The 114,981-nt window shown below is 70.5% G+C and carries 98 protein-coding genes and 1 pseudogene; 39 read left to right on the plus strand and 60 right to left on the minus strand.

Translation table 11 applies throughout. The features are described from left to right. From I8N67_RS44200 to I8N67_RS14130, 4 genes are all read right to left on the minus strand, one after another. Window positions 1-197: ferredoxin (locus I8N67_RS44200; protein ID WP_200303411.1), on the minus strand; the 197-nt coding region annotated here is incomplete at its 3' end. Window positions 198-201: 4 nt separating this feature from the next. Further along, on the minus strand, window positions 202-1,455 hold the full coding sequence (locus I8N67_RS14120; protein WP_200303412.1) for an NADH-ubiquinone oxidoreductase-F iron-sulfur binding region domain-containing protein: 1,254 nt from the start codon (window positions 1,453-1,455) through the stop codon (window positions 202-204). Then, the gene (locus I8N67_RS14125; protein ID WP_200303413.1) at window positions 1,452-2,033 is read right to left on the minus strand and encodes a ferric reductase-like transmembrane domain-containing protein; all 582 of its coding nucleotides are present in this window, start codon (window positions 2,031-2,033) and stop codon (window positions 1,452-1,454) included. The genes I8N67_RS14120 and I8N67_RS14125 overlap by 4 nt, the downstream gene beginning before the upstream one ends. Then, a complete protein-coding gene (locus I8N67_RS14130; RefSeq protein WP_200303414.1) occupies window positions 2,030-3,115 on the minus strand; it encodes an FAD:protein FMN transferase in 1,086 nt (361 codons plus the stop codon). The genes I8N67_RS14125 and I8N67_RS14130 overlap by 4 nt, the downstream gene beginning before the upstream one ends. Before the next feature lie 36 nt (window positions 3,116-3,151). Here I8N67_RS14130 and I8N67_RS42610 point away from each other — a divergent pair, with 36 nt between their 5' ends. Next, on the plus strand, window positions 3,152-3,568 hold the full coding sequence (locus I8N67_RS42610) for a hypothetical protein (protein ID WP_234045681.1): 417 nt from the start codon (window positions 3,152-3,154) through the stop codon (window positions 3,566-3,568). Window positions 3,569-3,680: 112 nt separating this feature from the next. Here I8N67_RS42610 and I8N67_RS14140 read toward each other — a convergent pair whose 3' ends face one another. The 6 genes from I8N67_RS14140 to dxr form a co-directional block, all read right to left on the minus strand. Next, window positions 3,681-5,384 (minus strand): proline--tRNA ligase, encoded by a 1,704-nt coding sequence (locus tag I8N67_RS14140; RefSeq protein WP_200303415.1) that lies wholly within the window; start codon window positions 5,382-5,384, stop codon window positions 3,681-3,683. A 100-nt stretch (window positions 5,385-5,484) separates the two neighbouring features. After that, entirely contained in the window at window positions 5,485-6,015 is a 531-nt protein-coding gene (locus I8N67_RS14145; protein WP_200303416.1) for a GNAT family N-acetyltransferase, read from the minus strand. A gap of 189 nt (window positions 6,016-6,204) precedes the next feature. Continuing rightward, window positions 6,205-7,059, minus strand: a complete 855-nt coding sequence (locus I8N67_RS14150; protein ID WP_200303417.1) for a GNAT family N-acetyltransferase — start codon at window positions 7,057-7,059, stop codon at window positions 6,205-6,207. Window positions 7,060-7,417: 358 nt separating this feature from the next. Next, window positions 7,418-8,575: a flavodoxin-dependent (E)-4-hydroxy-3-methylbut-2-enyl-diphosphate synthase gene (gene ispG / locus I8N67_RS14155; RefSeq protein WP_200303418.1), complete on the minus strand. Its 1,158-nt coding sequence runs from the start codon at window positions 8,573-8,575 to the stop codon at window positions 7,418-7,420. Window positions 8,576-8,932: 357 nt separating this feature from the next. Next, window positions 8,933-10,237 (minus strand): M50 family metallopeptidase, encoded by a 1,305-nt coding sequence (locus I8N67_RS14160; RefSeq protein WP_200303419.1) that lies wholly within the window; start codon window positions 10,235-10,237, stop codon window positions 8,933-8,935. Continuing rightward, window positions 10,234-11,520: a 1-deoxy-D-xylulose-5-phosphate reductoisomerase gene (gene dxr, locus I8N67_RS14165; protein WP_200303420.1), complete on the minus strand. Its 1,287-nt coding sequence runs from the start codon at window positions 11,518-11,520 to the stop codon at window positions 10,234-10,236. Before dxr ends, I8N67_RS14160 begins: the two co-directional genes overlap by 4 nt. 213 nt (window positions 11,521-11,733) lie before the next feature. On the opposite strand from dxr, the gene I8N67_RS14170 reads away from it, so the two are divergent. Beyond that, window positions 11,734-12,189, plus strand: a complete 456-nt coding sequence (locus I8N67_RS14170) for a lamin tail domain-containing protein (RefSeq protein ID WP_200303421.1) — start codon at window positions 11,734-11,736, stop codon at window positions 12,187-12,189. A 49-nt stretch (window positions 12,190-12,238) separates the two neighbouring features. Here I8N67_RS14170 and I8N67_RS14175 read toward each other — a convergent pair whose 3' ends face one another. Continuing rightward, window positions 12,239-14,179: an acyl-CoA dehydrogenase family protein gene (locus tag I8N67_RS14175; RefSeq protein WP_200303422.1), complete on the minus strand. Its 1,941-nt coding sequence runs from the start codon at window positions 14,177-14,179 to the stop codon at window positions 12,239-12,241. A 141-nt stretch (window positions 14,180-14,320) separates the two neighbouring features. Continuing rightward, entirely contained in the window at window positions 14,321-15,130 is an 810-nt protein-coding gene (locus I8N67_RS14180; RefSeq protein ID WP_200303423.1) for a GH12 family glycosyl hydrolase domain-containing protein, read from the minus strand. Window positions 15,131-15,493: 363 nt separating this feature from the next. Here I8N67_RS14180 and I8N67_RS14185 point away from each other — a divergent pair, with 363 nt between their 5' ends. Then, a complete protein-coding gene (locus I8N67_RS14185; protein WP_200303424.1) occupies window positions 15,494-16,507 on the plus strand; it encodes a LacI family DNA-binding transcriptional regulator in 1,014 nt (337 codons plus the stop codon). Between the two features lie 123 nt (window positions 16,508-16,630). Beyond that, entirely contained in the window at window positions 16,631-18,682 is a 2,052-nt protein-coding gene (locus I8N67_RS14190) for a glycoside hydrolase family 31 protein (RefSeq protein ID WP_200303425.1), read from the plus strand. Window positions 18,683-18,832: 150 nt separating this feature from the next. Here the strand turns inward: I8N67_RS14190 and I8N67_RS14195 are convergent, their stop codons facing one another. Together I8N67_RS14195 and I8N67_RS14200 are read right to left on the minus strand one after the other, a co-directional pair. After that, a complete protein-coding gene (locus I8N67_RS14195; protein WP_200303426.1) occupies window positions 18,833-19,762 on the minus strand; it encodes an LLM class F420-dependent oxidoreductase in 930 nt (309 codons plus the stop codon). A 55-nt stretch (window positions 19,763-19,817) separates the two neighbouring features. Then, window positions 19,818-20,588 (minus strand): ABC transporter ATP-binding protein, encoded by a 771-nt coding sequence (locus I8N67_RS14200; RefSeq protein WP_200303427.1) that lies wholly within the window; start codon window positions 20,586-20,588, stop codon window positions 19,818-19,820. A 211-nt stretch (window positions 20,589-20,799) separates the two neighbouring features. On the opposite strand from I8N67_RS14200, the gene I8N67_RS14205 reads away from it, so the two are divergent. From I8N67_RS14205 to I8N67_RS14220, 4 genes are all read left to right on the plus strand, one after another. Next, window positions 20,800-21,849, plus strand: a complete 1,050-nt coding sequence (locus tag I8N67_RS14205) for an ABC transporter substrate-binding protein (RefSeq protein WP_200303429.1) — start codon at window positions 20,800-20,802, stop codon at window positions 21,847-21,849. An 11-nt stretch (window positions 21,850-21,860) separates the two neighbouring features. Beyond that, on the plus strand, window positions 21,861-22,649 hold the full coding sequence (locus I8N67_RS14210) for an ABC transporter permease (RefSeq protein ID WP_307835238.1): 789 nt from the start codon (window positions 21,861-21,863) through the stop codon (window positions 22,647-22,649). 186 nt (window positions 22,650-22,835) lie between these two features. Beyond that, window positions 22,836-24,017, plus strand: coding sequence for an AI-2E family transporter (locus I8N67_RS14215; RefSeq protein WP_372443705.1), 1,182 nt, complete (start codon window positions 22,836-22,838; stop codon window positions 24,015-24,017). 178 nt (window positions 24,018-24,195) lie between these two features. Further along, window positions 24,196-25,383, plus strand: a complete 1,188-nt coding sequence (locus tag I8N67_RS14220) for a sulfotransferase family protein (RefSeq protein ID WP_200303431.1) — start codon at window positions 24,196-24,198, stop codon at window positions 25,381-25,383. Window positions 25,384-25,446: 63 nt separating this feature from the next. Here the strand turns inward: I8N67_RS14220 and I8N67_RS14225 are convergent, their stop codons facing one another. The 5 genes from I8N67_RS14225 to I8N67_RS14245 form a co-directional block, all read right to left on the minus strand. Beyond that, window positions 25,447-27,918: a carbohydrate-binding protein gene (locus tag I8N67_RS14225; protein ID WP_200303432.1), complete on the minus strand. Its 2,472-nt coding sequence runs from the start codon at window positions 27,916-27,918 to the stop codon at window positions 25,447-25,449. A gap of 88 nt (window positions 27,919-28,006) precedes the next feature. Beyond that, window positions 28,007-28,837 (minus strand): carbohydrate ABC transporter permease, encoded by an 831-nt coding sequence (locus I8N67_RS14230; RefSeq protein ID WP_200303433.1) that lies wholly within the window; start codon window positions 28,835-28,837, stop codon window positions 28,007-28,009. After that, a complete protein-coding gene (locus I8N67_RS14235) occupies window positions 28,834-29,760 on the minus strand; it encodes a carbohydrate ABC transporter permease (RefSeq protein ID WP_200303434.1) in 927 nt (308 codons plus the stop codon). The genes I8N67_RS14230 and I8N67_RS14235 overlap by 4 nt, the downstream gene beginning before the upstream one ends. A 2-nt stretch (window positions 29,761-29,762) precedes the next feature. Then, window positions 29,763-31,091, minus strand: a complete 1,329-nt coding sequence (locus tag I8N67_RS14240) for an ABC transporter substrate-binding protein (RefSeq protein ID WP_200303435.1) — start codon at window positions 31,089-31,091, stop codon at window positions 29,763-29,765. Between the two features lie 79 nt (window positions 31,092-31,170). Further along, window positions 31,171-32,208, minus strand: coding sequence for a LacI family DNA-binding transcriptional regulator (locus I8N67_RS14245; protein WP_200303436.1), 1,038 nt, complete (start codon window positions 32,206-32,208; stop codon window positions 31,171-31,173). A gap of 212 nt (window positions 32,209-32,420) precedes the next feature. Between I8N67_RS14245 and I8N67_RS14250 the strand changes: the two genes are divergently transcribed. Next, entirely contained in the window at window positions 32,421-34,670 is a 2,250-nt protein-coding gene (locus I8N67_RS14250) for a glycoside hydrolase family 36 protein (protein WP_443729043.1), read from the plus strand. 59 nt (window positions 34,671-34,729) lie between these two features. On the opposite strand, the gene I8N67_RS14255 is transcribed toward I8N67_RS14250, so the two are convergent. The 8 genes from I8N67_RS14255 to I8N67_RS14290 form a co-directional block, all read right to left on the minus strand. Further along, complete coding sequence (locus I8N67_RS14255; protein ID WP_200303437.1) at window positions 34,730-35,515, minus strand: DUF5995 family protein; 786 nt, start codon at window positions 35,513-35,515, stop codon at window positions 34,730-34,732. Between the two features lie 157 nt (window positions 35,516-35,672). Further along, window positions 35,673-36,416: a glycoside hydrolase family 12 protein gene (locus I8N67_RS14260; RefSeq protein WP_200303439.1), complete on the minus strand. Its 744-nt coding sequence runs from the start codon at window positions 36,414-36,416 to the stop codon at window positions 35,673-35,675. A gap of 48 nt (window positions 36,417-36,464) precedes the next feature. Then, complete coding sequence (locus I8N67_RS14265) at window positions 36,465-38,777, minus strand: glycosyl hydrolase family 95 catalytic domain-containing protein (RefSeq protein ID WP_200303441.1); 2,313 nt, start codon at window positions 38,775-38,777, stop codon at window positions 36,465-36,467. 2 nt (window positions 38,778-38,779) lie between these two features. Then, window positions 38,780-40,768 carry a beta-galactosidase gene (locus I8N67_RS14270; protein WP_200303443.1) on the minus strand — a complete coding sequence of 663 codons (1,989 nt, stop codon included), beginning with the start codon at window positions 40,766-40,768 and terminating at the stop codon, window positions 38,780-38,782. After that, the gene (locus tag I8N67_RS14275) at window positions 40,768-42,996 is read right to left on the minus strand and encodes a sialidase family protein (protein WP_200303444.1); all 2,229 of its coding nucleotides are present in this window, start codon (window positions 42,994-42,996) and stop codon (window positions 40,768-40,770) included. The genes I8N67_RS14270 and I8N67_RS14275 overlap by 1 nt, the downstream gene beginning before the upstream one ends. Before the next feature lie 231 nt (window positions 42,997-43,227). Beyond that, entirely contained in the window at window positions 43,228-44,181 is a 954-nt protein-coding gene (locus tag I8N67_RS14280; protein WP_200303445.1) for a carbohydrate ABC transporter permease, read from the minus strand. Beyond that, window positions 44,178-45,218 carry an ABC transporter permease gene (locus tag I8N67_RS14285; RefSeq protein WP_200303446.1) on the minus strand — a complete coding sequence of 347 codons (1,041 nt, stop codon included), beginning with the start codon at window positions 45,216-45,218 and terminating at the stop codon, window positions 44,178-44,180. The genes I8N67_RS14280 and I8N67_RS14285 overlap by 4 nt, the downstream gene beginning before the upstream one ends. Window positions 45,219-45,245: 27 nt before the next feature. Beyond that, complete coding sequence (locus tag I8N67_RS14290; protein WP_200303447.1) at window positions 45,246-46,931, minus strand: extracellular solute-binding protein; 1,686 nt, start codon at window positions 46,929-46,931, stop codon at window positions 45,246-45,248. 386 nt (window positions 46,932-47,317) lie between these two features. On the opposite strand from I8N67_RS14290, the gene I8N67_RS14295 reads away from it, so the two are divergent. Further along, complete coding sequence (locus I8N67_RS14295) at window positions 47,318-50,197, plus strand: beta-glucosidase family protein (protein ID WP_200303448.1); 2,880 nt, start codon at window positions 47,318-47,320, stop codon at window positions 50,195-50,197. A 143-nt stretch (window positions 50,198-50,340) separates the two neighbouring features. Here the strand turns inward: I8N67_RS14295 and I8N67_RS14300 are convergent, their stop codons facing one another. The 3 genes from I8N67_RS14300 to I8N67_RS14310 form a co-directional block, all read right to left on the minus strand. After that, window positions 50,341-51,801 (minus strand): aldehyde dehydrogenase family protein, encoded by a 1,461-nt coding sequence (locus tag I8N67_RS14300; RefSeq protein WP_200303449.1) that lies wholly within the window; start codon window positions 51,799-51,801, stop codon window positions 50,341-50,343. 267 nt (window positions 51,802-52,068) lie between these two features. Then, on the minus strand, window positions 52,069-53,802 hold the full coding sequence (locus I8N67_RS14305) for a PucR family transcriptional regulator (RefSeq protein ID WP_200303450.1): 1,734 nt from the start codon (window positions 53,800-53,802) through the stop codon (window positions 52,069-52,071). A 195-nt stretch (window positions 53,803-53,997) separates the two neighbouring features. After that, a complete protein-coding gene (locus tag I8N67_RS14310) occupies window positions 53,998-56,127 on the minus strand; it encodes an ATP-binding protein (protein WP_200303451.1) in 2,130 nt (709 codons plus the stop codon). Between the two features lie 300 nt (window positions 56,128-56,427). Here I8N67_RS14310 and gabT point away from each other — a divergent pair, with 300 nt between their 5' ends. Beyond that, a complete protein-coding gene (gene gabT / locus I8N67_RS14315; RefSeq protein ID WP_200303452.1) occupies window positions 56,428-57,762 on the plus strand; it encodes a 4-aminobutyrate--2-oxoglutarate transaminase in 1,335 nt (444 codons plus the stop codon). Between the two features lie 399 nt (window positions 57,763-58,161). Next, entirely contained in the window at window positions 58,162-58,848 is a 687-nt protein-coding gene (locus I8N67_RS14320) for a phosphatase PAP2 family protein (RefSeq protein WP_307835239.1), read from the plus strand. Window positions 58,849-58,961: 113 nt separating this feature from the next. Here I8N67_RS14320 and I8N67_RS14325 read toward each other — a convergent pair whose 3' ends face one another. The 7 genes from I8N67_RS14325 to I8N67_RS14355 all read right to left on the minus strand — a co-directional run bounded on the left by I8N67_RS14325 (window position 58,962) and on the right by I8N67_RS14355 (window position 66,893). Then, window positions 58,962-59,414, minus strand: coding sequence for a hypothetical protein (locus I8N67_RS14325; RefSeq protein WP_200303454.1), 453 nt, complete (start codon window positions 59,412-59,414; stop codon window positions 58,962-58,964). A gap of 210 nt (window positions 59,415-59,624) precedes the next feature. Beyond that, window positions 59,625-61,052, minus strand: coding sequence for an NAD(P)/FAD-dependent oxidoreductase (locus I8N67_RS14330; RefSeq protein ID WP_200303455.1), 1,428 nt, complete (start codon window positions 61,050-61,052; stop codon window positions 59,625-59,627). Window positions 61,053-61,082: 30 nt separating this feature from the next. Then, a complete protein-coding gene (locus tag I8N67_RS14335; protein WP_200303456.1) occupies window positions 61,083-61,883 on the minus strand; it encodes an ABC transporter permease in 801 nt (266 codons plus the stop codon). Next, entirely contained in the window at window positions 61,884-62,825 is a 942-nt protein-coding gene (locus tag I8N67_RS14340) for an ABC transporter permease (RefSeq protein ID WP_200303457.1), read from the minus strand. It abuts the gene before it with no gap. Next, complete coding sequence (locus tag I8N67_RS14345) at window positions 62,825-64,003, minus strand: ABC transporter ATP-binding protein (protein WP_200303512.1); 1,179 nt, start codon at window positions 64,001-64,003, stop codon at window positions 62,825-62,827. Before I8N67_RS14345 ends, I8N67_RS14340 begins: the two co-directional genes overlap by 1 nt. An 8-nt stretch (window positions 64,004-64,011) precedes the next feature. Beyond that, a complete protein-coding gene (locus tag I8N67_RS14350) occupies window positions 64,012-65,256 on the minus strand; it encodes a polyamine ABC transporter substrate-binding protein (RefSeq protein ID WP_200303458.1) in 1,245 nt (414 codons plus the stop codon). Between the two features lie 101 nt (window positions 65,257-65,357). Next, entirely contained in the window at window positions 65,358-66,893 is a 1,536-nt protein-coding gene (locus I8N67_RS14355) for a gamma-aminobutyraldehyde dehydrogenase (protein WP_200303513.1), read from the minus strand. Between the two features lie 213 nt (window positions 66,894-67,106). Here I8N67_RS14355 and ybiA point away from each other — a divergent pair, with 213 nt between their 5' ends. After that, a complete protein-coding gene (gene ybiA / locus I8N67_RS14360) occupies window positions 67,107-67,673 on the plus strand; it encodes a riboflavin biosynthesis intermediates N-glycosidase (RefSeq protein WP_200303459.1) in 567 nt (188 codons plus the stop codon). Here the strand turns inward: ybiA and I8N67_RS44205 are convergent. Next, window positions 67,670-68,665 carry a DUF4190 domain-containing protein gene (locus tag I8N67_RS44205; RefSeq protein WP_307835240.1) on the minus strand — a complete coding sequence of 332 codons (996 nt, stop codon included), beginning with the start codon at window positions 68,663-68,665 and terminating at the stop codon, window positions 67,670-67,672. The genes ybiA and I8N67_RS44205 overlap by 4 nt on opposite strands. Before the next feature lie 298 nt (window positions 68,666-68,963). On the opposite strand from I8N67_RS44205, the gene I8N67_RS14370 reads away from it, so the two are divergent. From I8N67_RS14370 to I8N67_RS42620, 3 genes and pseudogenes are all read left to right on the plus strand, one after another. Then, a complete protein-coding gene (locus tag I8N67_RS14370; RefSeq protein WP_200303460.1) occupies window positions 68,964-70,031 on the plus strand; it encodes an adenosine deaminase in 1,068 nt (355 codons plus the stop codon). Between the two features lie 38 nt (window positions 70,032-70,069). Then, window positions 70,070-70,753: a glycerophosphodiester phosphodiesterase gene (locus I8N67_RS14375; RefSeq protein ID WP_200303461.1), complete on the plus strand. Its 684-nt coding sequence runs from the start codon at window positions 70,070-70,072 to the stop codon at window positions 70,751-70,753. A 93-nt stretch (window positions 70,754-70,846) separates the two neighbouring features. After that, a pseudogene (locus I8N67_RS42620) lies at window positions 70,847-71,122 on the plus strand (winged helix-turn-helix transcriptional regulator); the annotation flags it as partial. Window positions 71,123-71,276: 154 nt separating this feature from the next. Here I8N67_RS42620 and I8N67_RS14385 read toward each other — a convergent pair. The 9 genes from I8N67_RS14385 to I8N67_RS14425 all read right to left on the minus strand — a co-directional run bounded on the left by I8N67_RS14385 (window position 71,277) and on the right by I8N67_RS14425 (window position 81,274). Further along, the gene (locus tag I8N67_RS14385; protein ID WP_200303463.1) at window positions 71,277-72,989 is read right to left on the minus strand and encodes a sigma-70 family RNA polymerase sigma factor; all 1,713 of its coding nucleotides are present in this window, start codon (window positions 72,987-72,989) and stop codon (window positions 71,277-71,279) included. A gap of 187 nt (window positions 72,990-73,176) precedes the next feature. Then, window positions 73,177-73,761: a hypothetical protein gene (locus tag I8N67_RS14390; RefSeq protein ID WP_234045684.1), complete on the minus strand. Its 585-nt coding sequence runs from the start codon at window positions 73,759-73,761 to the stop codon at window positions 73,177-73,179. Between the two features lie 75 nt (window positions 73,762-73,836). Then, on the minus strand, window positions 73,837-74,496 hold the full coding sequence (locus tag I8N67_RS14395) for a YceI family protein (protein ID WP_200303464.1): 660 nt from the start codon (window positions 74,494-74,496) through the stop codon (window positions 73,837-73,839). Window positions 74,497-74,681: 185 nt separating this feature from the next. Further along, on the minus strand, window positions 74,682-75,893 hold the full coding sequence (locus I8N67_RS14400; RefSeq protein ID WP_200303465.1) for a hypothetical protein: 1,212 nt from the start codon (window positions 75,891-75,893) through the stop codon (window positions 74,682-74,684). A gap of 70 nt (window positions 75,894-75,963) precedes the next feature. Next, a complete protein-coding gene (locus I8N67_RS14405; RefSeq protein WP_200303466.1) occupies window positions 75,964-76,866 on the minus strand; it encodes an IclR family transcriptional regulator in 903 nt (300 codons plus the stop codon). Continuing rightward, entirely contained in the window at window positions 76,863-77,600 is a 738-nt protein-coding gene (locus tag I8N67_RS14410) for an MBL fold metallo-hydrolase (RefSeq protein WP_200303467.1), read from the minus strand. The genes I8N67_RS14405 and I8N67_RS14410 overlap by 4 nt, the downstream gene beginning before the upstream one ends. Window positions 77,601-77,730: 130 nt before the next feature. Next, the gene (locus tag I8N67_RS14415) at window positions 77,731-78,663 is read right to left on the minus strand and encodes a M20/M25/M40 family metallo-hydrolase (RefSeq protein WP_200303468.1); all 933 of its coding nucleotides are present in this window, start codon (window positions 78,661-78,663) and stop codon (window positions 77,731-77,733) included. After that, entirely contained in the window at window positions 78,560-79,687 is a 1,128-nt protein-coding gene (locus I8N67_RS14420) for a polyamine ABC transporter substrate-binding protein (RefSeq protein ID WP_307835241.1), read from the minus strand. The genes I8N67_RS14415 and I8N67_RS14420 overlap by 104 nt, the downstream gene beginning before the upstream one ends. A 150-nt stretch (window positions 79,688-79,837) precedes the next feature. Next, window positions 79,838-81,274: a gamma-aminobutyraldehyde dehydrogenase gene (locus tag I8N67_RS14425; RefSeq protein ID WP_200303469.1), complete on the minus strand. Its 1,437-nt coding sequence runs from the start codon at window positions 81,272-81,274 to the stop codon at window positions 79,838-79,840. 177 nt (window positions 81,275-81,451) lie between these two features. Between I8N67_RS14425 and I8N67_RS14430 the strand changes: the two genes are divergently transcribed. The 7 genes from I8N67_RS14430 (at window position 81,452) to I8N67_RS14460 (ending at window position 88,293) form a co-directional block, all read left to right on the plus strand. After that, entirely contained in the window at window positions 81,452-81,988 is a 537-nt protein-coding gene (locus I8N67_RS14430) for an Lrp/AsnC family transcriptional regulator (RefSeq protein ID WP_200303515.1), read from the plus strand. Between the two features lie 13 nt (window positions 81,989-82,001). Further along, on the plus strand, window positions 82,002-83,372 hold the full coding sequence (locus I8N67_RS14435; protein ID WP_200303470.1) for an aspartate aminotransferase family protein: 1,371 nt from the start codon (window positions 82,002-82,004) through the stop codon (window positions 83,370-83,372). Between the two features lie 194 nt (window positions 83,373-83,566). Beyond that, window positions 83,567-84,304, plus strand: coding sequence for an ABC transporter ATP-binding protein (locus I8N67_RS14440; protein WP_200303471.1), 738 nt, complete (start codon window positions 83,567-83,569; stop codon window positions 84,302-84,304). Continuing rightward, the gene (locus I8N67_RS14445; RefSeq protein ID WP_200303472.1) at window positions 84,286-85,572 is read left to right on the plus strand and encodes a hypothetical protein; all 1,287 of its coding nucleotides are present in this window, start codon (window positions 84,286-84,288) and stop codon (window positions 85,570-85,572) included. The genes I8N67_RS14440 and I8N67_RS14445 overlap by 19 nt, the downstream gene beginning before the upstream one ends. 124 nt (window positions 85,573-85,696) lie before the next feature. Then, entirely contained in the window at window positions 85,697-86,113 is a 417-nt protein-coding gene (locus I8N67_RS14450; protein ID WP_200303473.1) for a VOC family protein, read from the plus strand. A gap of 152 nt (window positions 86,114-86,265) precedes the next feature. Further along, a complete protein-coding gene (locus tag I8N67_RS14455; RefSeq protein WP_200303474.1) occupies window positions 86,266-87,390 on the plus strand; it encodes an LOG family protein in 1,125 nt (374 codons plus the stop codon). Window positions 87,391-87,597: 207 nt separating this feature from the next. Beyond that, window positions 87,598-88,293: an LAETG motif-containing sortase-dependent surface protein gene (locus I8N67_RS14460; protein WP_200303475.1), complete on the plus strand. Its 696-nt coding sequence runs from the start codon at window positions 87,598-87,600 to the stop codon at window positions 88,291-88,293. Between the two features lie 74 nt (window positions 88,294-88,367). Here the strand turns inward: I8N67_RS14460 and I8N67_RS14465 are convergent, their stop codons facing one another. From I8N67_RS14465 to rlmN, 5 genes are all read right to left on the minus strand, one after another. Then, window positions 88,368-89,183, minus strand: a complete 816-nt coding sequence (locus I8N67_RS14465; RefSeq protein WP_234045686.1) for a maleylpyruvate isomerase family mycothiol-dependent enzyme — start codon at window positions 89,181-89,183, stop codon at window positions 88,368-88,370. An 11-nt stretch (window positions 89,184-89,194) separates the two neighbouring features. After that, window positions 89,195-90,229, minus strand: a complete 1,035-nt coding sequence (locus I8N67_RS14470) for an ABC transporter ATP-binding protein (RefSeq protein ID WP_200303476.1) — start codon at window positions 90,227-90,229, stop codon at window positions 89,195-89,197. Continuing rightward, window positions 90,229-91,827 (minus strand): ABC transporter permease, encoded by a 1,599-nt coding sequence (locus I8N67_RS14475; protein WP_200303477.1) that lies wholly within the window; start codon window positions 91,825-91,827, stop codon window positions 90,229-90,231. The genes I8N67_RS14470 and I8N67_RS14475 overlap by 1 nt, the downstream gene beginning before the upstream one ends. Window positions 91,828-91,910: 83 nt before the next feature. Beyond that, window positions 91,911-92,999 carry a thiamine ABC transporter substrate-binding protein gene (locus tag I8N67_RS14480; protein WP_200303478.1) on the minus strand — a complete coding sequence of 363 codons (1,089 nt, stop codon included), beginning with the start codon at window positions 92,997-92,999 and terminating at the stop codon, window positions 91,911-91,913. A 259-nt stretch (window positions 93,000-93,258) separates the two neighbouring features. After that, the gene (gene rlmN / locus I8N67_RS14485; protein ID WP_200303479.1) at window positions 93,259-94,365 is read right to left on the minus strand and encodes a dual-specificity RNA methyltransferase RlmN; all 1,107 of its coding nucleotides are present in this window, start codon (window positions 94,363-94,365) and stop codon (window positions 93,259-93,261) included. Between the two features lie 559 nt (window positions 94,366-94,924). Between rlmN and I8N67_RS14490 the strand changes: the two genes are divergently transcribed. The 3 genes from I8N67_RS14490 (at window position 94,925) to I8N67_RS14500 (ending at window position 96,736) form a co-directional block, all read left to right on the plus strand. Then, window positions 94,925-95,539, plus strand: a complete 615-nt coding sequence (locus I8N67_RS14490) for a hypothetical protein (RefSeq protein ID WP_200303480.1) — start codon at window positions 94,925-94,927, stop codon at window positions 95,537-95,539. Window positions 95,540-95,699: 160 nt separating this feature from the next. After that, window positions 95,700-96,167, plus strand: a complete 468-nt coding sequence (locus tag I8N67_RS14495; RefSeq protein WP_307835242.1) for a GntR family transcriptional regulator — start codon at window positions 95,700-95,702, stop codon at window positions 96,165-96,167. Next, entirely contained in the window at window positions 96,164-96,736 is a 573-nt protein-coding gene (locus I8N67_RS14500; protein WP_200303481.1) for an HD domain-containing protein, read from the plus strand. The genes I8N67_RS14495 and I8N67_RS14500 overlap by 4 nt, the downstream gene beginning before the upstream one ends. Here the strand turns inward: I8N67_RS14500 and I8N67_RS14505 are convergent. Beyond that, on the minus strand, window positions 96,724-97,197 hold the full coding sequence (locus tag I8N67_RS14505; protein WP_200303482.1) for an NUDIX domain-containing protein: 474 nt from the start codon (window positions 97,195-97,197) through the stop codon (window positions 96,724-96,726). The genes I8N67_RS14500 and I8N67_RS14505 overlap by 13 nt on opposite strands. 2 nt (window positions 97,198-97,199) lie before the next feature. Further along, window positions 97,200-97,973, minus strand: a complete 774-nt coding sequence (locus I8N67_RS14510) for a helix-turn-helix domain-containing protein (protein ID WP_200303483.1) — start codon at window positions 97,971-97,973, stop codon at window positions 97,200-97,202. A 662-nt stretch (window positions 97,974-98,635) separates the two neighbouring features. On the opposite strand from I8N67_RS14510, the gene I8N67_RS14515 reads away from it, so the two are divergent. From I8N67_RS14515 to I8N67_RS14570, 12 genes are all read left to right on the plus strand, one after another. Continuing rightward, entirely contained in the window at window positions 98,636-98,905 is a 270-nt protein-coding gene (locus tag I8N67_RS14515) for a DUF6284 family protein (protein ID WP_200303484.1), read from the plus strand. Beyond that, a complete protein-coding gene (locus I8N67_RS14520; protein WP_200303485.1) occupies window positions 98,902-99,354 on the plus strand; it encodes a Pycsar system effector family protein in 453 nt (150 codons plus the stop codon). Before I8N67_RS14515 ends, I8N67_RS14520 begins: the two co-directional genes overlap by 4 nt. Further along, window positions 99,351-100,211: a protein spdB gene (locus tag I8N67_RS14525; RefSeq protein WP_200303486.1), complete on the plus strand. Its 861-nt coding sequence runs from the start codon at window positions 99,351-99,353 to the stop codon at window positions 100,209-100,211. The genes I8N67_RS14520 and I8N67_RS14525 overlap by 4 nt, the downstream gene beginning before the upstream one ends. A 56-nt stretch (window positions 100,212-100,267) precedes the next feature. Next, entirely contained in the window at window positions 100,268-100,585 is a 318-nt protein-coding gene (locus I8N67_RS14530; RefSeq protein WP_200303487.1) for a hypothetical protein, read from the plus strand. After that, window positions 100,582-100,890, plus strand: coding sequence for a hypothetical protein (locus I8N67_RS14535; protein ID WP_200303488.1), 309 nt, complete (start codon window positions 100,582-100,584; stop codon window positions 100,888-100,890). Before I8N67_RS14530 ends, I8N67_RS14535 begins: the two co-directional genes overlap by 4 nt. Window positions 100,891-100,984: 94 nt before the next feature. Then, on the plus strand, window positions 100,985-103,102 hold the full coding sequence (locus I8N67_RS14540; protein ID WP_200303489.1) for an FtsK/SpoIIIE domain-containing protein: 2,118 nt from the start codon (window positions 100,985-100,987) through the stop codon (window positions 103,100-103,102). Between the two features lie 204 nt (window positions 103,103-103,306). Beyond that, window positions 103,307-103,759 carry a hypothetical protein gene (locus tag I8N67_RS14545; protein ID WP_200303490.1) on the plus strand — a complete coding sequence of 151 codons (453 nt, stop codon included), beginning with the start codon at window positions 103,307-103,309 and terminating at the stop codon, window positions 103,757-103,759. 13 nt (window positions 103,760-103,772) lie between these two features. Further along, complete coding sequence (locus I8N67_RS14550) at window positions 103,773-104,063, plus strand: hypothetical protein (RefSeq protein WP_200303491.1); 291 nt, start codon at window positions 103,773-103,775, stop codon at window positions 104,061-104,063. Window positions 104,064-104,151: 88 nt separating this feature from the next. Then, complete coding sequence (locus I8N67_RS14555) at window positions 104,152-104,997, plus strand: bifunctional DNA primase/polymerase (RefSeq protein WP_200303492.1); 846 nt, start codon at window positions 104,152-104,154, stop codon at window positions 104,995-104,997. 2 nt (window positions 104,998-104,999) lie between these two features. Then, window positions 105,000-106,475 (plus strand): AICE element replication initiation protein, encoded by a 1,476-nt coding sequence (locus I8N67_RS14560; protein WP_200303493.1) that lies wholly within the window; start codon window positions 105,000-105,002, stop codon window positions 106,473-106,475. 445 nt (window positions 106,476-106,920) lie between these two features. Then, entirely contained in the window at window positions 106,921-107,160 is a 240-nt protein-coding gene (locus I8N67_RS14565; RefSeq protein WP_200303494.1) for a helix-turn-helix transcriptional regulator, read from the plus strand. A gap of 84 nt (window positions 107,161-107,244) precedes the next feature. Continuing rightward, entirely contained in the window at window positions 107,245-108,507 is a 1,263-nt protein-coding gene (locus I8N67_RS14570) for a tyrosine-type recombinase/integrase (RefSeq protein WP_200303495.1), read from the plus strand. 183 nt (window positions 108,508-108,690) lie between these two features. On the opposite strand, the gene I8N67_RS14575 is transcribed toward I8N67_RS14570, so the two are convergent. The 6 genes from I8N67_RS14575 to rpsB form a co-directional block, all read right to left on the minus strand. Further along, window positions 108,691-109,140 (minus strand): SRPBCC family protein, encoded by a 450-nt coding sequence (locus I8N67_RS14575; RefSeq protein WP_200303496.1) that lies wholly within the window; start codon window positions 109,138-109,140, stop codon window positions 108,691-108,693. Window positions 109,141-109,290: 150 nt separating this feature from the next. Beyond that, complete coding sequence (locus I8N67_RS14580) at window positions 109,291-110,409, minus strand: phosphatidate cytidylyltransferase (RefSeq protein ID WP_200303497.1); 1,119 nt, start codon at window positions 110,407-110,409, stop codon at window positions 109,291-109,293. Beyond that, window positions 110,409-110,966, minus strand: a complete 558-nt coding sequence (gene frr, locus I8N67_RS14585; protein ID WP_200303498.1) for a ribosome recycling factor — start codon at window positions 110,964-110,966, stop codon at window positions 110,409-110,411. The genes I8N67_RS14580 and frr overlap by 1 nt, the downstream gene beginning before the upstream one ends. Window positions 110,967-111,120: 154 nt before the next feature. Next, the gene (pyrH, locus tag I8N67_RS14590) at window positions 111,121-111,879 is read right to left on the minus strand and encodes a UMP kinase (protein ID WP_200303499.1); all 759 of its coding nucleotides are present in this window, start codon (window positions 111,877-111,879) and stop codon (window positions 111,121-111,123) included. A 195-nt stretch (window positions 111,880-112,074) separates the two neighbouring features. Next, the gene (tsf, locus tag I8N67_RS14595; protein WP_200303500.1) at window positions 112,075-112,911 is read right to left on the minus strand and encodes a translation elongation factor Ts; all 837 of its coding nucleotides are present in this window, start codon (window positions 112,909-112,911) and stop codon (window positions 112,075-112,077) included. Between the two features lie 204 nt (window positions 112,912-113,115). Continuing rightward, window positions 113,116-114,078: a 30S ribosomal protein S2 gene (gene rpsB / locus I8N67_RS14600; protein WP_200303501.1), complete on the minus strand. Its 963-nt coding sequence runs from the start codon at window positions 114,076-114,078 to the stop codon at window positions 113,116-113,118. 273 nt (window positions 114,079-114,351) lie between these two features. Here rpsB and I8N67_RS14605 point away from each other — a divergent pair, with 273 nt between their 5' ends. Next, the gene (locus I8N67_RS14605; RefSeq protein ID WP_372443707.1) at window positions 114,352-114,936 is read left to right on the plus strand and encodes a M23 family metallopeptidase; all 585 of its coding nucleotides are present in this window, start codon (window positions 114,352-114,354) and stop codon (window positions 114,934-114,936) included. Window positions 114,937-114,981: the final 45 nt, after the last annotated feature.

Here is a 114,981-nt window from a genome sequence, read left to right on the forward strand (position 1 = left end):
TTCAGGGCCAGCACGGGGCAGTCGGCCGCTGCTCGCTTCGCTCGCTTCAGAGCTGCGCGTGGGACGGGGCCCTGTTCGAAGAGTGGGTAGCCCCATTCGTCCAGGGTGACGTGGTCGGGGAGGAGTTCGGCGCAGAGGCCGTGGCCTTGGCAGGCCGTCCAGTCGATGTCGAGGGTGGGGGCTGTGGTGGGCTCCACGGGGTCAGCTCCCGGGGGTGTTTGGGACGGGGAGTACGGGGGTCCGGTCGGTGGCTGTGCAGTAGCCGTGGGCGTGGGCGTCGAGTTCGGGGGCGAAGGTGGTCAGGGCGCTGCGGACCAGGCGGATCGTGCCGTCGGGGTGGTGGCAGACGCCTCGGCCCTCGACCAGGCTGGACCAGCGGGCGATGTCGTCGCGGGTGGTGCCCTGGGGGCCGGGGGCGGCCAGGGCCTGGAAGGCGGTGGCGATGCGGGGCAGGCCGTTGAGGCAGGGGCCGCACTGGCCGGCGGACTGGAGGGCGAGGTAGCGCAGGACCCGGGCGGTCTCGGCGAGGCCGCAGCGGTCGGCGGGGAGCGCGGCGAGGACTCCGGCCCCCAAGTTGGCTGTTTTCAGGGTTAGTTGGGCCGCGTCGGGGGTCGGGACCCAGGTGCCGTGGTAGCCGCCGATGAGGATCGCGCTGGTGCCGTGGAGGGGGAGCAGGCGGTGCAGGGGGAGGCCGTAGGGGGCCTCCACGACTCGGGGGGTGTGGCCCGGGACGTGGAGCGTGCACAGGACGCTGCCGGGTTCGGCGGGGGTGCCGGCCGTGCGGTACCAGTCGGCGCCGTGGCGGGCGATCAGGGCCAGGTGGGCGAGGGTCTCGACGTTCTGGACGAGCGTGGGGGCGCGGTGGGCGCCCTGTTCGCGGACCGGGGGGTTCTGGTACCGGGGCAGCGCGGGCCGGCCGTCGAGGTGCTGGACGAGCGCCGAGGACTCGCCGGACAGGAAGCTCCTGGGGACGCGCACGACTCGTACGGGGATCGGGTCGTGGCGCTCGGCGATCGCCGCTTCGAGGTGCGCCGTGCCTTCCTCGACCGCCAGGTACGCCTCGCTCGCGCCGGTCGCCTCGGCGGCCAGGCGGAGGCCGTCCAGTACGAGGTGGGGTGACAGGCGCAGCAGGGTCTTGTCCTTGGCGCTGGCCGGTTCGCCCTCGCAGCCGTTGGCCACGACCACCGGGGCGCGGCCCGTGCGGCGGCCCGCCTCGGCGACCGAGGTGAGTTTGCGGTACGTGGGGAAGGCGGCGCCGCCACGGCCGGTGAGGCCGGACTCGGCGGTCGCGCGGAGCAGGTCGGCGGGGGTGAGGGAGGTGAGGGGGCCGTAGCGCTGTTCGTGGGTGGGGTGGTCGGCCGGGGCGCCGCCGGGGGCGAGGAGCCGGGGCGGCATGTGGAGGGTGGTGAAGGCGGTCGGGGCCGTCTGTGCGGTGGGGGCGGTCGTGGTGGTCATGGGCGGGCTCCTTCGGACGTGCGGAGCAGGGTGGCGGGGGTGCGGCGGGTGTCGCGTACGGCGTGGGCGGCGCGCGGGGCGAGGGCGGCGATCACGGCGGCGACGCAGCCGGCCGTGAGCCAGAGCATCCAGGCGGTGCCGCTGTCCGTGCCGATGCCGATGCCGTGGACCAGGGCGAACGGCCAGGACGCGTACGCCAGCCAGTGCACGGCCCGCCAGGTGCGGTGGCCGAGGCGGGCGCGGAGGAGGCTGGTGATCAGGACGGCGAGCATCAGGTCCAGGGAGACCGTGCCCAGGCCGAGCCACAGGGGCTGGTAGTCGGAGGCGAAGGGGACGAGGACGTCCAGGGCGGTGATGCTGACGTAGTCGTCGATGACTGCGGTCGCGATGTGCAGGAGCAGGAACGCCGTCGCGGAGAGGGAGAGGGTGCGGTGGAGGGAGACCGTGCCGAAGCGGGGGAGGCCGGGGATGCGGGTGCGCAGTCGTACGGCGATGCCGAGGAGGACGACGAGGGTGAAGAGGAGGAGGCAGACCGCGCCGGTGGCTCTGTTGGCGTACCAGAGGATCTCGTCGCTCATGGGGTGGCCTCGGGCTTCTGGGTGGGTGCGGGCCGGGAGGTTTCGTCCCCGCCGCCCCTTCCCGTCCCGACCCTGGGGGCTGCGCCCCCAGACCCCCCTTCGGCCTGAACGGCCTCGTCCTCAAACGCCGGACGGGCTGAATTGGGCCAGCCCTGCGTCGCGACCACTGTGCCGTCGTGCGTGACCAGCCTTGCCGGCAGGCCCAGTCTCGACAGCCAGCGTGCCGCGCTCTCGCCCTTGACCAGGGCCGCCGTGCTGGCGGCGTTGGCGTCGGCGCAGGTGGCGGCGGCTACCGAGACGGTGCGCCAGGGGGTGGTGGCGGGGTGGCCCGTGCGGGGGTCGACGATGTGGTGGAGGTTCTGGTCGCCTCGGCGCCAGCGGCGGGCGGTGGTGCCGGAGGTGGCGAGGCCGCCGCTGCGGATGCCGACCGTGGCGTACGAGCCGTGCCGCGGGAGTTCGGCGACCGGGGCCGTCTCGTCCTGGACGCGGATGCGCCAGCCGCCGGCCGGGGGTTCGCCCGCGACGGCCGTGTCGCCGCCGAGGCTGACCAGGATGCCGCAGCCGGCGGCCCGGGCCAGCGTCCGCGCCGCCCGGTCGGCCGCCCACGCCTTGGCCGTGGCGCCCAGGTCCAGGCGGACGCCGGGCGGCAGGGTGACCGTGTTCGTGGCGCGGTCCAGTTCGACCAGGCTCCAGCCCGGCACCCGCTTCACCGCGAGCCGCATCGGGCGGTCGTCCTCCTGTACCAGGGTGAAGTCCCGGTCGTAGCCGAGGGCCTCCATCGCCGAGCCGACCGTGGGGTCCACCGCGCCGTCCGTGGCGCGGGCGGCGCGCAGGGCGACCGCCAGGGCCTCGGCCAGCAGCGGGCTGACCTTCACGGGCCGCCCTTCGGCCGTGTTCAGCGCCGACAGCTCCGAGTCCTCACGGAAGCGGCTGCACGCGGCGTCGACCTCGGCCAGGTGCCGGACCAGGAGCAGATTGCAGGAGTCCAGCAGGGCCGGGTCCGTGACGACCAGGCGGACGCTCGTGCCGAGGGCCCGCCAGTCCGTCGCGGCCGTCGGGCGGGGAGTCGTGGACACGGTCATCACGACGCCCCCGAGGTCGAGTCCGCGGAGTCGTCCGTGGACGAGGTCATGCCGTCGGAGGAGGACTGGAGGTCCGTGGAGTCCGTGGAGTCCGTGGAGTCCGAGGAGTCCGAGGAGTCCGAGGAGGAGTCGCTCGAACTGTCCGATGAGGAGTCGTCCGAGGACGAGCTGGTGTCGGTGGACGAGTCCGTGTCGGTCGAGGTGTTCGTGTCGGTCGAGGAGCTGTCCGACGAGGAGTCCGTGCCGCTGCTTGTGCTCGAACTGGTGCTCGTGCTCGTGCCGCTGCTGGCTGTCGTGTCCGCGTCCGCCTGCATCGTGCCGACCAGGGCGAAGACCCCGGCCGCCGCGGCGAGCGTGACGGCGGCGGCCACGGATGCCGTTCGCCGGGCGCCTCTGCGGACCGCGGCGGCGGCACCTCGTTCCCTGCTTGTCATGACCGTTCCCCTCCCGTAGTGACGTTCTGTCACGCACTACGGTCGGGGAGCGGCCTGAGAGAAGTCTGTGAGGCGGCCATACGCCTGCACAGAACTCCCTGAGAGGTTCCTTAAGGAGGTCGGCAAGGACCTCAGGCGGTCAGGCGGGCGATCGCCTCGTCGACCGTCAGCTCCTCGCGCTCGCCGGTACGGCGGTCCTTCAGCTCCAGGACGCCTTCGGCGCTGCGGCGGCCCGCGACCAGGATCTTCGGTACGCCGATCAGCTCGGAGTCGGTGAACTTCACGCCCGGAGAGACGCCGGCGCGGTCGTCGACGAGGACACGGAGGCCGGCCGCGCGCAGCTTCTCGGAGACGTCGAGGGCCAGTTCGGTCTGCAGGGCCTTGCCCGCGGCGACGACGTGGACGTCGGCCGGGGCTACCTCGGCGGGCCAGCAGAGGCCCTTGTCGTCGGCGGACTGCTCGGCGAGGGCCGCGACCGCGCGGGAGACACCGATGCCGTACGAGCCCATGGTGACGCGGACCGGCTTGCCCTGCGGGCCGAGGACGTCGAGCTTGAGGGCGTCGGCGTACTTGCGGCCGAGCTGGAAGATGTGGCCGATCTCGATGGCGCGGTCGAGCTTGAGGCCGGTGCCGCAGTTCGGGCAGGGGTCGCCCTCCTGGACGACCACGACGTCGACGTAGCCGCCGACCTCGAAGTCACGGCCCGCGACGACGTTCCTGGCGTGCGTGCCCGGCTTGTTGGCGCCCGTGATCCACGCGGTGCCCGGGGCCACGCGCGGGTCGGCGATGTACGTGACCTTCTCCCCCAGGCCCTGCGGGCCGACGTAGCCGCGGACCAGGTCGGGGCGGCCCGCGAAGTCCGCCTCGGTGACCATCTCGACGACCGCCGGGGCGAAGTGCGCCTCGACCTTGCCCAGGTCGACCTCGCGGTCGCCGGGGACGCCGACGGCGACGATCTCGCCGTCGACCTTGACGAGGAGGTTCTTGAGGGTGTCGGAGGCCTGGACGCCGAGGTGGGCGGCGAGGGTCTCGATGGTGGGGGTGTCGGGGGTCGGGATCTCTTCGAGGGCGGGCACGCCGTCGGCGTCCACCGGCTTCAGCTCGAACGTGATCGCCTCGGTGTTGGCGGCGAAGTCGCAGTTCGGGCAGTCCGCGAAGGTGTCCTCGCCGGCGGCGGCCGGGGCCAGGAACTCCTCCGACTTCGAGCCGCCCATCGCGCCCGCCGTGGCGGCGCAGATGCGGTAGTCGAGGCCCAGGCGCTCGAACACCTGCTGGTAGGCCTGGCGGTGCAGGGCGTACGACTGGTCCAGTCCCTCGTCCTCGGTGTCGAAGGAGTACGAGTCCTTCATCAGGAACTCGCGGCCGCGCAGGATGCCGGCGCGGGGGCGGGCCTCGTCACGGAACTTGGTCTGGATCTGGTAGAGGATCACCGGCAGGTCCTTGTAGGAGGACGCCTGGTCCTTCACGATCAGCGTGAAGATCTCCTCGTGGGTGGGGCCGAGGAGGTAGTCGCCGCCCCTGCGGTCCTTCAGGCGGAACAGCTCCGGGCCGTACTCGTCCCAGCGGCCGGTCGCCTCGTACGGCTCACGCGGCAGCAGGGCGGGGAGCAGTACCTCCTGGGCGCCGATCGCGTCCATCTCCTCGCGGACGATCCGCTCCACGTTGGCGAGGACCTTCTTGCCGAGCGGCAGCCAGGTCCACACGCCGGCGGCCGTGCGGCGGACGTAGCCGGCGCGGACGAGGAGCTTGTGGCTGAGCACCTCGGCGTCCGCCGGGTCGTCGCGCAGCGTCTTGGCCATCAACTGGGACATGCGCTGGACCGGTGGGTTCGCCATGGTTCTCGTACTCCTGCTGCGGTTGGGTGTTGGCAGGAGGTTAGCCGGGTGACACGGGCCCGTGGAAATCCGGCGGTGGCGGTCAGCGGCGGTACGGCGGCTACCTGCGGCGCAGGGGCAGGGGGGCGCCCATCACCGCGTACGGCTTGGGGGCGCTGGGGAAGACGACCTGGCGGGCGAGGTCCGTGTAGCCGAGGGAGTGGTAGAGGCCGCGGGCCGGGCTGTCGACGTCGATCGCGGAGAGGATCGAGCGGGGTTCGGCCGCGCTGTCGGTGATGGTGGTGATCAGGGCACGGCCGACGCCGCGGTTCTGGTAGCGGGGGTGGACGTGCAGTTCGGTGATCACGAAGGAGTCGTCCAGCCAGTGGTCGTGGCCGAGGGCGCGCAGGTAGGGCTCGACGACCGTGGACCACCAGTGGGCGCGGTCGTTGGGCATGCCGTAGACGAAGCCGACGAGCAGGCCGTCGGTCGTGGCGCCGAGTGCTCTCGCCCCCGGGTAGGTCATGTGGCGCAGGACGATCTGGCGGCGTACGGCCACCTCGTCGGGGCCCAGGCCGAAGGCGACGGCTTGGACGGCGAGGGCCTCGTCTACGTGGGCGGGGAGGTCCAAGGGGCCGATGACGAGGTCCATGGCCCGGAGCCTACCGGTGCGCTTGGCCGGGTTGGGCTGCGGAGTGCCGGTTGTTCTTCGGGTGCGGGTCGTCTGTCGCTGGTCGCTCCCCCACTCTCGACTTCGCTCGAGCGGGAGGGACCCCGTCGCGGCGGAGCCGCGTGTCGATACAGCGCCGTGCCCCCTTGGGGACGCCCCTCTGACCGGCGGTCAGAAAAGTACGCTCATGAAGGCGCCCACCTCTTGGAAGCCGACCCTCTTGTACGTGCGCCTCGCCGCGGTGTTGAAGTCGTTCACGTAGAGGCTGACCAGGGGGGCGAAGTCCGCGAGGGCGTAGCGGAGGACGGCTGCCATGCCGGGGGCGGCCATGCCCTTGCCTCGGTGCTCGGGGGCGACCCAGACGCCCTGGATCTGGCAGGCCCGGGGGGTGGCGGCGCCGATCTCGGCCTTGAAGACGACGCGGCCGTCGGCGTCGAGGCGGGCGAAGGAGCGGCCGGAGCCGACGAGTTCGGCGACGCGGGCCTGGTAGAGCAGGCCGCCGTCGCCGGCCAGGGGGGAGACGCCGACCTCCTCGGTGAACATCGCGATGCACGCCGGCATGATCGAGTCCATCTCGTCCTTGCGGATGCGGCGGACGTACGGGTCCTGGGTGACCTCGGCGGGGTAGGGGAGCCGGTCGGTGACCATGAGCGGCTGGTGGGTGCGGACCTCGCGGGCCGGGCCCCAGCTGCGTTCGAGGAGGCGCCAGAGCTCGGCGGTGGGTTCGGCGGGGCCGACGACCGAGGAGCAGCGGCGGCCGGCCCGGCGGGCGCGGTCGGCGAAGGCGCGGACGGCTCGGGGGGTGGCGCAGATGGGGACGAGGTTGGCGCCGGCGTAACAGAGGGAGGTCAGGGCGCCGTCCTCGTACCAGCCCCACATCTCGCCGCCGAGCCGCCAGGGGTCCAGGCCGGCGACCTGGACGCGGGACGTCACGAAGGCGTTCGCGACGGGGTCTCGGTCCAGGACGGCGAAGGCGGCGTCCAGGTCACTCGGTTCGAGGACCCTGGTGGTGGTCTGGGTCAACACGTGCGGGGGCCTCACCCTGGGGTCTGGCTGGTCTCCGCACGATACCCTGCCGGGCTGTGGCGGTCGCCCTGTGGCTGCGCCACGGGCGGGCGCCTGATGGCTCGGGGGGCTCCTGTGCCGTGGCGGGTGCGGGTGCGTCGTGACTGGTCCCGCCCACGCGGCGGAGCCGCATATCGATACGGCCCCGCGCTTGGGAGGGGGCCTGCGGCCTGCTTGGGAGGAGGCCTGCGGCCGCTCGGACCGGCGCCATCGAGCTCGAAAGGTGCTGTGCGTCGGCGGGTGCCGGCTCGTTGTGGCTGGTCGCGCAGTTCCCCGCGCCCCTGAAGATGGCCCTGCGGGCCGATCTTCAGGAGGCGCCTCAGCCCGCTACCGCCACCGTCGGCTCGCCCGAGGTGATGCCGTCCGCCTCCATCTGTTCGGCGATCTTCATCGCTTCCTCGATCAAAGTCTCGACGATCTTGGATTCGGGGACGGTCTTGATGATTTCGCCCTTGACGAAGATCTGGCCCTTGCCGTTGCCGGAGGCGACGCCGAGGTCGGCTTCGCGGGCTTCGCCGGGGCCGTTGACGACGCAGCCCATGACGGCGACGCGGAGGGGGACCTCCATGCCGGTGAGGCCGGCGGTGACTTCCTCGGCGAGCTTGTAGACGTCGACCTGGGCGCGGCCGCAGGAGGGACAGGAGACGATCTCCAGGCCACGCTGGCGGAGGTTGAGGGACTCCAGGATCTGGTTGCCGACCTTGATCTCCTCGACCGGCGGGGCCGAGAGGGAGACGCGGATGGTGTCGCCGATGCCCTCGGCGAGGAGCGCGCCGAAGGCGACGGCCGACTTGATCGTGCCCTGGAAGGCGGGGCCCGCCTCGGTGACGCCGAGGTGGAGGGGGTAGTCGCACTGGGCGGCCAGCTGGCGGTAGGCGTTGACCATGACGACCGGGTCGTTGTGCTTGACGGAGATCTTGATGTCCCGGAAGCCGTGCTCCTCGAAGAGGGAGGCCTCCCAGAGGGCGGACTCGACGAGGGCCTCGGGGGTGGCCTTGCCGTACTTCTGCAGGAGACGGCGGTCGAGGGAGCCGGCGTTGACACCGATGCGGATCGGGGTGCCGTGGTCGTTCGCCGCCTGGGCGATCTCCCTGACCTTGTCGTCGAACTGCTTGATGTTGCCGGGGTTGACGCGGACCGCCGCACAGCCGGCCTCGATGGCGGCGAAGACGTACTTCGGCTGGAAGTGGATGTCGGCGATGACCGGGATCTGCGACTTGCGGGCGATCACCGCGAGGGCGTCGGCGTCGTCCTGCGTGGGGCAGGCGACGCGGACGATCTGGCAGCCGGAGGCCGTCAGCTCGGCGATCTGCTGGAGCGTCGCGCCGATGTCCGAGGTACGGGTGGTGGTCATCGACTGGACCGAGACCGGAGCGTCTCCGCCCACCGCCACGGACCCGACCTGGATCTGCCGGCTCTTCCGGCGCTCGGCGAGCCTGGTCGGAACGGACGGCATGCCGAGAGAAATCGCAGTCATCTGCTGTGCAACCCCAAGTTGTGGATCAGGACCGGGTCCCGGAACAGGCGGGCTCCAGGCTTCGAGATTACGGCACGGGCATGGGCCCGAGCACATCCCTGTCCGTGGACCGACCCGACGAACCCCTCCGTACGACGGCGGCCGGGCCCTCGCCCCGCGCGAGTGTGCCCGGCCGCCGTGAACTCCGGATGGCTAGTGCCGCGACAGGCAACGTTCGCCCCGTCGCGACGCCCGGCACGCCCTCTCGCCGCACCGGCCGAAAGGCCAAGTACGTCCAGTACGAGGACTTCCGGCCGGCACACCGAGAGCACGCACCGGACGCCGCTCCTCAACGGGCAAACGTTGCCTGCCGCAGCACTAGGAGATGCGCACCGGGTTCACCAGGTCCGCGATCAGTACCAGGAGCGTGAAGCACACGAAGATCCCGGCCACCACGTACGCGACGGGCATCAGCTTCGCCACGTCGAACGGGCCGGGGTCGGGCCGGCGCAGCACCTTGGCCGCGTTGCGGCGGACCGACTCCCACAGGGCGCCCGCGATGTGCCCGCCGTCGAGCGGGAGGAGCGGGAGCATGTTGAACAGGAAGAGGGAGAGGTTGAAGCCGGCGAGCAGGATGAGGAAGCTGGCGAACTGCTGGCTGGCGGGGATGTCCATGGTGAAGATCTCGCCGCCGACGCGGGCCGCGCCGACCACACCCATGGGCGAGTCGGCCTCGCGCTCGCCGTCGCCGAAGGTGGCGTCCCACAGGGCGGGGACCTTGGACGGCAGGGAGAGCAGGGACTCGACGCCGTTCTGCATCATGTCGCCCATGCGGTCCACGGACTCGCCGAAGGAGAGCGGGAGGATGTCGGAGGCGGGTGTGAAGCCGAGCCAGCCGGCGTACACGTACTTGCCCTGGACGTAGCCGCCCTGGCCGTCGGTCTGGCTGACCTGGTTCTTGATGAGGGTGGGGGTCAGGTCGAGCCGCTCGCCCTTGCGCTCCACCGTGAGGGTGACCTGCTTGCCGGGGTTGTCACGGATGTCGACCTGCAGGGCGGACCAGTCCTCGACGGGGGTGCCGTCGAACGCGACGATCTTGTCGCCCGGCTTCAGGCCCGCCGCCTTGGCCGGGGCCTCCTTGTCGCTGTCCTTGCACTTGGAGCGGTTCTCGGTCGCGGAGATGACGCAGTCCGAGACCTTGCTGACCGTGGTCGTCTGGGTCTGGGCGCCGAAGGACATCATGACGGTGAGGAAGATCGCGACGGCGAGGATCAGGTTCATGAACGGGCCCGCGAACATGACGATGACGCGCTTCCACGGCTTGCGGGTGTAGAAGAGGCGGTCCTCGTCGCCGGGCTGGAGTTCCTCGAAGGAGGCCGCGCGGGCGTCCTCGATGATGCCGCGGAACGGGGACGTCGAGCGGGCCTCGATGCGGCCGTCCGGGCCGGGCGGGATCATGCCGATCATGCGGATGAAGCCGCCGAGCGGGATCGCCTTGACGCCGTACTCGGTCTCACCCTTCTTGCGCGACCAGATCGTCGGGCCGAAGCCCACCATGTACTGGGGCACGCGGACGCCGAAGAGCTTGGCGGTGGACAGGTGGCCCAGCTCGTGCCAGGCGATCGAGAACGCCAGGCCGATCACGAAGACGACTATGCCGAGGATGAACATCAGGGTCGTCATGCACGGGCCTCCGCGGTCGTCCGCTCGGTGGGTTTGGCTGTCGAGGTGGCTGTCGAAGTGGTCAGCTCACGGGCCCTGGCTCGCGCCCAGGTCTCCGCTTCGAGGACGTCCGCCACGGTCAGGGAAGTTCCCGCTGCGGGGGTGCCGTGCTCCTCCACGACCCGCGTGACGGTCTCCATGATCGCGTTGTAGCGGAGGCCGCCGTGCAGGAACGCGTCGACGCACTCCTCGTTCGCGGCATTGAACACCGCCGGGGCGGTGCCCGCGAGCTGTCCCACGTGCCGGGCGAGTGCGACCGACGGGAACGCCTCGTTGTCGAGGGGGAAGAACTCCCAGCTGGACGCCTTGGTCCAGTCAAAGGCGGGCGAGGCGTCCGGGACGCGCTGCGGCCAGCCGAGGCCGATGGCGATGGGCCCGCGCATGTCGGGGGGAGTCGCCTGGGCCATCGTCGATCCGTCCGTGAACTCAACCATCGAGTGGACATACGACTGGGGGTGCACGACGACCTCAATGCGATCGAAGGGAATGTCGTAGAGGAGGTGCGCCTCGATGACTTCCAGGCCCTTGTTGACGAGGGTCGCGGAGTTGACCGTGATGACCGGGCCCATGGCCCAGGTGGGGTGCGCGAGGGCGTCGGCGGGCGTGACGTCCGCCAGCTCCGCCTTCGTACGGCCGCGGAAGGGGCCGCCGGAGGCGGTCACGACGAGCTTGCGGACGTCGGCGCGGGTGCCGGAGGCGAGGGCCTGGAAGAGGGCGGCGTGCTCGGAGTCGACCGGGATGATCTGGCCCGGCTTCGCCACCGCCTTCACCAGCGGGCCGCCGACGATGAGCGACTCCTTGTTGGCGAGCGCGAGGGTGCGGCCCGCTTCCAGGGCGGCGAGGGTCGGGGCGAGGCCGATGGAGCCGGTGATGCCGTTGAGCACGGTGTGGCAGCCGGACGCGGCGAGTTCGGTGGCGGCGTGCGGACCGGCGAGGATCTCGGGCAGCGCCGCACCGGCCCCGTACGCGCCGGCCAGGGCCTCGCGCAGCGCCGGGACGACGTCCTCCCGGGCGACCGCGACGGTCCGCACGCGCAGGCGGTGCGCCTGCTCGGCCAGCAGTTCCACCCTCCCTCCGGCGGCGGAGAGCCCGGTGACCCGGAAGCGGTCCGGGTTGCGCAGGACGAGGTCGATGGCCTGGGTACCGATCGAGCCGGTCGATCCGAGGATCACTACGTCGCGTACGCCGTCGACCGGATCGAAGACGAGATGCGGGTCGGCGAGAGGGGCTGGACTGTCGCTCATCCCCCCATTGTGGCCGCATCAGCCCTTCGGCAGGACCGCGCGTCCCCCTGTTGACCCACTTCGTGCCGTGTGCGGTTGACGAGCGCATTTCTCCGTTTGTGAAGCGCGTGTGAAGACGGGAGTGATATGACTTCTCCTCAGCTGATCCGATTGTCGTATCAGCCGATCGTCGGTGGATGACGACGATCGTGAACGAGGACCCTGGGGGGATCCATGCACAACCGCATACGCTTCGCGCTGCCCGCGCTCGCCGGAGCCGTGGCCCTGACCGGCACCCTGCTCAGCAGCCCGGCGCAGGCCGCCGGCGGCGTGGTCATCTACCGCGTGTACTTCGACAGCCCCGGCAAGGACACCCGCTCCACCGCTAGCCTCAACGGCGAGTGGGTGCAGATCAGAAACACGAGCTCGAAGGCGATCTCGCTGAAGGGCTGGGTGCTCAAGGACCCCCAGAACCACAAGTACACGTTCCCGAACGTGAAGATCGGGGCGAAGAAGTACATCAAGGTCCGCACCGGTTCGGGCACGGACACCAGCGCGACCAAGTACCAGAACCGCAAGGCCTACGTCTGGAACAACACCAGCGACACGGCGACGCTGCTGAAGGCGAGCGGCGCCAAGGTGGACTCGTGCTCGTGGACGACTCGGGACCCCAGCGACAAGTACTGCTGACCCGGTAGTCCGGTACGGCCCCGCGCCCCTTGCGGGGCGCGGGTGGCTCTCAGAGGATCGGGCGGTGGACGTTCTCCTTCTCACTCGGGCCCGGGGTCGCGTCGGCGATCCAGGGGCCCTCGCCCGACGGGTCGACCACGCCCCGCTCCAGCCACTCGTAGGCGCCGCCGAGTACGCCCTTGACCACCTTGCGGTCGACGTCGTCGGTGTTGCTCCACAGGCGGTCGAAGAGTTCCTCGACGCGGAGGCGGGACTGGCGGCAGAAGACGTCGGCGAGCTGGTAGGCCTCGCGGCCGTGGCCCTCGGTGGTGCGCAGGAGTTCGGCGCGTACGACGGCCGCGCTCATCGCGAAGAGTTCGGCGCCGATGTCGACGATCCGGCCGAGGAAGGCCTGTTTGGTCTCCATCCGGCCCTGCCAGCGGGACATGGCGTAGAAGGTGGAGCGGGCCAGCTTGCGGGCGTTGCGCTCGACATAGCGCAGGTGCGTCGAGAGGTCGGGGTGGCCGGCGGGGTGGAAGTCGCCGTACGCGCGCGGGAGTTGGCCGGGGCCGGCGACCAGTTTCGGCAGCCACTTGGCGTAGAAGACGCCCGCGTTCGCGCCCGCCTTCGCCTTGTCGGAGAGGGTCTTCTCGGGGTCGATGAGGTCGCCGGCCACGGAGAGGTGGGCGTCGACGGCCTCACGGGCGATCAGCAGGTGCATGATCTCCGTGGAGCCCTCGAAGATGCGGTTGATGCGCAGGTCGCGCAGGATCTGCTCGGCGGGGACGGCCCGTTCGCCGCGCGCCCGCAGGGAGTCGGCCGTCTCGAAGCCGCGGCCGCCACGGATCTGGACCAGTTCGTCGGCGATGCGCCAGCCCATCTCGGAGGCGAAGAGCTTGGCGAGGGCGCCCTCGATACGGATGTCGTTGCGGTCCTCGTCGGCCATCTGCGAGGACAGGTCGAGGACCGCCTCCAGGGCGAAGGTGGTGGCGGCGATGAAGGAGATCTTCTGCCCGACCGCCTCGTGACGGGCGACCGGCTTGCCCCACTGCTCGCGGACCGCCGACCACTCGCGGGCGATCTTCAGACACCACTTGCCGGCGGCCACGCAGGAGGCGGGGAGGGAGAGCCGGCCCGTGTTGAGCGTGGTCAGAGCGATTTTCAGGCCCGCACCCTCGGGGCCGACGCGGTTCGCGGCGGGGACGCGGACCTGGTGGAAGCGGGTGACGCCGTTCTCGATGCCGCGCAGGCCCATGAAGGCGTTGCGGTTCTCGACGGTGACGCCGGGTGAGCCGGCCTCCACGACGAAGGCGGTGATGCCGCCCTTGTGGCCCTCGCTCTTCGGGACGCGCGCCATCACGACGAGGAGGTCGGCGACCACGCCGTTGGTGGTCCACAGCTTCACCCCGTCGAGGACGTAGTCGTCCCCGTCCGGCACCGCGCTCGTCGCCAGGCGGGCCGGGTCGGAGCCGACGTCCGGCTCGGTGAGGAGGAAGGCGCTGATGTCGGTGCGGGCGCAGCGCGGCAGGAACTTCTCCTTCTGTTCGGGGGTGCCGAACAGCTTCAGCGGCTGGGGTACGCCGATCGACTGATGCGCGGAGAGCAGTACGCCGATCGCCGGGCTGGCCGAGCCCACCAGGGCCAGCGCCTTGTTGTAGTACACCTGGGTGAGGCCGAGGCCGCCGTACTTGGGCTCGATCTTCATGCCGAGGGCGCCGAGTTCCTTGAGGCCGTTGATGACCTCGTCGGGGATGCGGGCCTCGCGCTCGATGAGGGCGCCGTCGACCTCGGTCTCGCAGAAGTCGCGGAGCTTGCCGAGGAACTGCTCGCCGCGCCGGACGGCCTCGTCGGTGGGGAGCGGGTGGGGGTGGATGAGGTCCAGGCGGAACCGGCCCAGGAACAGCTCCTTGGCGAAGCTGGGCTTGCGCCAGTCCTGGTCCCGGGCGGCCTCCGCCACCTGGCGGGCCTCACGTTCGGTGACAACGGGCTTCTTGAGGGGTGGTGCGGTCATGAGGCTCACCTCGCCGCGAATCGGGATCTCGGACCACATCGGTTACTGATGCCGATGTCGGTTACTGATGGGTGCTACCCGATCGTTGGTACCCGATCCGGGGTGACCCCGCCACCCCTCGCGTGCGAACGGCCGCGCCGCTCAGCCGATGTTCACCGAGTACGCCTTGGTGTCCAGCCGGCCGGTGCCCTTGAAGACCTCGGTGCCCGCCTCGATGCCGGAGACGTACTTGTCGTCGCTCAGCAGCTTGCGGCGGACCAGGGCCTGGGTGAAGGCGTCGAGGTCGAGGGTGGCCCTGGTGGTGTCGGTGCGGCGGACGAACGAGAACACCTTCCAGCCGATGTCACCGGTGTAGATGTCCCACATGGCGCCGCCGAGGCTGACGCTGCCGTACTTGGTGCCGAGCGGGCCCGCGCCGCCCTGGCGGTTGAGCCAGATCATGATCTCGTCGGTGGGCTGGTCCTGCCAGTCCGCGGTGTTCTCGCTGTGCAGCCACAGGTCGTAGGCGACGTTCATGGTGCCGGGGTCGGAGCTGACCGTGAACTCCCAGGTGGTCTTCACGGGCTTGCGGTCGCCCACCCGGATGGGGAGCTGGGTCGCCGCCTTGTCGGTCTTCCAGCCCCAGTGCCAGCCGAGGACACTGCTCGCGTACGACTTCACGTCCGCGTCGGTGCCCTTGGCGCTGTTGGCCCAGCTGTAGTCCGTACCCCAGGAGATGGTCGAGCCCGAGCGGGATTCGTCCCACACGCACTGGGTGCCGGTGCCCTTGTCCTGGCCCCACAGATTGTTGTTCACGTAGTACTTGCCGAGCGTGACGGTGTCGAAGGCCGCGCACTTCCTGGCCTCCTCCCCGGCCATCGCGACGGTCACGGAGGCGCCGACCGCGAGCGCGGTGACGGCGGCTGCGCCGATCTTCGCCTTGCGGGTCGGCCGGGGGCGGCGGTGCTGCATGGGGCGCTGGTCCTTCCGGGGGCGGATGTTCGCGTACGTGGTTCCAGTGGCCGCCGGGGGTGGGAAAGGTCGCCGTCGGATCGGCGGCCGCACCCCGTTCCCTGCCGTGGCCCGCGACGGCAGGTCGTGGTAGGCAGGAGGCCGTGACTCGGAGAGGGTGAACGGGGAGAACGGGGGAGGACGGGGAGAAAACGGCGCCGTCCGGAAGGGGTGGCGTCGGCCGTCTCCGGAAGTCGTTGTCGAAGCGCTTCGACAAAGTATGGACAGGTACTCAGGGCCGGGCTACTGTCGTGCCACCCTCACGCACTCGTTGTCCGCTCCATCGCGCTGTCGAAGCGCTTCACACAATGCTGGGAGAGCTGGATGGTCACCCTCGCCGAGGTCGCCCAGCACGCCGGAGTCTCGGCGAGCACGGTGAGCTATGTCCTCAGCGGCAAGCGGTCCATCTCCATGGGCACCCGGCAGCGGGTCGAGCAGAGCATCCAGGAGCTCGGCTACCACCCCAACGCGGGGGCCCGCGCACTGGCGAGCAACAAGTCGAACATCGTCGCGCTGATGGTCCCGCTGCGCACCGACATGTACGTCCCGGTGATGATGGAGATCGCGATAGCGGTGGCCACCACGGCCCGCGCGTACGGCTACGACGTGCTGCTGCTCACCGGTGAGGAGGGCCCCGACGCGGTGCGCCGGGTCACGGGCAGCGGGCTCGCCGACGCGATGATCCTGATGGATGTCGAGCTCGACGACGAGCGGCTGCCGCTGCTGCGCGGCACCGACCAGCCGTCGGTGCTCATCGGGCTGCCGGCCGACACCAGTGGTCTGACCTGCGTCGACCTCGACTTCGGGGCGACGGGCGCGCTGTGCGTGGAGCATCTGGCGATGCTCGGCCACCGCGACATCGCTGTCATCGGCGAGGCGCCCGCGGTGTACGAACGGCACACCGGGTTCGCCGAGCGCACCCTCGACGGGCTGCGGTCCCGGGCCCGCGAGCTGGGCCTGCGCGTGCTGCACCGCCCCTGCGAGGGCGGCTACGACGCGCTGGCCGCGACCCTCGCCCGGATCTTCGACGAACGGCCGGGCACCACGGGGTTCGTCGTGCAGAACGAGTCCGCGGTGGAGCCCCTGCTCGCGCTGCTGCGGCAGCAGGGGCGGGCGGTGCCCGAGGACGTCTCGGTGATCGGGATCTGCCCGGACCAGGTCGCCGTGCAGGCCTCGGTGCGGCTGACGTCCGTCGCCATCCCGGCCCAGGAGATGGGCCGGCGGGCCGTGGAGCAGCTGGTCGCCAAGCTGGACGGGCGGGACACCGACGAAGTGGCGCTGCTCGCCCCCGAGTTGACGGTCCGCGCGAGCACGGGCCCGCTGTCGGCCACCGGCTGAGCCCACCGCTGATGGTCAACACCCCGGCGTCGTAGGGACGTCGGGGACTTCTCTCCACCTACCGCCCGGCCCGCCGGAGCCGAGCCGGGCGGGCCGCCACTCCTCCCTTCCAGGAGCCGTCTCGTGAATCAGCCTGCCGAGAACCAGCACCCGTCGGGCGCGGTCAGCCTCGCCCAGTCCTCCCCCACCGTCGGCACGTTCCGTGAGCGGGACGGCGCCCTGGAATGGAGCGGACGCCAGGAGACCCTGCGGATCGAGCCCTGGGGCCCGGACGCCGTCCGGGTCCGCGCCCGCCTCGGCGGCCCGGTCCTCGACGGGCTGCCGGGCGCCCTGCTCGACGAGGCGGAGTCCACCGAGAGCAGCCTCAAGATCGAGGACGGGGTGGGCCGGCTGACCGTCGGCGCGCTCACCGTCGAGGTCGACGCCGAGGGCCTGATCCGGTACACCCGCACCGCCGACGGCACCGAGCTGCTGTCCGAGGCGCGCGCCCACTTCTGGTGGCCCGGCCCGCGTCTCTACACGGCGGTCGGCAACGGCTACCACCGCCTCGAGCAGCGCTTCGCCGCGTACGACGACGAGAAGCTGTACGGCCTCGGGCAGCACCAGCACGGGCGGCTCGACCAGAAGGGCCTGGTCCTCGACCTGGTCCAGCGCAACGCCGAGGTGGGCATCCCGGTGCTCACCTCCAGCCGCGGCTACACCCTGTTGTGGAACAACCCGGCGATCGGCCGCGTCGAGCTGGCCGGCAACGGCACCCGCTGGGTCGCGGACTCGGCCCGGCAGCTCGACTACTGGATCACCGCGGGCGACCCGGCCGACGCGCAGCGCCGCTACAGCGCGGCGACGGGCCGTACGCCGATGCTGCCCGAGTGGGCGGCCGGGTTCTGGCAGTGCAAGCTGCGCTACCGCACGCAGGACGAACTCCTCGCGGTGGCCCGGGAGTACAAGCGGCGGGGCCTGCCCATCGACGTCATCGTCTGCGACTTCTTCCACTGGACGCACCTGGGCGACTGGAAGTTCGACCCGAACGAGTGGCCCGACCCGGCGGCCATGGTCCGTGAGCTGGCGGAACTCGGCATCAAGCTGGTGGTGTCGGTGTGGCCGTCGGTCTCGCCGCTGAGCGAGAACCACCACCTCATGGAGCAGCGCGGTTACTTCATCGGCACCCAGTACGGCCCGATGGCGCACGCCGACTGGCCCGACAAGGAGGTCGCGTCGACGGTCCAGGTGGCCTTCTACGACGCGACGAACCCCGAGGCGCGCGAGTTCGTGTGGTCGCGGGTGAAGGAGAACTACCTGGAGCCGTACGGCATCAAGGCGTTCTGGCTGGACGCCTGCGAGCCGGAGATCAAGCCGGGCTTCCAGGAGAACCTGCGCTACTGGGCGGGCCCCGGTCTGGAGGTCGGCAACATGTACCCGGCCGAGATCGCCCGCACCTTCCACGAGGGGCTCAGGGCGGCCGGCGAGGAGGAGATCGTCTCCCTCAACCGGTCGGCGTGGGCGGGCAGTCAGCGTTGGGGCGCCGCCCTGTGGTCCGGTGACATCGGCACCGACTTCCCGACCCTGCGCCGCCAGATCGCGGCGGGCCTCAACACGGCTCTGTCCGGCATCCCCTGGTGGAACACCGACATCGGCGGCTTCCACGGCGGCGACCCGGACGACCCGGCGTACCGCGAGGTCATGGTCCGCTGGTTCCAGTTCGGCGCCTTCTCCCCGCTGATGCGCCTGCACGGCTTCCGCGATCCCGGCATGCCGCTGGGCCCGGCCATGACCGGCGGCCCCAACGAGGTCTGGTCGTACGGCGAGGAGGCCGGGGCGATCCTGGAGCGGTATCTGCGGCTGCGGGAGCGGCTGAAGCCGTATGTGCTGCGGGTCATGCGGGAGGCGCACGAGGAGGGGCTGCCCGTCATGCGGCCGCTGTTCCTGGAGTTCCCCGGGGACGAGCGGGCCTGGTCGGTCGACGACGCGTATCTGTTCGGGCGGGACGTGCTGGTCGCGCCGGTGCTGGAGGCGGGGGCGACGACCTGGACGACGTACCTTCCGGCGGGGGCGCGCTGGAGCGACGCCTGGACCTCGGAGACGTACGAGGGCGGGCAGTCGGTGACCGTCGACGCTCCGCTGGACCGGATTCCGCTGTTCCTGCGGGACGGGGCGTCTTTGCCGATCGCCGAGTAGGCGCCGGCCGGGGGCGGCGGGGACTCGGCGGCTCGGCGGTTACGTGCCGCTGTGCCCTGCCGTGCCACCCCAGTCGCCTGTGCCGCCGGTGCCGCCTGTGCCGCACCTGGCGGCACGACTGCCCGCCGCCGGGTACGGCTGTGGTGGCGGTCAGGGCAGTTGGGGCGCGACCTCGGCCATCAGCAGGTCCAGGTGGCCGAGGTCGGAGAGATCGCGGAGGCGGACGTACACGCGGGTGGCGCCCAACTCCGCGTAGGCGCAGAGCTGATCGACGATCCGGTCGGGGGTGCCGTGCAGCGGTTCCTCCGGTGGGAGGCGGGACTGTTCGTGCAGGACGGTGAGGCGGTCGGTGATCTCGGCGTCGGTGCGGCCGCAGGCGATGCCCAGCGCGATGGAGAGGGTCAGCGGCGGGCGGTCGGGGAAGCGGGCGCGGGCGGACTTCGCGCCGGCGTAGAGGCGGGCGCTCTGTTCCAGGCCGGTGAAGGGAAGGTTGAACTCGTCGGCGTGGCGGGCGGCGAGGGCCGGGGTGCGGCGAGGGCCCCGGCCGCCGACGATCAACGGGACCCTCGGGCGCTGGGCCGGTTTCGGCAGGGCGGGTGAGTCGGTCAGGCGGTAGTGGCGGCCCTCGTACGAGAAGTGCCCGCCCGCCTGGGTGGTCCACAGGCCGGTGAGAACGCTGAGCTGTTCCTCCATGCGCTCGAAGCGTTCGGCGGGCGGCGGGAACGGGATGCCGTACGCGCGGTGGTCGAGCCCGAACCAGCCGGCGCCGAAGCCGAGTTCGATCCGGCCGCCGCTCATCGAGTCGACCTGGGCGACGGTCACCGCGAGCGGGCCGGGGTGGCGGAAGGTGGCCGAGGTCATCAGGGTGCCGAGGCGGATGGCCGAGGTCTCGCGGGCCAGTCCGGCGAGGGTGGTCCAGGCGTCGGTGGGGCCGGGCAGGCCGTCGCCGAAGTGCATCGGGTGGTAGTGGTCGGCGACGAAGAAGCCCTCGAAGCCGCAGGCCTCGGCGTGCCGGGCGGCGCGCAGCAGGTCGGCGTAGGTCGCGCCGTGGTAGGGCTCGGTGAAGACGCGCAGGTCCATCGGGTCACTTCCGTGTTGGGCGGGGCGCGCCCAAGAGCCTGCGGGGCTCCATCGGTCACACCTCCGTCTTCTTGTCGGCCAGCAGCAGTTCATGGAGTTCGGCGCGGCTGCGGGCCAGTTCGGCGACGTGGGTGTCGAGGCCGAGGGAGCGGGGGCGGGGCACGGGGATGCCGAGGACGGTGCGGACGCGGCCCGGGCGGGAGCTGAGGACGGCGACGCGGTCGGCCAGGAGGACCGCCTCCTCGATGGAGTGGGTGACGAGGACGACCGTGGCGCCGTGCTCCATGTGGACGCGTTGCAGGACCTCGCAGAGTTCCTCCCGGGTCAGCGCGTCCAGGGCGGAGAAGGGTTCGTCCATCAGCATCACGCGCGGTCGCTGGATGAGGGACCGACAGAGCGCCACGCGTTGCTGCATACCGCCGGACAGCTCGTGCGGGAGGCAGGTGTGGAAGGGGGCGTCGAGGCCGACCTCTCGGAGCAACTCTCGGGCGGCCGCTCGGTGTTCGGGTCGGGGGCGGCCGTGGACGACGATCGGCAGCAGGACGTTGTCGAGGGCCGACCGCCAGGGCAGCAGGGCGGGGCGCTGGAAGAGGATGGCGACGTCCCGGCGGGGTTCGCGGACGGGTTCACCGGCGATGCGGACCTCGCCGGACGAGGGCGGGAGGAGTCCGGCGAGCACTCTCAGCAGGGTGGACTTGCCGCAGCCGGAGCGGCCCAGGACCGCCAGGAACTCACCGTCGCCGACGTCCAGTTCGATGCCGTGCAGGGCCTCCACACTGCCCCTGCGGCCGTCGAACCTCTTGGACACTCCGCGCACTCGGATCACGGGCGCCCTCCATCGAAGGGGTCGATCGACGGGATCAGTCGAAGGGATCAGTTCAAAGGGATCGACGGGTCGCCTGCGAACGCGGCCTGTCGCCTTACGACCGAGGATAGGGCGACACCTCCCGTGATCAACCGGCGTTTCGCTGTTTGTTACATGACAACACGGTCGGTGGTCTCGACAACTCCCGCCGGAGCGGCTGGACTTGATGCACATGAGACGGACCTCGCGGTTACCCGCAGCCCTCCTCGCCGTCGTCCTGACGGCGGCGCTCGCCTCGGCCTGCGGCGCCGACGACGCCGGGGGCGGCGGCAAGGACGGATCGGCCTCGGGCGGTTCCCCGGACAAGGTCACCTACCTCACCGGCTTCGGCACCTTCGGCCGTGAGGCCTACGCCTATGTGGCCCAGGAGAAGGGCTACTTCGAGGACGCGGGCATCAGCGTCGACATCCAGCCCGGCCAGGGCAGCGGCAACTCGCTGGCCGCCCTCGCCGGGGGCCGCGCCCAGTTCGCCCCGATCGACCTCAGCAGCACGATCATCCAGCTCGGCGGCGGCAAGGTCTCGGGGGTCACCGCGGTCGCCGCGATCCACCAGACCACGGACGCCGCGATCATGGCCCTGGCCGACAGCGGGATCGAGAAGCCCGCCGACCTGGAGGGCAGGACGGTCGGCGACCCGGCGGGCTCGGTCATCGGCGCCCTCTTCCCCGCGTACGCGAAACTCGCCGGCTTCGACGCCGACAAGGTCGACTGGGTCAGCCTGGAGCCCCAGCAGCTCGGCGCCAACCTCGCCTCCGGCTCGGTGGACGCGGTCGGGCAGTACCGGGTGGGCCGGCCCAACATCGAGAACGCCGTCAAGGGCGAGAAGGTCGGCGTCCTCCCGTTCGGCGAGTACCTCACCGAGTCCTACGGCGCCGCCGTCACCACCACCACCACCGAGATCGCGAAGGACGACCCCGAGCTGGTCGAGCGCTTCACCACCGCCCTGTTCAAGGGGATGACGTACGCGATCGGCCACCCGGACGAGGCCGCGGAGCTGATGCACGAGAAGTTCCCGACGGTGAGCGTGCGGACCGCGGCCGCCGAGATCGAGCTGGTCGGCGCCGCCGTACAGCCGAAGGACGGTGGTGCGCCCATCGGCACGATGGACCGCGAGCGGGTGGCCGGCGCGATCGAGGCGCTGGTCGACGCCGGGGCCGTCAAGGCGGGGCTGACGCCGGAGGAGCTCGTCTCGTTCGACCTGGTGCCGAAGCCGAAGCCCTGACGGTGGCCTGTGTGCGCAAGGGGGCCGGGGTTTCCCGGGAGCGGCTCGTCGTGGTCGGCTGGCCGCTGCTCGGGCTGGCGCTCGCCCTCGGCGGCTGGGCCCTGGCGGTGGCGGTCCTCGACCCGCCCGAGATCATCGCGCCCTCCCCCGCCGACGTACTGGACGCCTTCCTCTCCGTCCCCGGCTATCTGCTCCGCGAGGCGCTGACCACGCTGTACGTGATCGTCGCGGGCTTCGCGCTGGCCGTGGCCGCGGGGCTGGTGATCGGCGTGGCGATCGCCGCGTCCCGGACCGTGGAGCTGATGTCCGCCCCGCTGCTGGTCGCCTTCAACGCCGTACCGAAAGTGGCGCTGGCGCCGCTGCTGGTGGTGTGGATGGGGTTCGGCCCGCAGCCCAAGGTGGTCATGGCGCTGCTGGTCTGCTTCTTTCCGGTGGTCCTGTCCGTCGCCGAGGGACTGACCTCCACGCCGTCCGAACTCGCCGAACTCGCCCGGTCGTTGCGCACCTCACGGGCCCGGACCTTCCTGCGGTTCCGCTTCCCCGCCGCGCTGCCGCAGATCTTCGTCGGACTGAAGGTGGCGATGCCGCTGGCCGCCGTGGGCGCGGTGATCGGCGAGTTCAGCGCGGGCGACGAGGGCCTCGGTTTCGTCATCGTCCAGTCGGGCGCCAACTCGGACACGGCCCTGGCGTTCGCGGCGGTGGCGCTGCTCGGTGCGATGAGTGTGGCCTTGTTCTATGTGCTGGTGCTGGCCGAGCGGTTGGTGGTGCCCTGGGTGCGGGAGACCACGTCGCGGCGGTAGCGGTCCGTCGTGATCGCGGAAGGAGAGGCCGCCCCGATCGCCGTTCGCCCAAGAGGTCTACGCTGTGGCGCCACCGCGCGTCGGATCTTCGGGAGTGACATCAGGATGAGCAGCCGTACGGGAGACCCTCGCAGAGCCCTTCGCGAGGGGCGGCCGGGCCGTCGAAGCGGGCCCACGCGCCGGCCGGTGCATCGGACGCGCACGACGATACGTACCTCCGGCGGGTACGTCGTCGCGAGGGAGCCGGCGGCGGCGCGGCCGGAGGAGGGGGGCGTCCCCCGTGGTTTCCTTCCGGGGCCCGCGCGGCACATCGCCGTGTGGAGTGCGCTGACGCTGCTGGTCACCGGCGTGGTCTCGGTGGTCGTGTGGCTGTGCATCACCTTCCAGACCGCGGTCACGCCGGTGCTGATCGCGCTGCTGGGTACGGCGCTGCTCGGGCCGTTCTACCGGCGGCTGGTCGCGATGAGGTTCAACAAGTCCCTTGCCGCCGGGCTGACCTGTGCCGCGGTGATCCTGGTGATGGGCGGGGCCGCGTACATCGTGGTGTCCTCGCTGATCGAAACGGGCGACCAGATCATCTCCTCGCTGCGGGACGCCGCGAAGTCGCTCAGCAAGGAGTTCGGCCTGGCCGGGACCTCGCTGGACGACCTGGCGAACAACGCGAAGGAACTGCTGTCCAAGTTCGGCGGGACCGCGGCCTCCGGGGTGCTCAGCGGGGTCGGCGTCGTCAGCGAGTTCATCACCATGGCCATCCTGGCGCTGACGCTCATGTTCTTCTTCCTGCGCGACTCCGACCGGGCGGTCACCGCGCTGCACTCGCTCGCGCCGCGCGGCTCCGGTGACACGCTGGAGGTGATGGCCCGGCGCGCGTTCCTCGCGATCGAGGGCTATATGCGCGGGACCACGATCATCGCGTTCATCGACGCCGTCTGCATCGCGGTCGGCCTGCTCATCCTCCAGGTGCCGGGCGCCCTGGGGCTCGCGGCGCTGGTGTTCATCGGCGCGTACATCCCGTATCTGGGCGCCTTCCTCTCGGGCGCGGTCGCGATCCTCGTCGCGTTCGCGGACCGTGGCGCGGTGACGGCGCTGTGGGCGCTGGGCGTGGTCGCGGCGGTGCAGTTCCTCGAAGGGAACGTCTTCCAGCCGATGATCCACAGCCGGACGGTGCAGATGCACCCGGCGGGCATCCTGCTGGCGCTCACGGCGGGCGCCTCGATCGCCGGCCTCCTCGGCATGCTCCTCGCGGTGCCGCTCACCGCGGCGGCGTCCGGGGTGCTGTCGGAACTCCGGGGCCGGTACGGGGACGGGGCGGGCGCGGCGGTGCCGGCACCCGGCGGGACCGGGGAGGTGGCCAGGGCGGCAGGATGATCACCGGCGCCCCGCAGCACCGGCGGTTCCGGAGCATTGGCGGTCCCGCACCACCGGTGGGGACCGCACCACCGGTAAGGACCGCACCACCGGTAAGGACCGCACCACCGGTGGGGCCCCGCACCACCCGCGAGCGCGCCGACCGCAGCCGCCGCCGTACCCCGGAAGGAAGCCGCCCGTGTCCTCCACCCCCCTCTCCCTCACCCTGGCCAACCTCTTGCTCCGGCCGACGGCCGGCTCCCGCCTCGACCCGGACCGGGTCTTCGACCGGATCGTCGCCAAGGCCGGGCAGGCGGACGGGGACGAGGTGTTCGTCGAGGACTTCCAGTTCCTGCTGCGGGAGTGGGCGAAGGACGACGACCTCACTCCGGTCGGCTGGCAGGCCGCACAGGCCCATGTCCGCAGACACCTCACCAACCGGGCCCGGGTCCGCCGGCTGATCGCCGCGAACCCGGCCATCGAGCGGGAGCCCATCGAGAAGCCGGTGTTCGTGGTGGGGCTGCCGCGCACCGCCACCACGCTCACCCACGGTGTGCTGTCCCTCTCGGACGAGCACCGCTCTCCGCTGCTGTGGGAGTTGCTCGCTTCCGACCTCTACGCGTCGGCGCGGCAGCGGCGAAAGGCGATCACGTCGGCCCGCCGCTTCGTCGGCGGCGTCAACCTGTTCGCTCCCCGCTTCCGCGACATCCACCCGATGACGGCCGAGGGACCCGAGGAGTGCACCTTCGTCCTCCCGCACCTCCTGGTACCGCTGTCCCAGGCCCGCATACCCGCGTACCGGGCCTGGCACTACGAGCGGGACTTCGTCCCCGACTACCGCCACCTCAAGCAGGTCTACCAGGTCCTCCAGCACGGCCGTCCCCGCCGCCGCTGGGTGCTCAAGTCCCCCCTGCACACCGAGCACCTCGGCGCGCTGCGCACCGTCTTCCCCGACGCCACGATCGTGTGGACCCACCGGGACCCGGCGACCGTCGTGGCGTCCTTCTGCAGTCTGGTCGAGCAGGGCATGACCGGCACCCTCTCGCCGCTCGACCCGCACCGCCTCGGCGCCGACTGGCTGGAGTTGCTGAGCCGCTCCGTGCGGCTCGGCATGGCGGCGCGGGCCGCCATCCCCCGCGAGGCGCTCGTGGACGTCCCCTATGCGTGGCTCGGCTCCGACCCGGCCTCGGGCGCCCCGAAGCTCTACGACGCCGTCGGCGCCCGCTGGACCGACGCGGACGCCGCCCGGCTGCCGGAGATCACCGCCCGCCCCAAGGGCAGCCGCCCCCACCGCTACGACCTGTCCCGCTACGGTCTGACCCGCGCCGACGTCGATTCGGCGTTCGCCGACTACAACGCGCTGCGGGCCGAGGTGGACCGGGGCTGACGCGACAGACCTCGGCCACCGGTGCACAACCGGTGGCCGAGGTGCTGCGAGTGGACCGCGTGCCTAGCCGACGACCCGGCCCAGCTCGATCCGGTCGATGTTCGGCGCCCACGCCCCCGCGTTGCCGAACGTCACCTTGTTGCCGCCCTTCTTCAGCTCCACGGGGACGCCGACCGTCCAGTAGTCGTCCCAGCCCCAGGTGTTCTTGAAGGTGACCTTGCGCGGCTCGCCGTCCCCGACCGTGATGTCCGCGGTGCGGGACATGATGTCGGTGTTGTAGGAGTGGCCGTTGTCGCGGCGGTCGTTGTGCGCGTAGTGGACGACCAGTACGTAGCGGCCGGAGGCGGGCGCGTCCACCGTGAACTCGGCGATGCTGCCGGGTCCGTTGCCGAGCCACCCGATGTACGAGCCTGCGGAGGCGTACGGGGAGTCGACGAGCCTGGCTCCGCCCGCGAGACCGGCCGAGGCACCCTCGTAGGAGAGCGTGCCGGTCATCGAGCCGGCGCCCGTGACGTCGAGGGAGCGGACGGCGGTGTGCTTGGCGGTCGCGGTGACGCGGTTGTTGCCCGCCATGAGGTACAGCCGCAGCGGCCGGTCGGGCACCGCCGCCACCGACTGCCCGTGCAGGGCGAGCTTCACCGGCGCCGACGCCCTCGGCACCACCCGGTAGTAGCCGTCGCGCGGGGCGTACACGTCGAAGACCGCCTTGTCGCCGGAGCGCAGCACGAGCGCGCCGGTGCCGGTCCCGGTGGAGGAGGAGTAGTCGTACGAGGGCCTGCCGCTGATGTCCGCGAGCGTGGCCTCGTAGGAGGCGGCGGGCTCGCCGGTGCGGGCGGTGAGGTCGATCCGGTCGAGGGTGACCTCGGCGGCGCCCTTGGCGAGGCTCAACAGGTGGGTACCGGCCGGGAGTCGGACGGTGAGGTCCTTCTTGGCGCGGTAGGTCCAGTTCTCGGTGGAGGGATAGGTGACCGTGACCGGGTCGCCGCCGTCGACCGACAGTTCCTGGGTGGCGGGGGTCCCGGACTGGTTGCCGTAGAGGATCGCCAGGTCGTAGGTGCCCTCCTTCGGCACCGTGACCGTGAAGTCGACCTTGCTGGTGGCCTGGTTGAGGGAGCCGACGTCCTTCGTGCCGGAGGCCGCGTAGCCGTTGGCGTTGCCGACGGTGCCCTGGGTGTAGACCTTGCCGTCGGTGACGGCGGCGTCCTCGGCCTCGTAGGCGGCGGTCCAGGGGGTGGCGACGGGGGCCGGGGTGCCGGAGCCGCCGGGGGTGAGGACGATGCGGTAGGCGGACATCTTGTGCGTGCCGCGCAGCGGGACGGTGACCGTGCCGTCGTCCGCGACCTTCACCTTCGTACGGGTGAGGACACGCGGCGCCGCGTGCTGCCCCTCGTAACCGGACCAGGCGGCCTCGGCGACGGTCGCGGTGACCGTACGGCCGAAGAGTGAGCGGGGGACCTTCTGGACCACGACGTCGGTGTCACCGGCGGAGCCGCCCAGCAGGACCTGGGCCTGGCGGCGGGAGGTGTCGAGGGAGGCGAGGCCCTGGAGGGTGTCGATGGTGTTCGCCTGCGGCGGGGTGACCTTGACCGTGTCGCCGGTCAGGCCCGCGTACCAGCGGAAGAACCACCAGCCGCCGTTGGGGATGTTGGAGCGGACGACGTTGCCGTCCATGTTGCCGGCGGCGTCCCAGTATGCCTGGTTGGCGTACACCTTGTTCCTCTCGAACATCGAGACCCACTGGACGAGCTGTCCGGGGACGGAGAGGTCGCGGCGGTTGGCGTACTCGTCGATGTTGATCTTCAGTGGCGCAATGTCCAACTCCCGCTCGATCGAACGGTAGTTGTCGTAATGGCCCTGGAAGTCGCGGAGTGATCCGGAGCCCAGCTCGTGCCAGGTCATCACCTGGGGCAGGACGTTCTCGCGCTTGGCGAAGGTGAGGAAGTCGGTCAGCAGGCGGGTGTGGTAGGCGGCCTCGTTGGGGCCGGCGATCCGCGCGTCGGGGTCGATGGCACGGATGCGCTCGTACACCGTCTTCCAGTCCTTGAAGAACCGGTCGCGGTTGATCTCGTACTGCGCCTGGTCGGAGACGTCGAGCTTGTACCAGATCTGGTCGGGTTCGTTGAACGGGATGTAGACGAAGCGGTCGTTGTCCGGGTCGGCCGAGACCTCCTTGACGATCTTGTCGACCTTGGGGAGATAGTCGTCGATGCCGAGGTCCTCGTACGGCCACTTGGCGTAGATGTCCTGCATCATCACGTTGATCTCGCCGCCGCCGTTGCGGAAGAACGACTTGGAGACGGTCAGCGCGTCGCCGTTGGGATGCTGGGCGCCACCCTCCGGCTTCTGCGAGATGCTGGTGATCTTCAGGGGGGCGAGGGCCGCGTCGCTGGGCACCCCGTCGTCGCTGAGCCCGTACAGCGCGCCGTTGGCGCCGCGCATCACCGGCCCCTCGGAGGCGGAGAGGTCGACGGTGAGGCGTTGGGGGCCGGCGGAAGCTGCAGCGGACGCCCCGGTGGCGGGGAGGGTGCCTGCCATGGTGCTGACTCCAAGTAGTGCTGTGAACAGGGTGGTTCTCAGACGGGACCTCGTACCGGTGTGGGGGTTCACGCGGTTGGACCTCCAGTCATTTGACGGCTCCGCTGGTGATTCCGGACACGATCTTTCGCTGGCCGACGAGGAACACGGCGACCATCGGCAGGCTCATCACCACGACGTACGCGAAGACGAGATGCCAGTTGTTGAGGTAGAGCTGGGCGCTCGCGACCTTGTAGAGGCCCAGCGGGAGGGTGGCCCGGTCGCCGCCGCCGAGGACGAAGAAGGCGTAGAAGATGTCGCTCCAGGCGTAGAGCATCACCATGATCGTCGCGGTGGCGATGACCGGCCGGAGGAGGGGAAGGACGATCCGCGCGAAGATGCGGAACGGTCTCGCCCCGTCGATCCGGGCGGCTTCCTCCAGTTCCATGGGGATGGCGCGGATGAAGCCCGTCATGAAGAAGATCGACGTGGAGAGGTACATCCCGGTGTAGACGGCGATCATTCCGGGCCGGGTGCCCGCGAGACCGAGCTGACGAAGCTCCATCACGATGGTGATGACGGCCGGCGGCAGCAGCAGTCCGCTGATGCAGAGCGCGTACGCCGCCGAGACCAGCTTGGACTTGCGGCGCGCGAAGACCCAGGCGGCGCCCGCGCCGAGGATCAGCACGAGGAGCACCGAAGGGACCACGACGAGCAGGGAGTTGAGGAGGCCGCGCAGCATCTCGCCCTGGCCGACGGCGTCCTCGTAGTTGCTGCCGGGCTGCCAGTGCGCCGGCAGGTCCAGGTTGGGCTTGATGGCCTCCGCCTGCGGCTTGGCGGAGGTGACGAGGACCAGCCAGAGGGGGACGCCGACGGCGAGCCCGGCGATGAGGAGGACCAGGGCCGGGCGGCCGTATCTCCAGACCACGGACGGGTTCACAGCAGTTGCTCCCTTCGGCGCAGGCCGATGACCAGCGGAATCGCGACAGCGACCACCACCAGGAAGAGCACGAGACTCATCGCCGACGCCTGCGCGTACAGGCCCTGGCCGAAGATCCGGAACATGTAGATGTTGAAGACCTCGGTGGAGGCCGCGGGGCCGCCGCCCGTCGTGGCCTGCACGATGTCGAAGGTGTTCATCGAACCGATGAGCGCCGTGGTGACGTTGAAGGTGAGGGCCGGCGCGAGCATCGGCCAGCGCACCGACCAGAAGGTCCGCCAGGGTCCGGCCCCGTCCATCCGCGCCGCTTCCAGCATGTCGTCGGGGATGCCCTTCAGCCCCGCCAGATAGATCAGCATCGACAGGCCCATCCACTTCCAGCCGTGGATGAGGGTGACGACGACGAGCGTCCAGGTCGTCGAGCCCAGCCATGGAACGTCCGTGCCGAGCACGGAGTTGACCGCGCCGTCCTGGTCGAGGAGCGCCTGGAAGACGTAGCCCGTGGCGAGGGCCGAGATGAGCACCGGGAGGAAGAAGACGGCACGGAAGAACCGGTTGAAGCGGCTGTCGCCCTCCAGCAGCAGGGCCAGCCCCAGCCCGAAGCCGTTCTGGAAGACGGCCGCGAGCAGGGCGTAGAGGAGGGTGGTGCGGATCGCCCGGACAAGGGTGCCGTCGTCGGCGATGGTCTTGAAGTTGTCGAGGCCGGTGAAGGCGATGTCCGGGTGGTACGAGGACCAGTCGGTGAACGGGTAGTAGAAGTTGAGCAGGTTGGGCACCAGGAAGAAGCCCGCGAAGACGACGATCGCGGGGAGCGCGAACCACCAGGGGTGGTGCACGGCGGCGCGGGGCAGTCGGCCCACGCCCTTGGGTGCGCCCTGTGCGGACGCCTGCTTACGTGCGCTGCGCACGACCGTGTCCGCCATGGCTAGAAACCGGGCGCGCCCTGGGCCTTGGCCACCTGCGCGAACTGGTCCTGGATGGCCTGGGCGACCTGCTGCGGGCTCTTCTTGTCGTAGAGCATGTCGGCGAGGTAGAGGTGCGTGTCCGGGGCGACGATGGCCTTGGCCTGGAAGACGCCGATGGCGGTGGGCAGGGCCGCGACCTGGGCCTTCGAGGTCTCGGGGAGCCCGTCGGGGGTGGGCACGGACGGCTGTACGGACGGGATCTTCATCGCCTTGATGTAGTCGGCGTAGTCGGGGCCGAGCCAGAAGGCGAGGAACTGCCGGGCCGCGTTCTGCCGCTTCTCGTCACCCGTCTTGAAGGCGACGACGCCGTTGGTCTGGTCGGGCGAGTAGAGGCCGGTGGCGGCGGATTCGGCGACCGGGAACCAGCCGATCTTCTTGTCGATCTCCGCGGTGGAGTACTTGGCCTGCAACTGGCTCTGGAACGAGGTGACGTTGAGGGCCATGCCGGCCTCGCCCTGCCACAGCGCGTCGGCCTGCCCGGTGAAGGTGCCCGTGCGGTAGTTCTTCTGGGCGAGCCCGGCGTCGAGCAGCTTCTCCTTGTACTTCTTGATCGCGGCCACGACGACCGGGTCGGTCCACTTCTCCTTGTTCTCGTTCAGGTCCGCCCACCACTGCTCGTCGAGGTCGGTGAGCTGCACCTGCATCTGCCACTGCAAGGGCCACTTGTCGCCGCCGGCCTCGTAGAAGCCGGCCGCGTCGGTCTTGTCGGTGACCGTCTTCCCGAGGGCCAGCAGCTCGTCGTACGACTTCGGGAAGTCCTGCTCGCTCAGCCCGGCTTTCGCGAAGACATCCTTGTTGTAGTAGACGCCGAGCATGGCCGGGCTGGTGACGATCGCCGCGTACCGCTTGCCGTCGATGATCCCGAGCGTTTTCTCGGTGTCCCCGAGCTTCGACTCCCACTCCTCCCCGTCGAGAGTGAGGAGGTTCTGCTGCGGCTGGATGAAGGGGAGCGTGGAGATGGACGGCTGCCAGAACATCAGGTCGGGGCGGTCGCCGGAGGCCAGCTTGGTCGGCACGTTCGACTCGTAGAGGTCCGGGACCGCCTGGGCCTCCACCTCGGCGCCGGTGGCCTTCTCGAAGGCGTCGATGACCTGCTTGGGCGCGCTCACCGTGTTCTGCGCGGTCCACATGGTCAGTTTCACACCGTCCAGGCGGGCGGTGGGATCGACGACGGTGTTCTTCGTGTCCGAGTCCGCACCCAAGTCCCCGGCCGTCGGATCGCTGCACGCGGTGGCGGCGAGGCCGACGGCACATATGAGGGCCAGGGCGGGGAGAGCTCTTCTGTTCATCCAGGTGCCTTTCAGGAACGGGTGGTTCGGGGCAGAGCAAGATCAGCAAACGGAACAGTCGTGCGGCATCGGAGGACTGTCAGGGACGGACCGGTGGCGGCCCCGAGCTCTCCCGCACCACCAGCGCCGGTACGGACACCGGATGCGGGGCGATCTGCGCGGACTCCTCCACCACCCCGTGCAGCAGGGCGAACGCGGCCCGCCCGAGGCCGGTGAAGTCCAGGCGTACGGTCGTCAGGGACGGGGTCAGATAGGCGGAGTGCGGGGCGTCGTCGAACCCGGCGATGCTCACGTCGCCGGGTACGGACCGTCCGCACTCGTGCAGCGCGCGCAGCACACCGACCGCGAGGTCGTCGTTGCCGCAGAGGATCGCGGTCACGGCCGGGTCCGCCGCCAGCCCGAGCCCGGCCGCGTGACCGCCCGCCGGGCCCCACCTCCCCTGCACCGGACGGGGTTCGGGCGCCCCCGCCTCCCGCAGGGCCTGCTGCCAGCCGGCGGTACGGGCGCTGGTCCGCCGGGTGCTGGACGGGATCGCGACGTGGTGCACGGTCTCGTGGCCGAGCGAGAGCAGGTGCCGGGTCGCCTCGTAGCCGGCCTCGCGGTCGTCGGTCCACACCCACGGGCGGTCGCCGCCGGGCGGGCCGGCCGGGGTCTCGACGACGCCGACCACCGGCAGCTCGGCGGGCACGGCACCGAGGGCCCGGACACCGGCCGGATCGTAGGCGATCACGATGAGCCCGCCGCCCGCGTCCGCCGCCCGCTCCACCTCGGCGGCGACCGCGGCCTCGTCCGCCGATTCGAGTACGCCGATGCCTACCGCGTACGACGCCGCCCGTGCCGCCTCCTCGATGCCCTGGAGGATCGAGGCATAGCCGTAGTGCGTGGTGTTCGCGGTCAGCACGGTCACGGCCCGGCTGCGCCCGCTGGCCAGCGCGAGCGCGGAGGCGTTCCGCCGGAACCCCAGCTCGTCGATGGCCGCCAGCACCCGCTCCCGCGTCGACTGCTTGACACTGGGGTGGTCGTTGATCACCCGCGAAACCGTCTGGTACGAGACTCCGGCGGCGGTCGCGACGTCCCGGATGCTCGCCGGGCGCCTTGTGTGACCGGTCACATTCATGCCAGGATTGTGACCGGTCACACGGGGGACGTCAAGAGAACGTAACGAGGGATTCACGCGGGCGCCTTCGCCTCCGGCGAGTGGACGGCGTGCGGATGAGGCGACTCAGGAGGGACGACACCTTGACCGGTACGACTGAGGGGGCGGCGGAGGCTTCCGGTTCGGGCTCCGGCTCCGGCTCCGGCTCCGGCTCCGGCTCCGGCTCCGGGCAGGTGGTGTTCGATTGGGGGCACCCGGCGCTGGATGTCGGGTTCGCGACGGCGGCGGACGGGACGTTGCGGCTGGTGCGGCTGGGTTCGGCCGGTGACGTGGTGGACCAACCGTCACGTGGCCTGGTGAAGCCGGCCGGTGAGGTGGGGAACCCGGCCGGTGAGGTGGGGAACCCGGCCGGTGACGTCGTGGCCCCATTCGGTGACGCGGTGGGCGCGGCCGGTGACGGGGTGAATCCGGAGGTCGCCCTTCCCCTCGTCGAGTTGACCGCCCTCGGTCATGGCAGCGGCTGGTCCGGTCCTCGCTTCACCGGGACCGCCTTCGGGACGCGGCTCGCGTACCAGGGTCACCACAGCGACTCCGCCAACCACGTCGCCGGCGCCGGCGACGTCGGCTGGGAACGGCTGACCGTCGAACTCCACGACCCCGCCACCGGGCTGACGGCCTTCGTCGAGCTGTCCTCCCCCACCGGGGTGGCCGCTCTCCGCTCCCGTGTGCGGCTTCGCAACGACGGCAGGGATCCCCTCGTGGTCCAGTCCGTCAGCAGCCTGCTCCTCGGCGGACTCCCCTCCCCCGACGCCCTCGACGTACACCGGGCCCGCAACGACTGGCTGGCGGAGTGCCGTTGGTACAGCGAGCCGCTGCGCGACACGGTCGCCGACATCAGCGTGGACGCCCACCAGCACGACAGCCGGGCGGCGCTCGGGCTGACGGGGCGGGGCAGTTGGTCCAGTGACGGGCATCTGCCGATGGGGGCGCTGACGGAACGGGGTGGCGACGGGCGGGCCTGGGTGTGGCAGGTGGAGTCCCCGACCGGCTGGCGCTGGGACCTGGGCGAACGCGCGCACGGCACGTATCTCGCGCTGAACGGCCCGACGGACGCGGAGCATCAGTGGCGGGTGCGGCTGGCGCCCGGCGAGGAGTTCACGACCGTACCGACGGTCCTCGCGCTGGGGCGCGGGCTGGACGAGGCATTCGGCGCGCTCACCGCGTACCGCCGTGCCGCCCGGCGCCCCCATCCGGACCACGAGGGGCTGCCGGTCGTCTTCAACGACTACATGAACACCCTGATGGGCGACCCGACGACGGAGAAGCTGCTGCCGCTGATCGACGCGGCGGCGGACGCGGGCGCGGAGTACTTCTGCGTCGACTCCGGCTGGTACGACGACTCCGTGGACGGCGGCTGGTGGGACGGCGTCGGCGAATGGCTGCCGTCGCCGCGCCGCTTCCCGGGCGGCGGCATCCGGGCCGTCCTGGACCGGATCCGGGAGCGCGGCATGGTGCCCGGCCTGTGGCTGGAGCCGGAGGTCGTCGGCGTACGCAGTCCCGTAGCGGCGGAACTCCCGCCGGAGGCCTTCTTCCAGCGCGACGGCGTACGGCTGAGCGAACAGGGCCGCCACCATTTGGACCTGCGTCACCCGGCGGCCCGGGCGCACCTCGACAAGACGGTGGACCGGATCGTCGGCGACTGGGGCGTGGGCTACCTGAAGCTGGACTACAACATCGTCGTCGACCCGGGGACGTGTGCTCCCGGGGACCTCGCACCGGGGGCCGGTCTCCTCGGCCACGCCCACGCCTACCTGGACTGGCTCTCCGGTGTCCTGGACCGTTACCCCGGCCTGGTGATCGAGAACTGCGCCTCCGGCGGCATGCGCATGGACGGCGCCACCCTGGCCGTATCCCAGCTCCAGTCCACCAGCGACCAACAGGACCCTCTCCGCTACCCCCCGATCGCCGCTTCCGCCCCCACGGCGGTACCCCCCGAGCAGGGCGCCGTCTGGGCCTATCCCCAGCCGGACTTCGACGACGACCTCATCACCTTCACCCTCGGCGGAGCCCTCCTGGGCCGCATTCATCTCTCGGGTCATCTCGACCGGATGACGGAGCGTCAACTCGCTCTCGTACGGGAGGCGGTGGACACGTACAAGACGATCCGCGGCGATCTGGCTCACGCGCTGCCGTTCTGGCCGCTCGGCCTGCCGGGCTGGACGGACGAGTGGCTGGCCCTGGGGCTGCGGGTGCCGGGCGGGGCGTCGTACGTGTCGGTGTGGCGGAGGGGTGGAGCGGCCGAAGTGCGTTTTCCGATACAGCACTTGGCGGGCCGGGGTGGTCCCGTCCGCGCCGAGATCCTGCACCCGTCCGCCGCGCGGGCGGAGTCAGCGGCGGTGTGGGACCGGGCAGGCGGCGAACTGCGCGTGTCGCTGCCTCGCACGCCCGGCGTGCTGCTGATCCGCCTCACTCCGGGCGCGTAAGGCCACATGTAGTCGTCCCGAAGGGCACCAGGGGTAGGGCTCTGCCCCCGGTACCTCCGCTAGTCGAGCAGGGCGGAGGGCCGCTCCATGGCGTTGTCCAGATGGGTGATGACGGCCGGCACGTCGTCACTCTCGGTGCTCCGGATCAGCTGCAGGGCCGGGCGGGCGAGGCCGCCCGGTCGCGCTATCAGTCGTGCGAGCACGGCGGCCCGGACGTCGAGCCGCTCGATGGTGGCCTCGCGCTCGTCCTCGCTCTGGCCGGCCAGCAGGACGGCGTTGTACCACGCCTCCTCGCGGGACTGGCGGACACTGAAGTCGAGGATCCGCTCGTCGGTGCGGGCTCCGACCTGATCCAGCAGCGACATGAGTGGCGAGAGGGCGCCGATGGAGTCCTGCACCGCCAGCACGACCCGGCCGAGGATGTCGTTGATCAGCAGAAAGTCGCGCCGTGACGCGTGAATGGCCTCGCCCGGGCTGGTCCGCGCGGCGGCGACGGCCAGGTCGAGGTTGATGTGTGCGTTCACCCCGAGCAGCAGATGCTGGACGATGACGGTGTCGTTGTCGGTGTCGTCGAGCAGCCCGAACGTCTCGCGCCAACAACGCGGCCCGCTCCGGTCGCGACGCCAGGCGTCGTACGCGTCGAAGTAGCGGTTGCCGAAGAACGTGTCGAAACGGTCCATTCGGGCGCCGTCGTCGAACAGCCCGGCGTGAATGGCCGTGCGGACCTCGACGGTCACCTGTCGGTACAGCGCCGCGAAGTACCCGACCCGGTCACCGGCGCGTCCGGCCTCCCGCACGATCCCGGCAAGCCCGTCCACGACATCGTCGATGTTCTCTGCCGTCATGCCCAACTCCCCTTCATGGTCCCCTCGTTCGGCCCCCGCTGTCGCTGCTTCCCGCAGAACCGATACAGCCTCGTTCTACCACCGCACACCGGGGAACGGGACCGCTACCGGCCCGGGCCGGTGCCGCGTGGGGGTGCGGCACCGGCCGGGTGTGGGGTCAGCTGCTGCTGACCGTCAGGTTGTTGGTGGTGAAGTCCAGGCCGCCGGAGGAGGAGGTGACCTCGAAGCCGAACTGGACGTCGCCGATGGTCTCGTTGCCCATCCAGCCCTTGGTGTCCTTGATCCACTTGAGGATCGGCAGGATGTTCACGGAGCCGGAGTTCGAGTCCGAGGTGCGCAGGAACGAGAAGACCTCGTTGGCGCCGTTGCTGCCCTTGTAGACGGTCCAGGTGTGGCCGCCGAGGGTGACGTTGCCCTGCGAGGTGCCGAGCGGACCGACGGCCCCGTTGTAGTTGACCCAGAGCATGATCTCGTAGTCGTAGTCCGTGTCCCAGATGTCGTACGAGGAGTTGTACGCGCCCGAGGACGGGACCGTGACGTTGTAGTTGCTGCTGAGCGAACCGAGCGAGGTGATCGTCTTGTTGATCACCTTCTTGGAGTTGGGGTACGACTTGATGCCGCCGGTGTTGGGGTGGTTGGCCCAGACTCCCCAGTTGGTGCCGGAGTTGGCCCAGACACACTGGCTGCCGGCGCCGGAGCCCCAGATGTTGTTGTAGAGGGTGTAGCCGTTGAGGCTGGTGTTGCCCCACTGGTCGCAGGAGTTCCAGACGGCGGCCGAGGCGGGGGCGGCGGCGAGGCCGATGGTGGCACCGAGCGCGAGCGCGGGGGCGAGCAGGACCTTGCCGATCCTGCTCAGGGTGCGGGTACGGGTAGGGGTACCGGTGCGGGTGCGTGTTGCCATGGGTGTCGTGTTCCTTCCATGGGTGGGGGGAATTACGGGGTTGGGCAGCTACCGCGGCCCCAGAGTGAGGACGCGGTCTTCTCCGGCGACCAGGTCGAGCGGTTGAGCGCCGGAGGAAGTCCGTAGTTCCACGCGACGGGTCCGGGTGGGGCGGATCGTCGCGATTACTTCGTGCGCGCTCCAGGTCAGGTCGAGTTCGGCCCCGAACCTGGTACGGACGCCGCGCAGCCGGCCCGTCGGACAGGCCGCCGGAAGCGCGGGCAGCAGCACCAGGCGGTCCGGTGTCGACTGCACCAGCATCTCGATCAGCACGGCGGGCAGGGTGTGCGCGGCGTCCGCGTTGTAGACGTCGCGCTTCGGGTAGTGCGCGCTCATCAGGGAGGCGTGGAAGAAGTCCCCGGCGAGGACCTGACTCAGGGCGTGCGCGACCCGTTCGCCGTCGCGCAGGCGGGCCGCGACGAGGGCGTGGTGCAGATGGCCGTGGGCCGAGTCGTTCTCCGCGCCGCGCAGTTCCAGGGCGCGATGGGCGGCGGCCGCGAGGTCCGGGGTGTCGTACGGGTTGATCTCGTCCAGGGGCCAGACCCCGTAGAGGTGGCTGAGGTGACGGTGGTCGTAGGTGTCGTCGAGGCCGGGCCGGGCCCACTCGGCGAGGGCGCCGTCGGCGTTGACGCGATGGGGCGGAAGCCGGTCGGCGAGCGCGCGCCAGCGGTTCGCCCGCTCGGGCGGCTCGGGGTGGTGGTCGGCGGCGGTCAGCAGGGCGTGCCGGGCGGCGGACAGGTCCATGGCCGCGTTGATCGTGCCCCAGCTCGCGTTCGCGGGACGGTTCTCGGGCGAGTAGGAGGGGACGACGACGAGCTGACCGTCGGCGTCGGTGCGGGTGAGGAAGTCCTCGTAGAACTCGGCCACTTCGGCGAGGAGGGCGGCGGTACGCGGGTCGCGTTCGCCCCGCGTCTCGTCGTGGTCCACGAGCGGCTTCAGCAGCCAGTCCGCGCCCGCGGTCCACAGGTGCAGCGGGTATTCACGGCTGAAGTGGTAGGTCAGGCCGGTCTCACCGTCGGAGTGGGGCGGGGCGACGACACCCCGGGCGCCGAAGATCGCCCGGGCGTTGTCCCGCCAGTCGCCGAGTTGCCCCTGGATCAGCGAGGCGTGGGCCTCGGTGACTTCGGGCAGGGCGGCGGCCGCGGCGGAGGACGTCTGCAGATTGAGGTTGGCGTCGTTGGTGAACGCCCCCGCCCAGGCCGTGTTCCAGTCGCCGGTCCACAGTCCGACCAGGCGGGGCGGCAGCATGCCGCTGGAGGAGAGCAGGTGGTAGCGGCCGGCGGCGAAGAGACGTTCGAGGAGGGCGGGGCTCCGCGGGCGGCGGATCAGCTCCGAGCCGGGGAGGGCGCGTTCGATGTCGTCGGCGTCGAGGGTGAGGGAGGCCCTGGTGTAGGCGGCCCGGTGGAGGTCGAGGTGACGCGACAGGAGGTGGCCGTAGGGGTCGTGCTCCGGCAACAGCCCCCGGAGCGCACGCTGTTCGGCCGTCACGTCCAGCTCACCGGTGTGCCGCCGCACCCGGGTGAGCAGCAGTACCGCCTGCGCCCCCTCGACGCGGACGCCGGGCGGGGTGAGTGTTGTACGGCCGCCGGTGACGGTGATGAGGGTGGTGCCGGTGTACGCGCGGTCGCTGCCCGGATAGCGGGCGCGCAGGCTCAGGGTCGCGCCCTCGGGGGTGAGCACCGCGCCGTGCCCGACACCCAGGTCGGCGGGCGCGCCCGGCAGGCGGTGGTCCAGGTCGATGTCCAGGGTGAGCCGGGGACCCGTGACGTACTGGACGATCACGTCGTCGGCGCGCGAGACGAAGACGCGGCTGCGCCGGCCTTCGCGGGCCGCCTCGACGACGCCGGTGGTGAAGTCGACCGAGCGGCGGTAGCCGCGTCGGCCCCTGTTCGAGCCCCTGCCCGAGCCCAGGTCCGGGTCCGTCCGTCTCAGCCGGATCTGGAACGCCGGATGGAAGGGCTGCACCCACTGGAGCTCCCGTCCGTCCGTGAACTCTTCGGCCGCTGTCACCTCCCCCGCGAGCAACCGGTCCTGGAGCGAGGCGAGCCGGTCGGCGAGCTGCGGCGGCCGAGCGCTCTCGCCGCCGTTGGGCCGTACGAGGGTGTGGTGGGTGACGATGACGCGGTCGTCGTCCGGGTCGCCGAACACCATGGCGCCATGCCGGCCGTTGCCGCTGAGGAAGGCGTCCTCCCAGCGGGCGGCGGGGGCCGGCTCCCACGTGCCGTGCTGCGTGAGCGTGCTTGTACCCCTGGTATCGCCCGTACCTCTGGTATCCCTCGTACTCCTGGTATCCCTCGTGTCACTCGTGTCACTCGTGTTCATGGTCATGATTGGAGCACCGCCACGCCGTACCGGCCGAGGATCAGCGAATCGGTGACTTCGGCGCCCGTCAGCAGGTCGCGGTGGGTGCCCGGTACGACGACGGTGACCTCGTCCCGGCCATGGTTGAGCACGAAGAGCAGCTCGCCCCGCCGTACCGCCTCGACCCCGTCGGGCAGTCCTTCGAGCACCGGCCGCACCCCCGCGTCGGCCGCCGCCCGTGTCAACAGCCCGCGCAGCTCCGCGGGTTCGGGGAGCGTGGAGACGTACCAGGCACGTCCCTTGCGCAACACCGCCGGGAGACCGTCGAGTTCACCGCCCTTGTACGGGACGATCTCGTCCGCGTCGGCCGCCGCCTCGATCTCCTCGGACCACAACGTCCCCCGGAAGCCGTCGCACTCGACGTCCTCCCCCGCGTCCAGCGGCCACCACTCGTGCAGGGTGCGGATGCCGAAGAGTTCGCGGAGCCTGGCGTCCATGCCGCCGGGGCGTACGCGGTCGTCCTCGTCGGCGATGCCGGTCAGGAAGCCGCTGACGAGGGTGCCGCCTCCCCGTACGTACGCGAGGAGGTTCTCGATCGCCGCGTCCGTCAGCAGGTATAGCTGCGGTACGACGACGAGCCTGTACGGGGACAGGTCGTGCTCGGGGTGGGCGAAGGCGGTGGTGAGGTGCGCCTCCCAGAGGGCGCGGTGCCAGGACCGTACGACCTGCGGGTGGTCGACCTCGGACGAGAGCCGGCCGTCCTGGGCACCGGCCCACCAGGAGTGCCAGTCGAACAGCACCGCGACATCGGCGCCGATGCGATGGCCCGCCACCTGACCGCCGATGGCGGCGAGTTCGGCGCCCAGCCGCTTGACCTCCTGATACGTGCGCCCCTGCTCGCCCGCGTGGCCGATCATGCCGGAGTGGAACTTCTCCGCGCCCTGCCGGGACTGCCGCCACTGGAAGTAGCAGACGGCGTCCGCGCCTCGGGCGACGGCCTGGAGGGACCACAGGCGGTTGAGGCCGCGGGGTTTGGGGTGGTTGACGCCGCGCCAGTTGACGGGTCCGGCGGCCTGCTCCATGAGCATCCAGGGGCCGCCGCCCGCCTGGGAGCGGGTCATGTCCTGCACCAGCGCGCCGCTCTGGGCGCCGAGCGGGTCGCGCGGGTCCGGGTAGAGGTCGACCGAGACGACGTCCTCCTCCTCGGCCCACCGCCAGGCGTCCTGGCCCACCCACATCGGCATGAAGTTGGTGGTGACCGGGATGTGCGGGGTGTGCCGGCGGACGATGTCGCGCTCGATGACGTAGCACTCCAGGAGCATGTCGCTGGTGAAGCGTCTGAAGTCCAGCACGTGCGTGGGGTTCTTCATGTAATGCGCGCGGCGCGGCGGCAGGACCTCGTCCCAGTCGCCGTGTCCCTGGCCCCAGAAAGCGGTGCCCCAGGCCTCGTTGAGGGCGTCGAGCGTGCCGTACTTCCGCCGGAGCCAGTCGCGGAAGGTGGTGGCCGCCTCGTCGCCCCAGTCGAACGTGCAGTACTCGTTGTTGATGTGCCACATCGTGAGGGCCGGATGGCCGCCGTAGCGGGCGGCGAGGTCCTCGGTGATGGCGGCGGCGTAGCGGCGGTAGGTGTCGCTGGAGTGCGAGAAGTGCTGGCGGGAGCCCCACCACTCGATCTGCCCGTTCTCGTCGCGCGGCAGGGTCTCGGGGTGCAGTCGGCCCATCCACGGCGGCGGGGAGGAGGTGGGGGTGGCCAGGACCACGCCGATGCCGTGGTCGTGCATCAGGTCCATCAGCCGGTCCAGCCAGCCGAACTCCCTTGCTCCCGGGCTGGGTTCGAGCTTCGCCCAGGAGAAGACGCCGAGAGTGACGGAGTTGACGCCGGCCGCCTGCATGAGGCGGACGTCCTCGTGCCACACCTCCTCGGGCCACTGCTCGGGGTTGTAGTCGCCGCCGAAGAGGACCCGGCCGCGCGTGGCGTCGGCGAGGGTGGGTCCCGTGCGTTCCCGTGTCATCAGGCGGGCTCCCCGTACTGGATGCCGCGCCCGTTCGTCGCCAGGTACACCCGGCCGTACACGCGCGGGTCGCCGATGACGACCTCGCCGGTCCAGCCCCACTGGTGGGCGTCGTCGTTGATGCGGGTCCAGGTCTTCGCGCCGTCGTCGGAGCGGTAGACGGCGGTGATCGCCTCGGTCGAGCCGACCTGGTAGATCGCCGGGTAGTCGGCGCCGGCGGCGGCCTTGCCGAAGCCGAGGGTGTGCGAGGCCCAGCAGCTGTCGATCTTCGAGAAGGTGGCCCCGCCGTCGGTGGAGCGGTACAGCCCGTTCCCCTTCGTGCTCAACCACAGGTCGCCGGTACGTCCCGGGGCCGCGACCAGTTTGAACTGACTGTCACCGGAGGGCAGCCCGGCCGCACGCACCGTGAACGAACGGCCACTGTCAGTGCTGGCGTACAGCGTTCCTGTGTCGGTGTCGTACGCGTAGAAGAGCGTCGGGTCGGCCGGGTCGGCGACCGGCGTGGCGCCCTTCGGGAAGGAGGAGATCTCGGACCAGGTCGCGCCGTTGTCGGCGGAGCGGTGGGCCGCGTACTTCGTGCCGTCCCAGTGCACGAAGGACCACAGCAGCGCGCTGCCGTCGGCGTTGGCGGCGATCGGCCCCGGTGCGTTCTTGGCGATGTCGGGCTGGGCCTCGAAGGGCGCCCAGGTCCGTCCGCCGTCGTTCGAGTAGGCGCCGTTGCCGTTGTCGCCCCAGCCGGTGCGAACCACGTACGACGGCTTCGCCGAGGCCTGCGCGAGTCCCGTCGCCGACCCGAACACGGGGTTCGACGCCATGCCGCGCGACGGAGACGCCGTGAGCCGCTCGTGGTACATCGTGCCGATGTCCCGCGAGCCGCTGAGCAGGTGCGCCTCCCCGACCGGGGGCGACACCAGCTGCACCACGGACGCCTCCTCCAGGCCCCGGACCCGCGGCGCCCAGTGCTTCAGGTCCCGGGTGCCGTAGAGGGTCGCGCCGGTGCCGTACACGAGGTGCTTCGAGTCGTACGGGTCGAGCGCCAGTGCCTGGATCCACCAGCCGAACTTCGGCTTGTCGGCACCCCACTTGAGGTAAGGAGTCTCGGATACGTCGAACACGGCGGAGTCCTTGAGGGACGTCCAGGTACGGCCGCCGTCGGTGGAGCGGTACACGGTGTCGATGTCGGCCCAGCGGTTGTTGGTGGAGACGACGAGGGTGCCCGGGCGGCAGGCGTCGACGGCGACCCCGCCGTAGCCGAAGGCGTCGGCGGAGCCGTCGGTGGTCGTGCCGCCCGGCTTCACGGGGGTCACGTCGGTCCACTTGCCGCCGGTGGTACGGAGCTTGTGCACGCTGCCGTCGGACTGGCCGTTGGGACCGACCGCGTTGGCGTACGTCACGTACAGCTCGCGGGTGTGCTTGTCGTACGCGGCGCGGATCGGGACCTTGGCGGAGGTGCCGGTGGGCTGTCCGGGGACGGCCTCCCAGGTGGTGCCGTCGGTGGTCCGGCAGAGGTTCGGGGACGCGGCGGTGCCGTCGCCGTCGCCCCAGCCGGCGTAGAGGGTGCGGCCGGCGGCCACGAGCAGGGTGACGCCCTGGCCGGACGCGGTGGCCTTGCCCGGGAAGCCGGTCGCCGACGCCCAGGTGGCGCCCCGGTCCGTCGACTTCAGCAGGCCGTCGTGTCTCGTGCCCAGCCACAGGGTGTCGCTGTCGCGCGGGTCGACGAGGAGTCGCTCGCCCGCGCCCCGGCCGTCCTCGTTGGCGCCGAGCTTCACGCTGAGGTCGCTGCGGGTCCAGGTGTCGCCGCGGTCGTCCGAGCGGAGGATCGCGCCGTCGCCGGCCCAGGACTGGGCATAGGTGCCGAGGGCGAGATAGAGGCGGTTCGGGTGGGCGGGGTCGACGGCGATGGCCTCCGCGCCGAGGAGGTTCCAGTCGTCCCAGCCGAGGTGGTCGGTCAGGGGGGTCCAGCGGGCCTCGCGGTCGTCCCAGCGGTAGGCGCCGCCGATGTCGGTGCGGGCGTAGGCGAGGCCGCGTACGGCTGGGTGGAAGAGGACGCCGGTGATGAAGCCGGTGCCGCCGATCACCGCGTTGCGCCAGCGGTAGCCTGCGGCGGCCTTGGCGGCCTGGGGTTCTGCCGCGTGGGCCGGGGTTCCCAGCGAGGGCACTGCCGTGAAGGTGGCGGCGGCTGCGGTTCCGGCGAGTATGGAGCGGCGGCTCGGCTGGGGCGTGAGCATGACATACCTCGTTTGTGCGTGCGGGAGGGGTGTGTTCGGGCGCCTGGGGGCTCGGTCGGCTCGGGTGCGTCGGCGGCTGCGGGTGGTTCGTGGCTGGTCGCGCAGTTCCCCGCGCCCCTTGAGGGCACGGGGCGCGCTCGGGGCTTTCAAGGGGCGCGGGGAACTGCGCGAGCAACCACACACGACCCGCACCCGCCGACCAACGCGAGCCCCCGAGCTCAGGCGCCCCGGTCAGCCCTTGACCGCGCCCGTGAGCATCCCCTTCTTGAAGTGCTTCTGGACGAAGGGGGAGAGGACGGCGACCGGGAGGAGGGCCATCACCATGACGGCCATCTGGATGGCGATCGGGGAGAGCTGACCGGTGTTGATCTGGGCGGAGAGGCCGACCGGGCGTTCCTGTTTCTGCACGAGCTGGATCATGACGTTCTGCAACGGCATCATGTCCTGGTCGGTGAGATAGATGGACGCGTTGAACCAGGCGCTCCAGTAGCCGACCGCGTAGAAGAGGGCGATGACGGCGAGGACCGCGCGGGAGAGCGGCATCACGATCTTCCACAGGATGCGCCAGTCGCCGGCGCCGTCGATGCGGGCGCTGTCGATGAGTTCCGGCGAGATGCCCATGAAGAACGAGCGCAGGACCAGGATGTTGAAGACGCTCACGGCGCTGGGGAGGATCAGCGCCAGGTAGGTGTCCATCAGGCCGAGGGACTGCACCAGCAGATAGGTCGGGATGAGACCGGCGCCGAAGAACATCGTGGCGAGCAGCGTCATCAGGATCCAGCGGTGGGCGAGCGAGCCCACGCGGGAGAGGCCGTAGGCGCACAGGACCGAGACGGTCATGCTGAACAGCGTGCCGACGAGTGTGACGCCGACACTGACGAGCGCGGCCCGCTGGACCTGGCCGCCGCTGAGGAGTTCCTGGTAGGCGATGAAGGTGATGCCCTTGGGGATCATCACCAGGCCGCCGGCCTCGTCGATGGTCTGCTTCGACTGGAGGCTGGTGACGATGATGATCCACAGCGGGAAGAGGATCGCGAAGCACGCGATGCCCAGGACGAGGCCCTTGCCCGCCACTGAGACCTTGGAGGGTTCCTCCTCCCAGGCCTGGCGGGGTGGCGCCGCCCAGCGGCTCGGCTGCTTCGCGGCCGGCTTCTCGTCGGCCGGTGTGTCGAGGACGGCGGTCATTTCTTGTACACCCCCTGCTCACCCATGAGATGGGCGACCTTGTTGGCGGTCAGCACCAGTGCCAGGCCGACGACCCCCTTGATGAGGCCCGCGGCGGCGGCGTAACCGAAGTCCTGGTTGCGGATGCCGTTCCACCACACATAGGTGTCCAGGACGTCGGAGGCGTCGACGCCCACCGCCTGCCGTTGCAGCAGCAGTTGTTCGAAGCCCACGGTGAGGGCGTCGCCGACGCGCAGGACCAGGAGGAGGGCGATCACCGGACGCAGGGCGGGCAGGGTGATGTGCCACATACGCCGCCAGCGGCCCGCGCCGTCCATGGCGGCGGCCTCGTACAGGTCGCCCGAGACGGAGGAGAGCGCGGCGAGGAAGACGATGATGCCCCAGCCCGCGTCCTTCCAGATCATCTCGGCGGTGACCAGGTACTTGAACGTCTCCGGGTTCGTCATCAGGTCGAAGCCCTCGACGCCGTGCTGGCGGAGGGTCTGCGCGATGACACCCGCGCCGCCGAAGATCTGCATGAAGACGGTGACGACGAGGACCCAGGAGAAGAAGTGCGGCAGATACATGACCGCCTGGGCGATCGCCCGGACCCGGGGCCTGACCACGCTGTTGATGAGGAGCGCGAGCAGGATCGGGATCGGGAAGAACAGGATCAGCTGCAGGAAGAACAGCACGAACGTGTTCTGCACCGCGTGCCAGAAGGCCGAGTCCGCGAAGATCCGCTCGAACTGCTCGAAGCCGACCCAGGGGCTCTGGAAGATGGCGACGACGCCGTTCTCACTGAGGTACGGGTCGTAGTCCTGGAAGGCGACCACATTGCCGAGGATCGGTATGTAGTTGAAGACCAGGATCAGCAGCACCGCCGGCAGCACCATCAGCAGCAGGGTGCGGTCGCGCCGCAATCTGAGGCGGAGGCTCAGCTTCCCCGAGCGCCTGCCGCCCGGAGCCCTGTCCCCGGGGGCGCCCTCGGACGCCTCCGGAGCACTCGCGGGGGTCTTCGCCTCGGCCCTTGGCCGAGGCACCGTGCTGTGGGACACGGCAGTCTCCTTGCCTCAGGTCCCGGGTCAGTTCGCCGAGCCGTTGTCGTCGAGCAGCTTCTTGTACCAGTCGCGCAGGCCGTCGCCGCCCTTGCTCTTCCAGTCGGACACCGCCTGCTGGACGTCACTGACCTTCTTGCGCCCGCGCACGACGTCGTCCTCCAGCTGCTCGAAGTTGTCGGCGAGGTTGGACCAGCGGTTGGGCTCGGTGATGGTCAGCCCGAAGAAGGAGGTCTTCTTGGTGAAGGCGCCCATCCGCTGCATCCACTCGACCATGCCCTTGGTGACGTCGGGCAGGTCGGGGTAGGCGGTGTACGGGGCGGGGTTGCCGGTGTAGTCGTAGGCGCCGTTGACCTCGTTGACGCCCTGGGTCGTCTTGACCGGCAGGCCCTTCTTCACGTCGTAGTCCGTGCCCTCGACGCCGTACGCGGTGAGCATGAACTCCTTGGTGCCGTACGGGGCGGCGCAGTAGTTGCAGAGCGCGAGGAAGTCCTTGATCTGCTGCGCGGTCGCCTTCTTGCTGATGAAGGTGAAGATGTTGGCGGGCTGGACCGCCCACAGGCTCGGGTCGCCGCCGTCGGGGCCGAAGATGTCGAACGCGGCCATGTCGAAGTCCGGCTTCTGGGCGCGCTGTTCGGTGACCGAGCCCCACCAGGCGGAGATGTTCCCGTTGAAGACGAGGGACTGACCCGCCGTGAACCGGTTCCTGGAGTCGCCGCCCGCCTTGCCGGAGACCGCGTCCGGGTGGACCACGTCGGCCGCGTAGAGCTTGCGCACCCACTCCAGCGCTTCGAGGTACTCCTCGGTCTCGATGCGGTTGACCAGCTTGCCGTCGACCAGGTTCCACCACAGCGCCTTGTCGCTGCCGGGGAAGACACTGAAGATGTTGAAGGCCGTCCACTTCATGTCGTCGCAGGCCCAGACCTTCGACTTGGCGTCGGTGGCCTCCTTCGCCCAGGACAGGAACTCGTCGGGGCTGGTCGGAACGCTGTAGCCCTTCTTCTCGAAGAGGTCCTTGCGGTACATGGGCGCGATGTCCGTGACGTACGAGCCGGGCATCGGTACCGCGCGCAGCTGGCCGCCGAAGATGCCGCGCTGCCAGGCCTCGGTGGGGACGGCGGCCAGGTTCGGGTAGTCCTTGACCTTGTCGCCGGAGAGATACGGGCCGAGGTCCGCGAACTTGGCGTTGATGGCGCTGGGTATCTTGCCCATCAGGTTCCAGCCGGGCACGACCACGACGTCGGGGATGTCGCTGGAGGCGAGGACCGCGCCGAGCTTCTGGTCGTAGGTGACACCGTCCTGGTTCTGCCAGGTGACCTCGACGCCGACGGCCTCGTTCATGGCCGTGTAGTACGGGTTGTCGCCCTTCGGCGGGGTGCCCCAGAACGGGGACATGACCTTCAGCTTGCCGCCGCTGCCGAGCTTCTTCGGCACCGAGGTCTTCAGGTCTGCCGTGGCGATCGCCTTGGTGAAACCGGCCGGCGCGCCGTTCTTCGCCGGCAGGTCGGGTGCGACGACGTTCGACGCGACAAACGTCGGAAGCAGCTTCTGCGCGTCCTTCCCCGAAGTCGTGCCCTCCTTGCGGCCCTCCTGTGAGCCGCCGCAGGCGGACAGCAGCGGCACACCCCCCGCCACTACGGCGGCGGCGACCGCCGTGGAGGCGAGGAAGCTTCTCCGGCTGGGCGCGGCGGAGGTGGCGGAGTTCGGCGTCATTGCGTCAACCCTTCATGGCGCACACCAGGACACCCGGCGGTGGCCGTCGGCTGCGGTGTCTTGAGTGGAACTGGCTGTGCTTGAAGCGATGGAACTGATGAACATCGGAGGGATGTGAGCACGCGAAGCGTTCCCTCCGCAGTCGAAGCGCTTCGATGTTGCTGCGAGGTTAAGTGAACGACCCGGGGTGCACAAGGGTCGATTCCCAGATTCCTCGGAGGTATGAAGGACTGGAACGACCACTTCCGACCCCTGTCATGGCGGCCGATATGACGGTGCGGAAACGGATCTGTTGCACCTTGGTCTCTTGACACCCACCCCAGGGTCGAATCAGCATCGAAGCGCTTCGAAAGCGCCTCGCCGCTCCACCGCAAAGGGAACCCCACGTGACCGCACAGACGCCGCCCACGCCGCCTTTCCGCGATCCGCAGCTGCCGCTCGCGAAGCGCATCGACGATCTGCTCCAGCGGCTCACCCTGGACGAGAGGATCGCGTTCCTGCACCAGTTCGCGCCCGCCGTCGAGCGCCTCGGGGTGGCCGCCTTCCGTACCGGCCAGGAGGCCCTGCACGGAGTGGCCTGGATGGGCCCCGCGACGGTGTTCCCGCAGGCCGTCGGCCTCGGCGCGACCTGGAACGAGGATCTCGTACGCCGCGTCGGCGAGGCCGTCTCCGCCGAGACCCGCGTGATGCGCGCCCGCGACGACCGTGTCGGCCTCAACGTCTGGGCCCCCACGGTGAACCTGCTGCGCCACCCCCTGTGGGGCCGCAACGAGGAGGGCTACTCCGAGGACCCGAAACTGACCTCGGCGATCGCGACCGCGTACACCCGTGGCCTGCGCGGCGACCACCCCACGTACTGGCGCACCGCCCCCGTGCTCAAGCACTGGCTGTCCCACAACAACGAGACGGGCCGCGACATCACGTCCTCGTCCGTCCGCCCCCGCGTCCTGCACGAGTACGACCTGCGCGCCTTCCGCGAGACGGTCGAGGCGGGCGCGGTGGCCGGGGTGATGCCCGCGTACAACCTGGTCAACGGCCGCCCCAACCATGTCTCGCCCTATCTGGCCGAGCACCTGCGCACCTGGACCGACGAGCATCTGCTGGTCTGCTCCGACGCGGGCGCGCCGTCGAACCTGGTCGACTCCGAGCACTACTTCGACACCCACGAGGAGGCGACCGCCGCCTCGCTGCGGGCCGGCGTCGACAGCTTCACCGACCACGGCACGGAGAGTTCGACGATGATCGGACGAATCCAGGGCGCCTTGGTCCAGGGTCTGCTGACCGCGGACGACATCGACGAGGCGGTCCGTCGCCAGCTCTCGGTCCGTTTCCGCCTCGGCGAGTTCGACCCGGAGTCCGACCCGTACGCGGACACCAAGGAGTTCGACACCCCGGCGCACCGCGCCCTCGCCCAGGAGGCCGCCGAACAGGCGGTCGTCCTGCTGAAGAACGAGGGCGGCCTGCTGCCGCTCGCCGGGGACGCCCGCATCGCCGTCGTCGGCCTTCTCGCCGACGAGTGCAAGCTCGACTGGTACAGCGGCACCCTCATCCACCGCTCGACCCCGCTCGAAGGCCTGTACGACCGCTGCGGCGCCGAGCACGTGACGTTCGCGGAGGGGGTGGACCGCGTACGCCTGAGGGCGCTGTCCACCGGCGCGTACGTGTCCGTCCCCGAGGCGGCCGACGCCGCCGACGAGGTGCGCGGCGCCGAGGGCGCCCTCGACCCGGCGCTCCTGGCCGGCCGGACGGATCTGCCGCCGCTCACCACGGACACCGGCGGCACCGAGCTGGCCCTCATCGACTGGGGCGAGGGCGTGCTCACCTTCCGCTCGCCGGACGGCCGTTACGTCTCGGTCGCCGACGACGGGTATCTGCGCGCGTCGGCCGACCAGCCGGGCGGCTGGGTCGTCCAGGAGACCTTCCGCCTGGAGCCCTCCGAATCCCATGGGAACGGTCACCTCCTCAAACACACAGGGACAGGCCGGTACGTCACTGTCGGCGCCGACGGCGTAAAGGTTGCCGACGAGAACGACGCGAACCGGGAAGTCTTCGAACTCATCGTCACCCAGCCGGGCGAGGAGGCAGTGACCAGGGTGGCCGCCGAGGCCGACGTGGTCGTCGTGGTCGCGGGCAACGACCCGCACATCAACGGCCGCGAGACCGAGGACCGCGCGACCCTCGCCCTCCCCGCCCACCAGGAGCGCCTGCTGCGCGCGGCCCGCGCCGCCAACCCGAACACCGTCCTGGTCCTGGTCTCGGCCTATCCGTACGCGGTCGACCCCGCCGAACTGCCCGCCGCCCTGTGGACCGCGCACGGCGGCCAGGCCGCGGGCACCGCCCTGGCCCGCGTCCTCACCGGCGACGTCTCCCCCGCGGGCCGCCTCCCGCAGACCTGGTACGCCGCCGACGCGGACCTCCCAGGCCTCCTCGACTACGACGTGATCGGCGCCCGCCAGACGTATCTCTACTTCGAGGGCACCCCGCTGTTCCCCTTCGGCCACGGTCTGTCGTACGCGGAGTTCGCGTACGGAAACCTCGCCGTCCGGGTGGGCGAGAGCGAGGTGACGCTCTCCTGCACGGTCACCAACACGGGCGGGGTGACGGCGGACGAGGTGGCCCAGCTCTACGTCCGGGCCGAGGACCCGTCGGTGCCGCGCCCGCGCCGCGAGCTGGCCGGCCACCGCCGCGTCACCCTCGCCCCGGGCGCCTCGACGGAGCTGGCCTTCCGGCTCCCGCTGGCCGCCCTGGAGTTCTGGGACGTGGCGCACGGCACGTGGCATCTGGAGCCGGGCGCGTACGAGCTGCTGATCGGCGCGTCGAGCGAGGACATCCGCCTCCGGACGACCGTCGACATCGTGGGTGAGCCGATCGCCCCGCGCCCGGTCCTCACCCACGGTCTGAACGCGGCGGACTTCGACGAGCAGCGCGGCACGGAGATCGTCGACCGCACGAAGGTGGCGGGGGACGCGGTGACGCCGACGGGCGGCGAGTCCGGCGACTCGGCCGCCTCCGGCGAGCTCATCTTCCACGACTGCGACTTCGGCGCGGGTGTCACCGAGATGACGGTGGAGACGGCGGGCGAGGGAAGCGTCGAGTTCTCCCTCATCGGCGGCCCGGTCCTGGCGACCCTGACCCTCGCCACGCCCACAGCCGGCCCGTACGAGTACACGACCCTGCGCGCCGCCGTCTCGGCGGCCGACGTCCACGACGTCCACCTCAAGCTGCGCGGCCCGCTGCGGCTGGCGCACGTCGGCTTCTCCGGTTGAGGGGCCGGAAGCAGGCCGACACATAGAAGGGGCCCGGCACCGGAAGGCATCGGTGCCGGGCCTCTTCGTCCCGGGATCCGACCTCAGCCTACATGAAAATGATTATCACAAGCTAGAGGTCGCCGGGGATTGCTCAGAGGCACTCAGAGCTGGAGCCCCGTCAGCACCATCACCCGCTCGTACGTGTAGTCGTCCATGGCGAAGCGGACGCCCTCCCGTCCGACGCCGGACTGCTTCACACCGCCGTACGGCATCTGGTCGGCGCGGTAGGACGGCACGTCGCCGATGACCACGCCGCCGACCTCCAGCGCGCGATGGGCGCGGAAGGCGGTCTGCAGGTCGTGGGTGAAGACGCCCGCCTGGAGGCCGTACTTGGAGTCGTTGACGGCGGCGAAGGCCTCGGCCTCCCCCGTCACCCTCGTCACGGTGAGGACGGGCCCGAAGGCCTCCTCGCAGGAGAGGGTCACATCGGCGGGTACGTCGGTGAGGACGGTCGGCGCGTACGAGGCGCCGTCGCGCTTGCCGCCGGTGAGGAGCGCGGCCCCCGCCCCGACGGCCTCGTCGACCCACGCCTCGACCCGCTTGGCCGCGTCCTCGCTGACCAGCGGCCCGACATCGGTGGCACCGTCGGACGGGTCACCGGTGACCTGCGCCTCGACCGCGGCCACGATGCGCGGCAGCAGCCGCTCGTACACGGACGCGTCCGCGATCACCCGCTGCACGGAGATGCAGGACTGGCCGCCCTGGTAGTTGGAGAAGGTGGCGATACGGGTCGCGGCCCGGTCGAGGTCCTCGTCGGAGGCGTAGTCGGCGAGGACGACGGCCGCGCCGTTGCCGCCCAGCTCCAGCGTGCAGTGCTTGCGCGGCACCGAGTCCATGATCGCGTAGCCGACCTTCTCGGACCCGGTGAAGGAGATGACCGGCAGCCGCTCGTCCTGGACGAGGGCGGGCATGCGGTCGTTGGCGACGGGGAGGATGCTCCAGGAGCCGGCGGGCAGGGCGGCGCCGGCTCCGGTCTCCTCCGCGAGGAGTTCGCCGATGATCAGGCCGGAGAGCGGGGTGGCCGGGGCGGGCTTCAGAATGATCGGCACGCCCGCCGCGATCGCCGGGGCGATCTTGTGGGCACAGAGGTTGAGCGGGAAGTTGAACGGCGCGATACCGAGGACCACGCCCTTGGGGAAGCGGCGCGTGAACGCGAGCCGGCCCTGGCCGCCGAGGTCCGTGTCGAGCCGCTGCGCCTCCCCGCCGTTGAACCGGCGGGCCTCCTCGGCCGCGAACCGGAACACCGACACCGCCCGGCCGACCTCGCCGCGTGCCCACTTGACCGGCTTGCCGTTCTCGGCGGAGATGAGCCGCGCGATCTCCTCGGTCCGCTCGGCGAGGCGCCTGCTGACGTGGTCCAGGGCGGCGGCCCGCACATGCGCGGGCGTCGCCGCGAACTCGTCCCGTACGGCGTACGCGGCGGCCACGGCCTCTTCGACCTGGTCCTGCGTCGGCACGCTCACCCTGCCGACCGTGCGGCCGTCCCAGGGTGACGTCACATCGAACGTGGTCTCACCGGTGGCCTGGCGGCCGGCGAGCCAGAAGGCGTGGGTGGCGGTCATAGTCGATCCCGGCCCTTCGGTGGGTGACACTTCAGCTTCGGCTTTCAGCTTCCGGCACCACGGTAGGGCCGGGGCGGCGGGGGGTCGTTTGTCCGGGGCGTACGAGTGGGGGCGGGGGGTGTGCCGGATTGGTGGGGTGGGTGGCCGGCATCTTCAGCCCGTCCGGCATTTGAGGACGAGGCCGTTCAGGCCGAAAGCGGGGGTCGGGGGCGCGGCCCCCAGGAACGGGATGGGACGGGTAGGGGCGGCGGGGGCGAGGAAAACCCCCTACTCCCCTGCCGCAGCTGTCGTCTTCAGCGCCAGCCACAGCTCCATCCGCGCGTCCGCGTCGTCCAACGAGCGCCCCAGGATCTCCTCGACCCGCCGCATCCGATACCGCAACGTATGCCGGTGGACCCCCAGGTCCGCCGCAGCCGCGTCCCACTGCCCATGCCGCGACAGCCACGCCCGCAGGGAGTCGACAAGATCCCCCCGCCCGGTCGCGTCGTGCTCACGGAGCGGCCGGAGCAGGCTGTCGGCGAAGGCCCGCACCGCGTCGTCACCGAGAAGAGGCACGACGGACCCCGCCGCGAGCTCCTCGTGTTCGACGAGGCACCGCCCCCGCCGCCGAGCCACGGACAGCGCCTGCTCGGCCTGCTTGTACGCCGCACCGGCGGCGATCGGCCCGGCGGGCGCGGACAGCCCGGCGACAAGTTCCTCCTCCTCGACGGAGGCAGAGGCAGAGGAAGAGGCGGAAGCGGACACGGACACGGAGTCCCGCCCCGCCCCCGCCCGCGCCGTCTCCAACGCCACCGCGAACTCCCCGCACGCGGCCACCGCCGCACCCCCGTCCACGGCGAGCACGACAAGCCGCTCCCCGTCGGGAACGACGAGGACGGCCTCCCCGGCCCGCGCGGCCGCCGCCTCCAGGACCTCGGCGAGCTGCCCGAGCAGATCACCGGCCGGATCGACGGCGGCCAGCCCGGCAGCCGTCATCCGCTCACTCCCCGCAGCCCCGGCCTCAGCGCCGGGCTCAGCCCCAGCCGCACCCTCAGCCGCATCCACCCGTGCCCGAGCCGCCGAGGCCGACGCCGACTCCGCGAGGATCAGCCGGAAAGGCGCGTCCAGCAGCTCGCCGTACAGGGCACCGGCGACGGCCCGCGCATGGTCGGGCTCCCCCGCCAGCAGCATGCGCAGCACCGCCGCGCCGATCCGCTGCTCGGCGGCGTACAGCGACCGCGACCGTTGTGTCGTCAGCGTCAGCAGGGCGATCGCGGAGTGGACGGCGTACCGCTCGGCGGTGCCGAGGGCCGCGGCCGTGCCGACGGCGAGGGCGGCGCGGGCCCGGCGGCCGCTGCCGAGGGAGTGCAGTTCGACGCGGTCCTCACCGCCCACGACCGCGCTGGCCGGCGGGGGCCGGTCCCGCAGCCGTTCGACGTCGGCGGTGAGCCGCCCGGCCCGCCGCTCCGCCCAGTCGGGCGCCACCGCGACGACGGCGCCGGAGGCGTCGTACAGGGCGGCCCACCCGTCGAGCTGTGCGGCGAGCGCGGTGAGCAGCCCCGCGGGGCCGTCGGTCATCGCCTGCCTGGTGAGTTCCCGCTGTGCGGCGAACCCGGCGGTCACCGCCCGGTACTGATCGGCGGCGATGGCGGCCGACACCGCCTTGCTGATGGCGAGGAAGGGCGTGCGCCGGGGCACTTCCAGGAGGGGCAACCCCTCGCTCTCCGCCGCGTCGACGAGCGCCTTGGGGATGTCCTCGTAGTTCACGCCGACGGCGAAGCCGAGCCCGACGACCCCGGCCTCCGCGAGCCGCCGTACATAGCGCCGCATCGTCTCCGGATCCTCCGCGTCCAGTTTCAACGCGGTGATCAGCAGCAGCTCCCCGCCCTCCATGTACGGCACGGGATCGGCGAGTTCGCTGACGTGCGCCCAGCGCACCGGCACGTCCAGGCGGTCCTCGCCCGCCCGTACGGTCAGTTTGAGCGCGGAGTGGTGGACGAGCGAGGCGAGCGTGGGAGGCATGGGACCTTCAGATCGGCGTCGGAACAGTGTGATCTCCGTGATCCCTGTGATCACTGTGCACATTTGGCCGCGACGTATGAACGACCTGTGCCGATTCTGCCTCACCGTACGATCGCAAAACCCGCCCGCCGCACCCCGAATGGCTCAAACCGACCTGTTCGCCCGCCCCCGGCCGGGACCCCCCATCACATCCGCTTACCCCCGCAGATCCACCAGCAACGGCGGCGCGTGCTCGCCCCGCACGTTCGTCAGCGACAGCACCGCGTGGCCCGGCGGCACGCCGTGGGCCAGTTCGGACGCGGACCAGCGTTCCCGCTCGACCTGCCGCACGGTCACGGCGCGGGCGGTCGGCGCATGGCCGGTGATCACCCGGCGCAGGGCGTGCCAGGCCTTCCCGGCCGGGGAGTCGGCGATGATCTGCCGGTCGGTGACGTCCCGCGCCTCGATCCACTCCTTGCCCCACACCTCGGCGAAGTCCTGCCCGTCCCAGGGCGTGAGCCCGGAGAGCGCCATCCGGCAGCCGGTCGCGCCGAGCAGCGGCCCGCGCAGGGGCCGGGGCACGTCGTCGAGGGTTCTGAGCGTGAGGACCGTCCCGGCGTTGGCGGACCGCAGCCGCTGGATGCCGCGTACGGCTTCGGGGGTGACGATCCCGGTGGCGTCGTCCAGCACCAGGCAGGCGAAGAGCGACCGGTCCTCCCGTACCGCCACGCTCGCGGTGAACTGGGCGAGCACCAGCCGCGCCAGGATGCGCGAGGCGTCGGCGTGGCCGCGTTCGGGGAGGTCGATGCGGACGCGTACGGGGTGGTCGAGGGCGCGGAGGGAGAAGGGCCGGGACTGCCCGGAGGTGTCGAAGAACCCGGCGAAGGCGGGGCGGTCGAGGAGAGCGACCCGGTCGGCCAGCACGCTCCCGACGTCCCCGGGGTGCCCGAGCTGGCGCTCGCGCGCGTCCAGTTCCCGCAGCAGCGACTCCTGCCCGGCGTCCTGGAGGCCCTTGCGCAGCTCGCCCAGCGGGCCGGGCGCGCCGTCCAGCAGTCCACGCAGCTGCGGCACCGACGGGAAACGCCCGTGCACGGCCCGGAACGGCCCGAGCAGCTGGGCGAGCACGGTGGTGGAGCGCCGGCTGTCGCCGCCGGGATGCGGGTCGGCGAGGTCCCCGACGAGCGCCTCCGCCAGGACGGCCGCGGCCTCGTCGGGGTCGGTGGTGCCGCCGTAGAGGTCGAGGTCGTAGACGGACTCCGGGTTGCCGATGCGTACGACGACGTCGTAGGCGTCGGCCGGTCCGAGCCCGGCGCCCGCCGCGCCCACGACCACCACGGCGGCCCGCCCGGCCAGCGCGTGCAGGCACAGCGACTCGGCGATGGGCCACACGACGCCCCCGGTCTTCCCGGACCCGGCGGGCCCGACGGCCAGCAGGGAGGTGCCGAGCAGTTCTGGGCCCAGGCCGAGGCCGGTGCCCCGGTAGGCGTACGGGTTGCGCGGGTCGTCGACCGTGCCGCCGAGCCGGACCTGCCCGGTGACCATGTCGTGGCGGGCGAGCCGGGCCGGCAGGTCCCGGTCCCCGGAGGGGTGCAGACAGGCGGCCGAGCCGTCCTTCAGTACGGCCCCGGTGAATGTCGCCAGACTGTGGTGGCCACTGCGCACGCCCTGCCACGCCCGCAGGATGCGCGCGTGGTCGACGTCCCGCATCAGCCCGGCCCGTCCTTCGGCGACGAGCCGGTCGGCGGCTTCGGCGGCCCCGGCCTCCCGCAGCTCGGGCCATTCGGCGGGGTCCTCCTGGGGCGGCGGTACGACCTGCCGCTCCTCCGGCTGCCGGAAGCGCGGGGCGCCGTACCGGCGCCAGACCTCGCCCCAGCGGCCGAGCCGTCCCACACCGACCATGATGGCCACGGCGACGACCGTGTACCAGACATAGGTGAAGACCACGGCGCTGTACGAGTGGGCCGGCGCCCAGGAGTCGGGGATCATCGCGTAGAGCGGCACCAGCCACCAGCCACCGAGGTAGCCGTTCCAGAGCAGGGACCAGATCAGCCAGCCGACGAGGAAGGCGATCAGGGCGCCGCCGAGCAGCTGCCGGCCCGGAACGATCTCGGGCTCCTCCTCGGGCCGTGGCCGGTGCCCGAACCGCCACACGCCGGGCGCCGCGTCGGGTCGCGGCGCCCGCAGCCAGGCCAGGAAGGCGTTCCCGTCCGGCCTGGGAGGCACTCCCGGTGCCCCCGCGGGCATGGGAGGCATGGGAGGTGCCGCGGGTGTCTCCGGCGACCCCGCCGGACGCGGCACAGGATTCGCATGTGTGCCCCGCGCGTCCCGCGTTCCGTCGCTGTTCATCGCGCTTGCCCCCTGACCAGCCGTTCCGTCCACCATCAGCGAGCCAATCTAACGCCCCCGCAAGGGGAGTTCACCGCTTACACGGCCGGGTGGGCCGGGAAGCGGCCGGTCCGTGACCCACGCGCCCCCGATTCACCTCCGGCAACGTGCCATGTCCACCACGGACAAGCGGAGCCGCCGACAACGCCCACATGGAGCATGCCCACGGCTCCTCCCCGGTCCTAGCCTGCGAGAAAGATAGAGACGAGCGCCCGCAAAACCCATCGGCAATTCCCGTCCGTAAGACCCCAGGAGCCCCACATGAGCGCACTTCCTCAGGAGCGCCGCGTAGTCACCGCCATCCCCGGACCGAAGTCGCAGGAGTTGCAGGCCCGTCGTATCGCCGCGGTGGCGGCGGGGGTGGGGTCCGTGCTGCCGGTGTTCACCGCGCGCGCGGGCGGCGGCATCATCGAGGACGTCGACGGCAACCGGCTCATCGACTTCGGCTCGGGGATCGCCGTGACGAGCGTCGGCGCGAGCGCCGAGGCCGTCGTCCGCCGGGCCTCCGCCCAGCTCCAGGACTTCACGCACACCTGTTTCATGGTCACGCCGTACGAGGGCTATGTGGCGGTCGCCGAGGCCCTCGCCGAGCTGACCCCGGGTGACCACGCCAAGAAGTCCGCGCTGTTCAACAGCGGCGCCGAGGCCGTCGAGAACGCCGTGAAGATCGCCCGCTCGTACACCAGGCGGCAGGCCGTCGTCGTGTTCGACCACGGCTACCACGGCCGCACCAACCTCACGATGGCGCTGACCGCGAAGAACATGCCGTACAAGCACGGCTTCGGCCCGTTCGCGCCGGAGGTGTACCGCGTGCCGGTGGCGTACGGCTACCGCTGGCCGACCGGCCCTGAGAACGCGGGCCCGGAGGCCGCCGCGCAGGCGATCGACCAGATCACCAAGCAGGTCGGTCCGGAGAACGTGGCCGCGATCATCATCGAGCCGCTGCTCGGCGAGGGCGGCTTCATCGAGCCGGCCAAGGGCTTCCTGCCCGCGATCAGCGAGTTCGCCACCGCCAACGGCATCGTCTTCGTCGCCGACGAGATCCAGTCGGGCTTCTGCCGCACCGGCCAGTGGTTCGCGTGCGAGGACGAGGGCATCGTCCCCGATCTGATCACGACGGCGAAGGGCATCGCGGGCGGGCTGCCGCTCGCCGCCGTCACCGGGCGCGCCGAGATCATGGACGCGGCCCACTCCGGTGGCCTGGGCGGCACCTACGGCGGCAACCCCGTCGCCTGCGCGGGCGCCCTCGGCTCGATCGAGACGATGAAGGAGCTGGACCTCAACGCGAAGGCCAAGAGCATCGAGGCGGTCATGAAGGCCCGTCTCACCGCCATGGCCGAGAAGTTCGACATCATCGGCGACGTCCGCGGTCGCGGCGCCATGATCGCCATCGAGCTGGTCAAGGACCGTACGACGAAGGAGCCGAACCCGGAGGCGACCGCCGCGCTGGCGAAGGCCTGCCACCAGGAGGGCCTGCTGGTCCTGACCTGTGGCACCTACGGCAATGTGCTGCGCTTCCTGCCGCCGCTCGTCATCGGCGACGACCTCCTGACCGAGGGCCTCGACATCATCGAGCAGGCGTTCACCCACGTGTGAACGGTCGCGGTCCCCAGTCGTGAAGCCTGTTCACGCGCAACCGACCCGCGTCCCCGTCCCCTGCACGCATACGGAACCTCCCATCCGCCCCCGACGTCCCACGCTTCCCGGAAGCGGAATCCGACCCCGGATTCCGCTCCCTGTGGAACTGCGTGAGAGGGCGTGAAGAAGGTGTGCAAGGTGCATGGCGGGTCGCGATTCCGGCTGTCGTCACCGCACTCCCTGCCGTAGGTTCTGTTGCAGATGAGAGATACACCTCGCCCACAGGGGACTGTGGGTGGCACAGGGTCGGGGCCTCCCCAGCTTCACCCTGGTCGTGCCCTCGCGCACACACCCGGAGCTTCCGGCTCCGGATCTCCTCACCGATCGGATGGCCGCCCGCCCCAAACCCCCCGGGGCGTGCGGCACACCGATCCGGCCGGCCGTCCTCGAACCACCCCCCCTGTTCGAGGACGGCCGACCATCCTCTCCGGCCCTCGCGCCGCACTCGTTCTCCTTCTCGGCCTCCCGGCCCTCCTCTTCGCGCTGATCACCTGGCAGGTCGTCGCACACGGCCCACTCGCCCGCGCGGACGAACACCTGAGCGACTCCCTCGTCCACCGCGGCGCTCCCACCCAGTTCCTCGCCGACCTCGGCGGCGTCATGGTCGCCGTCCCGGTCCTCGCCCTCGTGCTGCTGTACGCCGCTCGGCGTACGCGTGCCACCGGTAGGGACCACTGGTGGCGGCCGGCCGCCACCGCGGTCCTCCTGCTGGCCGCCGTACCGCTCTGGGTCGTCCCGCTGAAGGAGCTCATCGCCCGCTCCGGGCCGCCGGTCATGGGCCCGGGCACGGGTTTCTACCCCTCCGGCCACACGGCGACCGCCTCGATCGCGTACGGCGGTGCCGTTCTGCTTCTGCTGCCCTGGCTGCGTGGCGCCCTCGCGCGCCGCACCGTCGTCGTCCTCGCGGTCGTGGTGAACATCGGCGTCGGCTTCGGCCTGGTGCGCCAGGGCTACCACTGGCCGCTCGACGTGGTGGCGAGCTGGTGCGTCTGCGCGATACCGCTCTCGCTGTGGTGGTTCCTCGCGCGCCGTCGCTCCGGATGACGGCCACGTCACCACCTCCTTCCGGATGACGGCCACGTCGGCCGCACGGGCGGCCGACGAGAGCGCGGTACGGCCGGGGGACGGCCGCCGTCAGGAGTTGTGACCTGCTGGCCCTAGCGCTCCTCGTCCCTCGCCAGGCTCGCCGCCGCCTCGTGCATCGCCATTTCGAGCAGTGCCGGGTCGGTGAGGGTGCCGCTGCCGTCCGGGGGGATCAGCCAGCGGACGCCGCCGGTCTGGCGGCCGGGGTACGGCACCACGATCCAGGTGCCGCGGCCCGCGCTGCGCACCCCCGTGCCGAGCCACTGGGACGCCGTGCCCGGTGGCACGAAGAAACCCATGCGGTCGTCGCCGAAGTCGACGAGCACGGGTCCGGGTTGGTCGATGATGCGGGTCAGGACATCGAGCGTGGGGTAGCCGAGTCCGCTCGGCAGGATCAGCACGTCCCAGGCCCTGCCCGCCGGAAGCAGGGCGACCCCCAAGGGGTTGCGTTCCCACTCCCAGCGGCAGGCCTCGGGATCCGGTGATACGGATGCCAGCCACTCGACCGCCGTCTTGGCCCCAGTCATGACAGGGACCTTCCTCTCTGTAGAGCTCCTTCGGACGCGGTTTCGCGTCAGGAGCACAGACAGAGATTCCGGCCCGGCATTACGCGGGTTCCGACCACTTTCTGGAAGTGAATGCGCTATCGGTGATCGAGCTGGGCGTACGCCTGTCCGTGATCGGCGCACGCCTGTTGATCACGAGTGCACCCGCACGCCCCAATGTCTGGCCGGGCGTCAACTGTCGAAGCCCAGCCCCAGCCGGTCCATGGTCTTCAGCCACAGGTTGCGGCGGCCGGCGTGGGAGTCCGCGCGGGCCAGGGACCACTTGGTGAGGGCGATGCCGGTCCACGCGAACGGCTCCGGCGGGAACGGCAGCGGCTTCTTGCGGACCATCTCCAGCTCGGTGCGCTCCGTGCGCTCCCCCGCGAGCAGGTCGAGCATGACGTCCGCGCCGAACCGGGTCGCGCCCACACCCAGCCCCGTATAGCCGGCCGCGTACGCGACTTTGCCCTGGTGGGCCGTGCCGAAGAACGCGGAGAAGCGGGAGCAGGTGTCGATGGCGCCGCCCCAGGCGTGGCTGAAGCGGACGCCCTCAAGCTGCGGGAAGCAGGTGAAGAAGTGCCCGGCGAGCTTGGCGTAGGTCTCCGGCCGGTCGTCGTACTCGGCGCGCACCCGGCCACCGTACTGGTACACCGCGTCGTAGCCGCCCCAGAGGATCCGGTTGTCGGCGCTGAGCCGGAAGTAGTGGAACTGGTTCGCCGAGTCCCCGAGACCCTGGCGGTTCTTCCAGCCGATCGACGCCAGTTGACCGGCGGACAGCGGCTCGGTCATCAGCGCGTAGTCGTAGACGGGGACGGTGTACGGGCGGACGCGTCTGACCAGGCTGGGGAAGATGTTCGTGCCTAGCGCGACCCGGCGGCTACGGACGTGGCCGTACGGGGTGCGGACGGCCATGCCGGCGCCGTACGCCTTCAGTGTCAGCGCGGGGGTGTGCTCGTAGACGCGGACGCCGAGGTTCCGGCAGGCCCGCTTGAGGCCCCAGGCGAGTCTGGCGGGGTGCAGCATGGCGACGCCCCGGCGGTCGTGGAGGCCCGCCTCGAAGGTCGGCGAGGCGACCTGGTCGCGGACGGCGTCGGCGTCGAGGAACTCGATCCCGTCGGCGAGGCCCTTGCGTTCGATCTCGTCGTACCAGTCGCGCAACTCCCATGCCTGGTACGTCTCGGTGGCGACGTCGATCTCGCCGGTGCGTTCGAAGTCGCAGTCGAGGCCGTGCCGGGCGAGGGCCGCCTCGATCTCGTCGAGGTTGCGGGCGCCCAGCTCCTGGAGCTTGTGGATCTCGTCGGGCCAGCGGGCGAGGCCGTTGGCCAGGCCGTGGGTGATCGAGGCGGCGCAGAAGCCGCCGTTGCGGCCGGAGGCGGCCCAGCCCACCTCGCGGCCCTCCAGCAGGACGACGTCCCGCCCCGGGTCGCGCTCCTTGGCGATCAGCGCGGTCCACAGTCCGCTGTAGCCGCCGCCGACGACCAGCAGATCGCAGGTCTCGGCGCCGGTGAGCGCGGGCTCGGGATGAGGCTTTCCGGGGTCGTCGAGCCAGTACGGGACCGGCTGTGCGTCGGAGAGGGATTTCGTCCAGTTGGTGCCACGGCTCATGGCGCTCGGGGCCATGATTTCAACTCCCTACAAGCCGGCAGGGGCTTATGCCTTCTGCTTCTTCCGGCGGTTGGTGACGACCATTCCGGCCACCACGAACAGTACGGCGACGAGGAACATGGCCGTACCGATGACATTGATCTGGACGGGTGTGCCGCGTTGTGCCGAGCCCCAGACGAACATGGGGAAGGTGACGGCCGAACCCGCGTTGAAATTGGTGATGATGAAATCGTCGAAGGAGAGCGCGAAGGCGAGCAGCGCGCCCGCCGCGATGCCCGGCGCGGCGATGGGCAGGGTGACCCGCACGAAGGTCTGGACGGGACCGGCGTACAGGTCCCGCGCGGCCTCCTCCAGCCTCGGGTCCATCGACATCACGCGCGCCTTGACGGCGACCACGACGAAGCTGAGGCAGAACATGATGTGGGCGATCAGGATCGTCCAGAATCCCAACTGTGCACCCAGATTGAGGAACAGGGTGAGCAGGGAGGCCGCCATCACGACCTCGGGCATCGCCATGGGAAGGAAGATCAGCGAGTTGACGGCGCCCCGCGCGCGGAAGCGGTACCGCACCAGCGCGAAGGCGATCATCGTGCCCAGGACGGTCGCGCCGAGCGTCGCCGAGGCGGCCAGTTGAAGGCTGAGCGAGAGCGAGCCGCACAGGTCGGCGACCCCGCAGGGGTCGGTCCAGGCGGCCGTGGAGAATTCCTGCCACTCGTAGTTGAAACGGCCCTTCGGCTGATTGAAGGAGAAGACCGTGACGACGACATTCGGCAGAAGCAGGTAACCGAGTGTCAGAAGTCCCGAGATGACGACGAGACGGCGCTTGAACCAGTTGACGAGGGCCATTTAAACGAGATCCTCCGTCCCGGACTTTCGGATGTAGACCGTCACCATGACGAGGATCGCGGCCATGAGGATGAACGAGAGGGCCGCCGCCGTCGGATAGTCGAGAATCCGCAGGAACTGGCTCTGGATGACATTGCCGATCATCGCCGTGTTGGTGGAGCCGAGGAGTTCGGCGTTCACGTAGTCGCCGCTCGCCGGGATGAAGGTCAGCAGCGTCCCGGAGACGACACCGGGCATGGAGAGCGGGAAGGTGACCTTGCGGAACGTCGTGAACGGCTTCGCGTACAGGTCGCCGGCCGCTTCGTGCAGCCGCCCGTCGATGCGCTCCAGCGAGGTGTACAGCGGCAGGATCATGAACGGCAGGAAGTTGTACGTGAGGCCGCAGACCACCGCGAGCGGTGTGGCCAGCACACGGTCCCCCGCCGTGAGGCCGAGCCAGCTGGTGACGTCCAGGACGTGCAGCGAGTCGAGGGCGCCGACGACCGGGCCGCCGTCCGACAGGATCGTCTTCCAGGCGAGGGTGCGGATCAGGAAGCTGGTGAAGAACGGGGCGATCACCAGGATCAGGATCAGATTGCGCCAGCGCCCCGCGCGGAACGCGATCAGATACGCCAGCGGATAGCCGAGCAGCAGGCACAGGACCGTCGCCGAGCCCGCGTAGAGCACCGAGCGCAGGAACTGCGGGTAGTACTCGCTCAGCGCGTCCCAGTAGGTCGCGAAGTGCCAGGTGACCCGGTAGCCGTCCTCCAGGGAGCCCGTCTGCACGGACGTGGAGGCCTGGTAGACCATCGGCATCGCGAAGAACACCAGCAGCCAGACGAGACCGGGCGCGAGCAGCAGATACGGCGTCCAGCGGCCCCTCTTGCGGGGCGGTTTCGCGGTCGGGACGGCTGGGGCGGGGGCGAGGGGCGGGGGCGCCTCGGCTTCGGCGAGCGTCGACATCAGACGGCCGCCTCCTCTTCGACACCGGCGGAGCCCGCTGTCCCCGCAAGCAGGGACTGGGCGGCGTCCAGGCCGAAGGTGTGGGCCGGGTTCCAGTGCAGGACGACCTCGGCGCCGGGGACGAGACGGGTGTCGCGGTCGATGTTCTGGACGTACACCTCGAACTCGGGGCAGACCGAGCTGTCGATCACGTACTGCGTGGAGACGCCGATGAAACTGGTGGCGGCGACCGTGCCGGTGATGCGGTTGCGGCCGGCCGGGATCTCCCCGGCGTCGTCGGCGTGCGTGAGGGTGATCTTCTCCGGGCGTACGCCGACGAGGATCTTGCCGCCGGTGCGCGTGGGCGCGCCGCAGCGTGCCTCGGGCAGGACCAGCTTGACGTCGCCCGCCTTCAGCACGATCTCCTCGCCGCTCACCGAGTCGACCTCGGCCTCGATGAGGTTGGAGGTGCCGAGGAAGTTGGCGACGAAGGTGGTGTGCGGGTTCTCGTACAGGTCGGCGGGTGAGCCGAGCTGCTCGACGCGGCCGGCGTTCATCACGGCGACCGTGTCGGCCATGGTCATGGCCTCCTCCTGGTCGTGCGTGACATGGATGAAGGTGATGCCGACCTCGGTCTGGATGCGCTTGAGCTCCAGCTGCATCTGGCGGCGCAGCTTGAGGTCGAGGGCGCCGAGGGGCTCGTCGAGGAGGAGCACCTTGGGGTGGTTGATGAGGGCGCGGGCGACGGCGACCCGCTGCTGCTGGCCGCCCGACAGCTGGTGCGGCTTCTTGCGGGCCTGCTCGCCGAGCTGGACCAGCTCCAGCATCTCCTCGACCTGCTTCTTCACGCCTTTGATGCCGCGCCGGCGCAGCCCGAAGGCGACGTTCTCGAAGATGTCGAGGTGGGGGAAGAGGGCGTACGACTGGAAGACCGTGTTCACGGGCCGCTTGTACGGCGGAAGGTTCGTCACGTCTTGGTCGCCGAGCGAGACGGTGCCGCAGGAAGGTTCCTCCAGGCCGGCGATCATGCGCAGGGTGGTGGTCTTGCCGCAGCCGGAGGCGCCGAGGAGGGCGAAGAAGGAACCTTCCGGCACGGTCAGATCGAGCGGATGCACGGCGGTGAAGGACCCGTAGGTCTTGCCTATGCCGGAGAGGCGGACGTCACCGCTGCCGTTCTCTGTGCTCTTCTTGCTGGTCATCGTCCTGGTCACGCCCCTGTCAGCTTCGCGAACTTCTCTTCGTACGCCGTCTCTTCCTGCTGGCTGAGCGAGCGGAAGGCGTGGGACTTGGCTGCCATGGCCGCGTCGGGAATGATCAGCGGGTTGTTCGCCGCGTCCTCGTCGATCTTGGCCAGCTCCGCCTTCACCCCGTCGACGGGGCACACGTAGTTGATGTACGCGGCGAGTTCGGCGGCCGGTTTCGGCTCGTAGTAGTAGTCGATGAGCCGTTCGGCGTTGGCCTTGTGGCGGGCCCTGTTCGGGATCAGCAGGTTGTCGGTCGAGGTCATGTAGCCGCTGTCGGGGATGACGAAGTCGATGTCCGGGGTGTCGGCCTTGAGCTGGACGACGTCACCGGCCCAGGCGATACAGGCGGCGAGGTCGCCCTTGGTGAGGTCCGAGGTGTAGTCGTTGCCGGTGAAGCGGCGGATCTGACCCTGGTCGACGGCTTTCTGGAGACGGGCGATCGCCGCGTCGTAGTCGTCGTCGGTGAACTTCGCCGGGTCCTTGCCCATGTCCAGCAGCGTCATCCCGATGCTGTCGCGCATCTCGGAGAGGAAGCCGATACGGCCCTTCAGCCTGGGGTTGTCGAGCATGTCGGAGACCGACTTCACCTCCTCGCCGTCGAGCGCCTTCTTGTTGTAGGCGATGACGGTGGAGATGCCGGTCCAGGGGTACGAGTACGCGCGTCCCGGGTCCCAGTCGGGGCTGCGGAACTGCTGGGAGAGGCTCAGATAGGCGTGCGGCAGGTTGGACGGGTCCAGTTTCTGGACCCACCCGAAGCGGATCAGGCGGGCCGCGAGCCAGTCGGTGACGCATATCAGGTCGCGCCCGGTGTCCTGGCCGGCCGCGAGCTGCGGCTTGATCTTGCCGAAGAACTCGACGTTGTCGTTGATGTCCTCGGTGTACTTGACCTTGATGCCGGTCCGCGCGGTGAACCGATCCAGGCTGGGGTGGCGCTTGCCGGCGTCGTCGACGTCCATGTACTCGGTCCAGTTGGAGAAGTCGATCTCCTTCTCCTCGGCCGAGTGGTCCTCGGCCGAGACACCCGAGGTGTTCTTCGCCGCGGGGATGCCGCAGGCGCTCAACGCCCCGAGCCCGCCGACGGCGAGTGCGCCGCCGGTTCCGGCGCGCAGCAGCGACCGGCGGCTGAGGGCGGCCCTTCCGTTGCCGAGGCTGCGCCGCATGGCGGCCACCTGGGCCGGGGACAGGCGGTCGGGCTCGTACTGCTCCATGCGCGTGATGCCCTTTCGGAGGTGCCCTTTCGGGAGGGTGAGGGAGACCGGCCGGGGGTCGGGCGGCCGGGCTCCGGGCTGACTACCGGACTCCCGTCCGACTAGCGGTCCCCGAAGATCGTGCGGTGCCAGTCCTTCCTGACCACCGCCGTGTTGTCGAACATGACGTGCTTGATCTGGGTGTACTCCTCGAACGAGTACGTGGACATGTCCTTGCCGAAGCCGGATGCCTTGTATCCGCCGTGCGGCATCTCGCTGATGATCGGAATGTGGTCGTTGACCCACACACAGCCGGCCCTGATCTCCCGGGTCGCGCGGTTGGCCCGGTACACGTCGCGGCTCCAGGCGGAGGCGGCGAGGCCGTAGGGGGTGTCGTTGGCCAGCCGGATGCCCTCGTCGTCGCTGTCGAAGGGCAGGGCCACGAGCACCGGCCCGAAGATCTCCGACTGGACGATCTCGCTGTCCTGGGCCGCGTCGGCGACCAGCGTGGGCCGGTAGAAGGCGCCGTTCCTCAGCTCTCCCTGGGGCGCCTCGCCGCCGGTGACCACGCGCGCGTACGCGCGTGCCCGGTCGACGAAGCCGGCGACCCGGTCGCGCTGGGCGTGCGAGATCAGCGGCCCGAGATCGGTGCCCGGCGCGAAGGGGTCGCCGAGCCGGACGGTCTCCATGAGGGCGGCCGTCCGTGCGACGAACTCCTCGTAGAGGGGCCGTTGTACATACGCGCGCGTGGCGGCCGTGCAGTCCTGGCCGGTGTTGATGAGGGCGCCCGCGACCGCGCCGTTGACGGCGGCCTCCAGGTCGGCGTCGTCGAAGACGACGAAGGGGGCCTTGCCGCCCAGCTCCAGATGGATCCGCTTGACGGTGGCGGTGGCGATCTCGGCGACCCGCCTGCCGACGGCGGTGGAGCCGGTGAAGGAGGTCATGACCACATCGGGGTGTCCTACGAGGTGCTCACCGGCCTCCTTCCCGGTGCCGGTGACGATGTTGATCACGCCGTCGGGGATGCCCGCGTCCGTGGCGGCCCGCGCGAAGAGCAGCGAGGTGAGCGGGGTCGGTTCGGCGGGCTTCAGGACGATCGTGTTGCCCGCGGCGATCGCCGGGAGGATCTTCCAGGCGGCCATCTGGAGCGGATAGTTCCAAGGCGCGATGGACCCGACCACGCCGATGGGCTCACGGCGTACGTACGAGGTGTGGTCGCCGGAGTACTCGCCCGCCGACCGGCCCTGGAGATGCCGGGCCGCGCCCGCGAAGAACGCGATGTTGTCGATGGTCCCCGGTACGTCGAACTCGCGCGTCAGCTTCAGCGGCTTCCCGCACTGCAGGGACTCGGCCCGCGCGAACTCCTCCGCCCGGTCGGCGACGACGGCGGCGAAACGGTGCAGCGCGTCGGAGCGCTCGCCGGGCGTGGTGGCCGCCCAGCCCGGGAACGCCTCGCGGGCGGCGGCCACGGCCGCGTCGACGTCGTCCGTACCGGCCAGCTCGTACCGGAGGACCTCGTCGCCGGTCGCCGGGTCGACGACCGCGTGCGTACGGCCCGACGTGCCCATCGTCGGGCGGCCTGCGATGTACTGCGCGCCGGCCGCGAAGCGTTCCCGTGCGGGGAATCGGTCCGGGGTGGCGGTGCCCGGCTTCTGCATGTCGCTCTCCTCCGCCGGCGCCCGCTCTGTCTCCAGGGGGCGGTTGGCGTAGTCCCAGCTCGATTTGAGTGCCGATCCTGACAGAGCCATGGGTCATCAACAAGGGATTCCGTTGTTGCCTTTTGGTTACGCGACGGAATCTGTCGACCAGGTGTCCAGCCGGGACGGAAAATCGAGGACGGATTGTCAGTGGTGACTGACAGACTCCTCGGCATGACGGAGATCGATTCCTGGGACACGCTGACGGCGGCGGTGCGGGCGGGTGCGAAGGTCAAGTACCTGCACTTCTGGGGCCACCGGCCCCTGCCCGACGGCCGGATCGGCGCGAGCTGTCTGAGCCAGTGGTGGCCGTCACCGTTCACGGTCGACGGCGTGCGGTACGCGACGGCCGAGCACTGGATGATGGCGTCGAAGGCCCGGCTCTTCGGAGACACGGAGGCGGAGCGCGAGGCCGTCGCGGCGTCGAGCCCCGCCCAGGCCAAGAAGATCGGACGGCTTGTACGCGGCTTCGACGACGCCCTATGGGAGCGGGAGCGCTTCGGCATCGTCGTCGAGGGCTGCGTGCACAAGTTCGCCGCCCACCCCGACCTGCGGGCCTTCCTCCTGGGCACCAGCAATCGCGTGCTCGTCGAGGCCAGCCCCGTCGACCGGGTGTGGGGCATCGGCCTCGCGGCGGACGACGAGCGCGCCATGAATCCCGACCGGTGGCGGGGCCCCAACCTGCTGGGGTTCGCGCTGATGGCGGCTCGGGAGCGGTTGCTGAGCGGGGTGGACGCCTAGGGGTGCCGCTGGGCGACGCGGCGCGGAACCGTGTCGCTGTCGCCGGCTCCGGTCGGCAGCGACAGTGACAGGGACGTGGAGTAGCTGTCGTCGAAGGGGTCGGTGTCCGAGTCGTAGGAGTCGCTGCCCGGCGCCACGATGAGCAGGACGATGAAGGCGATGCCGAGGAGGATGCCGACGAATCCGCAGATGATCCCGGCCAGCGCGTGCCCGGGGTTCGTCGCCTCGCCCCGGCGCGCCTTCGCCCGGCCCACGAATCCGAAGATCACGGCCATGATCCCGAGCAGAATCGCCAGCGGCCACAGACAGAACAGGACGGCGGCGCAGATCCCGATCACCATCGCGGCGATACCCATGCCGTTGCTCGGCGGGGGCGGCATCAAGGGCCAGGCGTAACCGGGGGCGGGGTAGCCGGGCATCGGGTGGCTGTGGGCGCCCGGGTAGCCGGTATGCGCCGGGTACTGGGGGTAGCCGTACGGGACCTGGCCCGGGCCTTCGGGGCTGATGGGCGGCGGCGGGACGGGGGCGCCTTGCGTGCCGTGCGTGCCGTGTATGCCGGGGGCGGCCGGTGTGGCGAAGGGGTTGGCGGGGGGTGGTGTCTGGGCGCCGGGAGGCTGGGGGCCGCCGGGCGGGGCGAAGGGGTTGGGGGCGGCCCAGGGGTGCGGCTGCGCGGGGGCTTGTGGCTGCGTCGGGGCGGTCGGGTCCGCGCCCGGTATGGAGATGACCGTCTGCTGGTCGTGCACAGAGGAAGGCACCGGCGCCGGAGCGTCGGCCGGGGCGGCCCATGGGTCCCGGGGAGCCGGGGTGGCGGGCTCGACGGAAGCGGGGCGCTCAGGCGGGTCGGCGGGCCCGACGGGCTTGTCCAGCAGGACCTTCGCGGCGGGAGCGGGGGCGGAGGCAGAAGCCGAGCCCGGGACCGTGTCCTCGGGCTGCGAGATCGCACCCTCAGGCTGCGGGGCCGCGTCCTCGGGCAGCGGGACCGCGTCGGCCACGGTCGGTGGGGTCGGGGCGCGGTCCTGTGGGGGTGTCGGTGCCCACGGGTCCGGCTGTGGATGGTCCGGCATCGCCGGAGTAGCTGCGTCGTCGGACGACATTCTTGATTCCCCCTGTGGCGTTCTGTGCCGCTTCTTCCGCCGTACGCGCTCAGCCGTACGCTCAGCCATGCTAAGGCCCCCGGTTCTCTCGTGCGGGCCGCCGCCTACGATGATCCCCGAGTCATCGATCAGCCGATCACCGCGTCCCCCGACCAGGACCACGGTCCGGGGCGGACGCCGTTCCCGGGGAGGAACCTTGACCGACAACCGCACCGTGTCCGGCGCGCCCGGCGCCCGCGATCCGCACGCCTTCATCGCCGGCCTGCCCAAGGCCGAACTGCATGTGCACCACGTCGGCTCCGCCTCCCCCCGTATCGTCTCGGAGCTGGCCGCCCGGCACCCCGACTCCAAGGTACCGACGGACCCCGAGGCGCTCGCGGACTACTTCACCTTCACGGACTTCGCCCACTTCGTCCAGGTGTATCTGTCCGTCGTCGACCTGATCCGCACCCCGGAGGACGTCCGGCTGCTGACGTACGAGGTGGCCCGTGACCTGGCCCGGCAGCAGGTGCGGTACGCCGAGCTGACCGTCACGCCGTTCTCCTCCACGCGGCGCGGGATCGACGAGCTGGCCTTCATGGCGGCGATCGAGGACGCGCGCAAGGCGGCGGAGGCCGACTTCGGGACCGTACTGCGGTGGTGCTTCGACATCCCGGGTGAGGCGGGGCTCGCGGCGGCCGAGGAGACGACGCGGCTGGCCACCGACGACCGGGTGCGTCCGGAGGGGCTGGTGTCTTTCGGGCTCGGCGGGCCCGAAGTGGGGGTGCCGAGGCCGCAGTTCAAGCCGTACTTCGACCGGGCGATCGCGGCGGGACTGCACTCCGTGCCGCACGCGGGCGAGACGACCGGGCCGGAGACGGTGTGGGACGCGCTCACCGACCTGCGCGCGGAGCGCATCGGGCACGGCACGAGTTCGGCCGGCGACCCGAAGCTCCTCGCGCACCTCGCCGAGCACCGGATCGCCCTGGAGGTCTGCCCGACCTCGAACATAGCCACGCGCGCGGTCCGCACCCTCGACGAGCACCCCATCAAGGAGTTCGTGCGGGCCGGGGTCCTCGTGACCGTCAACTCCGACGACCCGCCGATGTTCGGCACCGACCTCAACACCGAGTACGCGGTCGCCGCGCGCCTCCTCGGCCTCGACGAGCAGGGGCTCGCCGCCCTCGCGAAGAACGCCGTGGACGCGTCCTTCCTCGACGAGCCCGGCAAGGCCCGCCTGTCCGCCGAGATCGACACCTACACATCGGCCTGGCTGACCCCCTGACCTCACCTCCGACCCACCTCGGACCCACAATGAACCCCATGCGCACCGTGACAGCCGTGGCCCATCGCGGCGCCCCCTACCGCCACCGCGAGAACACCCTCGACTCCCTGCGGGCCGGGCTCGAACTGGGCGCGGACGCCGTCGAGTTCGACGTACGGACGACCCGCGACGGCGTGCCCGTCCTGCTCCACGACTCGACGCTGAACCGCCTCTGGGAGCTGGACCGGCCGCTGGCCGCGCTCTCCGCCGCGGAGCTGCGCGGGGTCACCGCCGACGGGGTGCCGACGCTCGCCGACGCGCTGCTCGCCACCAAGGACAGCAGGGTCATGCTCGACCTGCCGGGCCGGGCCGACCCTCGGGCGGTTCGGCAGGTGCTGGACGTCGTACGGGAGTACGAGGCCGAGGAGCGCGTCTACTACAGCGCCGACCCGCCCAGCATGCTCGCCGTACGGGCCGCCGACCCCACCGCCGAGATCGCCCTCACCTGGAAGACCCTCGCCCCACCCCGCCCCGCCCTCCTCGCCGCCATACGCCCCCGCTGGCTCAACTACCGCTTCGGACTGGTCTCACGCGACCTGGCGGACCGTATCCACCGCGACGGCCAACTCCTCTCGGTCTGGACCCCCGACACCCGCCGGTCCATGCGCCGCCTGATGGATTCGGGGGTCGACTCGATCACGACGAACCGAGTCGACGCACTGTGCGCACTACGGAACGCCTAGCCCGGTCCCCGGCCCCGTAAGGGGCTCTTGGCGGCGTCAACGACGCCCCGCGGCCGCGTACGGCGGAGCGATCGCCTGCGCGTCCGCCCCCTCACCTGGAACCCGGTGGTGCTGTGGGCCCTGCGGCACGGGCCGCGCAGACCGGGCGAACTGCGGCCGCGGATCGGCGGGATCAGCCCCAAGGTACTGACGCAGACCCTGCGCAGGCTTGAGCACAACGGGCTGGTGGCGCGACGGGCGTACGGGGGTGCCCCGCCCCGGGTCGAGAACGGACTGACCGTGCTCGGAGGGACATTGCTCGCCCCGATCGGGGCGCTCGGCGGGTGGGCGCACGAGCACGGCGGCGAGGTCATGGCCGCGCAGGAGGACGTCTGCGTCGGACGTCTGTCGGACGGGACGACCGCCGCGACACGGACCGCCACGCCACCGGCCGCCGCACCACGGACGGCTGTGCCACCGGCCGCCGCACCACGGACGGCTGTGCCACCGGCCGCCGCACCACGGACCACGACGCCGCCGACCGCTAGACCTCCGACCGCTGCCCCACCGTCGCCGCGTCCGCCGGCTTCTCCCGCGTGACGTACTGCGGCACCGGTGCGGTGTCCTTGCCGTTGTCGCGGACCAGGCCGTAGCGGATGGCGCCCTGGTCGGGGCCGTGGGCGAGGTCCCCGTTGACGGTGTCCCAGGAGGAGGGGGCGACGGTGACGCCGTAGTCGGCGCCGCGTTCGTTCTGGATGAGGGTGACGGTGCCGTCGAGGTAGAAGTACTCGTTCTGCCACATCTGCTGGGTGCCGTCCGGCAGGACGGTGTAGCCGGTGTCGGGGCCGCCCATGCCGGAGGTCAGGCCGTCGGCGGACGTCGGGTCGTCCATGCGGCGGCCGCCGGCCGAGGCAACGTGGAAGAGCTTGCCCTTCAGCCCGGTCCAGGCCGGCATGACCAGGGCGCCCGCCCGGTACTGGGGCGAGATCTGCCAGCGGACGAGGACATACCCCTTGCCCGTGAGGGTCACGTTGTCGCCGCGGTGGTTCATCACGGTCCGCGCGCCGCCGCTGCTGGTGAGGGCGGACTCGGGCCGGCGCGGGAGGGCGGCGGGCGGCGTGTCCGGGTCCGGCGCCTCGTCCACGGCGTCGACGACGCTGCCGTAGACGGCGGCCCTCGTCGACGAGGACACGGACGGGGAGGCCGAGGGCGAGGACGAGGGCGAGGACGAGGGCGAAGGGGAGGGCGAGGCGGAGCGCGGGGAGGCGGGCGGGGCCGCGGAGCCGGGCACGCGGGAGGTGCTGTGCGCGGTCGGCGCGGCCTGCGGGGGCCGCTCGTCCGGGGGCTTCGTCACCACGTACGCGCCCCCGGCGACGAACGTCGCGCTCGCCGTCACCGCGACGGCGGGCTTGGTGAGGACGCCGAGCACCTTGGCGGACCAGCCCACCGAGGCCGTCGCGGCGGTCGCCGCCACGGCCGTCTTCCCGCCGAACGCCAGCGACAGGGTGAAGCCGACGGGGAGGGGGACCAGGGCGAGCCCGACGAGGAGGCGCTCGGCGGGGACGACGACCTCGCCGGGGCTGCCGTGGCCGTCGCAGCGGGCGCAGCCGCGGATGTGCCGGGCGATGCGCTTGCGCCACACCGAGTCGGGCTGCCCGCTCCAGCGGGTGGTGACCCGGCGCAGGTCGGAGCAGGAGGAGTCGAGGGCGCGGACGATGCCGCGCGCGGTTTCGAGGCGGGCCTTCATCCGCTGCACCCGCACCGCGGCGTGCTGCCGGCTGATGCCGACGGCGGCCGCGAGCTCACGCCGGGTGAGTTCGCCCGCGACCTCCAGCCACCACAGCGACAGCAGCTGGCGGTCCTCGTCGTCGAGCCAGCGGACGGCTTCCGCGACCTCGCGCCGCTGGCCCTCCAACTGCAGCCGCAGGACGGTCAGTTCGGCGAAGTCGGCGGCGCTGTGGGCGTCGCCGTCGTCGAGCGGGTCGGCGGTGCGCCGGCGCGCCCGGTCCCGTATCTGCCGCATCGCGATCGCGACCAGCCAGGAGCGGAAACTGTCCGGATCACGCAGCGTGTCGAGGTTGTCGACGGCGCGCAGCATGGTCTCCTGCACGACGTCGTCGACATCGGCGTGGCCGTTGAGGGCCCGGCCGACGATGTTGTAGACGAGGGGCAGCCAGCCCTCGACCAGCTCGTCGAGGGCGCGTCTGTCACCTGCCTGCGCGGCCGCGATGGTGGAGCGCCACTGCCGCCCGTCCACGTACGTTCCTTCCGGTCCTGCTCGGCTCACCCTGTTCACTCGGCTGTGTTCCGTACCTTCTCAGCCATCCCTGCGACGTGGGGAACCTCCGAGGCGGAGATCACACCGCTCATGCGGCTCACTCCTGATGTGGGGAAACAGGGGATGCCTGAGGAGACGGGGTGAGGACGGCCGGGATAACAGTTTTTCAGCCCGCCCGTACGTCCGCCGCGGGGAGCGGGTTCGGGGAGCCGTGCGGGGGCGCGGGCTGCGACTCGGGCGCGGGCCGGGGCGCCTCCGAGGTGAGCGCCTCCAGCCGCTTGATCCGCTGCCGGACGACGTACAGCGGGATCACTCCGAACACCCCGAACGACATGTCGATCAGCGTCCACCAGAACGGGATGTCCCGGATCGGTCCGCAGATGAGGGCCAGCGGGATGATCCCCGCGCAGGCGATCATGCCGACCTCCACGACCCAGATGTTGCGGACCGGGTCGCGGTAGGGGCCGTAGAAGGCCACCGCGATGACGAGGTGCGCGAAGGCCAGCCAGTCCGTGCCGTAGAGGAGGAACGGGTAGGCGGCGTCGGCCTCGTCGAGGCCCGCCCGCACGCGCTCGATCCACTCCATGAGGCCCGGCAGGTACTCCCCGGCGGACAGCGAACGCAGCAACTCCTCGGTCCACCGCAGCTCGTGGACGAGGGGGAAGGCCGTGGCGCCGCTCAGCACCAGACAGACGACGAAGAAGACCAACCACGCACGGATGCCCCCCAACAGGGCGGCTCTGTCGCTCATGACTGGAGCGTACGCCCCTTCTTGAACGTGTTCAAAAGTGGGGGCCCGTCAAGGAAGACGGGCCCCAGGGGTCCCTCAGCCGCCCGGAATCGAGCGAATGACGGCGAGGTCGAATTGCAGGCGCACCTTCTCGCTGACCATGGCACCGCCCTCCGCGAGCCGCTGGTTGTACGTGAGTCCCCATTCGGAGCGATTGATGGTGGTCGTCCCGTCGAATCCGACCCGCTCGTATCCGAACGGGTCCATGACGTGTCCTATGTAGGTGAGTTCCAGGTCGACGGGACGGGTGATGTCCTTGATGGTGAGTTCGCCGGTCATGCGGTAGACGTCGCTGCCCACCGGACGGACCGACGTACTGACGAAACGCATTCGCGGATGGTTCGCGGCGTCCAGGAAGTCGCGGCCCATCAGATGGGCGTCGCGTTGTTCGACGCCGGTGTCGACGGATCTGGTGGAGAGGACGATCTCGGCCCGTGAGCGAGACGGGTCACGGCCGTCGAAGTAGAGCCGGCTCTGATACTCCGTGAATGCGCCGCGCACGGTCGTGACCAGGGCATGTCGGACGGAGAAACCGATACGACTGTGCGCCGCGTCGATCATCCACTCTCCGGTCAGCATCGCCAGGGCGGGATCCGACGGGCCGGTGGAGTGGAAAGCCGGGGATTCGTGGGGGAGTTGAGCGGCTGTGGGGGCTGCCGGGCGGCGCAGGGACGCAGCACGGGTGAACAGGTTCATGATTCACGTAACTACGGCACGACGGAAATTGCCGCAAGTCTTCGCCGGGAGACACTCTGTTCCGAATGGGCGCCGAAAGGCGGATAAAGCGTCACCCCGCGGCAGAAAATTGCACTACCTCCACAGGGCCGTCACGAATTGCCCGCCGAAATCCGCCGCCGGACGACCGGAATACGACCACCAGATCAGTGCCGTTCCTTGAGTGCGGCGGGGATACGGTCGAGCACCGGGAACGGGACGAGGCCGTAATGGTAGAAGTCCACGGCGTCGGCCCCGCCGGGCCCGGTGGCCGCCGCGACCTTCGCCGCCAGATGTTCGGCGGAGTCGGTGTCCGGAACTCCCGGACGCAGCACCGCGCGCAGCGCGCAGCCCTTCCGCAGTGCGGCCCGGTAGGCGGCGAGATCGGCGGCGACCCGCTCCGGGTCCCGGGCGTACGCGAGCACCGCGTAACCGGGGACCACGGCGCTGATCGCCGCCGCGTCGACACCGATCCGCCAGGCCTCGTCGACGGCGGGCGCCCCCGTCGGCCGGCCGTCCGCATAGCCCTTCACCGCTCCGGTCAGATCGAGGAAGACGAGCCGGGGGCCCTCGGCGGCCACCGCGTCGGCCACGGTCGCGACGAGCGAGGTGACGGTGTCGACGCGGGCGCGGGCGTACGCGGCGACGGGCTCGGGGAGTTCCCATGGGGCCGGGTCCGCGCCGTCCAGGACCCGGCCGACCGCCCGGGCCGCCTCGGCGCGCGCGGCACCCGGGTCCACTCCCTCGGACGCGGCTTCGGCGTGGCGTACGCAGTGCGGGCAGAAGCACAGCCCCAGCAGGAACTCCTCCAGCGGGCCCAGCCGTACGAAACTGCGCTCATGGTGGTAGCCGTGGCCGAACGTGGCGTAGTGCAGGGACTCGGCGACCACCGCGTCCACGCCCGTGCGGGCCACCGAGCGGGCCAGCGCCACGGCGTACGCCCGCACGTCGGGGTGGGCCGGGCACAGGTCGGCCGGGGCGGCCCGGTCGCCGAAGCAGTTCAGCTGGGTGACGTCGGGGTGGGCCAGGCCGAGCGTGGTGTTGTGCAGGAACACGGTCCAGCCGTGCAGGGCCGCGCCCCGCTCCGCCGTACGCCGGCGCAGTTCCCGCAGCGGCTCCTCCTCGGCGCCCGGCTGCACGGGAGGTACGAGGCGCAGCCCGTCGAACAGGTCGGCCGGCGGGACGACATGGGTCCCGTCGCGGCGCAGCGTGACCCGCGCCGGGCCGTGCGGGGTGACGTCGCGGGCGCGGTGGTAGGCGGCGGCGACGGTGAGGGTGTCACAGCCGTACGTGCCGAGGACTCGGTCGAGGACGTCGCCGGTGCCCTCGGCACGCAGATCCTCGACGAAGGCGTATGTCGACGCCGTGGACGTTTCCATGGTGGGGCTCCTCCTGCGGGTCAGCGGAGTGGAGTCGTCGGGGTCGGCGGAATCAACGGCGTCCTCGGGGTCAGCGGCCGGTGTCCCGGCCCCTGGAGGAGCCCAGGACGTGCGAGATGTCCAGGCCGGTGCGTACGACCATGGGGCCGACCTCGCGGACTCTGGCGGGGGTCATCCGGGTGGTGAGGCTGGAGACGCTGACCGCGCCGACGGCCGCGTCGGTGTGGTCGAAGACGGGCGCGGCGACACACCGCACCTCCGGCTCGTTCTCGCGGTCGTCGATGGCGTAGCCCTCCCGCCGGACGCGGTCGAGTTCGGCGCGCAGCCGCTGCGGATCGGTGACCGTGTGCGGGGTGACCGGTGGCATCCCGGCGGCGACCACGACCCGGAACGCCTCCTCGCCCTGCCAGGCGAGGATGGCCTTGCCCACGGCGGTCCGGTAGGCGGGGACGCGGCTGCCGACCCGGGAGCCCATGCGGACGTTGGTCTCGTTCTCGACCTTGTCGATGTAGACGATGTCCGGCGCCTCGTACACCACCAGATGACAGGTCTCCCCCACCGCGTGCTGGAGCAGCCGCAGCGGCTCGGTGGCCACGGTCCGCAGGTCGAGCGAGGAGAGATAGGCCTGGCCGAGCCGGAGCGTGCCGTGGCCGAGCCGGAACCATCCCGTCTCCCGGTCGCGGACCAGCAGGCCGGCCTCCAGGAGGGGCGCGGCGAGCCGCAGCACCGTGCTCTTGTTGATGTCGAGTTCCTCGGCGAGCCGGGTCAGCGAGATGCCCCGGCCGGTGCCCGCGTGATCGCGGATGTGCTCCAGGACGGTGAGGGCCCGGCGCAGCGAGGACGCCTGGTTGCGGCGGGACGGAGATCCCGGAGGCCCCGGAGTTCCCGGTGATGCCGGTGATGCCGGTGATGCCGGTGATGCTTGAGATCCCGGTGATGCTTGAGATCCCGGTGATCCTTGAGTGGCGGTCATGTCGTGCTCCTCGGCAGCAGTCCGCGGGCGACGGTGTCGCGGGCGGCGGCCAGGTGCCGCCCGGCCCTGGCGAGTGAGACCTCGTGGTGCCCGGGGAAGAGCGCGTCGACGTCGAGCGTGGCCAGCAGGGTCAGACTGGCCGCGTAATCGGGCACCCGGCAGTCGTGCAGATTCTGCAGCGAGACGCGGCCCCCGGTGAAGACGCAGTCCCCGGAGAAGAGCGCCCGGTGGTGCGGGGTGCGCAGGTGGTAGCAGAGGTGGCCGTCGGCGTGGCCGGGCGTCGCGACGGCGCGCAGGACCACACCGCCGCCGAGATCGACCTCCGCGCCGTCGCCGATGGCCTCGACCCGGGGGCAGGGCGGGAGGGTGTAGCTGTCCGGATAGACGCCGGCCGCCTTCCCCCTGTCCACGCTGAGTCCCCGCTCGTCCCCGGTGGCGATCCACGGCACGGCCGCGTCGCCGGCCAGCACCCGCAGCCCGGGCAACCCCTCGGCGAGCGCGGCGGCCCCGCCCGCGTGATCGGCGTGGCCATGGGTGAGCAGCAGATACCCGGGCTCGGCACCGGCCGCGCGTACGGCACGCAGGATGTCCTGCGTGGACCGCCCGGCCCCCGCGTCCACGAGCGCGCTGTGCCGACCGCCCCGTACGAGATAGACGTGGCAGTCCAGCGGATCGGTGAGATCGAACCCGGCCGCCCCGCTGGCGACGAGCGTGACGTGATCGGTCAGACGCACGGTGCACCTTCCCACTCTCGGCCACCCGCTCCACGCGCCACGCAACGCGTCAGACGCGTCAGGCACGTCAGACACATGAGCCACATCAGCCACATCAGCCACATCAGTTGCATCAGTTGCATCAGTTGCATCAGTTGCATGGCGAGCCTCCCATCCCCCGTACCGCCGCCACCACGAGCCGCGCGGCCAGCGTCACCTCGGCGAGGTCCACCGACTCCGCCGCCGCGTGGGCGTCCGCCACCGAGCCGGGACCGAAGACGACCGACGGGACGCCGGCGCGGGCGAGCTTGCTGGCGTCCGTGCCGAAGGGCATGCCCCGGACCTCGGACGGGCGGTCGTGGTCGGCGAGGGCCCTGCACAGGGCGGTGACGATCTCGGCGTCGGGCCGGGTGTCGAGGGCCGGGTCGACGGTGAACGGCGGGTCCACCTCCGCGCCCAGCGCGGCGAGTTCGGCCCGGTCGTGCGCCCATACGGTCTCCAGGTCCTCGCCGGGAAGCGTACGGCGGTCGACGTCCACCTCACAGCTGCCCGGAACGGTGTTGGGGCCGGTACCGCCCCGGATCCGGGTGACCGTGCGGGTGGCGTGGCCGAGGAGCGGGTGCGGCGGGACACCCGGGACGTGGTCGGCGAGGTGGGCGATGACCGGCCCCATCAGAGTGATCGCGTTGACGGCCTCCTCGGGGCGTGAACTGTGCCCCGCACGCCCCATGGTGCGCGCGGTGTATCGGACGACCCCCTTGTGCGCCACGGCCGGCACCAGCCCGGTGGGCTCCCCGACGACCGCGCCCACGACCGCGCCCACGGCCACCCGCTCCGCCAGGGCGTCCACCAGCCGCAGCACCCCCCGGTACGCGTGCTCCTCGTCGCACACCCCGGCCAGTACAACCGTGTACGGCGGCGGCTCGCCCTCGGCGAGTTCGGCGACGGCCAGCAGGAACGCGGCCAGCGGCCCCTTCGCGTCACAGGCGCCCCGCCCGTACAGCCGCCCGTCCCTCACCTCGCCGTCGTACGGCCCGACGGTCATCCCGTCCGTCTCGACCGTGTCGAGGTGCGACTCCAGCACGACCGCCGACTCGCTCCGCCCCGGCACGACGGCGACGACACTGCACCGCCCCGGCAGCACCTCGTGCAGCTCGGCCGCCACACCCCGCCCCGCCAGCCACTCCCGTACGTACTCCGCGGGCGAGGTTGGGGATCATCAGGGACTCCGACCAGAGTTCGGCGCCCTCCTCGGGGACGACGAAGCGGATGTCCGGGTCGTCGGCCTGGAGTTGGATGACGTCGCCGGAGTAGGCCTGGCAGGTGAGGACGTCGCCGCTCGCCAGGTCCTTGATGTAGTCGTTGCCGGTGAAGCGGCGGATGTGGCCGGCGCGGACGCGGGAGGCGACCTGGTCGCAGACCAGGTGGAAGTCGTCCGCCGTCCAACGGGTGACATCGACACCGTTGCCCTGCATGAGCAGCGCGAACGCCTCGTCGAGGCCGGAGAGAAGCGTGACCCGGCCCTTGAGGTCGTCGGCCCACAGCTCCGACACCCGGCGTAGCTCGCGGCCCACCCTCCGCCGGTTGTACGCGAGGCCGGTGATCCCCGACTGCCAGGGCACGGTGTACCTACGGCCGGGGTCGAAGGCGGGGGAACGCAGTTGCGGGTCGAGATACTCGGTGACGTTCGGCTGACCGGCCCGGTCCATCTCCTGCACCCAGCCCAGCCGTACGAACCGGGCGCACATCCAGTCGCTGATGACGACCAGGTCGCGGCCGGTCTGCTGATGGTTCATCAGGGCCGGGCTGATCTTGCCGAAGAACTCGTCGTTGTCGTTGATCTCCTCGGCGTAGTCGACGGCGACACCGGTGCGCTTCTCGAAGGCCTCCAGAGTCGGGCGCCGCGAGTCGTCCGAGTCGTCCGTGTCGATGTACAGCGGCCAGTTCGCCCAGCTCAGCCGCTTGTCGCGGGCCGAGAGGTCGGCGCCCGCCCGGTCCCCGGGCGCCACATACGCGGCGGGCACCCCGCAGCCGGCGAGGGCACCGAGCGCCGCGCCGGTGCCGAGGGCGCGCAGCAGGGAGCGGCGGTCGATCTGCGGCAGGGACACCCGGGCAGCATGCCGGTAGGGGCCCGGATCGGGCAACGGACCCCGCGCCCCGACGGGGGCGCGGGGCCGGGGCCATGTGCGGCGGCAGCCACACATGGCCCCCACTCACCCACGGCCCACAGCCCACAGCCCACAGCCCACAGCGAACCCTCAGTCCAACGACGTCATCACATGCTTGATCCGCGTGTAGTCGTCGAACCCATAGCCCGAAAGGTCCTTGCCGTACCCGGACTTCTTGAACCCGCCGTGCGGCATCTCCGCGACCAGCGGAATGTGCGTGTTGATCCACACGCACCCGAAGTCCAGCGCCTTGGACATGCGCATCGCCCGCCCGTGGTCCTTCGTCCACACGGACGACGCGAGCGCGTACTCGACGCCGTTCGCCCAGCCCACGGCCTGCGCCTCGTCCGAGAAGGACTGCACGGTGATGACCGGCCCGAAGACCTCCTGCTGGATGATCTCGTCGTCCTGGCTCAGCCCCGAGACGACCGTCGCGGCGTAGAAGTACCCCTTCTCACCGACCCGGTGGCCACCCGCCTCGACCTTCGCGTGCGCGGGCAGCCGCTCGATGAACCCGGACACCTGCTTGAGCTGGTTGGGGTTGTTGAGCGGCCCGTACAGCACGTCCTCGTCGTCCGGCTGCCCGGTCTTCGTCTCGGCGGCGGCCTTGGCCAGCGCCGCCACGAACTCGTCGTGGATGGACTCCTGCACCAGCACCCGTGTCGCCGCCGTACAGTCCTGCCCGGCGTTGAAGAAGCCCGCCACCGAGATGTCCTCGACGGCCTTGGCGATGTCGGTGTCCTCGAAGACGACGACCGGCGCCTTGCCGCCGAGCTCCAGGTGGACGCGCTTGAGGTCCTTGGACGCGGACTCGGCGACGGACATGCCCGCGCGCACGGAACCGGTGATGGACGCCATGGCCGGGGTCAGATGCTCGACCATCAGGCGCCCGGTGTCCCGGTCGCCGGTGATGACGTTGAAGACGCCCTTGGGCAGGATCGACCCGATGATCTCGGCGATCAGGACGGTCGACGCCGGCGTGGTGTCCGACGGCTTCAGCACGACCGTGTTGCCCGCGGCGATCGCCGGCGCGAACTTCCACACGGCCATCATCATCGGGTAGTTCCAGGGCGCGACCTGGGCACAGACACCGACCGGCTCCCGGCGGACGATCGACGTCATCCCTTCCATGTACTCGCCGGCGCTCCGCCCCTCCAGCATCCGCGCGGCGCCCGCGAAGAAGCGGATCTGGTCGACCATCGGCGGGATCTCCTCGGAGCGGGTCAGCCCGATCGGCTTGCCCGTGTTCTCCACCTCCGCCGCGATGAGTTCCTCGGCCCGGTCCTCGAACGCGTCGGCGATCTTCAGCAGGGCCTTCTGGCGCTCGGCAGGAGTCGTGTCACGCCAGGCCGGGAACGCGGCATCGGCGGCGGCCATCGCCGCGTCGACGTCGGCCTGGCCGGACAGGGGCGCGGTCGCGTAGGCCTCGCCGGTCGCGGGGTTGACCACCTCGGTGGTCCGTCCATCGACGGCGTCACAGAATTCCCCGTTGATGTAGTTGCGCAGACGACGCAGCTCGGTGCTCACTGCCGGCCCTCCAGGTTGGGTGTCCAGGTATGGGTGTCCAGTCCTTGAGACACCACCCTAATCCGCAGCCCCACGTTTTCAACACCCCCGACACCTCGGTCACTGCGAAATCCGCAAATCATGAGCCCGTAAACAACGAATTTCATCGGTCCAGCCTTGCGGAACCGCCGAGACGTCGTGCACAGTGAGGCCGTGGCCAGTCGAAGCGCAGACCAGAGAGACTCCAGGGAACCCAGGAGGGACACCAAGGAGCCCAGGAACGGCACCCCGCAGTTGGACGCCGTCTCCCTCGCCATCGTCCAGCAGCTCCAGGAGGACGGCCGGCGGCCGTACGCGGCGATCGGCAAGGCCGTCGGCCTGTCCGAGGCGGCCGTGCGCCAGCGCGTCCAGAAGCTGCTCGACCAGGGCGTGATGCAGATCGTCGCCGTCACCGACCCGCTCACCGTGGGCTTCCGGCGGCAGGCGATGCTCGGCATCCACGTCGACGGCGACCTGGATCCCGTGGCGGACGCGCTGACGGCCATGTCCGAGGTGGAGTACATCGTGATCACCGCCGGCTCCTTCGACCTCATGGTGGAGATCGTCTGCGAGGACGACGACCACCTCCTCGAAGTGATCAACAAACGCATCCGGACCCTGCCCGGCGTGCGCTCCACCGAGAGCTTCGTCTACCTCAAGCTCAAGAAGCAGACCTACATGTGGGGAACCCGATGACCGTGAGGACGCGATGACCGTGAGCCCCAAGGACCTCAGCCAGACCGCGTACGACCACCTGTGGATGCACTTCACCCGCATGTCCTCGTACGAGAACGCCCCGGTCCCCACCATCGTCCGGGGCGAGGGCACGTACATCTACGACGACAAGGGCAAGCGGTACCTCGACGGTCTCGCCGGTCTGTTCGTGGTCCAGGCGGGCCACGGCCGCACCGAGCTGGCGGAGACCGCCTTCAAGCAGGCGCAGGAGCTGGCCTTCTTCCCGGTGTGGTCCTACGCCCATCCGAAGGCCGTGGAGCTGGCGGAACGTATCGCCGACTACGCGCCGGGCGACCTCAACAAGGTCTTCTTCACCACCGGCGGCGGCGAGGCGGTCGAGACCGCCTGGAAGCTCGCCAAGCAGTACTTCAAGCTCACGGGCAAGCCGGGCAAGTACAAGGTCATCTCCCGCGCGGTCGCCTACCACGGCACCCCGCAGGGCGCCCTGTCCATCACGGGTCTGCCGGCCCTGAAGGCCCCCTTCGAGCCGCTGGTGCCGGGCGCGCACAAGGTCCCGAACACCAACATCTACCGCGCCCCGCTCTTCGGCGACGACCCGGAGGCGTTCGGCCGCTGGGCCGCCGACCAGATCGAACAGCAGATCCTCTTCGAGGGCCCTGAGACGGTCGCGGCGGTCTTCCTCGAGCCGGTGCAGAACGCCGGCGGCTGCTTCCCGCCGCCGCCCGGCTACTTCCGGCGGGTCCGCGAGATCTGCGACCAGTACGACGTGCTGCTCGTGTCGGACGAGGTCATCTGCGCCTTCGGCCGGCTGGGCACGATGTTCGCCTGCGACAAGTTCGGCTACGTCCCGGACATGATCACCTGCGCCAAGGGCATGACCTCCGGCTACTCCCCGATAGGCGCCTGTGTCATCTCCGACCGCATCGCCGAGCCGTTCTACAAGGGCGACAACACCTTCCTGCACGGCTACACCTTCGGCGGCCACCCGGTCTCCGCGGCCGTCGGCGTCGCCAACCTCGACCTGTTCGAGCGCGAGGGCCTCAACCAGCACGTCCTCGACAACGAGGGCGCCTTCCGGTCCACGCTGGAGAAGCTGTACGACCTGCCGATCGTCGGCGACGTCCGCGGCAACGGCTACTTCTACGGGATAGAGCTGGTCAAGGACAAGGCCACGAAGGAGAGCTTCGACGACGACGAGACCGAGCGGATCCTCTACGGCTTCCTGTCGAAGAAGCTGTTCGAGAACGGCCTGTACTGCCGTGCCGACGACCGCGGCGACCCGGTCGTCCAGCTCGCACCGCCGCTGATCTCCGACCAGTCGACCTTCGACGAGATCGAGCAGATCCTGCGGGCGACCCTGACGGAGGCGTGGACGCTCCTCTGAATCGTCCGCAGCGGTTGTTCAAACGGCCCGGGACGCACCCATCCGAGTGAGATGGGTGCGTCCCGGGCCGTGTGCCGTCCGGCCCCCACCACCCTGACTCCCTAGCGTGCCCCTGTAACCGATCGGCCCTGCCTTCGTTCCCCCGGACGGGGGACTCCCCCCGGCAATCCTGATCCGAACCGAGGTGTACGCCCATGGTGGCCCCGCCGGACAACGACGTGCTCTGGGCACGTGGTCTGACCTACGCGCACGACGGCTCGCCCGCGCTGCAAAACGTGTCGCTGGGCGTCCGCGAGGGCGAGATCCTCGCCGTCACCGGCCCGCGCGGCAGCGGCAAGACCACGCTCCTGCGGTGTCTGTCCGGACAACTGCGGCCCCAGCAGGGCGCGGTGTGGTTCAACAGCATTCCCGTGCACACCATGGGCCCGCTCGCCCGTGAACGGCTGCGCCGCGACCGCTTCGGCTGGATCGACCCCGAGCCGGTCCTCGTGCCCGAGCTGAACGTCTGGGAGAACACCGCCCTGCCGCTGATGCTGCGCGGCACCGGCCGCCGGGCCGCCAAGGCCGCCGCCCTGGAGTGGCTGGAGCGCCTCGACATCCGCGACTCGGCCCGCAAACGGCCGCACGCCCTCCTCCAGTCCGAGCGCCAGCGGGTGGTCGTCGCCCGCGCCCTGGTCGCCGCCCCCACCGTGCTCTTCGCGGACGAGCCGACCGCCCAGCTGCACCGCGCCGAACACACCCATGTGCTGCGCACCCTCACCACGGCGGCCCGTTCGCACGACATCACGGTCGTCCTCGCCACGTACGACGCCGAGACCGCGTCCCTCGCCGACCGGGCGGTGTCCCTGCTGGACGGACGGTGTGTGAAGACCGTCCAGCTGCCCGCCGCCGCGGACGGGGAAGGCCGGGCCGCGTGCTCGCTCTCCGCCTAGCCCGCCGGGCCCACCCCGTCGTCCAGCTCCGCCGGCTCCTGGTCACCGCGGCCACCGGCGGCACGGGCTTCCTGCTGCTCTGCGCCCTCGGACACGCCATGGCCCACCCGAACGCCCCGGCCGGCTCGGTGCTCCGCCTGGGGTGGTGCGTCGCGCCCGCCGCCGCCACCGTGTACTTCGCGGTGACCGTGGCCCGCACGGACCCCGGCACCCGGCCCCGCCCCGGCCTGTCCGCCATCGGCCTCGGCCCCGGCCGGCTGATGGCCGTCTCGGCGGTCACGACGGCCCTGTCCACCGTCCTCGGCTCGCTCCTCGCCCTGCTCTTCTTCCTCCATCTGCGCGGCGACCTCACGGGCATGCCCTTCGACGGCGCCGCCGCCGACGTCCTCGCCGCCGAGCGGCCCCTGCCCGTGCCGGCCGCCCTCACCCTCCTCGCCCTGGTCCCGGCCGTCGCCTCCCTGACGACCGCCCTCGTCCTGCGCCCCAGGGACACCCGGGCCCGGCCCGCCGGACCCCGGACCCGCTTCATGGCGTACGACACCTTCGACCTCCGCCGACGCGCCGCGGCACCGGCCGGCGCGACGCGGTACGAGGAGGAGCCGGACGAGGAGGCCGCCGGGCCCCCGGCACCGGCCGAGCAGCCGGAACCGCCGACTCCGCGCCCCGCCCCCGGCGGCCTCCCCTGGGGCATCGCCGTGCTCGCCGTCGGCCTCGCCATCGAGACCTACGCCGGACAGTCCGACGCCGGCTCCGCCCTCACCCTGCCCGGCGGCCTCGCGGACAGCCCCGCCGGAGTCCTCGGCGGCTGGCTGCTCACCGCGCTGGGCCTGGTCCTGGCCGGCCCCGGGCTCACCCACTTCACGGGGCTGCTGCTCCAGGCCGTACGCCCCGGCGCGCTGCGGCTGCTCGCCGGTCGGGTGCTCCAGGAGGAGGCCCGGCGGATCGGGCGGCCGCTCGGGGTGGTGTGCGCGGTGGCCTCCGGCGCGTACACCATGGTGACGCTGGCCTCCGGCACGCGCCCCACGGTCGGGCCGCTCACCCTGCTGGGCGCGGCCGTCGTGGCCGGCAGCACCGTCCTCACCCTCGCGACAGCCGCCGTCGAGGCCCGCCGGGCGCACGCGGACACCACGGCCGCGCTGTTGCGGATGGGGGCGCCCAGGGCTCTGCCCCGCCGGGCCGCCCTGGTCCGCGCGGGCGCCCTGCTGACCGTGTTCGGCCCGCTGACCTGGACGGTCGCCGTGCTGGCGGCGCTCCCGCTGGCCGCCTGAGACACGCACCGAAAGCCGGTACGGAAAAGCCGTACGAAAAAAGTCCGCGACCGGCGATGAGTTTCGCGGGCGCCCCCCGTCTATCCCTCCGTACAGACCGAAACCGAATGGGAGAGGCCTCGCCATGAGCCAGACATACCAGCAGATGATCTTCGTGAACCTGCCCGTGAACGACCTCGACGCCTCGAAGAAGTTCTTCACGGAGCTCGGGTACTCGCTCAACCCCCGGTTCAGCGACGACAACGCGGCCTCCGTCGTGATCAGCGACACCATCGTGGCGATGCTGCTCACCAAGCCGTTCTACGCGTCCTTCACCAAGAAGGAGATCGCGGACGCCTCGAAGACCAGCGAGGTGCTGATCTGTCTGAGCGCCGAGAGCCGCGAGAAGGTCGACGAGCTGGTCGACAAGGCCGTCGCCGCCGGTGGCACCGCCTCGGAGCAGGTCCAGGAGTACCCGCAGATGTACGGCCGCGCCTTCGACGACCTCGATGGCCACACCTGGGAAGTCATGTGGATGGACCCGGCCGCGATCGAGGGCTGAGCCTCGGCCGACAACCGTGCCCGTCACACCGCGCCCCCGAAGGGGCGCGGGGAACCGCGCGACAAGCCACGACGCACGCGCACTCGCGCACACACCCGCGGGCCCACGGTCATGGCCGCCGCTCCGCCGGCGGAGCGCCCTAGCATGGGCGGGTGCAGACGATGCCCGCCCATGCGGCCCACCACGGTGACCATGAGATAGAGACGCTGGAGGAGTTCGACGCGACCGTCTCGGCGCGCGGCTCCCTCGCCGGATACCGGATCCAGGCCGTCGACCTGACGGACCGTACGCGCGAACTGCTCGCCACCGACACGGCGGGCGCGGTCTTCCTCGGCTGCCCGATGCGCGAGCAGGCGGCGGCGAAGATCCGCGCGGACGGCGCCCTGGTCTTCCCACCCGTCCCCGGCCTGCCCTTCGATCCGTACCGCGGCCTGGTCTACTCCCCCGACGAGCTCTTCACGTCCCTGTCGGACGGCGGTTACGAGGCGACGCCCGACGCCCGCTCGTACGCCTGGTTCCAGCGGACCAAGGCCGACCGGGACGTCCTCTCCTCCCTGCTGCGCGCCGTCCACGACGACTCCGTCTCGGACGCGCTCGACGAACTCCTCTCCGGGGCGCGGGTGGTGGGTGTGATGGGCGGCCACGCGATGGCGCGCGGCACGGAGGCGTACGAGGGTGCCGCGCGCCTCGGCCGTACGCTGGCGCGCTCGGGTCTCACCGTCGCCACCGGCGGTGGTCCTGGCGCGATGGAGGCGGCGAACCTGGGCGCCTACGCGGCCCCGTACGACGACGAGATGCTCGCCGAGTCGCTCCCGCTCCTCGCGAAGGCGCCGAAGTTCACGCCCTCGATCACCGAGTGGGCGGCCGCCGCCTTCGAGGTGCGCACCCGCTGGCCCCGGGGCGGGACCTCCGTCGGTATCCCCACCTGGTTCTACGGCCACGAGCCGCCGAACCCGTTCGCCTCGCACATCGCCAAGTACTTCGCCAACGCCACCCGCGAGGACGGTCTCCTCGCCCGCTGCGGCAGCGGTGTCGTCTTCCTGCCGGGCGCCGCCGGAACCGTCCAGGAGATCTTCGACAACACGACCCCCAACTACTACGAGTCGCGCGGCGAACCGACCCCCATGGTCCTCGTCGACCGCGCCCACTGGACGGAGAAGCTGCCCGCCTGGCCGCTGGTCCGAGCGCTGGCGCGCGGCCGTTCGATGGAGGCCCGGATCGCCCTGGTGGATCACATCGACGAGGCCCCGGAGGCCTTGGCCCGCCTCGGGAGCTGAGGGTTGCGCGCAGGGCTACGCGCGTTGCTGAACGGAGGTCAAACGTCCGGATGGTTAATCAGCGGGCAAAGCCAACTGCTCGGACACTTCTTCGGATTGACAGTACTTATGGCGCGCTTATAAACCTGTGAGGCACATGGGGAAGCCGCTGTTCCGGCGGCACACCTCCCTCACCCCCCACCTATGTGCCTCTCTTGAAGGGCAAACGTGTCCATATCTCCCCGTATCACGCGAACGGTGCGTTGTCTCGGTGTCGCCTCCGCGTCCACCGCACTCGTGCTCGGCATCGCGGGCAGCGCCGCGGCCTGCAGCATCAAGGACTTCTCCGCCGTGGCGGAGTGCGACGGCGACAAGGGCGTCATCCGCGTCACCGACGTCGACCCGCTGGGCATCAAGGCGGAAGTCAGCGTCTATCTGGAGAACAACGGGGCCGACCTGCGCCTGGTCGGCACCGACGAGATCAAGGGCTCCACCGCCGAGGGTGTCACCATCACCTTCGCGGAGGCCTGGGAACCCAACGCCGAGTACCGCGTCCACATCAAGGCGAAGAAGTACGTCGACGAGGATCTGCCGATCCTGACCGCGCCCGCCACGGCCTGCGCGAAGGCGGAAACCCCGCCCGCCGCCTCGCAGAGCCCCAAGGAACCGGCACAGGACGAGAACAAGGGCGAGGACGAGCCGTCCGAGACCAAGAACTCCCCCACGCCGTCGGCCTCGGAGAGCACCGCACCCGCCGGTTCGAGCGACAACAACGTTCCCTCACCCGAGGGTGAGTCCAACCTCGCCGAGACCGGTTCCGACACCAACACCGGCCCCATCGCCGCCATCGCGGCGGCCCTGGTCTTTCTCGGCGCCGGTGCCGTGCACTACAGCATGCGGCGACGCGGGGCCTCCACCCGCTGACCCACCTCGTACGGCTGCGGCCCGCGCCCCCGAAGAGGGGCGCGGGCCGTACGCCTGTCACGGCTCGCCTCACCTCACCCGAACGTCGCCCGCACCAGCCAGAAGTCCAGCAGCTCCCGGTCCCCCAGTACCTCCAACTCGCCGCTGTCCGGGGGCAGCCGACGGTAGAAGGCGAGCAGGATCTCGGCGAGCGGCCCGCGCAGCGCGACCGTCGCCTTCTCGTGCCCCCGGCGCCAGCGCACGACATCCTCGGTCAGCTCGACAAGCCACTCGGCGTTCACCTCGGCGGAGGTGTCGGTGGCGTGCAGGTGGATGCTCCGACCCGGGCCGCGCAGTTCCGTCGCCGCGTCGTGCGGCATGGTCCGCTGCACGAACTCGACGATCTCCAGCCACTCGTCGATCGCGTCGGCGGCGATGTCGGGCGCCACCTCCACCGGCCGACCGACGGTGAGCGCGGCGTCGGCGCCGTGGATGACCTGCTCATGGGCCATCCGGCGGGCCCAGAACCCCGCGCTGTGCTCCCAGCCCCACGACCACACCGGTGCCTCGGGCCCCGCCTCGCGCAGTGTGGCCACGATCATCTCGCCGGTCTCCGCGAGCCACGCGTCCAGCGCGGCCGGGTCCCCCCGCTCCTCGGGTCCCTCGCACAGCGGGACCTCCGGCTCGGGCACCTCCTCCTTCGCCCGGGTCCGTACGTTCAGCTCGACCCAGCGCAAGGCGCCGCCGGTGTGCCGCAGAAGCTGTTCCAGTGACCAGTCGGGGCAGGTCGGCACGGTCGCCGAGAGATCGGCGCCGGAGGTCACGATGCCCCTCAACCGCCGTACCTGGAGCTCGATCTCGGCGCAGTAGCGGTCATGGCGGGCCTGTGGTTCTCGCGTACGCATCGGCATGGTGCCGCACCTTATGCGGCCGGACCGCCTCCCAGCACCATGATTTCGGCCGCGTCGAAGCAGACGCCGACCTCGTCGCCGGGCTCCGGCGCGTCCCGCAGCGCGCACGCCGCCTCCAGGCGCGGCGCGCCCCCCGGCTGGAGGTGCACGGCGACATGGGTGCCCCGGAACGTACGCGCGGCCACGGTGCAGCGCAGCCCGTCGGCCACGTCCACCAGCCGTACCCCGGCGGGCCGGACGAGCAGCGCGCACGCCCCCTGCGCCGAGCCCTCCGGCACCGGCACCTTGCCCCACGGGGTGTCGGCGGCCTGCCCGGTGACCGTCGCGTCGACCACGTTGTCGAAGCCGAGGAAACGGGCCACGAACTCGTCCACCGGCCGCTGCCACACGTCGAGCGGCGTGCCGGACTGGGCGATCCGCCCGTCCCGCATCACCACGACCCGGTCGGCCAGCGCGAACGCCTCCCCCTGGTCGTGCGTGACCGCCAGCACGGTCGTCCCCAACTCCCCGAACAGCTCCTGGAGTTCGACGACAAGCCGCTCCCGCAGCGAGCGGTCCAGCTGGCCGAGGGGCTCGTCGAGCATGAGCAGCCGGGGTCGTGGGGCGAGGGCACGGGCCAGCGCGACCCGCTGCTGCTCACCACCGGAGAGCTCCCCGACCCGCCGCCGCGCGGCCCCGGGCAGCCCGACCAGCTCCAGCAACTCCTTGACCCGTACCGCTCGTTCAGCCTTCGCCGCGCCACGCATCCGCGGCCCGAAGGCGACGTTCCCGGCCACGTCCCGCTGCGGGAAGAGCTGATGGTCCTGGAACATCAGGCCGACACCGCGCTTGTGCGCGGGCACGCCCGACTGATCGTGCCCGTCGAGCGACACCCGCCCGCCGTCGAGCGGTTGGAGCCCGGCGACCACCCGCAGCAACGTCGACTTGCCGCTGCCGCTCGGCCCCAGCACGCACACGATCTCGTGCTCGGCGACCTCCAGACCGACCGCGTCGAGCACGGGCCGCCCGTCGAACCGTACGGTCGCGTCCTCCAGCCGGAGCAACATCAGAACTCCCCCGTGCGATCGGTACGAAGACGCTCCAGCACCAGCAGGGCCACCGCGCACACCACCATCAGAATCGTCGAAAGGGCCATCGCCTGGCCGTAGTTGAGGGCCCCCGGCCGCCCGAGCAGCCGCGCCACGGCGACCGGCAGGGTCGGGTTGTCGGCGCGGGCGATGAACACGGTCGCCCCGAACTCCCCGAGCGACACGGCGAAGGCGAACCCGGCCGCGACCAGCAGCGCCCGCCGCACCATCGGCAGGTCGACCTCCCGCCACACCCGCCACGGCGACGCCCCGAGCACGGCCGCCGCCTCCCGAAGCCGCTCGTCCACCGCCCGCAGCACGGGCAGCATGGTCCGTACGACGAAGGGGACGCCCACCAGGGCCTGTGCCAGCGGCACCAGGATCCAGGAACTGCGCAGGTCCAGCGGCGGCTCGTCCAGCGCGATCAGGAACCCGAAGCCGACGGTCACCGCGGACACCCCGAGCGGCAGCATGAGCAGCGCGTCGAAGCCCCGGACGAGCCGGCCGGCCCGCCGGGTGAGCGCGGCCGCCGCGAGGCCGCCGATCAGTAGGGCGATGACGGTCGCCGCGCCCGCGTACTTGAGCGAGTTACCGACCGCCTCGATCGGCGCCACCAGGAAGATCCCGCTGTCGTCGCTGGTCAGCGCCTTGTAGTAGCCGAAGCCCGGCGCGTCGAGCGACCGCTCCACCAGCACACCCAGCGGCAGCAGGATCAGTACGACGACGGTGGCGAGGACCGCGCCGAGCAGCGCCCACTGCCCCGCTCCGCGCGGCCGCCGTGCCGTGAGCGAGGGGTCCACCAGCCGCAGCGCGGTCTCCCGCCGCCGTACGGTCCACGCGTGCAGGGCGAGGATCAGACCGACCGCCACGAACTGCACGATCGTCAGTACGGCGGCCGTCGCCAGGTCGAAGATCTCCGAGGTCTGCCGGTAGATCTCCACTTCGAGCGTCGAGAACGTCGGCCCACCGAGGATCTGCACCACCCCGAAGGAGGTGAAGGTGAAGAGGAACACCATCAGCGCGGCGGCGGCCACGGCGGGCGCCAGCGCCGGCAGGGTCACCCTCCGCCAGGCCGCCGACGGCGACGCGCCGAGCATCCGCGCGGCCTCCTCCTGCCGAGGGTCGAGCTGCGCCCACAGCCCTCCGACGGTCCGGACGACAACCGCGTAGTTGAAGAACACATGCGCGAGCAGGATCGCCCAGACCGTCGTGTCCAGCCGTACGCCCCACAGCTCGTCGAACAGCCCGCCGTGCCCGACCAGCGCCAGGAACGCCGTACCGACGACCACGGTCGGCAGCACGAACGGCACGGTGACGACCGCCCGCAGGATCTCCTTGCCCCTGAAATCGAAGCGCGCGAACACATACGCGCCGGGGAGCGCGATCAGCAGCGTGAGTGCGGTCGAGACGAGCGCCTGCCAGGTGGTGAACCACAGCACATGCCGGATGCCGGAGTCCCCCAGCACCTCCCCGATCCGCCCGAACTGCCAGACCCCGTCGAGCTTCAGCCCACGTACGACGATCGCCGCGACGGGATAGGCGAAGAACACCCCGAAGAACGCGACGGGCAGGGCCATGAGCCCGAGCCGCGCAGCGTTCCCCGTAGGTGTCCTTCGCGAAGACGCCTTCGCCACTGACGCCTTCGCTGCTGACGCCTTCGCTACTTCAGTACGAGAGAGGTCCACGACTTGACCCACTGGTCACGGTTCTCGGCGATCTTCTTCGGCGCCATGGTCTCGGGGTCCTTCGCCGCGGGCCCGTACTCGGTGAACTCGACGGGCACGGACGCCCCCTCGACCACCGGGTACACGAACATGTTGAGCGGCATGTCCTCCTGGAACTTCTTCGAGATCAGGAAGTCGACGAGCGCCTTGCCGCCCTCGGCGTTCTTCGCGTTGCTGAGCAGCCCCGCGAACTCGATCTGCCGGAAGCAGGTACCCGTCGCGACGCCGGTCGGCGCGGTCTTCGGCCGGGGGTCCGCGTAGACGACCTCGGCGGGCGGCGAGGAGGCGTACGACACGACGAGCGGCCGGTCGCCGCCGGCCTTCTTGCCGTCGGTGGACCCGGAGAACTCCTGGTAGTAGGCCTGCTCCCAGCCGTCGACGACCTTCACCCCGTTGGCCTTGAGCTTCTCCCAGTAGCTCGCCCACCCGTCGTCGCCGTACTTCGCGGCCGTACCGAGAACGAATCCGAGCCCGGGCGAGGAGGTGGAGGCGTTCTCGGTGACGAGCAGATCCTTGTACTCGGGCTTGATCAGATCGTCGAACGACCGCGGCGGCTCGATCTTCTTCTCACTGAAGTAGGCCTTGTCGTAGTTGACGCAGATGTCACCGGAGTCGATGGGCGTGACCCGGTGCTCGTCCTTGTCGAGCTGGTAGGCGGCCCCGACCTTGTCGAGCCCCTTCGCCTCGTACGGCTGGAAGAGGCCGTTGTCGAGCGCGCGGGACAGCAGCGTGTTGTCGACGCCGAAGAAGACGTCGCCCTGCGGGTTGTCCTTGGTCAGGATCGCCTGGTTGACGGCCTGCCCCGCGTCACCGCTCTTGAGGACCTTGACCTTGTACCCGGACTCCTTCTCGAACGCCTTCAGCACGTCCTTGGAGTAGGCGAAGGACCCGTGGCTGACGAGCGTGACGGTCTTGGAGTCGCCGCCGCTGCCGCTGCCCGAGTCCGTCGACCCGCACGCGGACAGCGTGAGGAGCCCCAGCCCGACGGCGAGAACCGTTGCCTTCTTGGTCTTGGTGATGCCCACTGAATTGATTCCTCCTGGGGTGACCAGGAAGAGACGCGGCCCTGCCCGGGACTCCACGAGGGGTTCCCGGGCAGGGCGCAACAGCTTGAGTGATGACCGAACTTCCTACCCAGAATGACCTGGGCGAGGTTCAGAGGGTCTGCGGCCCGATTGCCGCACTCTCAGCGCTGTGGCGCTCCCCTGCCGGAATATGAAGATATGCGTACGGACGTCAGGGTACCCCTTGGCCGGATTCCGACTCACGGCCGGTGCCGACGGGCTACTTCTCCGTGGCCGCCAGCTGCCCGCACGCCCCGTCGATCTCCTGCCCCCGGGTGTCCCGGACCGTCACCGGCACCCCGTGGGCGGCGATGGCCTCGACGAACGCCTTCTCGTCCTCGGGCCGCGAGGCGGTCCACTTCGAGCCGGGCGTGGGGTTCAGCGGAATCAGATTGACATGCACAGGCTTGCCCTTGAGCAACCGGCCCAGGCGGTCACCGCGCCACGCCTGGTCGTTGATGTCCCGGATCAGCGCGTACTCGATGGACAGCCGCCGGCCTGACTTCGCCGCGTACTCCCACCCGGAGTCCAGCACCTCGCGCACGTTCCACCGCGTGTTCACCGGCACGAGCGTGTCCCTCAGCTCGTCGTCCGGCGCGTGCAGCGAGATCGCGAGCCGGCACTTGAAGCCCTCGTCCGCGAACCGGTGGATGGCAGGCACCAGCCCGACCGTCGACACCGTGATCCCACGCTGCGAAAGCCCGAGCCCGTCCGGCTCCGGGTCGGTGAGCCGGCGAATGGACCCGACGACCCGGTTGTAGTTGGCGAGCGGCTCCCCCATCCCCATGAAGACGATGTTGGAGAGCCGAGCGGGCCCACCCGGGATCTCCCCGTCCCGCAGCGCCCGCATCCCATCGACGATCTGATGGACGATCTCGGCGGTGGACAGATTCCGGTCCAGCCCCGCCTGCCCGGTCGCGCAGAAGGGACAGTTCATCCCGCACCCGGCCTGCGAACTGATGCACATGGTCACCCGGTCCGGGTACCGCATCAGCACCGACTCCACGAGCGTCCCGTCGAACAGCCGCCACAGCGTCTTGCGGGTCGTCTCCTGGTCCGTCGACAGATGCCGCACGACCGTCATCAGCTCCGGAAGCAACGCCTCCTGAAGCTTGGCCCGCGCACCCGCCGGGATGTCGGTCCACTCCTCCGGCGCATGCGCGAACCGCGCGAAGTAGTGCTGCGACAGCTGCTTGGCACGAAACGGCTTCTCACCGATCGCGGCAACAGCTTCCTTACGCTCCGCAGGCGTGAGATCAGCAAGATGCCGCGGCGGCTTCTTGGCTCCGCGGGGGGCGACGAATGTGAGTTCTCCGGGCTTAGGCATGACCCACCAAGTGTCGCAGATCGAATCGCGTGACCTGCTGCTCACCCCGTGCATGGTGGTCGTCATTGGTCGTCTCTGGTCATGGTCGGCTCTCCTCGGACGGCCCACAGACGGCCCAGCCCGTCCCCGCTGGCCAGGGCATTCGAGCAGGTAGGCACCCATCAGCGCCACACTGGGGCAAGCCCGAAAGCATCGCGCCAGATAGGTTGGGGCGCGAGAACCCGAGTCTCAACTTGGCTACAACGCGAGGCGGTTAGCTCTGATCTCTCGCGATCCTGCTTCACTCGGCTGACGTCTGTCTGGGCGCGGCTACAGCCCGCACGCACACCTTCGGGGCGAAACGTTGATATCCGCAGAAAGCTACATTGGTTCCAATGACTTCTGGAACACAGTAATCACCGTAGCTACGACCGCCATCGTTGCAATTCTTGCGGCCTGGGCAACGCTTCGCAGCGTAAACCCAAAGCGTCGCCTCATATGGCGCCAGCATACTAATTCCACGCTTCTCCGGGATGTCAACGCGGCAACGGCGATCACCGTAAGTCATGGACAAAGCTCCTTGACTGAGCCAAGGCTCGTAGAAATCCTCATCAAGAATTCCGGACGGCGTGACATACAGGTTTCCGACTTCGCCAATGCCGAAAACTCCCTAATCTTCGACTTCGGCGCCCCTGTGATTTCCATACTGGACTCCAGAGTAGAACCCTCCACGTCTGCACCTGCTGTAACGTCACACGCTGGCAGCGAGTTGCGTCTACATCCAGGGCTGATCGCCAAGGGGCAGACTGTACAGCTCTCGGTTCTGGTAGACGGACCTGAGCAAGATGCCAGGCTTAAGGTTGCGACAATTCTCGAAACGCCCGCAAGGAGAGGCAACCAACTAGAATTTGAAAAGACTTCTAGACGCTTGTTTCGCGCCAGCCAAATAGCCTTGCCGATACTGGTGGCAATTGCGACAGTATTCGTGACAACTTCCGTGATCAGGGTTCTCGACGACACGGATCGCGCGCTGCAGAGAAACACCAAAGGCGTTGAGGACGCATCAAAGGCCGTAAAGGAGGCAAGCGACTTGTTGACCCTCCTGCGAAATTGCCGCTACTGGGATGTGTACGATCCGGAACGGGCGAAAAAAGAGTGCCCCAAAGTCACGGTTCCCAAGCGAAGTGACAACTGACCTCCACCCACACCCAGACAGCCAGGGAGCCCCGTCGTCAGCGAGCCTGTCCCTCAAGAGCTAGGGCAGCTGTCTTACCTGGACACCCCGAGGCGTTTGGGAAGCGGCCACGGCGTGCCACGCTTGGCTTCACGAATGAGCAGACGGAGAGGGAGAGCAAGTGTCACAGCAGGCGAGCCCTCGCGGGACTTTCCTGAAGATCGCAGAGGCGGTGAAGGCTCAGGTCGAGTCCGATCCGTCGATGACGGAACTACCGTCAGCCGCAGACCTCATGCGTGATCACGGTGTGTCGCGCGGTGTCGCACTCCGCGTGTTCGGCGTGCTTCAGAAGGACGGGATCGCTGAGCCGGTCCCCGGCGGCCGGTGGCGGGTGGTGCGCCAAGGCCACCACGAGGACCGCCGCCCTCTCGCCGACCGCATCGCGGCCATCATCACGGATGACGGCCTTGAGGTGGGGGCAGAGTTCCCGAGTGCGTCGGCGTTGAGCACGAGGTTCGACGTGTCGCGCCCCACAGTGAGCAAGGCTCTAGACAAGTTGGAGGCGGCCGGGTGGCTGTCGGAGGGAAGACAGGGCAAGGTGCGAACGGTGCGCGCCGTACCGAGTCGGGAGGGGCTCACCCAGCAGTGAGCGGCACAGGACTGCCAGAGTGGGCCTGCCCCCTCGCGGAGTCGCTGCTCGCTGAGCCGCTGCCGCGCCGCTGGAAGCACTCCCTAGGGGTCGCAGAGCGAGCGCGGACCATTGCCGCCGCGCTGGGCCCGGACGCTGAGCTACTGGAAGCCGCCGCCGTGCTCCATGACATCGGCTACGCGCCAGACCTGGCCAAGACCGGCTTTCACCCGCTGGACGGCGCCCGGTATCTCCGCGACGTGGCGCAGGCAGACGAGAGGGTTGTACGGCTGGTCGCGCACCATTCGTGCGCATGGATGGAAGCCGAAGCGCGGGGACTCCGCGATGAGCTAGAGAGTGAGTTCCCTCGCGAGACTCCCGAACTCACTGACGCGCTCTGCTTCTGCGACATGAACACCACGCCGGACGGCACCCCGACGAACCCCGTGGACCGGGTGAACGAGATCGCCGGACGGTACGGGCCCGACAGCCTCATTGGCACGTTCATCCGCCGTGCCGAACCCGAGATCTTGGCCAGCACGGCTCGCGTCCTCGGTCGGCTCGCCGCCACCAAGCTTCAGCCGACGTAGGGCGCCGTCCGCGTCCGATCCATCGCATGTTCGATCCTGAGCTGCATGGTGGGGTGGATGTCGTACTGGGACAGGTCCGTTGGGTCGACCCAACGGACCTGTGTCGTCTCGTTACTCGTACGGACATCGCCACCGACCGGCCGGGCGCGGAAGCACATGCTGAACTGCTGCCGCACTTCGCCGTCGTCGTACTGAAGCACGTGCGCGGGGTCGGTGTAGATCCCGCACAGTTCGATGACCTCCACCTTGATGCCGGTCTCTTCCCAGACCTCCCGCACCACGGTGTCGCTGATGAACTCGCCGGCGTCGTGCCCCCCGCCGGGAAGCGCCCAACGCCCGTTATCGGAACGCTTGATCAGCAGCACCTGTCCCGCAGCGTTCTGCACGAATGCCACGACGGACGGAACAACCGAGTTGGCCGGCGGGGCATCGGGGTTGTGGAAGTGGTCGATGCGTCCCATGCTCAGGCTCCCTTGAAGTCGCTTACTGTCGCCTGGCGCGCGCCTCCCCAGGTCTGTTCGATGCTATTCGCATAGGTGTCGAACAACCCGCCGCCCGGCATTCGCCGCAGGTGAAGGACGGGAGCCATGTAGGCCGCGACCCCGTAGACGTGGGTGTTCACCAGGATCTCGTCATCCGCGCGGTACAGGGAGTTGTAGAGGGTGGCCTGATGCAGCCGGAACCGTATCTCGGGGTGGCTCTCGAAGAGTGATCGGTAGTTGATCAGGGCGTTGCGGACCTTGCCGTCCATGAACCCGTGGCCCTCATCAATGCCGCGCTGCTTCACCGCTGCGCAATCAGGGTCCCCAAGCAGGATGCGCACCTGGGTCTGCCCCATGTTTCCCCCCAGCTCCACCTTCTTGCGGAGCAGGGCAAGGAACTGGGGATCCTCGGACAGAAAGAGCCCCGAGTACACGAGGACATCAAGGTACTTCTCTGCGCGCCCGTACATCTCGCGCCAGAGCCCCGCTGGGACCATGTGGCGGTGCGGGTAGACGTTGACGATCTCCGCTTTGCTGAGATCCGCAGCACTGTCAACGGCCCGGTTGTCGTCCCACAGGGTCGTCACGTCCACCTTGAGCACCGACGCCGTCGCGTACTGGTGTCGCCGGTACGGCACCTTCCCCTGCGTGATCCAGCGTTCGACCGTCTTCGGGTTCACCTCGATCTTCTCAGCGAGGTCGTGCACCGACATACCGCGAGCCAACAGGGCCGACCGCAAACGCTCGTTGGACATCTTCACCCCCGATAGGACGTCTAGGGACTTCTTGAAGGTAGCCAGATCTACTTGAGGTGTCCACGGGTGAGGTGACCAACTCCCCTGACCTGGGGCGATTCTGATTGTGCGCCAAGAAGTCCAGGCGCGAAGTCAAGAAGTTCCGTCGACCGACTTGACGGGACCCCCATGCAGTACCTGTAATACAGGTACTGCATCACGCAAGACCGGTGAGCGACCTTCCAAGGCCGTTCCCATGCACAGGGCGGGGACGCTGCAATCCCGCTAAAGGCCAGGTGGAACAGGGTTTCGGCCCGTACTGGCGAGGTGGCCCGGTGACCGCGAGCAACGGCCGGAGTGTGGGGACTTGGTCCCCCTTGCAGTGCAGTTCCCTTTCCCTTCGATCTTCGGGAGTCCCGATGGGTCAACGAACGCTTTGGGCGTCGCCGTGATGGACCGGCCGGCGTCGCCTGTGCGGTAGCTCGGTCCACTTCCTTCCAGCCTTCGCAGCGGCTCACGCTGCGCCGGTTGCCTCCCCCGGCCGTCCGGTCCCGCAGCTTGCGGAGTCCGTACGGGCGGGAGGCGGGGAGCCGGACATTCCGACCCAACGGCAAGCGCCCCCAGTGCTCGAACACCGGGGGCGCGGTTCGGGCCGTTGCCACCTTGCAGGGAGAACACGACCCATGAAGTCCATCGTCACTGTTCAGGACGCTGTTACCGCGTTCGCCGACTTCATCGAGCCGACGGATGCCGAGTTGGACGCGATCGAGCAGGAGATTCCGCTGATTCTGGCGGAGGTCGACCTGTTGGACGCGCAGATCATCACCCTCGACCACGCCCCGACCGAGCTGGACGCGCGGCGTATCCGCCGGGCCCGGAACCGGGTGCTGGCCGCCCGGCGGGACCTGGTCAACCGCACCGTCGCCGCGAGCCTGCCGGGCGGTGCCGCGTGAGCGCCACTGAGCGGAACCTGACGGCCGCGCACGCTGAGGTGAAGGCGGAGATCGCGCGGACCGACACCAAGACCGGTCTGTTGCTCGCGTTCATCGGTGCGGTGCTGGCCGGTGCGTGGACGGTCGCCAAGGACACGCCGCTCAACCCCGCCGCCTACGTCGTGGGCGGGTGCGGGATGGTGCTGCTGGTCGGGGCGGCGGGTCTGCTGCTGCGGTCGGTGCGGCCGAACCTGCGGGGCCGCCACGGTTTCCCGCTGTGGGCGACGCTCACCCCCGGCGAGATCACGACCACGCTGTCCGAGGTCGACCTCAGCGCGGACATCGCGGGCCTGTCCCGACTCGCCGTGGCCAAGTTCACCGGCCTGCGCCGCGCCATCGACCTCACCTGCCTCGGCGGCGCCCTGATCGTCCTCGCCGCCGTGATCGCTGTGGTGGGGGGTGCGGTATGAGGGGCAAGACCGTTCTTCCCGCCGTCGCGATGACGGCGGTGTCCATGGTCCTCACCCTCGCTGTGGTGCTGATGTGGCTGGGCACGGCGGTGCCGTGGCCGGTCGCGCTGGTCGTCGGTCTGGGCATCGACGGGGGATGGCTGGCCACCCTCGCCTACGAACGCCGCCTCGCCGCCCAAGGCGACCACAGCCGCACGGTGACCGCCGTCGGCTGGTCGTTCGGCCTCATCGCGACCGGCGTCCTCATCGCCCACGCCCTGACCGCCGAACACTCCGTCGGCGCGTGGCTGGCCGTGGCCTGGCTGCCCATCGCGGCCAAGGCGCTGTGGCTGGTTCACGGGCTGTGGGAGCGGACCGCGCTCACCCCGGCCGCTGTCGGTGCGATCCGGGGAATCCAGCAAGAGGCCCGTGACGAAGCGGCCGTGGCCCGTGCCCGGCTGCGGGCTGAGGCGGCCACCGAGGAGACCCGGCTGACGGCCGTGACGGAAGCCGGTGCCCGCGTCGCACGCGTCCAGTCCAAGACCGCCGCCACCCTCGCCGGGGCGTGGTCGACGCTCGAAGCGGCGCGGGACGGCGAGGACACCGGCAGGGCGCTGACCAGCGTGACGGCCCGCGTCACGCCCGGCGTCACACCCGCGTGGGAACTGCCCGTGTGGGGCCCGATGGAGCCGGTTTCCTCGCTCGCCCTGGAGACCGGTCCCGCGCTCACCGATGACGCGCTGGACGTGCTGGTCGACGACATCCGTCACAGCCAGACGCCCCCGCTGTCCTACCGCGAGATGGCCGTCCGCTTCCGCACGAACGGCCACTCCGCCTCCGAGGTCCGCCTGCGGGCCGCCTGGAAGCGGGTCGCCTGATGGCCGCCCGTGCCGCGTTCGCCGACCCGGACGGGTCCGAAGGGAGTCACTGAACCATGGGCAACTCCGAAATACGCCGCCTTGACCGCGAGATCGAGCGGTCCGCGAAGAAGCTGGAAGCGGTCCGGCGGGGCGAGTGGTGGCCGCTGACCAGCCGTGAACGGCTGTCGATGACCCGCGCGATGGCCAGCGGTGCGCGCAGCGTCCACAAGGGCCGCAGCACGGGCCGCGCCGAGGACCGCATGGACTCCATCGGCTCCGCCGCCGAGATGCGGCTGAACGCGGAGCTGATGGCCCTGCACGGTGAGCGTCAGCGGCTGATCACCGAGGCCGCGCGAGCCAAGGCCGCCAAGAAGAAGTCGAGTTGGTGGTGAACGTCAACTGTGGCCGGTGCCCGGCCGCGCACCAGGACGACCCCGCCCCGTGCGGCGGTCCGCTCGCGGTGCGCGTGCTGGACGCCGTGGGCGTGGGGGTGGACGGGTGCGAGCACCATGGCGCCCGCATGCTCGCCTCCCTCGACCGCGCACGCGTCCACCCCCTGCCCGGCGCCCCGCCCGGTGCGGCCATCCGCGTGTTCCAGGCCGCCGACGGCATCCGCCCCTTCTGCTGGCTGGACGGCCCGCGCATCGAGCCGTCCCAGCTCAGCCGTGCGGAGAACCGCGCCCACCACACCCGCTGAACCGCCCCTCGCCCCGCCCGGCCCCCGGATTGCCGGGCGGGGCCCCCTCGCCGACTTCCCGCCCCGGCCCGGGGCAGTCAGGAGTGCTCCCGTCATGGGTGACACCGTCGTCCACCTGCACAAAGACACCACCCCCGCCGAACCGGCCCCGGTGACCACGCTGACCGTGGTCCCCGACCCCGCCCCTCCCGCGCCCGTCCCGCTGTGGGCGCGTTCCGGGCGGGCGGTGAAGTCGGCCGTCACGCACGAGCGCACCCGCACCGTCGGCCGCGCGGTGGTCCGGCACGGCTCCTACACGTTCAACGGCGGGCGGATCGTGGCCCGCCGCACCTGGGACGGCCGTACCGGGTCCCGCTACGAGCGGATGATCCGCGCCGCCGAAGCGGCGGGGAACCTGGAAGCGGCTGAGGAGTGGGAGGAGCGGTTGCAGCGCTTCCGCGCCGCCCGCCACCACCGCCGCATGGACCTGCTCCACTCCCCGCTGGAGGCCGCCAAGGGCGTGGCCGTCGGTACCGGCATGGGCATCGGGACCCTGGTTGGTCTCGGTGTCGTCATGGCCATCAACAACAGCGACATCGGCGACGTCATCACGCCGCTCGCGGCCACCGTCGACTTCGTCGCCCTGCTCATCCGGATCGTTCAGATCGTGTGGGGCCCGGCGCTCACGATCGGCCCGTTCCTCGCCCTGCTCGCCCTGTGGACGGTCGGCAGCAAGCAGCAGGCCGCACCCCCGTGGGCACTGCCCGCGAACGTCCGCAGCAGCGAGGGTGAGCCGATCACGCCGTCCATCGTGGTCAAGGCGCTGCGCGACCTCGGGGTGCCCGCGCTGCGGGGCGCCATCAAGGAGATGGGAGACGCCGGCGCGTCCATGCTCGGTCCGATCCGGATCGCGGGTTGCGGGGTGGAGGTCGACGTCACCCTGCCGTCGGGGGTGTCGACGAACGAGGTGCAGCAGCGGCGCCGCAAGCTCGCGGAGAACCTGACCCGGCACGAGCACGAGGTGTTCATCACCATCCCCGAGGCCGCGCGCACGGTCCGGCTGTGGGTGGCCGACTCGGGTGCGCTGGATGAGCCGATCGGGCCGTCTCCGCTGGTCACGGACGAGACGATGACCGCTGACTACGCCAAGGGCAAGGCGCCGTGGGGCCAGGACCTGCGCGGCGACACCGCGAGTCTGAGCCTGTATCAGCGCCACCTGCTGATCACCGGTCTGTCGAACCAGGGCAAGACCGTGGCCCTGCGCTCCCTCGCCCTGTGGGTCGCGCTGGACAAGTCGGTGCAGTTCCTCATGGGCGACCTCAAGGGCGTGGGTGACTGGGCCATGTTCGACGGCCTTGCCACCACCCTCATCCAGGGCCCCACCGATGAGCACGTGATCCAGGTGACCGAGATGGTCGAGGGCGCCGTCGACGAGATGAACCGCCGCATCCAGGCCCCGCCCGGCACCACCTTTCCGCCGCTGATCGTGGTGGTTGACGAAGCGCAGGTGGCGTTCATGTGCCCGCTCAAGGACGACGACAAGCGGCCCTATGGCGGAGCCAAGTCCAACTCCCGGTACTTCATGGCCGTCCGGAAGATCCACAACCAGGGTCGGGCGGTGAACGTGCTGATGTGGCAGGGCACCCAGGACCCCACCGACCAGAACCTTCCCAAGCTCGTACGCGAAGGCGCCCACACCCGCGCCTCCCTCGCACTCGGCACCGAGTCCCAGGCCCGCATGGCCCTCGGGGACAAGGCCGTCGACGGCGGCGCCGCCCCCAACATGCTGCGCCCCGGACTCGACCAGGGAACCCTGGTCGTCGCCTCCTCCGGCATCGACATCCCCAAGGGACAGTCCTCCATCACGGTCCGCACGCACTACATCGACGACGACGCGGCCGAAGCCATCACCGACCGCGCCAAGGCCCTGCGCGACGGCGTCACCACCCTGCACGCCATCGAGCGGGACGAGGACCGCGACCCGCTCACCGACATCGCCAGCGTCGTCGGCGACGCGCCCCGCGTGCGGACCAAGGACGTGCTCACACGGCTCGCCACGCTGAACGCGGACGCCTACGGCGGCTGGTCGTTCACCGACCTCAAGCGCGTCCTGGACGACGCCGGACCGGACATCGCCTACAAGTCCGACGGCGTCATGGTCGTCGCCCGCGACCGCCTCACCCGCGCCCTCGCCAACCGCGACAACGAGGGTTCCGCTTCCACCGCCGAATGACAGGGAGCGCACCCCGCGCGGGTCAGGGAGTCAGGGAGAACTCCCTGACTCCCTCCCTGACTCGCTTCCCTGGCCTTGACCTGCACGAATGATCAACCAGGGAGGCAGGGAGGACCCCAGGTCAGACCCCCGAAAACCCCCTCCACACGCCGCCCCCAAGGGGGTGCCCCCGCCTCCCTGACCCACTACCGGAAGGGATTCCGCATGTACCCCGAGAACGGCCACCACCCGCCCGCCGTACGGGCCGTGGAAGTCCACCACCCCACCCCCGCCGTGACGGCGCCGCTCGTGCCCGTCCAGCCGGGCACCATCCCGACCGTTGCGAGCATCGTCCTCCCCGACGGCCGGATCATCACCGGCTACGCCATCGAACCGGCCAAGCCCGAACCGGTCGCGGCCAAGCCGGCCATCTCCCGCGCGGCGGTGAACGTCGCCCTCGGGGGCGTCGGGTTCCTCGCCGTGTGCGGCGGACTGCTGCTGCTCACCACGTTCATCACCGCCCTGACCGCGCTCATCACCCAACTCATCACCCTCGCCGCCGTCATCTTCGGCGGCTGGATCGCCATCCAGGTGTTCAGCGCGGGCGGCCACGGCGAGGGCGGGACCACCGTCAACATCCGCAAGGCCGTCATCAAACGCAACAAGTTCTACGGCTAGGAGGCCAACACCCGTGATGCGACTGCGTATCCAGCGCACCGCGCTGCCCCGCAACGCGCTCATCCTCACCGACACGCCCCGCCCCGACTGCCGCGACTGCGACGGCGTGGGCGGCATCGAGCACGACTACGGCGACTACGAGACCGGCGAGTACGCCGGTACGGACTGGGAGCCCTGCCTCTGCTCGACCGAATGGCGCGTGATCCTGCTGCCCCTGCCGCACCTGCCCCGGTGGCTGCGGCGGCGCCCTCACGTCCCCGACCCGTGGGGCCCGGACGGCTACAGCGACGAACCCCCCTTCTAGCTACGCCAAGGGCGGCCCCCGTCTCGCCAAAGAAGCGGGGCCGCCCTTGCCAACCAGTCCTCAACAGACCTGTTGGAGGTCTCCCAGCATGACGCAACCGACCCACATTCGGCGAGCGCTCGCCCTCGCCGCGCACGGCGTGCCCGTGCTGCCACTGCGGGCCGGGAAGGTGCCGTTCGGCAACTGCCCCGCCTGCGTCGACAACGCGTGCGGCGGGCGGCCGAACATGAAGACCCCCGGCCCCTGCACCTGCCCGCGCCCGTGCCACGGCTGGGCCGCCGGCACTACCGACCCCGACATCCTCACCTCCCCCGCGTGGGCGTCCGCCTGGCGCCAGGCCGCCGCCGTCGCCTACCACCCCGGCGGCGCCGGGATGACCGTCGTCGACCTCGACATCCCCGCCGCCGTCGACTGGGCCCGCGCCACCCTGCCCACCACCCTCACCGTGCCGACGACGCGCGGAGAGCACTGGATCTACCAGGGCGCCATGCGTTCCGTGAACGGCGTCCGCGCCGGTGTCGACATCAAGTCCACGATGTCCTATGCCCGTTGGCTCTGTCCCGGCACCGGCACCACAGCCGCTCTCCCGGACGCTGTGCGCGCGCTGGCAGTAAAGGAACCGTCCACGGCTCGCAGGGCGCCACAGACGCTCACCGTGCCTCTGAGGGGCGGACAGGGGGAATGCCCCCACCGCACGCCCGCCTATCTGGCCCGTGGCATCGCCATGGCAGAGCAGCGCATCACCGAGGCCCACAGCGCGGTCCACGCCACCGTGTACCGGACGTTCCTCGCCGTGCTGTCCGCCCATGGCCGGTGCGGCTGCCTCACCGACGCCCACGTCACCAGGCTGTTCACCGCCGCGCAGGCCAAGGGCGAATCCCCCCGGCACTGCACCGACGCGTGGACCAACGCCCGCACCGCGTTGGGACTGTGACCATGTCCGACGACGAGAAGAACCCCGCCCGCGAGGTCATCACCGACTACGCGCAAGCGCACTTCCGCTACTTCCGCACCGCCGACGGGACCGTATACGCGCAGAAGAACGGGCACCCCGTGGCCCGCCCGATCCGCTCCCAGGGCACGACCGGAAGCCACCGGCAGGAACTCATGGTCGGTCTGTTCAAGGACGGGCGCGGCGTGTTCAACGGGACCGCGCTCAAGGAGGCACTGGACTTGATCGAGGCGCTCGCGCTGACCGAGGACGTACAGCCCGTACACATCCGCGTCGCCCCCGGATTCGACGGCGCGACCTGGCTTGACCTGGGACGTGATGACGGGCAGTCCGTCCGCATCCACCCCACCGGCTGGGACATCCTCACCCCCGACCCGCGCGAGGTCTGCTGGCGGCGCACTCAGCTCACCGGGGAACTGCCCCTGCCCGTCAAGGACACCAACGGCAAGGGCATCGACCTGCTGATGCGCCTGTGCAACTTCGCCAACGCGGAAACCGAGTGCCTGGCCATCGCATGGCTGATCGGCTGTCTGGGTCCGTCCGTGCCCGTCCCGGCGCCGTTCCTCACCGGGCCGCAGGGGGCGGGCAAGTCGACCGGCGGGCGGATGCTCGTGCGGATCATCGAGGGCATGAGCGGTGACCTTCGGCGCGCGCCGAAGGATGAGGAGAACCTGATCGCGGCCGTGGCGGCCGGATGGGTCACAGCCCTGGACAACCTCTCCCACATGACCCCGGACCTGTCCGACGCCATGTGCTGCATCGTCACCGGCGCCGAGAGCGTCAAGCGAGCCCTGTTCACCGACGGGGACGTGTTCCGCGTCGGCTACCGCCGCCCCTTGCTGCTCACCGGTATCGACGTGGGCGTCATCCGTCCCGACCTCGCCGAACGGCTCCTTCCCCTACGGTTGGAGCGGCCCCGGGTGCGGCGGACCGAGGCGGAACTGTGGGCGGAGTACGCGGAGGTTCTGCCCGTCGTTCTCGGCTCGCTCCTGGATCTCACAGTGAAGGTCCGTGCGGTGGAGGCAGAGACCCCCACCGATCTGCGGATGGCGGACTTCGCGCACCTGTGCGCGCAGCTCGACGCGGCCACCGGTCTCGGAGCGCTCCCCGCCTACAGGGCCAGCCTGGACGACCTCAACGACGACGTGATCGAGGGTGACCTCCTCGCGCAGACCGTCCTCCGGCATGCCGAGACCATCGAGCCGGGCGGGGCGCAGCGGATGACGTCCACGGAGTGGCTGCACTGCCTCAGCCTCCTCTACAGCGGGGACGAACTGCGGGCCCTACCCAAGGGGTGGCCGACCACCGGGAAAGTCCTCTCCGACCGTCTCAAGCGCCTCCAGCCCACCCTTGCCGCTCGCGGTCTACTCATCGACACGGGCCGCACCAGCGAGGGCCGCTACCTCGAAATGACCCGCCCGACCACACCGCCCCCACACGTGCAACAGCGCGTTCTCTGACCGCGACCGCCGCTCGCATGGACAAGCAAGAGGAGCACCACCGGCCAGGCGTGCTCCTCTTGCTGTTCGGCGCATGCGCCGCCCAAAGGTCGCGCCGCGACGCGGCTCCTTCTTCACGCTGTGAGGCGCACCGAACGACAACAGACACCCCCTCTCTTGTCCTAAGAGGGAAGACGCTGCGTCATCTGCGTCATGCAGGCAGAGAAACGGCCCCTGACCTGCGGCAACCGGGATGACGCAGACGACCATGTCTGCGTCATTCTGCGTCATCTGCGTCACGGGCTGCGTCACGGATGCCGCAGCCGATGACGCTGCGATGACGCACCCCTCGCCACTGCGTCACACAAAACCGCAGGTCAGAAGCCCAAATGACGCTGATGACGCGATGACGCAGAAATCCGCACCTCGGACACACACGGCCATGCCTTCCCCGCTTGGAGTCCCCATGGCAAAGCCGACAGACCCCGACCCTCGCGCCACGCTCCGGGGCGGCCTACCCGACCGGTACCTCACCCCCGACGACATCGCCGAGATCTTCGAGGTACCCGTCGAAACCGTCTACCAGTGGCGCAAGAAGCGCACCGGTCCGCCCGGCTTCCGCATCGGCAAGTACGTCCGCTACGACCCCGCCGACGTACGCGCCTACGTCACCGACCGCAAGCGCGCCGACCAGGCCGCCGCCTGACACAGCAAACAGCACACCCGTGACACCAGGGAGGGGCACACCGTGCCCCTCCCTTCCCCATGCCCAGAAGGGACCACGCCCTACATGGCAGGCCACATCCAAGACCGCTGGTTCAAGACCGAGACCAACGCCGCCGGCAAGCCGGTCCGCGTCAAGACCGACCGCCACGGCACCGGCATGCGCTACCGGGCCCGGTACATCGGCCCCGACGGCAGCGAGAAGAGCAAGAGCTTCCCCGACCGACAGAAGCGACTCGCTGAGCACTGGCTCAACGAGACCGAGGCCGACATGGCGCGCGGCCAGTACATCGACCCGCGTGCCTCTCGGATCACCTTCAAGGGCTACGCCGAGAAGTGGCTCAAGGCCCACAGCGCGGACTTGTCCAGCCAGATCGTCACCGAACAACGGTTGCGCCTACATGCCTTCCCGGTCGTCGGCACGCGGCCTCTGGACTCATTCCGCCCCGAGCACATCCGCGATCTCGTGAGCGCGCTGGAGGACAACCCGACGGTGAGCGGCGCGTACGCCCGCAACATCTACGGCGACGTTCGAGCCGTGCTGAGCGCGGCCGTGGACGACGGCCTGTTGCCTCGCAACCCGTGCTCCGCGAAGTCCGTCCGTCCGCCGTCGGCAGAGCGCCGGCGCGTTGTGCCGTGGCTGCCGACGCAAGTGCACGCCGTCCGCGCAGCGCTCCCCGAGCGGTACCGGGCCATGGTGGACACGGGCGCGGGGTGCGGACTCCGTCAGGGCGAGATCGTGGGACTCGCTGAGGACGCCCTCGACTTCGAGAGCGGCATCCTGCACGTCGTCCGGCAGGTCAAGCTCATCCGGGGCAAGGCCGTATTCGCTCCGCCGAAGTGCGGTAAGGAGCGGGACGTACCGTTGCCATCGTCGGTGGCCGAGGCTCTGCGTGCCCACATGGACCCCTGCAAGCCGGTTGAGATCACGCTGCCGTGGAGGAAGCCGGACGGCCCGAAGGTGTCGGCCCGTCTGCTCTTCACGAACACCGCGAGCGGGGTCGTGTGGCGCAGCAACTTCAACATCCAGGAGTGGAAGCCCGCCCTCGCGGTGGCTGGGCTCATCCCGGACGCCGGGGAGGATGGCAAGTACGAGTCGGCGCGCGAGCACGGCATGCACGCCCTGAGGCACTTCTACGCGTCCGTTCTGCTGGACGCCGGGGAGAGCATCAAGGCAGTCAGTCAGTACCTTGGGCACACGGACCCGGCGCTGACGCTACGGGTGTACGCGCACCTGATGCCATCGAGTCAAGAACGTACGAGGAAGGCCGTTGACGGGGTGTTCCTGCCCCCTCAGAGCGAGTCTGACGGCCCAGAGACGGCCCAGTAGCCCGAAGCAGGCCCCCGACAGGCGCCAAACGCGCAGGTGGGGGGCCTGTTCGCGTCTGGTGACTGCCAGTTCTCCGGGCTTAGGCATGGCTCATCAAGTGTCGCAGATCATTTGAGCTGTACCCGCGGCCACAGCTGCGCTGCCACGAGGCCATGCCGAGGCGCGGCCTCCCCCCTGGCGGAGCTACGCGGCGCTGTGCTCCAGGTTCTCCTTCAGGTGCTGTTCGTTGCGCGGCAGCTCCTTGCGGATCTGGGGGCGGACGACGAGGGGGACGAGGACCTTGCCGATGCCCTTGCCGTCGAAGCCGACCTCGACGGTCACGCGGGAGCGGCGGCCGCCGTCGATCGGGGTGATCTCGCCGTGCACATGGCCGCGGACGGGGCCGTCGATGCCCTGCAGACCCCAGACCCGCGGTGGCTCGAACTGGGTGAGTTCCATGGTCATCGGGATGTCCCGGCGGCCGAGGTGCCGGGTGATGCGCACCCGGGAGCCGACGCCGACGGGCCCGGGGTCGAGCTGCTCCGTCGCGACCGCGCTCTCCTGCCACTCCGGGATGTGGGAGAACTCGGTGATGTACGCCCAGACATCCTCCGGGCTGCGGTCGATGTCGATCGATTCGCGGAAGTCGGACATGAAGCCCGCCCCCTTCCAGGGTGATCCCCCCTGCGAGGTCCCGCACGAAAATCGTCCCACTCCCTCGCCCGGGGAGCCATGCCAGTGAGTACCAGCAGGCCCCCGCCCTGAAACAGGACGGAGGCCTACAAGGAATCACGTACGCACCCGTCAGCCGGAGCCCACGAACAGCACGAGCAGCAGCCAGACCACCGGGGCGGTCGGCAGGAGCGAGTCCAGGCGGTCCATGATGCCGCCGTGGCCCGGCAGCAGGGTGCCCATGTCCTTGATACCGAGGTCCCGCTTGATCATGGACTCGCCGAGGTCGCCCAGCGTGGCGCTGGCGGCGACGGCGAGGCCGAGGAGCAGGCCCTGCCACCAGGCACCGTCGTCGATGACGAACTGCATCAGCAGCGCGCCCGCGACCATGGCGAAGGCGATCGCACCGAGCAGACCCTCGCGGGTCTTGCCGGGGCTGATGCGCGGCGCGAGCTTGTGCGTGCCGAAGCGCCAGCCGACGGCGTACGCGCCCGTGTCGCTGACGACGGTCAGCACCAGGAACACGAGAACCCGCTGCGGCCCGTCGTCGGCGGCGAGCATGAGCGCGACGAACGTGGCCAGGAACGGCACGTAGAAGGCCGCGAAGACCCCCGCGGTGACGTCCTTGAGGTAGTTGTCCGGCGGTTCCGTCATCCGCCAGACGAGAACGGCGAGCGCGGTGAGCGCCATGGCCACCCAGGCACCCTCCGGCCCGCGCACGTACCCGGCGACGACCATGGCGGCCCCGCCGACCGCGAGCGGCACGAGGGGTGCCTTGATGCCCTTGCGTTCCTGCAGGCGCGAGGTGAGCTCCCACAGGCCGACGACCACGGCGACCGCTATCACGCCGACGAAGACGGCCTTGACGATGAACAGCGACGCCACGATCACCGCGCCGAGTGCGACGCCGACCCCTATGGCGGCGCCCAGGTCACGGCCCGCGCTCTTCTTCTGCGGGGCGGGCTGCGGGGCGTCGGGCATGGGCTCCGGCTTCTGCGGCGCCTCCCCGTGGGGACGCGCCGACTGCGTCTCGTCGCGGAACAGAGGGCCGGCCGGCCGAGCCGTCCCCCGGTCGTCGTCCTGGTTCCCGCCATGCGCGGGTACGTCGGGCACGATGGGCATGGGGCGAGTCTGCTGGGCCTCAGGCGCATCGTATGTGGGACCCGCCGGGGCATGCCCCTGGACAGGTCCCCGGTCGGTCGGCGCCCAGTACCCGGCTTGTGGCGGCGCCCCCCAGGAAGAGTCGTTCATCAGACCTCGAGGAGCTCCGCTTCCTTGTGCTTGAGCAGCTCGTCCACCTGGGCGACGTACTTCGCCGTGGTGTCGTCGAGCTCCTTCTCCGCACGGCGGCCCTCGTCCTCGCCGACCTCGCCGTCCTTGACGAGCTTGTCGATCGCGTCCTTGGCCTTGCGGCGGACCGCGCGGATGGACACCTTGGAGTCCTCGGCCTTGCTCTTCGCGACCTTGATGTAGTCGCGGCGGCGCTCCTCGGTCAGCTCGGGGAACACCACTCGGATGATGTTGCCGTCGTTGCTCGGGTTGACGCCCAGGTCGGAGTCGCGGATCGCCTGCTCGATGTTGCGCAGCGCGGTCTTGTCGAACGGGGTCACCACGGCCATGCGCGGCTCCGGCACGGAGAACGAAGCCAGCTGGTTGATCGGTGTCAGTGCACCGTAGTAGTCGGCCACGATCTTGTTGAACATCGCCGGGTGCGCACGACCGGTGCGGATCGCGGCGAAGTCGTCCTTGGCGACCACGACGGCCTTCTCCATCTTCTCCTCGGCCTCGAGGAGGGTCTCTTCGATCACCACTTGCTCCTGCGTGTCTTGAGTAGGCCCGGCTGCTGTCTCGGTCAGGTCGGCGGCCGGCTGCGTCGCGTCTTGTTCCTGCACGGTTCCCGACCGGCAGGACATTGTCCATCCCCCGGTCAGGCTCCGTCCCCCGGGCAGGGGAAGGACCCGGTCAGGCCCCGCTTCCCTGATCACCCACGAGAGTGCCGATCTTCTCACCCTTGACGGCCCGCGCGATATTGCCCTCCTTGCGAAGCTCGAACACGAGGATCGGAAGCTTGTTGTCGCGGCAGAGCGTGACGGCGGTGGCGTCGGCGACCTTGAGATCGCGGGTGATGACCTCGCCGTAGCCGAGCGAGTCGAACTTGACCGCGTCCGGGTTGGTCTTGGGGTCGGAGTCGTAGACGCCGTCCACGCCGTTCTTGCCCATCAGCAGGGCCTCGGCGTCGATCTCCAGGGCGCGCTGGGCGGCGGTGGTGTCGGTGGAGAAGTAGGGCATGCCCATACCGGCGCCGAAGATGACCACACGGCCCTTCTCCAGGTGGCGCACGGCCCGCAGCGGGATGTACGGCTCGGCGACCTGGCCCATGGTGATGGCGGTCTGGACCCGGCTGTCGATCCCCTCCTTCTCCAGGAAGTCCTGGAGGGCGAGGCAGTTCATGACCGTGCCGAGCATGCCCATGTAGTCGGAGCGGGCGCGGTCCATGCCGCGTTGCTGGAGTTCGGCGCCGCGGAAGAAGTTGCCGCCGCCGATGACGACCGCGATCTCTGCTCCGTCGCGCACGACGGCCGCGATCTCCCGGGCGATGGCGTGCACCACGTCCGGGTCGACGCCAAGGCCACCGCCCCCGGAGAACGCCTCTCCAGACAGCTTCAGCAGATACCGGCCGCGTACTTTGCCGTCGTCGCTCTTCTCGGGCTTGGTGGTCATGGAGATCTCGCCTCTTTACGTGTCGCACATACGAAGAAGGCCATTGCCGATGGGGTGGTGTTCGCATCCCATGCGCGGCAATGGCCTCCTCGTCAGATCTGCTGTCGTCCGTCGCGCGTCACGCGCACACGTGGCGGCGTACGCGAACGACTGGACCCGACCCTATCGGGGCCGGGTGCCCGTCGCGTAACGGACTCAGATGCCGACCTTGATGCGCGTGAAGCGCTTCAGGGTGACACCGGCCTCGTCCAGGACCTTCTGGACGGACTTCTTGTTGTCCAGCGCGTACGGCTGGCCGAGCAGCGTGGCGTCCTTGAAGAAGCCGTTGAGGCGACCCTCGACGATCTTCGGCAGGGCGGCCTCGGGCTTGCCTTCGGCGCGGGTGGTCTCCTCGGCGACGCGGCGCTCGGACTCGACGACCTCGGCCGGCACGTCCTCCTTGGCGAGGTACTTCGGCGCGAAGGCGGCGATATGCTGGGCGATGCCCTTGGCGACGGCGGCGTCGGCCTTGTCCAGCTCGACCAGGACACCGATCTGCGGGGGCAGGTCGGGCATGGTGCGGTGCATGTAGGCGAAGACGAAACCGTCGGCGTACTGCGCGAAGCGGTCGAGGACGATCTTCTCGCCGAGGTTGGCGTTGGCCTCGTCGACGTACGCCTGGACGGTCTTGCCGGCCTCGATCTCGGAGGCGAGCAGGGCCCCGATGTCGGCCGGGGAGGTCTTGGCGGCGTGCTCGGCGATCGCGGCGGCGACGGCCTGGAACTTCTCGCCCTTGGCGACGAAGTCCGTCTCGCACTTCAGCTCGACGAGGACACCGGAGGTGTTGTCGTCGGCGATGATGGAGACGACGGCGCCGTTCTCGGCGGAGCGGCCCTCGCGCTTGGCGACGCCCTTCTGGCCCTTGATGCGCAGGGCCTCGACGGCCTTGTCGACGCTGCCTTCGGCCTCGTCCAGGGCCTTCTTGCAGTCCATCATGCCGGCGCCGGTGAGCTCACGGAGCTTCTTGACGTCAGCGGCGGTGTAGTTCGCCATGATCTGTGAATCTCTTCTCGGAGTTCGAAGTCTCGAAGTCGGCGTCCGCCGCCGCTCGTGGGGCGGCGTCCGCCGAAGATCTACGGGCTGCGGAGATCTACGGCCACGAAAGATCCAGTGGCTGTGGATGAACGGCGGGTGGCGTGCTCGGCGCCACCCGCCGTCATCTCAGCCGTACGACTGAAGGTCGGGCGACCGTGAAGGTCAGACCTGCTCGGCGTCCGCGGCCGGAGCCTCGACAGCCGGAGCCTCGTCGGCCGAAGCCTCGACAGCGGTCTCGACCGGCGCCTCGGCGGCGGGGGCCTCGACAGCGGCCTCGGCCGGCGCCTCGGCGGCAGCCTCAGCCGGAGCCTCGGCTGTGGCCTCAGCGGCGGCCGGGGCCTCGTCCGCCTTCTTCTCGCCCTCGAGCAGGTCGCGCTCCCACGCGGCCAGCGGCTCGCCCGCGGCCTTGTCGCCCTTGTCACCGGTGGCGACACCGGAGCGGGAGATGAGGCCCTCGGCAACCGCGTCCGCGATCACACGGGTGAGCAGCGTGACGGAGCGGATCGCGTCGTCGTTGCCGGGGATCTTGTAGTCGACCTCGTCGGGGTCGCAGTTGGTGTCGAGGATGGCGACGACCGGGATGTTGAGCTTCCGGGCCTCGCCGACCGCGATGTGCTCCTTCTTGGTGTCCACGATCCAGACGGCGCTGGGCACCTTCTGCATCTCGCGGATACCACCGAGGGTCTTCTCCAGCTTGGCCTTCTCGCGCGAGAGCACGAGAAGTTCCTTCTTGGTCAGACCCGACGCGGCGACGTCCTCGAAGTCGATCTGCTCAAGCTCCTTGAGGCGCTGCAGACGCTTGTAGACGGTCGAGAAGTTGGTGAGCATGCCGCCCAGCCAGCGCTGGTTGACGTAGGGCATGCCGACGCGGGTGGCCTGCTCGGCGATGGCCTCCTGCGCCTGCTTCTTCGTGCCGACGAACATGACCGTGCCGCCGTGGGCGACGGTCTCCTTGACGAACTCGTAGGCGCGGTCGATGTACGACAGCGACTGGAGCAGGTCGATGATGTAGATGCCGTTGCGCTCCGTGAAGATGAAGCGCTTCATCTTCGGGTTCCAACGACGGGTCTGGTGACCGAAGTGGACGCCGCTTTCCAGCAGCTCCCGCATCGTGACGACGGCCATGGCCGTTCTCCTTGAATTTCTCGGTTGTGCCGCGGGTACCGGTCGGCACCCGCGCCTGACGCCCGCGATGCGCCGTTGCCACGAAGGACCGAGGGGCGCTGATACGGACCACAGACGGGCCTCGTACCGGGGCGTGCGAAGTCGACCCGGTGACCCGGATCGCCACCAGAAGTGTACGGGACCCACGAGGCCCCGGGTGACGCCGATATCCACAACCAGTGAGTACTCCACAGATCCCGGCCATGATCGAGCCACTCGCGGGACGCTTTCGCCATGTCTCACGAGATGTCTCACGAACGAGCGAAACGACTGGTGTGCACGTGGCTGGGGTTGCTGATGTGCGTGACGGCGCTGCTTCTCCTCGCGCCGAGGGCCGGCGCGAGGACGGCGCCGCCTGCCACCGAAGAGCCGGTCCCGGTCCTCGGCCGCACCTGGCCCGTCGGCCTCCGCCCCCTGGTGGTCCACGCCTGGGAACCCCCGCCGACGACCTACGCCCGGGGCCACCGAGGCGTCGACCTGTCCGCCCCGGCCGGCTCCCCGGTACGAGCGGTCGCGGCGGGCCGGGTGTCCTTCGCGGGCCGGGTCGCGGGCCGAGGAGTCATCTCGGTCGAACTGACAGGCTCCGGCGACCCACCCCTGCGCACGACCTACGAACCGGTACGCGCGTCCGCGAAGAAGGGCGACGAGGTGGCCCCGGGCGACGTACTGGGCACCCTGGAACCCTCCCCGTCCCACTGCCCGACAGCCTGCCTCCACTGGGGCCTACGCCGAGCGGACACCTACCTGAATCCCTTGTCACTACTACCCCCCTGGCTCCTGAGAAGGGGCCCCTCACGCCTACTGCCCGTACCCGAGTGACGGACCCGACCGCCACCGGCGGGACCACCGAGGAGCCACCTCAGC

Source organism: Streptomyces adelaidensis, assembly GCF_016598475.1.
Taxonomy (GTDB): Bacteria; Actinomycetota; Actinomycetes; order Streptomycetales; family Streptomycetaceae; genus Streptomyces; species Streptomyces adelaidensis.

Excerpts from the sequence above, each read along its gene's own strand:
- I8N67_RS14400 (WP_200303465.1), bottom strand. The coding sequence starts at position 75,893 with ATGGAAACGTCCACGGCGTCGACATACGCCTTCGTCGAGGATCTGCGT.
- I8N67_RS14185 (WP_200303424.1), top strand. The coding sequence starts at position 15,494 with ATGGTCACCCTCGCCGAGGTCGCCCAGCACGCCGGAGTCTCGGCGAGC.
- I8N67_RS14240 (WP_200303435.1), bottom strand. The coding sequence starts at position 31,091 with ATGAACAGAAGAGCTCTCCCCGCCCTGGCCCTCATATGTGCCGTCGGC.
- I8N67_RS14505 (WP_200303482.1), bottom strand. The coding sequence starts at position 97,197 with ATGGGACGCATCGACCACTTCCACAACCCCGATGCCCCGCCGGCCAAC.
- I8N67_RS14140 (WP_200303415.1), bottom strand. The coding sequence starts at position 5,384 with ATGGCGAACCCACCGGTCCAGCGCATGTCCCAGTTGATGGCCAAGACG.
- I8N67_RS14350 (WP_200303458.1), bottom strand. The coding sequence starts at position 65,256 with ATGGAGCAGTACGAGCCCGACCGCCTGTCCCCGGCCCAGGTGGCCGCC.
- I8N67_RS14440 (WP_200303471.1), top strand. The coding sequence starts at position 83,567 with ATGGTGGCCCCGCCGGACAACGACGTGCTCTGGGCACGTGGTCTGACC.
- I8N67_RS14270 (WP_200303443.1), bottom strand. The coding sequence starts at position 40,768 with ATGACACGGGAACGCACGGGACCCACCCTCGCCGACGCCACGCGCGGC.
- I8N67_RS14265 (WP_200303441.1), bottom strand. The coding sequence starts at position 38,777 with ATGAACACGAGTGACACGAGTGACACGAGGGATACCAGGAGTACGAGG.
- I8N67_RS14335 (WP_200303456.1), bottom strand. The coding sequence starts at position 61,883 with ATGGCCCTCGTCAACTGGTTCAAGCGCCGTCTCGTCGTCATCTCGGGA.
- I8N67_RS14160 (WP_200303419.1), bottom strand. The coding sequence starts at position 10,237 with ATGACGACCCTGATGTTCATCCTCGGCATAGTCGTCTTCGTGATCGGC.
- I8N67_RS14515 (WP_200303484.1), top strand. The coding sequence starts at position 98,636 with ATGAAGTCCATCGTCACTGTTCAGGACGCTGTTACCGCGTTCGCCGAC.
- I8N67_RS14130 (WP_200303414.1), bottom strand. The coding sequence starts at position 3,115 with ATGACCGTGTCCACGACTCCCCGCCCGACGGCCGCGACGGACTGGCGG.
- ispG (WP_200303418.1), bottom strand. The coding sequence starts at position 8,575 with ATGACTGCGATTTCTCTCGGCATGCCGTCCGTTCCGACCAGGCTCGCC.
- I8N67_RS14565 (WP_200303494.1), top strand. The coding sequence starts at position 106,921 with ATGGCAAAGCCGACAGACCCCGACCCTCGCGCCACGCTCCGGGGCGGC.
- I8N67_RS14120 (WP_200303412.1), bottom strand. The coding sequence starts at position 1,455 with ATGACCACCACGACCGCCCCCACCGCACAGACGGCCCCGACCGCCTTC.
- I8N67_RS14545 (WP_200303490.1), top strand. The coding sequence starts at position 103,307 with ATGTACCCCGAGAACGGCCACCACCCGCCCGCCGTACGGGCCGTGGAA.
- I8N67_RS14180 (WP_200303423.1), bottom strand. The coding sequence starts at position 15,130 with ATGCAGCACCGCCGCCCCCGGCCGACCCGCAAGGCGAAGATCGGCGCA.
- I8N67_RS14395 (WP_200303464.1), bottom strand. The coding sequence starts at position 74,496 with ATGAACCTGTTCACCCGTGCTGCGTCCCTGCGCCGCCCGGCAGCCCCC.
- I8N67_RS14390 (WP_234045684.1), bottom strand. The coding sequence starts at position 73,761 with ATGAGCGACAGAGCCGCCCTGTTGGGGGGCATCCGTGCGTGGTTGGTC.
- pyrH (WP_200303499.1), bottom strand. The coding sequence starts at position 111,879 with ATGACCACCAAGCCCGAGAAGAGCGACGACGGCAAAGTACGCGGCCGG.
- I8N67_RS14450 (WP_200303473.1), top strand. The coding sequence starts at position 85,697 with ATGAGCCAGACATACCAGCAGATGATCTTCGTGAACCTGCCCGTGAAC.
- I8N67_RS14470 (WP_200303476.1), bottom strand. The coding sequence starts at position 90,229 with ATGTTGCTCCGGCTGGAGGACGCGACCGTACGGTTCGACGGGCGGCCC.
- I8N67_RS14570 (WP_200303495.1), top strand. The coding sequence starts at position 107,245 with ATGGCAGGCCACATCCAAGACCGCTGGTTCAAGACCGAGACCAACGCC.
- I8N67_RS14310 (WP_200303451.1), bottom strand. The coding sequence starts at position 56,127 with ATGAACAGCGACGGAACGCGGGACGCGCGGGGCACACATGCGAATCCT.
- I8N67_RS14605 (WP_372443707.1), top strand. The coding sequence starts at position 114,352 with ATGTCTCACGAGATGTCTCACGAACGAGCGAAACGACTGGTGTGCACG.
- I8N67_RS14555 (WP_200303492.1), top strand. The coding sequence starts at position 104,152 with ATGACGCAACCGACCCACATTCGGCGAGCGCTCGCCCTCGCCGCGCAC.
- I8N67_RS14540 (WP_200303489.1), top strand. The coding sequence starts at position 100,985 with ATGGGTGACACCGTCGTCCACCTGCACAAAGACACCACCCCCGCCGAA.
- I8N67_RS14260 (WP_200303439.1), bottom strand. The coding sequence starts at position 36,416 with ATGGCAACACGCACCCGCACCGGTACCCCTACCCGTACCCGCACCCTG.
- I8N67_RS14245 (WP_200303436.1), bottom strand. The coding sequence starts at position 32,208 with ATGAATGTGACCGGTCACACAAGGCGCCCGGCGAGCATCCGGGACGTC.
- I8N67_RS14340 (WP_200303457.1), bottom strand. The coding sequence starts at position 62,825 with ATGTCGACGCTCGCCGAAGCCGAGGCGCCCCCGCCCCTCGCCCCCGCC.
- I8N67_RS14290 (WP_200303447.1), bottom strand. The coding sequence starts at position 46,931 with ATGACGCCGAACTCCGCCACCTCCGCCGCGCCCAGCCGGAGAAGCTTC.
- I8N67_RS14195 (WP_200303426.1), bottom strand. The coding sequence starts at position 19,762 with ATGGACCTGCGCGTCTTCACCGAGCCCTACCACGGCGCGACCTACGCC.
- I8N67_RS14205 (WP_200303429.1), top strand. The coding sequence starts at position 20,800 with ATGAGACGGACCTCGCGGTTACCCGCAGCCCTCCTCGCCGTCGTCCTG.
- I8N67_RS14175 (WP_200303422.1), bottom strand. The coding sequence starts at position 14,179 with ATGACCGCACCACCCCTCAAGAAGCCCGTTGTCACCGAACGTGAGGCC.
- I8N67_RS14375 (WP_200303461.1), top strand. The coding sequence starts at position 70,070 with ATGCGCACCGTGACAGCCGTGGCCCATCGCGGCGCCCCCTACCGCCAC.
- I8N67_RS14530 (WP_200303487.1), top strand. The coding sequence starts at position 100,268 with ATGGGCAACTCCGAAATACGCCGCCTTGACCGCGAGATCGAGCGGTCC.
- I8N67_RS14475 (WP_200303477.1), bottom strand. The coding sequence starts at position 91,827 with ATGGCCCTGCCCGTCGCGTTCTTCGGGGTGTTCTTCGCCTATCCCGTC.
- I8N67_RS14235 (WP_200303434.1), bottom strand. The coding sequence starts at position 29,760 with ATGGCGGACACGGTCGTGCGCAGCGCACGTAAGCAGGCGTCCGCACAG.
- I8N67_RS14405 (WP_200303466.1), bottom strand. The coding sequence starts at position 76,866 with ATGACCGCCACTCAAGGATCACCGGGATCTCAAGCATCACCGGGATCT.
- I8N67_RS14125 (WP_200303413.1), bottom strand. The coding sequence starts at position 2,033 with ATGAGCGACGAGATCCTCTGGTACGCCAACAGAGCCACCGGCGCGGTC.
- ybiA (WP_200303459.1), top strand. The coding sequence starts at position 67,107 with ATGACGGAGATCGATTCCTGGGACACGCTGACGGCGGCGGTGCGGGCG.
- I8N67_RS14305 (WP_200303450.1), bottom strand. The coding sequence starts at position 53,802 with ATGCCTCCCACGCTCGCCTCGCTCGTCCACCACTCCGCGCTCAAACTG.
- I8N67_RS14435 (WP_200303470.1), top strand. The coding sequence starts at position 82,002 with ATGACCGTGAGCCCCAAGGACCTCAGCCAGACCGCGTACGACCACCTG.
- I8N67_RS14465 (WP_234045686.1), bottom strand. The coding sequence starts at position 89,183 with ATGCCGATGCGTACGCGAGAACCACAGGCCCGCCATGACCGCTACTGC.
- I8N67_RS14525 (WP_200303486.1), top strand. The coding sequence starts at position 99,351 with ATGAGGGGCAAGACCGTTCTTCCCGCCGTCGCGATGACGGCGGTGTCC.
- I8N67_RS14225 (WP_200303432.1), bottom strand. The coding sequence starts at position 27,918 with ATGGCAGGCACCCTCCCCGCCACCGGGGCGTCCGCTGCAGCTTCCGCC.
- I8N67_RS14280 (WP_200303445.1), bottom strand. The coding sequence starts at position 44,181 with ATGACCGCCGTCCTCGACACACCGGCCGACGAGAAGCCGGCCGCGAAG.
- I8N67_RS14510 (WP_200303483.1), bottom strand. The coding sequence starts at position 97,973 with ATGTCCAACGAGCGTTTGCGGTCGGCCCTGTTGGCTCGCGGTATGTCG.
- gabT (WP_200303452.1), top strand. The coding sequence starts at position 56,428 with ATGAGCGCACTTCCTCAGGAGCGCCGCGTAGTCACCGCCATCCCCGGA.
- I8N67_RS14170 (WP_200303421.1), top strand. The coding sequence starts at position 11,734 with ATGCACAACCGCATACGCTTCGCGCTGCCCGCGCTCGCCGGAGCCGTG.
- rlmN (WP_200303479.1), bottom strand. The coding sequence starts at position 94,365 with ATGCCTAAGCCCGGAGAACTCACATTCGTCGCCCCCCGCGGAGCCAAG.
- I8N67_RS14300 (WP_200303449.1), bottom strand. The coding sequence starts at position 51,801 with ATGACCGCCACCCACGCCTTCTGGCTCGCCGGCCGCCAGGCCACCGGT.
- I8N67_RS14345 (WP_200303512.1), bottom strand. The coding sequence starts at position 64,003 with ATGACCAGCAAGAAGAGCACAGAGAACGGCAGCGGTGACGTCCGCCTC.
- rpsB (WP_200303501.1), bottom strand. The coding sequence starts at position 114,078 with ATGGCCGTCGTCACGATGCGGGAGCTGCTGGAAAGCGGCGTCCACTTC.
- I8N67_RS14145 (WP_200303416.1), bottom strand. The coding sequence starts at position 6,015 with ATGGACCTCGTCATCGGCCCCTTGGACCTCCCCGCCCACGTAGACGAG.
- I8N67_RS14325 (WP_200303454.1), bottom strand. The coding sequence starts at position 59,414 with ATGACTGGGGCCAAGACGGCGGTCGAGTGGCTGGCATCCGTATCACCG.
- tsf (WP_200303500.1), bottom strand. The coding sequence starts at position 112,911 with ATGGCGAACTACACCGCCGCTGACGTCAAGAAGCTCCGTGAGCTCACC.
- I8N67_RS14255 (WP_200303437.1), bottom strand. The coding sequence starts at position 35,515 with ATGACGGCAGAGAACATCGACGATGTCGTGGACGGGCTTGCCGGGATC.
- dxr (WP_200303420.1), bottom strand. The coding sequence starts at position 11,520 with ATGAGCGACAGTCCAGCCCCTCTCGCCGACCCGCATCTCGTCTTCGAT.
- I8N67_RS14275 (WP_200303444.1), bottom strand. The coding sequence starts at position 42,996 with ATGCTCACGCCCCAGCCGAGCCGCCGCTCCATACTCGCCGGAACCGCA.
- I8N67_RS14560 (WP_200303493.1), top strand. The coding sequence starts at position 105,000 with ATGTCCGACGACGAGAAGAACCCCGCCCGCGAGGTCATCACCGACTAC.
- I8N67_RS14330 (WP_200303455.1), bottom strand. The coding sequence starts at position 61,052 with ATGGCCCCGAGCGCCATGAGCCGTGGCACCAACTGGACGAAATCCCTC.
- I8N67_RS14575 (WP_200303496.1), bottom strand. The coding sequence starts at position 109,140 with ATGTCCGACTTCCGCGAATCGATCGACATCGACCGCAGCCCGGAGGAT.
- I8N67_RS14355 (WP_200303513.1), bottom strand. The coding sequence starts at position 66,893 with ATGCAGAAGCCGGGCACCGCCACCCCGGACCGATTCCCCGCACGGGAA.
- I8N67_RS14580 (WP_200303497.1), bottom strand. The coding sequence starts at position 110,409 with ATGAACGACTCTTCCTGGGGGGCGCCGCCACAAGCCGGGTACTGGGCG.